We start from the raw sequence: 115,343 nt of genomic DNA on the forward strand, positions 1-115,343 counted from the left end.
ACAGTTACCGGAGAAGCCAGGCAGCCATTCAGTTATGACAGGTTGTTGGAAGTTTGGAACAGTTACATTCAAATACTTAAAAACGCCGATAAAATTAATCTATTTACCATCTTAAATAATTTTGCACCTACATTAATCAATCCTACATTAATTGAAATTTCTGTAGAAAGTAAAACACAAGAACAATTAATCGTTCAAGAATCGGTAGAATTAATGAACTATTTAAGAAATGAACTTCAAAATTTTGGGGTTGACATCACCTTTAAACAGGTGGAACGAAAAATAGAAAACAGGTTATATGGCAATCGGGAGAAATACGATTATTTGGTTAATAAAAATCCAAAACTCGATGAATTACGCAAAAGATTTAATTTAGATATCAACCCTTAAATGATAACAACAGACAGAAAAACGACTGTAAAAGCCTTAATTATAGCATCGATCGGTTTCGCTTTATTGTTTGGAGCATTCATAGCCTTTACAAATGGGATTTGGTACGCATTGGTTGCAGGTCCGGTTACTGGTATACTTTGGGGCTTAATGATGTATTTATTCATCAATTCTAAAAAAGTAAATGAACAAACTACACTTGAAGGCATTGCAGAAAGCGACATTATTTATTCAGGTGGTGCAAATTATTTTAAAAACGCAGAGGCTGTAGGTGGTAAGCTTTATCTTTTAAAAGATCGTCTGGAATTTAAATCACATCAACTCAACATCCAAAATCAAACCTTTAAAATCAACACAGCGGATATTCAGGAAATTATTTCTTACAATACTTTAGGGTTAATTCCGAATGGTTTGAAAGTAGTTCTAAAAGATGGTGTTCAGGAGAAATTTGTGGTAAACAATAGAACAATTTGGAGAGAAAACATCCAGAAGTTGTTGGCCCTATCCTAGAATACCAAAAAAAAGCAGGATTAAACAAATAGTCCTGCTTCTTTATAAATGGTTGTCTCGTCAAATCTACCCTGAATATTCAGGCAATTTATTATTTTTCGGGCGCATCATTAATCGGATAACCCTCTTCATCTAAATCATCACGGTTATCTTCTGGTGTACGGGCCAAAATTTCATCTTCGGGATTTAACCGAACACTTTCACCGTTATCTACATGCATACCAAGTTCTTCTAAATTATCTTCGGCAACTTCTTCATTACGAGCATATTCATCACCTACGTAAGGATTTGCCTCGTCATAAGTAGAATCATCATCTTTAGCGCCAGCGGCCACCGTTTCGTAACCCATCGGATGATCGTAATCCTTATCAGTTCCTTTCACATCCAGTTCATAGCTTCCTTTAACTTTGTCGAAAGCAAGGTTTTCCTTATTAATTTCAGGATTTTCTGTTGTGCTATGTATTTTATCTTGTGATCCTTTATTTTCGCTATTTTCCATGGTATTATCTCCTGTTAGATTTATAAACATATAACAAAACTAGTAACGTATGGTTTGCAGATTGAGCTTTATAATTGGATTTTAAATTACCATAAAATTGAGGTTTTCTAATAAAGCAATAAAATCATCGAAGAAAATTAATATTGATAGTTTACCAGTTTTAATTTTGTTGGGCAAGAAACCAAAGTACTTTTTAAAAGCACTGGTAAAATGGGTAGCATGTTTATATCCCATTCTTTTTGCAATTTCGGAAACAGTAATATCTTCATCTATTAACATCAATTTGGCTTTTTCCATTTTATGTTGAATAAGATATGCAAAAACGGTATTCCCAAACAGTGCCTTGAAATCTCTTTTTAAGTTGAATTCATTTGTACCCACCAACAGAGCGAGTGCCCGTAAAGAAAGCTGGTCTCCTGCCTGATTAATTAAAATTTCGCGAACTTCATGCATACGTTCCATCTCAATTTTTTTGAGTTTTATAGGTGCTTCATTATCTTTCAGTTGCTCAAATTCTGCAACCTGAAGCGCAAAAAGTTCAATGGCTTTTGATTCGAGTAGCAGCCGATCGGAAAAAGCACTCTCAGTAGAATGACTTAGCTTTTGAAGAATGGCACTAATTTCAGGCGTTATCTGCATGTTGATTTCCGATAGCGCTACAGGATTGTTGATTAAATCATTACTAAACAACTGTTGGTAAGCGGCATGCTCACTTGGTAAAAACCGTTTCAAAAATGCACTGCTGATGTTAATACATAACATATCATCAGTCGTGTTAACCAACATTCGGGTTGTTTTAAAAGGCAAGCGGCAAAAATTATGCTGGTGACTATTGATTTCGAAAAAAACATCTTTCGAACCAAATCGGCTAACCTGTACTTTTCCTTTGAGTACAAAAATCATTTGAAAAGTTACTTCTGCTGTCGCATCCGGATGATTCAACCTGATTTCGATTTTGGTACGATCTTCAATTGAAGTTCTGTAGCTGGTTTCCATGTTTTTATTATACAGGAATACACTTTCTACAATTTGTTGAGATTCTCCTTTTAGCGTTACTATTTCTTCTGATTGCGTCATATTCAGATTATATCTTTGCGCAAAGTTATTCTTATTAAGACCTATTCTAAAGAAGAACTTAAAAAAGTTACACAATCGATGAAGATAACGCTACTATCCATTTTTTTCCTTTTCATTTCTCTTACAGTTTGTGCACAAACAGGTGTTCTATCGGGCAAGATCACAAATATTAGTGGCCTGCCAATGGATGGTGCAACGATAAGTATTAAAGAGCTTAGTCGCAGTACAATGACTGATGAACAGGGGAAATATGAAATTAGGGATTTAAAATATGGTACTTACACCGTAACGGTAAGTTCTGTAATATCGCAAAGTAAAATTCAAACCCTAACAATTAATGCTCCGGCAGTTACCTATAATGCCAAGGTTAAGGAAGTAGTTGATCGGAATTTACAGGATGTTAGCGTATCTGGCAAAACCGAAAAGCGAAAAATGGAAACCAGTGGCTTTGCAATGTCTATTATAGAAACCAAAGAAGCATCATTAAGAAATCTTACTACCAACGAACTTTTAGACAGGGCTGTTGGCGTAAGGGTTCGTCAAAATGGTGGCGAAGGATCGCCAATAGAATATAACCTAAATGGCATGTCGGGCAGTACAATTGGTTTGTTTTTGGATGGAATCGAAATATCAACCTATGGTTCTTCTTTCAATTTGAATAACATCCCTCCTTCTATGATTGAGCGCATTGAGGTATACAAAGGTGTACTACCTTCACATTTGAGTGGAAATTATATTGGTGGCGCCATCAATGTTATTATGAAAAAGGATGCATCTGCCAATAATGTTACTGCCGCGGTTTCTTATGGCTCGTTCAATACTTACAGGGCTGATGTAAGTGCTTTGTACCGCAATCAAAAAAATGGTTTTACGGCAAGAGCATCAGGGTTTTACAGTCATTCTGATAATAACTATGAAATGTGGGGTAAATTTTCGAAATACACTTTACCTGGTGGAAGAATTGTAAGAAACTACCGTACTAAACGCCCAAACGATGAATTTGAAACAATTGGCGGACGTTTCGAGGCTGGTTTCACCAATGTGAAATGGGCAGATCAGTTTTTCGTTGGCTACAATATTTCAGATTCATATAAACAAATTCCTCATGGGATAACCATGACAAAACCCTACTTCGGGAGGTTTAACGAATATCAGGCACATGTTTTTAGTTTAAATTACAATAAAAACAACTTTTTACTGAATGGATTGGCACTTACCATTAATGCAGTTCATAGCAGAAGAAGCACATATTTAGAGGATACGGTAAGTATACGCTACAATTGGGACGGAACGCTATTGGTTAAAAATTCTGAAGGTCCACCTGAAACCTATGGTTATAGTCCGGGGCAAGGCCAGCAAGGTGTTGCTGTGATGAGTAACATTGAACGTAAAATTTCCAACATCCGTTCGAATTTGGCTTATACAATTGTTTCCGGTCACCGTGTCTCATTAAATCATAAGTTCGAAAAATCCGATCGTAACGATCAAGATCTTCTTATTCCTGAACGAAGCCGATGGATCACACTAAATGGTTTAACCACAAATATTTTTGCGATGAATTATGAATCAGATCTCTTCAACGGCAAACTTAAAACCAACATTTTTGGCAAATATGCCATTTATAAAACCGACCAGAATAGGCCAATAAGCGAGGTAAATGGTTCATTGATTTATCAAAACACCAGCACTACAAGAGACAATAAAGGATTTGGAGGAACACTTTCATATGAAGCTATCCGCAACGGATTTTTGATTTTATCAGCAGAAAAATCTTTTATCATGCCTACTGATAGACATATTTATGGAGAGCCAGAAAATAATTTACTGGCTAACCCCAATATTTTGCCAGAGCTGGCGGTTAATTACAACATAGGCGGACGATACAATTTTGCTACATCAAACCAGCATAAATTCTCTTTATATGGCAATGCTTTTTGGAGAAATGGTTACGACAAAATTATTCAACAAACCCGAATCGACCCAGTAATAGAGGGACGGGAAAACCAGGTGGAGGATATTCAGGTAACTCAATTTGTAAATCTATCTAAAACACAATCTATAGGTTTTGAAGCTGAAGTAAACTATATCTTCGATAACAAGCTAAATGCTATGATTAATTTTTCAAAGTTCAATTCGCTCTACAAAGTTGAGCTCGATGAGCGGGGAAATCCAAATAGTTTATACAACAAACAAGTTCCCAATGAACCTTTTTTCACCGTGAATGGAAATATTCAATACCGTTTCAACAATGTTTTTCAAAAGAAATCTGCAATGAACGTGTATTATAATGCTGGATATGTTGCCTCATTCAGTACCATCTGGATTGAATCGGAATGGTTTACAACACCCAATCAATTTACTCATGATTTAGGCGCCAGTTACCGCTTTCCGAACGGAAAACTAGTGGCGAGTTTGGATTGTAAAAACATGCTAAATGCAGAAGTATACGACAATTTCGGTGTTCAAAGACCTGGAAGAGCCTTTTATTTCAAATTAAACTACACTATAAATAATTTTAAATAAGTAATAATATGAAAACTAATTTATTAAAAACCGCATTATTTGGATCTGCATTAGCCCTTAGCGCTCTAGTGGGCTGCAAAAAAAGTGGTAGCGAGAATCCAGAAACTGGAGTTTCAGGTCCAGATGTATGGGCAAGAAAATACATTACCCTTACGGCTGCTTTTCCTGATGCAGAAGGCACAGCAGGTAATGGAGGTACAATGGCTTATGCAATTACACCGGAGCAGGCTATAAATCCCAATTTCGAAGTCAATGTTTTTACAAACGGTTATGGCTTAAGGTCTCAACGTACTGCTCGTGTTCAGGGATCGGCAAATGGAAATTTCCTATACAATATCCAATATACTGGAACAGATGGCGGTATTTTTAATAAATATAAAGTAGAGGGCGACAAAAATTTTGTTGATACCCGTGAAGAAGTGAATACAGAGCCAATTCTTGGTACTGCCCCTCGTTGGGTTGTGGCGGCAGATGGCATTGGAATTGGGGTGTTTGCATCGTCGGTAATTACAAGTGCACCAACTACAGGTGCAGGTGCTGATTTTGTTGATGTTAAAAGCACTGCTAAAATTGCAGTACTAAACTTAAATGATCCACAAATTACGCGTCAAACAGAATTTACGATTCCTTTTACTGCAGCACAAACTAAGGCAGGATATCAAATTGGCCGTATCGACGTTCCCGTATTAAATGCAGCGAAAACTAAAATTTTTATTGGCTGTAATTTGAGCAGAACGGATGTTACCAAAAAATCGGGTATTAATGAAGCCGGAACGGCTCAAACCTGGAGTGCCGGAACCAGAGAATTGGGTACCGCAACGTTGGTTGTAGATTATCCTTCTTTAAGCAATCCAAAATTAATTTATGCAGATCCTAGTTTAAGTAGAGTTAACAATCACTCTTATCGTACCATGACCCAATATGTGGGCACAGATGGAAATATTTATCAAGCTACTGCAACTTCTGGTTCACAGATTTTACGTATCAACGCATCTACTAATGAATATGATAATAGCTATAATTTCAATTTAAAAACCGCTTTAGGTACCGCTAACAATGTTGCAATTAGCGCCTGGAAATATATTAAAGATGGTGTGGGTATTGTTCTTTTCACTGAAACCGGAGTTCAAGGTGGTTACCTGGCTTTGATAGATTTGAATGCCAGAACAGCTACGAGATTAGCAACTGAAAAACAAACTGATGCTGGCTATTCGGGCCTTACCGCAGCGCAAAACGGCGGAAAAGTTTTAACAGGTACATTCGGTCAATTTCAAAATATTGGTTTAGCTGGCGATAACGTTTATGTTCCATTGTCACCAAATGGAATTGATGGAAACTTATATGTAATCAATTACAAAACTAAAACGATTACCAAAGGTGCTAAGTTAAAAAACCAATCAGGAAGCTTTTACCTAGGTGCTTATTAGAAATAATATTGATTAAGAAAAATGGGCAATCTGGTAGGTTGCCCATTTTTTTTGTTAAATATTTGCAAACTAATTTATTTTATATGATAATTAATTGCTCTAATGACAGATAAAAATCAAAATCCCCGGCTGAAATGAATCAACCGGGGATTTAACACTAATAAATCTTTTACTATAACGCAGCTAAAGCAGCATTTAATGTATCACTTGGACGCATTGCTTTTCCTGCTAACTCATCATTAGGATGATAATAGCCACCAATTTCTTGGGCTTTGCCTTGTGTGCTAATTAACTCTTCCGTAATTTTTGTTTCATTTTCGGTTAATGCTTTTGCCAAAGGTGCAAACCTTGCTTGCAATTCTGCATCTTTAGTTTGCGCTGCTAAAGCTTCAGCCCAATATAATGCTAAATAGAAATGAGAACCACGGTTATCAATAGTACCTAATTTCCGACCAGGAGATTTATCTGTTGCCAGGAATTTTGCATTCGCTTCGTCCAATGCATCAGCTAAAACTTGCGCCTTACTATTATTTTGAGTTTGAGATAAATGCTCTAACGATGCCTGTAGTGCTAAAAACTCACCTAAAGAATCCCAACGTAAATAACCTTCGTGAATAAATTGCTCAATGTGTTTTGGAGCAGAACCACCAGCACCAGTTTCGAATAATCCACCCCCATTCATTAACGGAACAATAGAAAGCATTTTCGCCGAAGTACCTAATTCCAAAATTGGGAATAAATCTGTCAGGTAATCACGCAATACGTTACCAGTTACAGAAATTGTATCCTCACCTTTACGAATACGTTCTAAAGTAAATTTAGTGGCTTCGATTGGAGCAAGAATGCGAATATCCAAACCTTCAGTATCATGATCTTTTAAATATTGATTCACTTTAGCAATAATTTCTCTATCGTGTGCTCTGTTTTCATCTAACCAGAAAACTGCAGGTGTTTCAGATAAACGAGCTCTATTTACGGCTAATTTCACCCAATCTTGAATGGGTGCATCTTTAGTTTGGCACATGCGGAAAATATCGCCTTTTTCTACTTTTTGATCGAAGAAAACTTTCCCATCGGCATCAGTAACGCGAATTGTTCCATTTGCAACTGCTTGAAAGGTCTTGTCATGTGAACCATATTCTTCAGCTTTTTGCGCCATCAAGCCCACGTTTGGAACCGAGCCTATCGTAGTCACATCAAAAGCACCATTCGTTTTACAATCATCAATTGTTGCGGTGTAAACGCCAGCGTAAGAACGATCAGGAATTAAAGCAATCGTATCTTCTGGTTTACCATCTTTGTTCCACATTTGGCCCGAAGTACGAATCATTGCAGGCATCGAAGCATCAACAATTACATCACTTGGCACATGCAGGTTGGTAATTCCCTTATCAGAATTTACCATGGCTAAAGCTGGTCCGTTTTCAATTGCGGCAGCCAATGCAGCTTCTACTTCTGCTTGTTTCGGATTGCCTGCAATTTTTGCATAAACATCACCTAAACCATTGCGTGTATCAATATTTAGTTCTTTAAAAAGATCAGCGTATTTAGTAAAAACATCAGCAAAATAAACTTCAACAATGGCACCGAAAATAATCGGATCTGAAACTTTCATCATTGTTGCCTTTAAGTGCGCAGATAATAAAACACCAGCAGCTTTTGCTTCCTGAATTTCTTTAGCAACGAAAGTTTTCAATGCTGATAAACTCAAAGCTGATGAATCGATCACCTCTCCAGCTTTGAGTGGAGATAAACCTTTCAATTCTGTGATTGCACCATCTGCTGCCACAAACTCAATTTTAAATTGTGAAGCTTCAGCAATTGTTGTCGATTTTTCTGAACCATAGAAATCGCCTTCTGTCATGCTGGCCACTTTGGTTTTAGAATCTGCCGACCATGTGCCCATTGAGTGTGGGTTTTGTTTAGCATAATTTTTAACCGCTTTTGGTGCCCTACGATCTGAATTTCCTTCACGTAAAACAGGGTTAACCGCCGAGCCTAATACTTTCGAATATTTTGCTTTTATCGCTTTTTCTTCTTCAGTTTGCGCATTATCAGGGTAATTTGGTAACGCATAACCTTGCGATTGTAATTCAGTAATGGCATCTACCAATTGCGGAATAGATGCTGATATATTTGGTAATTTGATGATGTTTGCTTCTGGCGTAGTGGCTAATCCACCAAGTTCAGCTAATGCATCACCAACTTTTTGATCGTCTATTAAATACTCAGGAAAGTTTGCCAAAATTCTTCCTGCTAAAGAAATATCTCTGGTTTCTACATCAATACCCGCTGAAGCGGTAAAAGCTTGTACAATAGGTAAAAGTGAATAAGTAGCCAACATTGGCGCCTCGTCGGTTTTGGTATAGATAATTTTTGATGTATTTGACATGTTTAAATTGATTTTGCTTTAAAAGGTTAAATATTATCTCGATTAAGATTGCAAACCGAGTTTTTTTAAATCGCCTAAAGATAAAATAATCGAATGAATTAAGGAACATTGTAATGTTATTAATGGTTTTATAAAGATGATTAGTTCGGCTTTTTTAAAGAAAATTATTCTATTTCATATTTTTTTCTACATTTACATCAGCACTTCCCTCCAAAAAATCAGCCCCTAATATTTTTACTGTTTAACTTAAATAATTAACACTAATTAAATATTTTTTGGCTTGATACATGAACATCTCCAGCCCATTTACGTTTGTTATTAAAAGAAGTTGACAGGATAACCAACGATTAATAAATATGAGTGAGCAAACTTTAGAACAACTTTTCAACACAGGCAATTTTGCCGAAGCATCTAGCAGACTTATAGCAGGCGAAAAACTTTCAAAAACCTTGCAATCACATCAAAAGTCTCAAATCTTTGATCATCTTTTCCGCAATGAACAATACGAAATTATTTTTCATTTAATTCAGGATAAAACCATCGAAACAGACATTTACGAATTTGAAAATTTTGATAGAAGTATATTTCAAACGGTGGTGAAGTATTTAAAAGCGGATGAAAAAGGTTTGATATTTTTTAAGGACTTCATTTCCAAATTCGATAACCTAAATGATGAAGTTTCTACCCAAACCCTGCTAGGTTATTTCTTTGAAAAATTGGTACCAATTGAGCTCATTCAAATTTTAATTGATGCTGGCTGTGATGTAAATTTCAAAAACAACGCAGAAGAAAGCTACATCCACCAAGTGGTAAAGAATAACCAAAAAAGATTCGATTTAGATGAAAACCAGTTGCACAAACTTCATTTAAATTATATCGATATATTGTTAAAAGAGGGTTTGGATATTGATGCGCAGAACATCGTGGAAAAAACGCCTTTAATTAATGCTGTTGAGTCCAACAAAACACACTTTATTTCTTTCCTGCTGGAAAATGGAGCCAATCCCAATCATTTGGATAAAACAGGAGATTCGGCTTTCTTTTATGCAGTAGCGCATTTGCAAAGCCTTGAAATGTATACCATTATGCGGAATTTTACATTACCGCAATTCGAAATTTTAAATAAAAATCAGGTTACTTTATTATTCGAATATGTAAGGATGATGTATCATTCGGATACTGAATGTACCTTACTAATTAAATTGCTCGATGATGGTGCAGACCTTTACCAGCCTAGCATTTATTACAGCACTGAAACTACACCACTAGATTTAATCGCTGAAAAACCAGCGTCCATTTTAGAAGCTATTTTAAAGTCTGGTAAAGTAGATATAAATAGATGTGATGATAAAGGAAATACCTTGTTGCACAAAGTATGTGCACAAAACGTAAACTACGATGCCGAAAAAGCCAAAGAACTTTATAAAAAAGCTAAGCTTTTAATTGAAAACGATGCAGATGTTTCTGCTACAAATGATCAGGATAAAACAGCTCTAATGCTTGCATCTGATGATAATTTAAAAACAAAAACTGTTGAACTATTAATGAAAAACGCTCGATGACATTAGAAGAAACCATAAGAAACCGAGATTTTACAAATACACTTGCTGTACTTGCAAACGGCGAGAAACTTCCATCAAATATTCACATTCAGGTAAAAGCAATGCTTATGGAAATTTTAATTGAAGAAAAGCAATTCGACATCCTGCATCTCTTTGTGGAAAATAAAATAATCGAAACTGATATTTATGAATATGATTCATTCGACCACAGTTTCTTTGATGTTATCTTTAATTATAGAAAAATTGATGATGATATAAACGCCTTTTTTGATACATTCATTGGTCATTTCAGCAACATAAACGATGAAATAAAAGGTGAAACATTATTGAGCTATGCATTTCTTCGAGGAGCAAGTTTAAGCAACATCCAAACGCTTGTTAATTATGGTTGCGATATCAGTTTCACTAATCACGAAGATGAAAACATCATTCATCAATTGGTGAAGGTCAATGCACCACACGGATTGGGTGGTGATCAATATATTGAATGTATGCATCATTACATCAAGCCACTGGCACAAATGGGTTTAAATGTTGATGCACCAAATATCAAGAATGAAACCGCACTGATTTCCGCACTTAAATTTAGAAAGCCCTTTTTTATTGATGTACTTTTAGCCAACGGCGCCGACCCAAATCATATTGATCATGATGGGAATAATGCATTTTATTATGCCATTATCTGGAATCACGACCTGAAAGCTTATTTAAAACTAAGCGAATATGCCTCACCAAATTTAAATGAAATCAATGGTATTGGACAAACAGCTTTGTTTAATTACGTAACGGAAATTAATTTTGATAGCATGGAAACAAACCAAGCTATTATAAAGCAACTGATTAATGATGGTGCAGATTTACATCTGGCTTGTAATCGTTATGGTGAACAAAAAACAACTATAGACATGGCCGCTGGAAAATCTCTAGAAGTTATTCAGGCAATTTTAGAAACTGGTTTTATCGATATAAATGTGCAAGACGAAAAAGGTAACACTTTATTACATAAAATTTGTGCTTATAACGTGAATGAAGACCACGATAAGGCCAAAGAAACTTACCGCAAGGTGAAACTTTTGCTCGAAAATGGTGCCGATGCCAGCATCACCAATGACCATGATCAAACACCAATGATGCTCGCTTCAGATGATAATCACAAAATAAAAACAGTAGAACTTTTAATGAAACAAGCTTAACAGATAAGAATTATGTCGATGTCATTTATAATTGCCTGCGAGAGCGGCAAGAGGAAAATAGCCGAACTTTTACTGGCAAATAAAGAAGTTGAAATTGGTTATACTGATGAGAAAGGAAGAACAGCTTTGCACTATGCGGCACACCGGGGCTATTTGGACCTTGTTCAAATGCTCATCAATGAAGGTGCCGATTTAGATTATGCCGATCATGCTGGTGAAACACCATTTTACTTTGCTTGCTTACAGAAACAGAAACAAACAGCACTTTATTTATTAGATCAAGGTGCAAAAATTGATATTAACGATTATAAAGGGAATAGCTTGCTTCACATTACTGCTGAAAATGGTCAAATTGAGGTTTTAGAAAAACTATTGAAAAAAGGCCTGGAAGTGGATAAGGAAAATAATGAAGCACAAACGCCATTATTAATTGCAGCCAGTTTTAGAAACAAAGAAGTGGTACAAATGCTATTAAATCATGGTGCCAACATCAATACCACTGATAAAGAAGGGAATTCTCCATTAATCTTTGCAGTAAAATCTAAAAACACACCGATGGTTGATTTGATCTTAGAAAATGGCGGAAATATTAATCACGTTAATCATCAAGGTGAATCTGCATTGTTAATTGCTTGCTACGATTCGAACCGAATGCTCACCAAAATTTTGGTCGATAAAGGTGCAGATGTCTTTGTATCTTCAAAAAATGGCCTCTCTCCTATTTGGTATGCTTGTGCTAACAATCAGAAGGAGATTGTGGAATTGTTTTTAAGTCATGGTGTTAATGTTAATTATGCGAAACCATTATCTAACAATGACGACTCGATGTATTCTTACCTGGAATGGGTAGAAACAGCAAATAACATCTCAATCACGGCAAGTTTTTCTTTCAATAATTCTTATGAATATGGTGGCGAAAGCATGTTACACGTAGCGGCTAAAAGTGGTCATTTAAATATGTTGAAATTACTACTAGAAAAAGGTGCTGATGTAGATATTCAAGATGAAAGTGGTAACACAGCTTTACATTACGCTGCTGCAAATGGCAAAAAAGATGTGGTAAAATTTTTATTGGAAAAATCTGCAGATCCAACAATCGTAAATGTGAAGGAGCAAAAAGCAATCGACTATTCGAATATTAAAGGCTTTAACGAAATTACGGAACTGCTGCTAAAATTTGGCCCATCAAATATTACAACCGATCCAGTTAAAGCTCCTGCACAACAAACAACCGAACCTACCCATAACGATATGGCCAGTAAAAAGCAAGCTTTGCTCGATTTGAAAGAGTTGTTAGATGCAGGCATTTTATCGCAAGAAGAATTTGATGTTGAAAAAGCAAAGGTTTTAAGGGGATAGAATTATATAATACACTATTTGAATTTAACGAAAAAACGAAAAATGCTTGAGATGGATTTATGAGGTTGTTTCGAAAGTAGAAAATTATAATAAGAAAGAAATATATCGTTCAACCTTCATTTCAGAGAAGGTGTGAATCTTAATGCCTTGTATAAACAGCATAAAGATTTCTAAATAAATTGGGAATGATTGTTATTTTAAATATCATTTACCTTGGAAGTAAAAATCATTTTCAAAGACATGCTCATCAATCAAGTTTGTTTTATCAAAAACATCTCCATGTATTTTATGTTATATTTTTCGTGAAACCTATCCCTTTTCTCAAAAATATTAAATCATGAAAAATCAGATCCTTTACGCTACTTTATTTTCAGCCACAGCTTTATTCGGCTGTCAATCTAACAAAACGGCCGAAAAACAGGGCGACTCTACCACAATAAGTACAGAAAATGAGCAGGTAAATTTGCCTGCTCCAGATACTACAGCCGCGAAAGATAAATTTAGCAAGGTAATTGGCTGGCCTGAAAATAAAATGCCAACAGCGCCCGAAGGCTTTGTAGTGAGCAAATTCGCAACTAATATAAAAAGTCCGCGGAATACCTACATAGCGCCAAATGGCGATGTACTGATTGTGTTAAGCAATTCTGAACGCAGTACAAAAGAAAAAGTGGCCAACGCCGTTACCGGAAAATCAAAATCTGAAGTTTCTGGTGCAAGTGCCAATACTATTTTATTGTATCGCGATGCAGATAAGGATGGCGTTGCAGAAATTAAAACCACATTTTTATCTGGTCTAAACCAACCTTATGGAGTAACCATAATTGGCAATTCTTTTTATGTAGCCAATACCGACGGCCTTTGGCAGTATCCATACAAAACCGGAGATACTAAAATATTGAGCACCGGTAAAAAGATTTTGAGTTTGCCAGCTGGAGGATACAATAACCATTGGACCAGAAATTTAATTACCAATGCTGATAAAAGCAAAATTTATATTACCGTTGGCTCGGGAAGTAATGTGGGTGAAAATGGTATGGAGAATGAGGTAAGAAGAGCGAATATTTTAGAAATAAATCCAGATGGAACAGGTGAAAAAATTTACGCAAGTGGTTTACGTAATCCAGTTGGTGTAGATTGGGCACCTGGTACAAATATGCTTTGGACGGCTGTTAATGAGCGTGATGGTTTAGGAGATGATTTGGTTCCAGATTACATTACAAGTGTTAAACCTGGAGGATTTTATGGTTGGCCTTATGCTTATTTTGGTCAAAATGAAGATCCTAGATTAAAAGGCAAAAATCCAGAGCTGGTTAAGAAAACGCTTGTTCCCGATGTTGCAGTTGGTTCACATACGGCATCATTAGGTTTAGCTTTTTACAAAGGCAACAAATTTCCATCTAAATACCAAGGTGGTGCGTTCGTTGGTCAGCATGGTTCATGGAACCGTTCTGCACTGGCTGGTTATAAAGTTATTTTTGTTCCATTTAAAGATGGCAAACCTACAGGAAAACCCGAAGATTTTTTAACTGGTTTTATTGCTGATGTAGATAAAGCAGAAGTTTACGGCAGACCGGTTGGCGTTACCCAAACCCCAGATGGCGCTATTTTGGTTGCTGATGATGTGAGCGGAGTGGTTTGGAGAGTAGCCGCCAAGTAAATAAATTAAATTCACAGTTAGAATCGCAGATTAAAGTTTAGTTTTATGCTTTATCTGCGTTTTTTTTATTCCAAACACACAATATTGAAATCAGCTCTATTTTTATTTTTCGCACTTTTTACCTTTCAGGTTTTTGCACAAATCACTCCAGTTGATACAGTAAAAAAACTTAACGAAGTTACCGTTAAAGGTTATTACAATACTCAACCCTTATTAAGATCGGTATCTGCTGTTAACACATTAGATAGTAATCAACTCAAATATCAACAGAATTCTTCATTGGTAAGTGCGTTCAATTCTGTTACAGGTGTACGGATGGAAGAGCGCTCACCAGGAAGTTATCGTTTATCATTACGTGGAAGTTTACTCCGTTCGCCATTTGGCATCAGGAATATTAAAATTTATATTGATGAACTTCCGCTTACCGATGCTGGTGGAAATACCTATTTAAATGCAGTTGATCCTTTGGCAATACAGTCGGTTGAAATATATAAAGGACCCGAAGCAAATATTTTTGGAGCAAATACGGGTGGGGCCATTTTAATTTCCTCAGCTAATGTAGATCAAAACAATGTTGAAGCTTCGTTAACTGCTGGATCTTATGGTTTATTTCATCAAACAGCTAAAATTCAGCGCAGGTTTAAAAATTATAATTTCAGCATTTTTCAAGGTTACCAGCGTAGTGATGGGTATCGGCAAAATAGTCAGATGAACAGAAAGTTTATACAAACTTCGCATCAGCTAGATTATAGCAAAAATGGGAGTTTGAAATTTTTTGCGTTTTATAGCGACTTAAATTATAGCACACCAGGAGGATTAACTTTGCAACAAATGGAGCAAAATCCACAGCTGGCGAGGCCGGCAACAGCAACACTTCCTGGAGCAATAACACAACAAGCTGGAATTTTCAACAAAACAGCACTGGCCGGATTAACCAATACCTATCAAATAAACGAAAACTTCAAGCATGTTATTTCAATTTTTACATCGTATACCGATTTCAAAAATCCTTTTATTACCAACTATGAAAAACGATATGAAAGCACATTAGGCTTAAGAACGTTTTTGGAATATGCTCATTCAAAACAAAACTTTAGATTTAATGCACAGCTTGGCATAGAAAATTCGAGCACTAAGACACAAGTTAAAAATTTCGATAACAATGCTGGAGAAACTGCTGCTCTGCAAGCCGCTGATTGGCTAAAAGCGAACCAAGATTTTGTTTTTGCAAGAATTAATTTTGATATCAATCGAAAGCTATTAATTGAGCTCGCTTCGAGCATTAACTTTTTCAATTACAAATACGAAAGTTTTTACCCCGCTCCTATTTCGATGCAGAAGCGGAAGTTTGCTAACCAGTTGATGCCAAAAATTGCGGCATCGTATCTATTAAGTCAAGCACTCTCACTGCGGGCATCAATAAGTAAAGGCTATTCGCCGCCAACCATTGCCGAAGTTCGATCATCAGACAACAACATTAACAATAATTTGCAAGCCGAACTTGGCTGGAATTATGAAGCAGGATTGCGCTTTAACAGTAAGAATAATCGCTTTTATGCGAACGCCAATATTTTTCAGTTCGATTTACAAGATGCCATTGTTAGAAGGTTAAATGCGAATGATACGGAGTATTTTATAAATGCTGGAGGAACCAAACAACAGGGTGTTGAATTGGAAAGCTCTATTTGGGTTTTTAAAAACAGTAGCTTTTTAATAAGTGGCATTCAGGTTAGAAGCAATTACACTTATAATCGTTTCCGATTTAAAGATTTTCAGAATGGAAATACTAATTTTTCAGGAAACAGATTAACTGGCGTTCCTGCAAACGTATTGTTAAGCAGCTTGCTTGTTGAATTTAAAAAAGGTTTATACTTTTTTGCGCAACATAACTACACTTCGGCCATACCGCTTAATGATAGTAATGCCGCGTTTGCTGGTAAATACAATGTGGTAGAACTGAAAAGTGGAATCACGAAAGTAAAGATTGGTAAAATTAATGCTGATTTTTTTACTGGTATTAATAATGTTTTTAACGAAAGATATAGCTTAGGCAATGATCTAAATGCAGTAGGAAATCGATTCTATAATCCAGCCGCAGCCATAAACTTTTATTTTGGCACATCAATAAAGTTATAATGAGCAAAATGAAATGCCGATTTACAGCAATCGACATTTCAGTTCATATATTTTAATTGGTTACAGCTATCTCTTTTACAACCAAATCACTTACCACAATATCTGTTGTAAATCTTTTTGAGCCATCTTTTGCTTCATAACTGCCTGTTTGCAATCTGCCTTCGATGGTAATTTTCGTCCCTTTTTTAATTTGAGCCAAGGCCAATTCGGCTTTGGCATTCCAAAAGGTTAAATTAAACCATTGTGTTTTCTCTACTTCTTCTCACAACGAATTTTTGAAATACTCGTTAACGGCTAGGTTTACTTTTGCCACTTTTTGGTTTCCTGACAGATTTTTGAAGTCTGCATCTGCACCAGCAAATCCGCTTAATACTACTTTGTTAATTGCGCTTTCCATGATTTTAAAATTTAAATTACCGAATGTTTAACGAACAGCAATCACCACGACTACCGACAGAACAAAGGTGCAAAGGCAAGTAAAAATTATTCGGTATTTAAATATTTATAGCCGTTTAAAAACGTTTAAAATCGGATAAATCCCTTCGTTAGCAGATGAGGGCTAATTTTTTTTTATTTAGAAGCAAGAAAATTGTACATTTAGAACATCATCCCGTAATAAACTTAACAAATTATTATGGAACGCTCCTGTTTAGATTGCGGCAAACCTTTCGTAGGCAGAGCCGATAAAAAATTTTGTGATGATGCCTGCAGAAATAATTACAATAATCGCACTAAATGTGATGATGCGATTGTAATTAGAAAAATCAATCTGATTTTAAAAAAGAACCGAAATATTTTAGCGGCGCTCAATCCAACCGGAAAAGTAAAAACGTTGAAAAAGAAATTAGCATCAGCTGGTTTTAATTTCGACTATCACACCCACATCTACGAAACCCAAATCGGAAAAACCTACAAATTTTGCTATGAGTATGGATTTTTATTTCTCGGAGAGGAAGAGCTTTTATTGGTAAAACGCGAAGAAAAACTATGGCTATCATAGCTATATCTAAGTAGCCTGTAAAATTGGAAGTTGTATTATATATAAGAATACATTAAGAATTGCCTTTTATTTTGATAAGGACTTACTTGAAGACGGTAAAAAGAGTGTTGCTTACAGCACTAGATGTTTACAATTGGTTTTACAAGCTGCAAAAAACTGGGCTGGTATACTAAAACCTGGGAGCATCCACGCAATGAGGCATATTGTTGCAACTCCTTTATTAGAATAGGGTACAGATATTAGCTATATACAAAAATTATTAGGCCATAATGATATTAAAACTATCTTGAATTATGCACAAGTGAGCAAAAAAGATATTAAAGGTGTTGTTAGTCCTTTGGATAAAATATAATGGCAATAACCTTTCGTTTTTCGAGTAGGCTTTTTAAGAAAAGTGTATTTAAAAAACGAAAATGTGGATGGCTGAAAAACATGCCTTATTTGATGTTTAAATATACCATTAAACAAATTATCAAAAACATTCACTGACAAAAACACATAAAAATGTACGAAAAAATTGAGAAACTTGACAAATATTTAAAAACTGAAGAATACGAAGATTTTTACAATCTTGATAGGGAAACTATATTTTGGATTGATTGGAGAGAATTTGACGACGCAATTATACAATATTGTGAAAAATGTCTGAAAACAAATTCACTAAAAGCTGAAATGAAAGAAGTTTCAGGAGACTTGGAATTGACTATAAATTATGAAAATAAAACTCACATAGAAAAAGTCGTTGACAGAGATAGAACAATTATAACACTTAACGAAATAATCCAACCAAAATATGAAATTAGATTTTGTAAAGTTAGTGACGGTTCTGATACATTAGCCTTTCTTCCATTATCCAATCAAGAATGGGGTCAATTAATTGAAAAATATGGAGAAGAGAAAATTAACCAATGCTTTGAGCCAATAAATCAGAATTCAGTAATGTTCAATAAGGAATATGACTTTGATTTTGACAATAATGATGCAACCCTTGACTTTACCTGATAAAAAAAACTACCGCCAAAAAGGGTTTACCTTCGGTGAGGGCTTCGCCGTTTGAAATAGTGGGGCGAAACTGCAAAGTTCAACGGTATTTCTTCGGTTCAACTTTTATTCAAAATTGAAGATTTCCCGATGAAAATCGGGACAGGTGGTGCTTCGATTGCCCCAACATCGCAAATCCCAAAAACATTATGTGCAACTTTTAGACCGACCGAAAAACTATGGACATTGACTTTAATAAAATAAAAACACTCTACGACATCGAAGATAATTCGTTCGGACTTGAAGAATTCGAAATTCTTGATTGTGAAAATCGACTTGACATTAAATTGCCAAAGGTCTTAAGAAAATATTATGTGCAATTAGGAAATCATAATGGACTTAATCAAACTCAAGACAGATTGCTTTTGCCAAATCAGCTTTATCTGCACGACAACGGTTATTTAGTTTTTTACGAAGAAAACCAAGCGGTTTCAATTTGGGGAATTAGACAACAAGACCTGACTTTAGAAAATCCATTAGTTTACATAGCGTTCGACAAGGATGAATGGATATTAGAAAACACTCTTTCAGACTTTTTGACTCCCGCAGGCTATTTGCAATCATTGTTTGCATTTCCGTTTGGTGCAAACGCAGTTGCTATAAATAATCAAGAAGAAACTTTTGTGAGGACAAATTGGACGAACACGGGAATTGGCTTAAAAATATGGGATGCAGAATTTTTTCAGAATGACTTAAATGAAGTTTTAGGTCTTATTAAAAGTGACAATCAAGTAGACCTTTTTGTTGCGACAGAAACAGAAAATAGGTTGAAAGAAATTGACAAAAAGCTTAATTTCAATTGGGAATATTTTTCATTGGACGACTAACAAAGCTGCACAAAATAAGGGTTTACCTTCGGTGAGGGCTTCGCCGTTTGCAATAGTGGGGCGCAACTGCAAAGTTCAACGGTAGTTCTTCGATTGAACTTTTGTGCAAAATTGAAGATTTCCCGATGAAAATCGGGACAGGTGGTGCTTCGATTGCCCCACCATCGCAAAGCCCCAAAACGTTACGTGCTATTTTAAAAACATACTGAAAACGAAGATGAGTTACGACATTACACTATACAGAATTGAAACGAAAGAAAAGGAAGAAAAATCAAAAGATGAAAACTTTTTTGAAAATGAAAAGAATTTAATTGCATTTACAGCACAACAATTTCAAGAACTAAAAGAAAGATTGTTGCAATATGATTATGAATTATCTAATGAAGATAATTTTGGATTACATTTTAGGCATCAAGATGAAGATTTTGGAACTGCATTACTAACAAAAGAAGCACTTTATTTTACAGCTAGTTTCAATGGAAATTCAATTTTTGAAGTAGGAATGACAGCTTCTGAATTTACAGACACAGGAGAATATGCAAAATATAACTCTCAAAATGGAGATTGGGAAATATGAGAATAACAAATAAAGAATTAATTGAAAAGCTAAAAAAAATTGGGAAACTACCAACTTCGGATGTTTCCGATGAAACAGATTTTCCACTTAAAGAATTTGACAATCTATTGCAAGAATTTACTTTGCCTATAGATTTTGAAACAGCTGTAGAACTTGTAAATCTTTCACCGCCAGTTGACGAAACTTGTCACGAAGTTGAATGGAGTTTAATTCATTTGGTTGAAAATATTGATATAAATGAACTTCAAAAGTATTGGACAATTCAGAAGATGGAGAAGTTAAAAGAGTTGTAAAAATTAGACTTGATAATTATAACAAGAAAAAACAGCAGGTAACAACGATTTTCAATAGTGGGTCGAAACTGCAAAGTTCAACGGTATTTCTTCGGTTCAACTTTTGCACAAAATTGAAGATTTCCCGATGAAAATCGGGACAGGTGGTGCTTCGATTGCCCCACCATCGCACGTTTTAGAAGGAACAGCATCTATACTAATGGGTGATGAAGTGGTGAAAGTTACCGCAGGCAGCTGGCATTTAAGACCAAGAGGCATTGTTCATGTGGTTTGGAATTCGGCGAATGAAAACCTGCGTTTAATAGACATGTATTTTAATCAAAATTTTGAAGATTATTTAGAACAACTGTATCACAAAATCATACCTGAAGTGATAGAAAAGAAACTTACATTCGAAGATCCAAAAATTGCTAAACGCATTGCCCAATTGGATAAAAAATTTGGCCTAACTTATTATCCCGAAAAACAACAGGCATTAATTGATAAATATGGGTTGAGTTAAACCAAAATTTGATATACTAAAATATTTATTTAGCTAAAGTCGTTAATATAAAATGGAAACCGATAAACCTCTAAACCCAACAGCCGGAACAGTTCATAGCCCGTTTGTACAAACATATTTCCATGGAACTAAGGCAGATTTAAATCTCGGCGATTTAATTCAGATTGGCCTAAATTCTAATTTTGGTAAGCAAAAAGCAGCCAATTACATTTATTTATCTTCCACCTTAGATGCGGCCATTTGGGGTGCCGAACTTGCATTAGGCGAAGGTAAAGAAAGAATTTATTTGGTCGAACCCACAGGTTCTATTGAAGACGATCCAAATTTAACAGATAAAAAATTTCCTGGCAATCCAACAAAATCCTATCGATCTAAAGATCCCTTTAAAGTTGTTGGCGAAATTACTGTTTGGCACAGCCATCCAAAAGAACAAGTAGCAGCAATGAAAAACACACTGGCCATCTTGAAGGAAAAAGGAATAGAAGCTATAGATTAAGCATGGAAAATTCAATAATCAGGCATTATTATTACTGAAATTATTTGATCCACCACTGATGTCTTTCAAATTCAGATTAATAGGACGCTAATCAGCTACAAATTCTAAACCTTTTGGCACTAAAAATAATTTGATTAATTTTATTTAGAACAACTCCATCGCACAACCTAATAATATGAGTACAAGTAAAATACTTTCGGCAGAACAAGTTGAGGAACTATTAAACACCTTGCAAAAACGCTTCGAGAAAAACATGCATCGGCATGAAGGTATAATTTGGGGAGATGTAAGCGCTAAACTTATTGCAAAATCAGATAAATTATGGTCGCTTGATGAAATGGAAGTTACCGGCGGCGAACCAGATGTTGTTGGCTATGATGAAGAAACGGACGAATATATTTTTTATGATTGTGCCGCTGAAAGTCCGAAAGGAAGAAGAAGTTTTTGTTACGATCTTAAGGCATGGGAATCGAGAAAAGAATATAAGCCACAAAATAATGTTGTAGACGCCGCTTCGAAAATGGGTGTTGAGTTGCTAACGGAAGCGCAATATCAAGACTTGCAGGAAAAGGGAAATTTTGATTTAAAAACATCCAGCTGGGTTAAAACCCCGGAAGAAATTAGAAAATTAGGCGGCGCTATATTTTGCGACCGACGATACAACAAAGTATTTACCTACCATAATGGAGCAGAATCTTATTATGCTGCAAGAGGTTTTCGCGGCTCGCTTCGTGTTTAATTTGTTGTCATAATTACTGCTAAAATTTGCCGCTTTTGCACCTTCAATATTTGGATGGTTTAATCTAATTTCAATATTAAATTAGTCAGGCTATGGATAATACAGAAATAGAAAAATATATTGCTGATTTTCCGCTGGAAACGCAAGAAAAACTTCAGCTTGTTAGAAAAACGATAAAAGAAGCAGCTCCAGAGGCAACTGAAAAAATCAGCTATGCGATACCAACTTTCGATTTATATGGAAATTTGGTTCATTTCGCAGGTTATCAGAACCACATTGGTTTTTATCCAGGGAACGGAGGTATTGAAACTTTTAAGGCTGAAATCTCCGAATATAAAAGTGCAAAAGGTTCGGTTCAATTCCCTTTAAATAAACCATTACCATTGGATTTAATTAGCAGAATAACCAAATTCCGTGTTATCCAAAATTTGGAAAAGGCAAAACTTAAATCGAAAAAAAAGATTAATACCTAATGGATTTATTTTCATCTGCAATAAATACGGATCGAAATTTATTGCCTCATGGTGGTACTGTAAACTATTTTGGCCAATTGTTCAACCATTCAGAAACTCAATTTTATTTTAAGGAGTTAATGGAAAATATCGACTGGAAAAATGATGAAGCTTTTATCATGGGCAAACATATTATTACCAAGCGTAAAGTGGCTTGGTATGGCGATAATGGTTATGCTTATACCTATTCCAATGCCACAAAATATGCCCTACCATGGACAAAAGCATTGTTAGAACTTAGAGAAATTGCAGAACAAAAAACAGGCACAAAATTTAACTCATGCCTGTTAAATCTATATCATAATGGCGATGAAGGTATGGCCTATCATAGCGATGATGAAAAATCACTTTTAAAAAATTCACCAATTGCTTCGATGAGTTTTGGTGCAGAAAGACGATTTCTTTTTAAACATAAACAAACCAAAGAAACCATTTCCACATTTTTAGAGAATGGCAGTTTATTGGTGATGAAAGACGAAACCCAAACTCACTGGTTACATCGCTTGCCGCCTACCAAAAAGGTAAATCAAGCAAGGGTAAACCTAACCTTTAGAACAATGGTTGTTTAAAGTTATGTCATTGGATGAATTGCAGATTCATCCAACAACAAATTAAGAATTAGTGTTTAAATTCTTTAATATCTACAATGCGGTCATCATCAGGATTTTCTTTTAAGAATGAGGTACCGCGGCTGTTTTTCTCCCAACTATAATTTTGTTGGATCTCCCTCACCATAGTTTCCGAATTTAAAACTTTTGGCGGAACCGGTAATGTTAAGGTTTCTCCTGTTAAATAATTTACTTGATAAAGACCTTTATCAACCGCAAAAACAAGTGTCGATTTATCTGAAGAATATAAAATAAATTTGCCTTGAATCATTTCTGCAGGATTTTGTCTCTTAATAGGATAAACCTTTCCACGCACTGTAGCAACTACGAAATCGTTATTAACAACTACTGTAGTCCTTGTGATTTCTTCCAATCCTTTCGCAAAATCTTTATCCTTTGCACCGTTAGAAGGTAGCGTTAAAGCTACAGCATTAGGCAGACCATTTTGAAGTGTAATGATGTAAAATGGCGAGATTTTTTTAGCTCCATCTTCTATTTGCACTAAAACTGCAGTTTTCTGTGAATTAATAAATCGAGCATCCTGATATTTTTTCGCCAATGGTTTCGATCCATCTTGAATATACAATGCAGTATCTTTTAATTTAACCGCAAAACCGCCAGAGCTATCAGGATTTTTATCATATACGTCTTCAACGACTAATATTTTATCTTTATATTTCGGAAACTCATTAAAATCATCTTTATCGGTAAATGCTTTAGAGGTTAAGGTTTTTTCCAAACTTCCACCCGTACAGCTAAATAGTGTAATGGAAAGAAAAAGAGCAAGTAGTGTGTTTTTCATAAAAAGGAATAGCTTTAATTTTTTAGCTAATTTATCATCTTTATCCTTTTAGATTAAAAAAATGGACAATTAAATTTTTGCCTAACAAAAAAAATACAACTTTTGAATGATAAATTATTTTATAAATTAGTTAATAGCACAATGATTATTATTGAAACTGAAAGGTTAATTCTTCGTGAATTAGAAGAAACCGATGTTGAAGGCATGTTTACATTGGATAGCGATGCTCAGGTACATCAGTTTTTGGGCAATAAACCTGTATCTACCATCGATGAAAGCAGAGCCGATATCAAATTTATAAGAGCGCAATACATCGAAAATGGAATTGGCCGTTGGGCTGTAATTGAAAAAGAATCAAACCAATTTGTGGGGTGGAGCGGTTTAAAATTAATTAAGGAAAACATTAATTATCATTGCAATTATTATGATATCGGATATCGTTTTATCAGCAAATTTTGGGGTAAAGGTTATGCTACCGAATCGGCTCGGGCAGTAATGGAATATGGCTTTAATACCTTAAAATTGAATGAAATTATTGGCATTGCAGATATAGAAAATCAGGCATCAATTAACGTTTTGGAAAAATTGGGATTGAAGAAAATCAATATTTTTGAATATCATGGAAAAGCACATCAATGGTTAAAAATTGAAAAATTTTGAGGTTTAAGCCCATCAATAAAAATATCTTAAGAGAGTGAAATTCTCAACAATATGTTATTTAGATTTTCATAAATTAGCATAAACGATCTTACTCATGATACCACTGATTTTCATTCCATTTATTTTCATTCTTCTTGCAAAGAAAGCCAATGCAGCCAGAGCCGCTTATAAGATGAAAGATTATTCACGATTTAAAATGGAGTTGGTAATGCTTACAATAATGGTAGTAATTGGATCAAGCTTGGTAATTTTTATGCAACTGAAATTTTTTAAATAATTTAGATTGATCATTAAATTATCTGGATTTAATATCAAATGATTTAAGTTTTAATACCTATTCCTTACCATTTCCAACTTAAATCTTCATGATAATTTAAATTTAAATTTCTCGCAAGCGAAATTAAGTCATCTCGCAATCTGTTTACATTTTCGATACCGGCTTTAGGAATAATTACCGTTTCAATTTTCAGTTTTATAAAGAAATGATTTTCAGTTTCAGACATAGAACTAATTTGTGATAAAAATACATCAGATTGACCAGCAACACTCTCATAATGCAAATGAGAATCATTTATTTTTAATCTAACCTCCTTATCAAATCTACTTTCGTAAGCTTTTAAAAGCTTCTTATAATGATGAATATAATGTCTCTTCATCCTTCCAGAATGAAAAAACGAGATGATCAATAAGATGCAGAAAAGTATTAATGCCATCAGCATTTCATCTTTCCAAAGCAAAAATGCTATTAACATGGAGATGATAAATAAATAGGCAAACCAGGTTTTAAGGATAATTTGTTTCAGCTTTCCATCATTCTTGAAATGATATAAGTTAGCCTGTAAAAAATCTTTTTCCTTTAAAATATATTTGATATCAATCACTTCTGTATGTTTTAATACGTATCTCGCCTAAATATTATTCTGCCCACAATAAGAAATTAATAATATCACATTGTTTTCTGGATGCTTCCGGAATTTCATCCTGAAACATAAAGAGCATGCCATTTGTATTTAGTTTCAGTTTATCTTTAGTAAGCGTACTGGTTATGTCTTCAAGCTTATCCTTAGTTTCGGCTGGTATAGCTAGTAAAACTTCATTAAAATACTTTTTAAATATAACTTGTTTTTGCATGGTGGTTTTAGGATTTAAACTAAGATGTATCTCATTAAATAGAATTGCATGAACATCTGGGTAGAATTTAAAAAACTGTAGAGAAAGTATCGATGACAAGTAAGCTTTTGGCTGTACATATTTCTGATTTCGATCCATTTCCTTTTCCAAAACCCAAATTTTATTATTTAAAACGCTATCGTAAACAAGCTTCAGCTGATTTATTGACTTTTGAAGCATCGGCGATAATTTCATTTCTCTCCTTAATACCCGGTATTTGGGAAGAAGCTGTGTTTTATAATTTATTATATAATTCGCTTTAACTAAAAAATCATCTTTCCAAAAAGTATCTCTTTTACATTTTTCATATTCAACTTTGGTTAATAATAAACTATCACATGTATTTGAACTTATTTTTTGTCCATAAACATGAACGAAAAATAGATTAAAAATTATTATTAACCTGAAAATTAGAGATTTCATAATATAAATGAGGATGGTTTAATACTGCATACATTAATATAGATCTACTAAAATATCAAAAAACATTTATCATCCACAATAATGAAGATGGTAAACTTTTATAATTTCTAATAGTAAATTATTTTCTTGGTTTAGTTTTTGATATGAGTTGAAAAAATCAGAAAATCATGAAAAATTTATTTATTTGCGGGCTTGTAATATGTTTATTTAGTGCTTGCCTGGAAAAGTTCGATCAGAAAAAATTAACGCAAACTAAATGGGAACTAACTGAATTACCAGGCTTAACACTACCTACAAGTGCAAAAGCAACTTTAAATTTTGGCGATAGCTTAAAAGTAAATGGAAAAGCTTTTTGCAATAACTATGGCGGCCAGGCAGAAGTGGTAGAAAATAAAATTATGCTTAAGAATCTGTTCAGCACCAAAATGTTTTGTCAGGAAACTGATGCAGCCGAGCGAGCTTATTTGCAAGCGATTAATCAGGTTAATACTGCTAAAATTGAAGGCGATAGATTAACCCTATTAAACGGAACGCAAAAGTTGTTGGTTTTTAAGAAACTAGATTAAGAATAATTTATATATTCAAAAGCCCGAAATAAACTTTTTTAGTATTTTCGGGCTTTTAGTTTTTATAACGAAACGATGTCATTAAAAATCAAATTGGATTTTAAGTTCTTTTTCTCTACAGCGAGAAATGCTTTTGTACTGTTTCAAAAAAACGATCCATTACGATTGGCAGGAGCAACTGCTTTCTTTACCAACTTTGCGTTACCACCTATCCTCATTATATTAATTCGGTTATTCGGCATGTTTACCGATAGAAGAATGCTTGCCACACATTTATTTGAGCGCTTGGCAAATATTCTTGATGATGATAGTATACAACAAATTAGATCGACATTAAGAAATATTCGTGGAATTGATCAGGCTTGGTACATTACCCTTTTTAGCTTTGTTTTTTTCTTATTTGTAGCCACTACCCTTTTTAATGTAATCAAAAACTCATTGGAACAAATTTGGAATATTGGCCAGAAAGATAAAAAAGGTGTGCTCAGCACATTAAAATCAAGGGCAATTTCTGTAATTATTATTTTATTGGCGGGTATTTTATTTTTTATAGGTTTACTGGCCGATAGTGTTCAAGCCATTATTGGTGCTTATTTAAATACCAATTCTCCATCTTTCGGACTTGTTTTAACCTCCATTTTAAATCAATTTATTTTCGTCATCATCGTTACCACCTGGTTTACCATGTTGTTTAGGTATTTAACCAATGGCCGACCAACGTGGAAAGCAGCACTTTCAGGTGGATTATTAACAGGGTGCTTATTTACCGCTGGAAAGTATATTTTAAGAATATTGTTACCCCTTAGTAATATCAGCAATATTTATGGTTCGGCAGGCTCACTTATTGTTATTATGCTATTTGTGTTCTACTCATCGCTTATTTTCTACTTTGGTGCATCATACATTAAAGCATTAAGTATTGGTCGTGAAACACCAATTATTCCTAAAAACGGATCTTACGCATACGAGTTAACAGAAGTTGATTTAGTAGAAAAACCTGATTAACAGAAAAAGGCAAATCGTTATTGATTTGCCTTCTTCTGTTATGCTTTATTCTTTTCTTAGAATAATCTATATCCCAATCCAACTGTGAACAAATTCAACTTTGTTCCTGGGTAACCAGATTTATTGATTTTTGATAAACCCAATTCATATCTGGCTTCTAAACTTAATTTTTTCAAATCAACTCCAGCCCCAAATTGCCAGGCCAAAGCTTGATTTTTAAAATCAGCCCTGAAAACACTTCCCGCAGCTTGACTAAAACTTTGATTTTCATCAATTATTAAGGAAAACATTGGTCCTGTGTTTAATCTAACGCCGATTCCTGCAGCACCAAACTTCGTACCCACTAACAAAGGAACGTCCAAACTTGTAAAACGAACCTTATTTACTTCGCCAGTTGCATCGCTAATTAAATCAGCTTTTTTGCCAGATATGTATAGTTCTGGTTGAAAATGAATTCCCGCAGCACCAATCCTTGCCCATACTCCTCCATAAAATCCAGCCCGATTATCACTACTAAAAGTATTCTCCGAATCGAATTTAGAGAAGTTTGCTCCAGCTTTCAAACCAAATTGGAATGAAGGTAAAACTTGCGCACTTGCGAAAAAGCATACAAATAAGCATGCTACCGTTAAAGATAAAGATTTCATAATATGGGATATTTTATATGTTTCTAGCTAGTTGCATTGTTAATGGCTTCTTGTTCTTTTAAAGCCTCAACATTGTTTTTGTTGCCAAAATTCTCTGTTTTGTTTGCAAAATAGTCTAAAATAGACACAATCGTATCTAAATTATCCGCCAATCTTTGGTGCATATCACCTGCATCCTTTTCTAATCTACTATCCCCAAGTTCAATATTGTCGACTTCGATTTTGCCAATCTTCTGAATAAGTGCCTGTTGTGAATTTTGTAAATCCTCAAGTTCACGCACAATCTTCTCCATTAATTCAAACTTCTTTAAAGTATTCATAGGTCTTCTTTTTAATTTTTTAAACTGTTTTATAATAAACCCATACCTCATCAATTTGTTTTTATTTCCATTTATTTGGAATTTCAAAAAACAACTAATAAATTAGTTTAAAATCCAATTATTATGAAAAGTTTATTTCTCACAGCTGTATTTTCCGTGTTCAATATCATCGTTTTTGCCCAAACTTTAGCAATTGATAAAGATAAGTTGTTTGATTTATACCAAACCCAACGCTATGCAGAAGCTGGTGAATATCTAAAAGAAAATTATGGAGAAAACACAGAAGATTTGAAAGCATTGACCCAAATGGGTTACTGTTTTTTAATGGCGGGCAATAATGTAGAAGCAGAGAAATATTATTTGAAAGCTAATTCTTTGCAAGCCGATAACCTACCTATTCTTTTTAATTTGGCCAGCATCAATACTAGGAGGGGCAATACCGATAAAGCCAAGCAGTACTATGGGGAAATTGTAAAGCTTGATAGCAACAATTTTATTGTTTATAAACTTTTAGCAAACATGTATTTCTCCAATAAAGATTCGTTAAAGCGAGTTTACCTTTTAAAAGCAAATAAACTGGTGCCTACTGATGGCGATGTTGCTGTTGATTTGGCCGAAGTGCATGCTTTATATCAAGATAATGGTAAAGCTTACGATGTTTTGAATGTGGCTATTAAAGCTGATAGTGAAAATCTTGTATTGCAAAGAGCAAAACTTCCAATAGCGAATTATTTAAAAAAGTATGATGAAGTAATTGTTTCAGGTGAGGCTTTGCTAAAGATTGGGCCAGATGCGGCAGTTATAAAGGATGTTGCAAAGGCTTACTACTTCACTAAAAAATATGATAGAGCAGTTGCTCTTTTTACACAGCTGGAGAAAATGCAGATGCAAAATGAAAACACATTATATTATACTACACTATGTTATCGCTATTTAAAAAACCATAAAATGGCTGCAGTATATGCTAAAAAAACAATTGAGGAAGGGATTTCGCCAAATATCCCAAACTATTATGCACTATTGGGTTTAGCTTATGAGGAAAATCAACAATTTTCTCTGGCAAATGCTGCTTACAAGAAAGGACTTTTTTTTGATACTAACCCTACTTTATATTATCGGCTGGCCATACTTTATGATACTAAGTTGAAACAAAGTAAATCCGCAAGAAATTACTACCAACTTTATCTAAAAAGCAAACCCAATCCTAAAATTGACGAGCAGGAAATTAAGTTTGCTCAAGCGAGAATTGAGCAGATGGATTTATTAACTAAATAAGATCTTCGAAAACAGGCTTCACATTATCCCAAAATTCATCTAAAGCAATAATTCTGGGTTTAAAAAATGAGATCAAATCTGGCCAATGTTGTTGGTTAAATACGCTCACGCCATTTAATGTAATCGAAATTTGGCTCACCGTTTTTCCATATTCATCGGTAAAATCTTTTACCCAATCCCATTCCTCATTCATGGTGTTCGAAAACATCAATTTAAATTCCTCAAATTGATCAAATATTAAATGCCTGATATCTGCATCTGGGTGTGTAAGCTGAATAGCTATGATAGCCTGCTTATTGGTAACATCCATTTTAAAGAAGATATTTTTGACACCAGTTTTGTAATTAACCCAATGTACGGTTGATCCACTTGCAGATGGAACAGGTTTCATATACTGCCCAAAGCTAATCCAAAATTGCTGTCTTAACCTCGCGGCCTCTTCTTTGCTATACATATTATTTAATGCGATTGCTATAAATTAAATGATATTTTTTGAGCAATAGCCTGCAATATTAAAGCATTAATATTTGTATTCAAAATGATAATTTCCTGATCCGATTTTTTCCTTTTTCTCACTTTTTGGTAACACCACTGTAGCTGTAGAGTTAGGTGGAACAGATACATCCAATTTGAAAAGACCATTTTCCAATGTCCATGATGATTTTACCAAACCATAAACAGTTTCCAATTCGCCAGCTGCGCTAGATAATTTTCCACCTGGTTTTGGAGCGATTAATATTTCTTTGTAACCAGGATTTTGAGCTACTGGATTTATTCCTGTAATGTTTTTGTACATCCAATCGCCGATAGCGCCATAGGCATAATGATTGAACGAGTTCATATCCGGAGTTTGAAAAGATCCATCTTGTTTAATACCGTCCCATCTTTCCCAGATAGTAGTTGCCCCCATTTTAACTGGATATAACCATGAAGGATAGCTTTCTTGCATCAATAAATCGTAAGCAACATTATCGTAATCAAAACGGCTTAATACGTGGCACAAATAAGGTGTTCCTAAAAAACCTGTGGTTAAATGGTTTCCATAATCTTTAACATTTTGCACCAATCTTTCTGCTGCTTGTTTACGGTTTTCTTCAGGCAGCATATCAAATTGCAAAGCCAAAACATAGGCTGTTTGCGTGTTCGAAGCCAACTTACCATTTGCCGTCATGTTCTCATTCACATAGGCTTGCTTAATTCTTTTTAGAAGGCTTTCATATTTCGCTATATCTTCTGTTTTACCCAAAACCTTTGCAGCATTAATCAATAATTGTGTAGAATGTGCATAAAATGTTTGCGCAATCATATACTTGTCTGTTACTGCTGCACGCCCATCATTATCATCATTAGGTCGATAAAATAGCCAATCGCCAAAGTGCGAACCAGTGTTCCACAAATCATTTTTGGCAACCGATGAAATATAATCTACCCATTTTTTCATACTAGGATATTGTGCTGTCAAGATGCCTTTATCGCCATAAGCTACATACATATCCCAAGGAATAATAGTGGCTACATCGGCCCAACCTGCCGATCCAGCATCGCGTTTATTCAATACATTTGGTATCACATAAGGTACACTTCCATTTTCCAGTTGATCTGCAGAAACATCCTTCATCCATTTGGTAAAAAAACCAGCTACATCCATGTTGTAAGCAGCTGTATTTGCAAATGCTTGCGCATCACCAGTCCAACCTAAACGCTCGTCTCTTTGCGGGCAATCAGTAGGAACATCCACAAAATTTCCTTTTTGCCCCCACTGAATATTATGCTGCAACTGATTTAGCATCGCATTTGAACTTGTAAACCTTCCGGTTTGTTTCATATCTGAATATACCGCCACAGCTGTTAAAGCATCAGCAGTTAATTCTCCGGGATAACCGTCAATTTTTACATACCTGAATCCCTGAAAAGTGAAATGGGGCTCAAAAGTTTGTGCAACGTTATCTTTAAGAATATACTGATTTGATTGTTTTGCAGACCGTAGATTGGTGGTATAAAAATTTCCAGCTTTATCCAATACCTCTGCATGGCTTAAAGTAATTTTTGTGCCCGCTGGCCCTTTGGCTTTAAGTATCACCCAACCCACCATATTTTGCCCAAAATCGACAACGGTTTCTCCTAAAGGTGTTTTGAAAATTTTAATAGGTTTAAAGATTTCATGTTTTGTAACCGGCGGACCGCTCATGCCAACCAACTTTACCTTATCTTTTGGGATAATTCTTGTGGCCTTCCATGATAAGTTTTCCTTAAAACCGATATTATCCCATCCTTTTTGTTCTTTTCGGGCATCATAGGTTTCACCATTATAAATATCCGATGATAAAATCGGGCCATCGGAAGTTTTCCAGGTATCATCAGTGATAAAAATTTCTCTGGTTCCATCTCCATATACCACTTCTAACTGAAAAAGTAAGGCTCTCGTATCGCCATAAAATTTACTTTGTCCTGCAAAACCTATTCGGCCTTTGTACCAACCATCGCCTAAAGAAACACCAAACGCGTTTAAACCTGTTTTTAAGGAATTTGTTAAATCATAAACCTGATATTGCAAATGATCCTGATAACTTGTCCACCCTGGTGCAAAATAGTGGTTGCTTATCCGTTGACCATTCAAGCGGGCTTCATACAAACCTTTTGCGGTGATATAAGCAGTGGCTGTTTTTATTTTCTTGCGAATATTAAATTCCTTCCTAAATATCGGACTTGCTGCTGAAGTATCTTTTCCTTCAATAGTTATCCAATTGGCAATCCAATCCTTCTCTTTTAAGCCGGTTTGAAACCACTGCACTTGCGACCATTTCGATGTATTGCCATGATTATCTTTTACCCTTACCTGCCAGTAATATTTGGTTTTCGATTCCAAATCTGGTCCGGCATACGTAACCAAAACCGACTGATCACTTTTTTTATCTGATGACCAAACTGTACTTTTGCTGATCGTCTCGTTTTTTCCTACACGTATTTCATAATTGGTTTGCAATGTATTTTTGATATCCGATTGCGTTTTCCAGCTAAACCGAGGTTGAGAATTATCTACACTAAAAGGATTTACCAAATGTTCAACAGTTAAATCTTGTACTGCGATTTTTTGAGAAAACCCCTTAACAGAAGAAAAAACTACAATAGTAAAAACAACAAAAAATCGGGTAAGCAATGATGATGGGCTCATGTTGGTGATATTAAATTTGGCTTTGGTTACACTATAATGCGCATTAAATCAGGGCTAACTGTCCTGTACAGTTATGTATAAAAGAAAAGCCTTGGTTAAAATAACCAAGGCAAAGCTTATTAACTAAAATTTTACTTTTAACTCCTTAAAAATCTACTTGTTCGCCATTAAACGAGCAACATATTTTCCAATAATATCAAACTCTAAATTTACGGTATCGCCAACTTGGACCTGATGCAAATTGGTGTGCTCAAAAGTGTAAGGAATAATGAATACAGAAAATTCATTAGCCTCAGAATTAACTACCGTTAAGCTAATTCCATTTACACAGGCCGAGCCTTTTTCTACAGTAACGTTACCGGCTGAAGCATCGTATTTGAAACGGTACTCCCAACTTCCATCCAATTCTGCTCTCTTAACGCAAACCGCTGTTTGGTCTACATGCCCTTGAACAATATGCCCATCCAGGCGTGCATTCATTTGCATACATCGCTCTAGATTAATTTTGCTGCCTACTTTTAAATTGCCCAAATTGGTTTTATTCAGCGTTTCATCAATGGCCGTCACTGTATGTGAACTATCATCTAATGCCACCACAGTAAGGCAAACGCCGTTATGAGCTACGCTTTGATCGATTTTAAGTTCATGGCTTATTGACGACGAAATGGTAAAATGAATATTGGTTTGATCGTTTTTGATGGCTGTAACTTCGCCTAGGTTTTCTATAATTCCGGTAAACATGGTTTAATATTTAATTCTATTTTTTCTCCAATCGGAAGTTTTTGCCACAGCACTATCAAATTTTTCAATGCTGTTTTTGTTTTTGAAAAGCTTCGCTGCAACTAAAGCCGCGATCAATGCTTCCGTTTCATCGTAATTTTTAAGGCTCTCGGCATTAAAATATTTGCCAACAAAATGAGTATCAAAATCTCCAGACCTAAAAGCCTGGTGCTGCATTACAAATTTACCAAAACCCAAAGTAGTTTCTATCCCGGTAATATCATATTCGTCGATGGCTCTGATCATTCTTTGTATAGCCTCTTCCCTATCTTTTCCAAAAGTGATCAGCTTTGCGATCATCGGATCATAATATATTGGAATTTCCATTCCCTGTTCAAAACCATCATCTACCCTTACACCATTTCCTTTTGGCGTTTTATAGGTTTGCAAAGTGCCAATATCTGGTAAGAAATTATTATTTGGATCTTCAGCATACACCCTCAATTCTACCGCATGACCATTGATTTTTAGATCCTCCTGATTAAAACTTAAGGGCTCTCCTGACGCAATTTTAATCTGCTCCTTAACCAAATCAATCCCAGTAATTAATTCTGTAACGGGATGCTCTACCTGAAGTCGCGTGTTCATTTCCAAGAAGAAAAAATCCAGATTTTCATCTAAAATAAATTCTACAGTACCGGCACCAGTATAACTGACCGAACGGGCCACATCTACCGCACATTCCCCCATTTTTTCTCTAATTTCTGGTGTTAAAACGGATGAAGGTGCTTCTTCTACCACTTTTTGATGACGCCTTTGAACAGAACATTCACGCTCGAAAAGATGAACAATATTGCCATGCTCATCACCCAAAACCTGAATTTCGATGTGCCGGGGAGAAGTTACATATCTTTCGATGAAAACCGCTCCATCACCAAATGCTGACGTGGCTTCGCTAACTGCCAGTTGCATCTGTTCTTCAAAATCGTTTACACCATCTACAATGCGCATGCCTTTGCCACCACCACCAGCGGCTGCCTTTATCAAAATAGGGAAACCCACTTCAATAGCCCTACGCTTTGCCTCGGCAACATCTGTAATGGCCTCCTCAGTTCCTGGAACCATTGGAATGTTATATTTTAGTGCGGCAGCTTTGGCGGAGAGTTTATTACCCATAATCTGCATGGCTTTTGGCGATGGACCAACCAAAATCAATCCTGCGTCAGCAACCTGCTGAGCGAAACCTGCATTTTCAGATAAAAAGCCATAACCAGGATGAATGGCATCAGCACCGGTATCTTTACAAGCCTGAATTATCTTTTCTCCAACCAAATAACTTTGATTTGAAGCCGCAGGACCAATAAAAATAGCTTCGTCGGCGTAGCGAACATGCAAAGCATTCCGGTCAGCTTCCGAAAAAACCGCTACGGTTTTGATACCCATTTCCTTAGCCGAACGCATAATTCTTAGGGCAATTTCTCCCCTATTTGCAATTAAAAGTTTGGAGATTTTAAGTTGACTATTTTCAGATGATGACATTTGGTTAGAATTTTATGATGTACACTTTCGGATTCCTAAAAGAAATCCATTATTACAAATGTAAAATTATTTCGATGGCCTCATCAATCATCGATTCACTAAGATCGAGATGAGTAACCAACCTGACAGTACTTGCAGAGGTAGTATTACAATGCAAACCTTTGTCTCTTAGTTGATCGACAATTTTCTGTGCCAAACCTGTTGCTACTTCAAAAATTAAAATATTTGTTTCTACAGGCATAATCGACTTTACATAACTGGTTCTAGCCAATGCAACAGCCAATGCCTTCGCATGATCATGGTCAACTTTTAATCTTTCTACATGATGATCAAGGGCATATATACCTGCTGCAGCTAAAAACCCGGCTTGGCGCATCCCTCCACCAAAAGCCTTTCTTATTTTTCTGGCCTTGGTAATCATATCTTTTGATCCCAATAAAACCGATCCTACTGGTGCACCTAATCCTTTTGATAAGCAGATTGAAATTCCATCAAAGTATTTTCCATACGCACTAGCCTTATCTCCGGTAGCCACCAGAGCATTAAAAATACGGGCGCCATCCAAATGTAGTTTCAATCCTTTGATATTACATAAATGATGTATTGGGGCAATTTGATCTAAAGTATAACATTTCCCGCCTCCTTTATTCACCGTATTTTCTAAAACTACCAAACTCGAATTCGGGTAGTGAATATTATCTTCGTTGATTTCGGGTTCAATTAATTCTGGCGTTAATATTCCGCGTTCACCATAAAGCAGCCTCACAGAAGCTGCAGAATGAAAAGCAATACCGCCAATTTCATATCGGTAAACATGAGCAGTTTGATCGCAAATTACCTCATCCATGGGTTGGGTAAAACATTTTATGGCAATTTGATTGGTCATTGTTCCCGAAGGACAAAACAATCCGGCTTCCATATTAAACATTAAAGCCAATTTATGTTCTAGCGCAGTTACTGTTTCGTCTTCTCCAAAAACATCATCACCCACCCTGGCACTCATCATGGCATCTAACATACCTGCAGTTGGTTTAGTAACTGTATCACTCCTGAAATCTAAAAATCTGCTATTCATTTTTTAAAGAATTGTAAAATGTTTTTGACGATTAAAAAAAAAGACCAATGCCTTTTCTGGTATAATTTTAAGGTTTTTAGCCCATTAAGACCGTTATATAGTGTATTTTTTACACACTTAATTTTTCACAACAACAAATTGTTAAAAAATTATTAAAAAAAAAGATACAAAATATAAGAGTTTTTATACTTTTATCGTGCTAAAACCAAAAATAAATAAAATGATAGTAATTGCAGACGGTGGATCTACCAAAACAAATTGGTGTTTGATTAACGAGGCCGGCAGAAAAATTTACTTTAACACCGAGGGTTACAATCCGTATTTTTCGAAAGGAGAATATATTGTAAAGTCTTTAAATGAAACTCTTCCAGACCACTTGGAAAGAGAGAAATTGCAAGGAGTTTATTATTATGGAGCTGGTTGTTCAACCCCTGGGAATGTAAAAATTGTGGCTGATGCCATGAAACAGGTTTTTACCAATGCCGAAATCTTTGTTGGTCATGATTTACTTGCCTCTTGCAGAGCGCTTCTTGGAAACGAGCCAGGATTTGCTGCTATTTTAGGTACCGGTACCAATTCATGCCTTTATGATGGGACAGACATTACCTTAAACATTGATTCATTGGGTTATTTTTTAGGTGATGAAGGAAGCGGATCATTTATTGGTAAGCGCATTTTGAGCGATTACATGAAAGGTTATATGCCAAAAGGTTTACGTGAAGCATTTTATGATAATTATGCTTTAACCAACGAAGATATTTTTGATAATATTTACAACAAACCTCTGCCAAACCGTTTTTGTGCTAGTTTCAGTAAGTTTCTTTATGATTTTAAAGATAATTACGAAGATTACGCATTCAGCACAATTGATTATGCTTTTACTTCTTTCTTTGAAGCTTTAGTTATCCACTACCCGAACTATAAAGATCATAAATTAAACTGTGTAGGTTCTGTAGGTTACAGTTTCCGTGATATTTTAAGTATCGTGGCCGATCGTTACGAAATGGGTGTAGGTAAAATTATCCGTTCTCCTATAGATGATTTGGTACATTATCACTTAGAACTCGCTCCGAAAAAATAAATTTTAAATTCGGAATCTTTAGTCTGAATTACAAAAACATAAAATAAGAAGCCCGATTTGAAATCTCAAATCGGGCTTCTTTGTATAAAATTATCGGTTCAATGCCGCACTATTCACTTTCTACTTAAACTTTTCACTTTTTACTTTTTACTTTTAGCTTAAAACGATATTTCTTTTCCAAAAAGCTTCGCATACTTTCGCTTATCAAAACGATATAAAGTTGCGGCTCTGTAAGAAACGCCTTTTTGCTTTTCATCCAGCTCCTTTAACACACCAAAGCTTACAATTTTCTTTCTAAAATTTCTTTTATCGAGTTTTTTGCCCAATACCAACTCATAAACATGCTGTAGTTGAGTTAAGGTAAACTTTTCTGGTAAAAGCTCGAAAGCAATTGGCTGATGTTTAATTCTACGTTTGATTTTTTCTAATCCCTTGTCATAGATCTTTTGGTGATCAAAAGCCAATTTAGGCAAATCAGTAATTGGCAACCAGTTTGCCCGTTTGGCGTAATTACTTATCGGGCGAAGTTCTTTATCGCCACCCAAACGAATAAGTGCATAATACGCCAAAGTGATTACCCTTCCTTGCGGGTGCCTGTTGGGGTCGCCAAAGGCATAATATTGCTCCATGTAAATGCCACGAAGACCAGTAAGTTCATATAAAATTCGAGAGGCTGATTGATCCAAACTTTCATCGGCACCAACAATGTTACCGGGCAATGCCCACCAATCTTTAAACGGTTCTTCATTCCTTTCAATGAGAAGAATTTTCAATTCCTTTCCATCAAATCCAAACAAAACGCAATCTATCGAGAATACTGAATCTAAATGAGGTAAAATTTGTTCCAAGGTAAAATTTAGTTATTTTAAGCAGATAAAGGTATGACTTTCAATATTAAGTAAAAAAAATAAAAAAAATTACTTAGTGTAAAAATTACACACTATATTCGTATCATAGATGGAGCCAAATATTAAAAATATAGCTGTACTTACTTCTGGTGGCGATGCCCCAGGAATGAATGCCGCAATCAGAGCTGTTGTTCGTACCGGAATATATCATGGCATTAACATGTTTGGTGTAATGCAAGGGTATCAGGGATTAATTACCGACAACATAAAACCAATGGATGCCCGATCTGTAAGTAATATTTTACACTTGGGCGGAACAATTTTAAAAACCGCACGTTGCCTGGAATTTAAAACAGATGAAGGACAACAAATTGCCTATAATAATTTAAAGAAAAACAATATTGATGGCTTGGTGGTGATTGGTGGCGATGGAACTTTTACAGGAGCCAAAAGATTCTCTGAAACTTTTGGTGTTAAAGTAATTGGTATACCAGGCACTATTGACAATGATTTAGTGGGATCGGATTTTACTCTAGGATATGATACTGCCATTAATACCGTTATTGAAGCAATAGATAAAATTCGCGATACTGCAGATGCGCATGACCGATTATTTTTTATTGAAGTAATGGGTAGAGATTCTGGTTGTATTGCCTTAAGAAGCTCGATTGCCAGCGGTGCCGAAGCGGTTTTATTGCCAGAAAGAGAAACCAGTGTAAATGAATTAATTGATAAACTTGCTTTAGGAGCTGCAACAAAAAAATCATCGAGTATTGTAATTGTTGCCGAAGGGCACAAACAAGGTGGTGCTTACGATATTGCTAAAAAAGTAAAAGAAACTTTTGATCATTACGATACCAAGGTTACTATACTCGGACACTTACAACGTGGTGGAAGTCCGAGCAGTTTTGACAGAATTTTAGGTAGCCGCCTGGGTTTTGCTGCAGTAAATGCGTTAATAGCTGGAGAAACCGAGCAAATGGTTGGCTTAAAAGGCAACGAAATTAAAATGACCAGTATTACAGAAGCTTTAACAGCACATAGCTTTAAACTGGAACCCGATTTAATGGAAATGACAGAAGTTTTATCCATATAAATATGATAGCAGTAGTTTACAGTGGATCGAGAACGGCATTTTGGAAATTAACACAAAATGGACAGGTTGTAGCACATTGCAATACTAGTGGTATCAATCCAACTTTTGTAGATTCAAAAATGCTGTTGCAAATTTTGAACAAAAAGGTGGTTTTGGTTAACAATGCTGAAAACATAAAGAAAATATATTTCTTTGCCGCCGGTGCTTCATCGCCCGATCGTAAAGAAGAATTATCAAAAACCCTTTCATCATTTTTTAGATACAGTAAGGTTTTTGTTGAGGATGACTTATTTGGAGCAGCGAAAGCCGCATGTTATGATAAGCCTGGAATTGTTGGTATGCTGGGCAGTGGCTCACATTGTGCCTACTTTGATGGTAAAAAGCCTTTAAAAAATAACTTCGGATTAGGATATATCCTTGGAGATGAAGGCTCTTCAAATTATTTCGGAAAAATGCTTTTAAAAGACTTTTTAAGTGAGAAATTACCCGCTGATTTGGAAGCAAAATTTATTGGAAATTATAATCTAGATCGCCCTCAGATCCTGGAAAGAATTTATAACAAGCCACAGGCTAATATTTTTTTAACTTCTTTTTTTGAATTTTTTACGCAAAACATTGATCACGAATACATCATCAAATTAATTGATAGTGGATTTGAAAAATATTTCCAAACCTATATTCTACCAACAGTAGAAAGATATGGAAAGGAAGACATTCATTTTGTAGGCAAAGTGGCCTCAGAGCTGGAAGAACGCTTGCAATTAACTGCAGAAAAACACCAACTCAAAATTAAAACGATTATTAAAGAACCAATACTAAATTTATTAAAACATTACACTAATTAACAAAACAATGAGCAAAATTGGAATAAACGGCTTTGGCCGTATCGGCAGACTGGTTTTCAGAGCTGCACTTAAAAGAGGATTAGATATTGTAGCAATTAACGATTTAATTGAGCCAGATTACATGGCTTATATGTTAAAATATGATTCAACTCACGGCAAGTTTGATGGAACAATTGAAGTTGTTGATGGAAATTTAGTTGTTAATGGAAAAACAATCCGTGTAACAGCAGAAAGAAATCCAGCTGATTTAAAATGGGACGCTGTAGGTGTTGAAGTTGTAATCGAATCTACTGGATTATTTTTAACTCGTGCTGATGCAGAAAAACACATCGCTGCAGGTGCAAAAAAAGTAGTTTTCTCGGCTCCAGCTAAAGATGCTGATATCCCAACTTACGTTATGGGCGTTAACCACGATAAATTAACAGCAGATCAAACTATCGTTTCAAATGCATCATGTACTACAAACTGTTTAGCACCAATTGCTAAAGTGTTAAATGATAATTTCGGAATTGTAGAAGGTTTAATGAGTACTATTCACGCTGTAACTGCAACACAAAAAACTGTTGATGGCCCATCCGCAAAAGATTGGAGAGGTGGCCGTGGTGGTTTTTCTAACATCATTCCATCATCAACTGGTGCTGCTAAAGCTGTAGGTATGGTTCTTCCTGAATTAAAAGGAAAACTTACAGGTATGTCATTCCGTGTTCCTGTTGCCGATGTTTCTGTTGTTGATTTAACAGCCCGTTTAGAAAAACCAGCAACTTACGAGCAAATCAAAGCAGCTATGAAAGAAGCTTCTGAAGGTTATTTAAAAGGTGTTTTAGGTTACACAGAAGATGAAGTTGTTTCATCTGATTTTATTGGAAACGACCATGCCTCTATTTTTGATGCAGGTGCCGGTATTTCATTAAATGATAACTTTGTAAAAGTTGTTTCTTGGTACGATAACGAATGGGGTTACTCATCTGCACTGGCTAAATTCGTAGAATACTATGGTAGCTTGAAATAAAATTAAATAAATATTAAAATTAATAAGCGGCAATGTTTCATAACATTGGCCGCTTTTTCTATATAAAAACGTTTTTTACTAATAAATTAAAAAATATTTTACATGCATATTTGGTATTTAATTACCTAAAACTATACAATAAATAACAAAAACATCTAAAAAAGATAAATTTTAGGAAATAATCACGAATAAATACACTTAACAATCAATAATTTAGCATAAATGCAAGAATATAACTATTAAAAAATTCAGATTTAACAATTTCTTAACATATTTTAGCCATATATTTGCACTACAATCATTTTACATACCGCAATCGCTCAAAAAAGTAATTGTAAATAAAAAATGACAAAAAAAATACTTAAAAATTTCTTAGTGTATTTTTTACACTATGAAATTTTTTACTATATTTGTAGAGTAATAAACGGAACGATGTTTGTTTATAATAAAAAAGATAAAAACATCCTTTAAGAAACTAAGGTTTCGGATAGGATTTAAGACAAAGCCTGGCTCATAACAGGTTTATATTTGGTTAGAAAAAAAGGAGACGCTTGGATGAGGTCTCCTTTTTCTTTTACAAAGAAATTTTTAAAAAAATAAAATATACCAAAGCTTCAATTAAGACAGGATATATTAAAATTAAATAGAATAATTAATCGGAGATTTTACTATGAAGCAACTTTCGAAATATTAATATTTTTAGTTGCAATTTGATTTATCCAGGTAAATAGTTTGATCTTATTTTCATCATAAAGAGAAATGGTATTCCATACTTCAAGAAAAACACTTTCTAACACCATTGATGCTTTATTTTGTTCGCAAGAACTTCTCACTATAATACCATAAACAGCAGATGCATACTTTTGATAAAGTATTTTAAATGCAGCCTCATCTTTAGCCCGCAACCGATCTAAAAATATCTTTTGATCAGAGATCCAAACTTTAAGTTTTAAATCTGTTTCTTGATCGAGAATAAGTGGAGTAGACAGCTGCATTTTATAGGGTATGATATTTTCATAACATCATGCGGCCTATAATGTTCTGGTAATAACCACTGAATCAAACAACTAATTGGAATACAGCCCAAATGAGTAATTCTTCATAAACACCTTAATCTTTTTTGATCAGAAATAATTAATTCGTATTAAATGCAAAAACAAATTAAAGATGATTCGTACCTTTGCTACTGAATGAAGTTTTTGATTTATTTAATGAGTTTCTTAATCGTCAGTCTATCCTGCATCAACTGCGAGGATGTTATGGCAATGGTTAATAATCCAACTGAATTATCAATTTCTAACATAGAGAAGTCCAAAGGTCTTACAGATCAGGACAATTGTTCCCCTTTATGTACCTGTAATTGTTGCGGTCAGCTTTTATTGGCAAATGTGCCGATTTCAATACCAAAAACACTAAAAAGGTTAATTCCTGAAAAGGAATTAAAATATTATAGTAACCATTTTTTATCTAAATACACTCAAAATATCTGGCAACCGCCAAAATTGAATATTCATTTCATCGGGTAACCGATTATTTCAGGATTATATCCATTTATTCAATTTTATAAATACATTAATGCAAAAAATAATTTTATTGTTCTGCACAATTTTGTGCATTACAGGTGCGTACGCACAGAATTCACTTAAAATAATTGTTAAAAACAAAGAGACTAAATCTGTTTTGAGTGATGCAACTATTTTAGTTAAAAACACAAATATTGTAGTCAAAACTTTGACCGATGGCACAACATCGCTCAATAATATTCCGAATGGAAACCAAACGCTTATAATTAGAAATATTGGTTTCGAAGAACAACAACTCACACTTCTATTTCCTGTCAATCAAGAAAAGCCACTCGAAATTTTAATGGAAGAAGCCGACCAGGAATTGGAGGAAGTGATTGTGTCATCTACACGAACAAGCAGAACCATCCAAAATACACCAACACGGGTAGAAACCATTGAATTGGAAGAAATTGACGAAAAGAGCAACATGCGACCAGCAAATGTTTCTATGATTTTGCATGAAAGCACGGGAATTGCCGTACAGCAAACTTCGGCAACTAGTGCAAATGCCAGTATCAGAATACAGGGTTTGGATGGAAGATATACCCAACTGTTAAAAGATGGTTATGCCAGTTTTGGAAATTTTGCCAGTGGATTGAGCATTCTCGAAATCCCACCATTAGATTTGGCACAGGTAGAAATTATTAAAGGTCCTTCATCAACATTGTTCGGAGCTGGAGCCATTGCCGGTGTAGTTAATTTTATTTCTCGATCGCCAAGAGAAAAAGCAGATCTAAATTTCATCCTCAACCAATCTAACGTAGGCCAAACAAATATTGGCGCCTTTAGCATGCAAAGAGGAAAGAAATTTGGTTACAGCTTGCTTGCCCTTACCAATTTTCAGAAAGCTTACGATGTGGACAAAGATGATTTTACGGAACTGCCGAAAACCAAAGACTTCACCATTCATCCAAAACTTTTCATTTATCCAAATGATAAAGCAACCATTATAATTGGGAATGCCTTCACAAAAAGTGAAAGAACTGGCGGAGATATTTTTGTAATCAACAGCGGAGCAAATGCCAGTCATCGTTATTTTGAAGCTAATAATACCATTCGAAATACATCAACATTGGATTTCAGCTATAAAACGGCTGATCGAGATTTATTGAAAGTAAAAACCAGTTTTAATTACTTTAAAAGAGGAATAGAAATTCCCGACTACAGCTTCAATGGAATTAATTATAATTCGTACACCGACTTGAGTTATTTAAAAACCCTTAAAAATCAAAGCTTAATTTTTGGTGCGAATGTAGTTTACGATAAATTTTCAGAAAATGATCAACAGCCCACATTAAGGAAAGATTTCACGACAAAAACGGTAGGAGTTTATGCTCAACATACTTGGGATATTAGCGAAGCATTTAAATTAGAGAGTGGATTGCGAACAGATTTTGTAAATTATTTTAACAACAACTATAGCCAGAATGAAGTTTTTGTTCTCCCAAGAATCTCAGCTTTGTATAAATTTGATGACCATTGGAGTTCGAGAATTGGCGGTGGTTTAGGTTACAAAACCCCAACCCTTTTTACCGAACAAACGGAAACCTTTCAATACCAAAACCTGTTACCATTGGCTAATGTAAAAGCAGAAAGAAGTTATGGCGGAACTGCAGATGTTAATTTTAGAACCAATATTGGCGAAGATTGGGCAATTAGTTTCAATCAGATGTTTTTTTACACCCGAATCAACAATTCAACAATTCTGCTACAAGCCCTAAATGGCGATTTCTTTTTCTCAAATACAAAGGCTCCGGTAAGAAGTGTTGGTTTTGAAACCAACGCTAAACTGATTTTCCATGAAAATTTTAAACTTTTTGCCGGATATACCTTTACTGATGCAAAAGCAGATTACCTTTCAGTGATTCAAACCATCAGACTTTTGCCTAAAAATAAATTAAATCTGGCTCTGCTTTATGAAAAGGAAGGCAATTTTAAAATGGGATTGGAAGGTTATTTTACCGACAGACAGTTTTTATACAATAATCAACAAACCAATGCATTTTGGGAATTTGGCTTTATGGCGGAGAAAGTTTTTGGTAAAATATCTATTTTTATTAATGCAGAAAACTTCACCGATACGAGGCAAAGCCGATATAAAAGTGTTGTTAATGGCTCACACCTAAATCCTACTTTCGATGATATTTGGACACATACAGAAGGGAGAACCTTCAATGGCGGAATAAAATTAAAACTTTAAAAATTTATTTATAAAAATAAATCTTGCAAGTGCAAGGTGTTATTGTATCTTTGCACCCTCCTTGGAAGCTTCCACTCCAAGGATTAAGAAAGCCTTTCAGCAATGAGAGGCTTTTCTTATTTATACTCAAACACCCTTCGTTTGTTTCAATACGAAACTATTATTTGCTTTTAAGAACGATAACAGCAAGTGGTGGTAAGGTAATGTTGATAGAATATTCCTGTCTATTATAACCCTCTTTATTTGGAACAATGTCTCCCCTGTTATTGATACCACTACCATAATAAACAATATCGTCGGTATTGAATATTTCTTTCCATTTGGTTTTAAAAGGAACTCCAATACGATAATGTTCTCTAACTACTGGTGTTAGATTAATGGCAATAACCAATGTATCTTTCGCCTTTGGTCCTTTGCGCATAAAAATGAAAACAGATTCGTCCGCATTATCTGCATCTAACCATTCAAAACCTTCATATGTAAAGTTGAAGTGATACAATGCTGGTTCTTTTCTATATAAGAAATTTAATGCTTTAACAGTTTCCTGCATGCCTTTATGTGGAGCATATTGAAGCAAATGCCAATCGAGTGATTGTGTGAAATTCCATTCGTTGGTATCGCCAAATTCATTGCCCATAAACAAAAGCTTTGCGCCTGGGTGCGTAAACATATAGCCATAAAGCGCCCGAAGGTTTGCAAATTTCTGCCAATCATCACCTGGCATTTTATAAAGCATGGGCGATTTTCCATGTACTACTTCATCATGAGAAAAAGGCAGCATAAAATTCTCGGTAAAGGCATAAGTCATACTAAAACTTAACTGATGATGGTGGTGTTTTCTGCCCAAAGTATCCACTTTAAAATACTTTAAAGTGTCATTCATCCAACCCATCATCCATTTCATGCCGAATCCTAAACCACCTGCATGAACAGGATGTGTTACTCCAGGATAAGTGCTACTTTCTTCTGCAATGGTTTGAACACCTTCAAAATTACCATAAACTGCAACATTTAAATCTTGCAGAAACTGGATAGCACCAAAATTTTCTGGCCCGCCCTGATCGTTTGTTGCTGCATCTCCATCTTCTCTCGAAAAATTAAAATACAACATCGAAGCCACGGCATCAACCCGCAAGCCATCGGCATGGTATTGATCCAGCCAAAATATTGCATTACTAATTAAGAATGAGCGTACTTCAGGACGGTCGTAATTAAAAATATACGATTTCCAATCTGGATGAAAGCCCTTGCGCATATCTGCATGCTCGTACAAATGTGTTCCATCAAATTCGTAAAGTCCATGTCTATCTCCAGGGAAATGAGATGGTACCCAATCTAAAATAACAGCAATATTTGCTTTATGCAATTCATCAATGAGGTACATTAAACCTTGTGGTGAACCATAGCGAGAACTGGCACCAAAATATCCCGTAATCTGGTATCCCCAACTCGGAAAGAATGGAAATTCCATTACAGGCATTAGCTCTACATGGGTAAAACCCATTTCTTTAACATAAGAAACTAACCTTGGAGCAACTTCTCTTGCAGTTAAAACCCTTTCAGGATTACCAGGATCGCGTTCCCAAGAACCTAAATGCAGTTCATAAACTGATATCGGTTGATCGAGTGCATTCAGCTTAGGTCGTTTCGCCAACCACGATTTATCTTTCCAAATGTATTCGGTATTCCAAACAATTGATGCGGTTTGAGGAGGATGTTCCCATCGTCGGGCATAAGGATCACCCTTTAAATGTTCCGATTCATCAAATCCCTTAACAAAATATTTATACACTTCGCCTTTGGCCATACCAGGAAGAAAGCCTTCCCAAATACCCGATTTATCCCAGCGTTTATTTAATGGATGTGCAGTATTATTCCAATCATTGAAATCGCCAACGACACTTACTTTGGAAGCATTGGGTGCCCAAACGGCAAAATAGGTCCCTTCAGTTTTCTCTACATTAATGAGGTGTGACCCCATCTTTTCGTATAGCCTAAAATGCTTTCCAACCAAGAAAAGATCAATATCATATTCGGTAAACAAACTGTGCACCCAAACCGATTTACTGGTATCGGTTTTAAGCAAAGCTGTTTTTTTTTCTGAAACTTTTTTAGTTTTTGGCATGATGATTCTGGCTAGATGTTTTAGAGATACGAGAAATTAGAAATGTGATATTGATATCTCAAAAGATTAAAATAACAATTAGCCCCAAACACTAACGTAGCATTTAGGGCTTTTAATTTTTAGATACTTAAAATCTGTATCTCGGTAAAAGTTTTAAGACATTTGAAGTGTAGAACGTTCTGATCATCAGTATGGAAATCAGTTACTTCTTTATTATCCACTATAATTTTTTTCACCTGAAACTTAACACCCATTACATTACAAGCGTAAAATTCGTAGTTCGGGGTGTATAACCCTTCTATCCTTTGATTCACTTTCAATAATTGCTGATCGGCTTTTACTGTAAATTTTTTCTCCAAATAAATATCCTGCTCAAATGCAAAGGTATCGCCATGATCTTCGTACATATATGAATTTACTTCGTAATCACTTTGGTAAATGTTTAAAGTCACCTCTGTTATCGATTTCTCATCCACGTATTGCATCACCGGATATTCAGGAATTACCGAACCGGCTCTAACAAACATTGGCATGCTGTCGATTTTTGCCTCTACGGTATATTCGTTGCCACCTTCTAAAACCTCGTTAGTCCAGAAATTGTACCATGTTCCTTTAGGAAGATACACTTTTCTGGAGATTGCGCCTTGCTCCAGTACTGGGCAAATCAACAATTTATCGCCATAGCAAAACTCATCCTGACGGAAACTGTTGCTAATGTTTTCTTGCTCAAGCATTACCAAAGGTCTCAAAATAGGGAAACCGTAACGGTGATGTTCCCAGAAAACCGAGTATAGGTAAGGCATCATGCGGTAGCGCAACTCGATGAATTTACGGTTGATATCTTCAAAGAATTCGCCAAAACTCCAAGGTTCGCGTTCTGCAGTATCACCGGCAGAGTGTGCCCTCATAAATGGAGAAAACGTACCCAACTGAATCCAACGGGTGAACAATTCGCCATCAGGTTCTCCGCTAAAACCACCAATATCAGTTCCACAGAAAGGAACGCCAGAAACTGATAAACGCTGGCACTGAATGTTTCCAATTTTTAAATGTTCCCAAGTGGCGATGTTATCACCAGTCCACACACTTGCATAACGCTGCATACCCGAATAACCTGCACGGGTGATGGTGAACGGACGTTTATTGCGCATCAGTTTTTTCAAACCTTCGTAAGTTGAACGCACCATTTGCATGCCATAAACGTTGTGTGCCTTGCGGTGTGATCCACGATATCCATCATAATTATGGCGAACATCGTTAGGGAAAGTACCCGAACCAAAAACGGCAGGCTCGTTCATGTCGTTCCAGAAACCGGCAACGCCCATATCAACCAACTCCTCGTATAATTTACCCCACCATTTTCTTACTTTTGGATTGGTAAAATCAGGAAATTGGCAGCGTCCTGGCCATACATGCCCTTCCATAAAATAATCATCACTACGGCGACAGAAATATTTATTGTCTTTACCTTCTTTGAAAACCCAATAATCATCATCTACCTTGATTCCCGGATCGATCATTACAACCGTTTTAAAACCATCATCAGAAAGTTCTTTGATCATTCTGCGTGGATCGGGAAAATATTTTTTGTTCCAGGTGAAACAACGATAACCATCCATGTAATCAATATCCAGATAAATGGCATCGCATGGAATTTTACGGTCTCTGAATTGCTTTGCAACTTCTTTTACCTTGCTTTCTGGATAATAACTCCAACGGCATTGCTGATAACCTAAAGTCCATTTTGGTGGCATTGGGTGTGTGCCTGTTAAGCTAGCATAACGTTTAACCACATCCATAATATGCGGACCATGAATATAATAGTATTGCAATTCGCCTCCATCTGCCCAGAAACTGGTTTTGGAAACATCTTCTCCACCAAAATCGAAATACGATTTAAAAGTGTTATCGAAAAAGATTCCGTACGCAGCCTGATTGTGAAGGCCGATGTAAAATGGTATCGTTCTGTAAAGCGGATCTTGGTTCCAACCAAAAGAATATGCATCAGTATTCCAGTTCTCGAAACGGCGGCCACGCAAATTGAAATTACCAGATTTATCACCTAAGCCGAAAAAATTCTCTTCGGGATGGCATTTTTTAGTTGCATAAATGTAATAACCGCCAAAATCGGTATTCTCTTCCCAATGCATAGAATTTGCCTCATCAACCATCACCAGATTGGTAATATTATCAGAGAATGAAACGTGAAAATTGGCTTTTTCTATTTTACAGGTAACCGAATGGGTTGATACTGTGTAGTGATCTTCGTGCTCCTGCATTTTAAAAACAGCAACCTTTTGATCTACCTCCGGCACTGCGTAAGAAAAATCATCCAAGAAAACACCATGTGGCGCCAAGCGAACACGAATAATCTCGTCGCTTACCACACGAATTTCTACTTTAGCATCGCCATCGGAGAAATAAAAGCGGTTACCTTCCTTTTTTACTTTTTTAACTGTGCCAAGGTATTGTTTAACAATTGGCTTAACAGATATATCAACTGGATTATTTAAATGCTGTATTTCTTGTTCCTTCTCAATCAAATCACTCACCTCGTTCGTCTTGTCGGTATTCTCTTCCATCCTTGTTTGTTCAAAAAAAAATTAAATTATTAGGTCTTAAACTGGAATGTGCTTAAGAAAGTACTATAATACAAATATTTTATAAAAGAGGGGGATTAAATAATAAATAAAAGCCTTTGAAGGATCAGTAAGAAAGGCGAAAAGGTTTGGATATAAGTAACGGTCTGCAATTGCTAAAATTTATTTTGAGCAAAATAAATCTACTGCTTAACTTATCATTCCCGATTAATTCCTACAAAGCTGCTCCCATATATCATTACCTATAAAAAAGCCCTCATTACTTAGTAGGTAACAAGGGCTTCATGAAAGCGAATATAGTTAACTATTATGGGTTGTAAGAGAATCCTAAATAATAGATAGCACCTGCCGCCGGATTACCGTAAGAAGTGATGTAATATTTGTTCATCACGTTAGAGCCACCCAATTTAATAGATGATTTAACTGAAGGGATTTTATAACTCACTTGCGCATCTAAAGAACTGTAAGCTGGTACTTCTCCCGATGCAAATGACGAATTCCAATAGAATTTATCTTGCCAACGGTAAGACAAATTAAAGCCTATGTTTTTAACGATCTCTTTGTTTCCGAAACCAAGGTTATAACGAACCTTAGGTGTATTGAAATCGTTGATATAATTCACTGGAAGATCGCCAATTTGGTTGTAAGATACGTTTCCGCTAAAATTATAGTTACCTACGAGATAATCTAATCCTAAGGCCGCACCGTAAGAGCTTACTTCACCTTCTGCATTTACCGGCACACCAAATTTCACAAACGTTGGACTGGCCAATGTGCCTACATTTTGGTAAACATCAACAGCCGTAATAAAATCTTTGTAAATATTATAGTAACCGTAAGCATCAATTAATAAGTTTGGAAGGATCAATCCTTTGTAACCTAACTCATAAGATTGTACACTTTCCGGACGAACGCCTCTTGCATCGAAAGTATATTGTTGCAATAAAGCAGGGTTAGGTGTGCCTGTTGCAGCAGAAGCCAAGAAAGCACGATAACTAATATCCGTAAAGGGTTTATTGGTATTCAAATTGTATTTACCAAACATAATTTCTGGCAAACCACCAATTAAACGTTGCGATCCTCCACCAACTGATAAATCGATATATTGATTTTGTGTGGTTGGATTACGATAACCTGTTTGATATGAAGCCCTGATGTTGTTATTTTTAGCTACTGTGAAAACTCCAGTAATACGTGGTGTAAAACGGCCTTCAAAATTCATACTTTTATCGTAACGACCAGCAAAAGTAAATTTCACTTTATCGTTAAATAATTTCTTACCGATTTGAGCGAAAGCGCCATATTCATTAATATCAATTGAATTGGTTAAATCGTTAAAAATTGTTCCAGCTGAATTTAAATCGTACAAACGATATGAAGCACCAACCTGAAATTCTACTACATTATTAAAGGCATTTGTAAAATTATACATTCCTTCATAGTGATAAAGGTTAGATTTATCATCGAATTTGGCACCGTAAACACTTTGAGATGGATTGGCAGAGTTAATCGCTGTTGCACTGATCGTAGTGTTCATGATGTTTTGCTTCGCAGTTTCAAACTGAGGGCTTCCTGGTTCAAATCTACCTTGATTAGCCACACCTCTTGCAGTTACGTGTGCTGCAGCATCACTTTGTCCTGCTGCTCTTGCACCTACATAATTCCCAATATACTGTGGAAACCAGGTAGTTGATGCTTTTGAAACCTCATTAATGTAACTTCCTAAAATAGAAGAAATGTATGAATCACCCGAACGTTCTTGTGTAGTGTATCCTTTAATTGAGAAATCCTGTCCTTTAACCTCTAATTTGTACTGACCAATGTTGAAATTACGCAACGAATAACGATCGGAACCCGTGTAAACCGATGTTCCTGTTCCCCAATTGGCTTGTGCAACCGCTTGGATGGTATTCGTAATATTGTAATACATTGCTCCAGAAGCTTTTAATGATTTAGTATCATAATCTACCAGATCACGCTCATTATAACCTGTTCTTGATACGTTTTGATCAGGAATCAAATTTGCTTTTAATCCCACATAAAAAGGAAGATAATTTTGTACTGCTGGACGTAAAGCAGCTGGCAAACCAGCTAAAAAACCTGCTTGTTGTGCTGCGTTAGGAATAGCTGCTCCAAAAGCACCATCCATTAAAGCTTTAATGTTAGGTATGGCGCCACCTGAACCTGCATTAATACCCGATATGGTTGCATTTTGAACACTCAAGGCCACGTTACGCATATTTTGACTCACTTCATCGCCGTAAATATTGATACCATCATAATTGGTATCGCTGTTTCTGTCGCCAGCCTTGAACATCCTTGCATTACGATCAAAGTTAGAATAGTTGGTACCCATCCAATCCTTAGCCTGTAAAAATGAAAAAGCCGCTTTAACTCCAAATTTATTATTCCATGATTTCCCCAAACGAACATCCAGTTGGTTAAATGGTTGTACGCTGCTGTTATCATCGTTTACATGGTTTATGCCTGTTTTGTATTGAAAACTAGCACCTTGATATTTGAACGGATCTTTAGAAGTCATCAATAACGTACCATTAATACCGCCAGCGCCATATAAAGCAGATGAAGCTCCAGGTAAAAGTTCTACATTATCTACATCAAGCTCGGTGATACCTACGATATTACCAACAGAAAAGTTTAAGCCTGGTGCCTGGTTATCCATTCCATCAATATATTGATTAAAACGGGTATTTCCATTTGAGTTAAAGCCACGAGTGTTGATGGATTTAAATGTTAAACTTTGCATGCTACTTTCTACACCTTTCATGTTGTTCAAGGCATCATAAAAAGATGGTGCAGCAATTTCTCTAATCGATGCGGCACTCATACGTTCAATAGAAACTGGCGATTCAAGAATACGTTCTGGTGTTCTCGAAGCAGAAACTACTACATCGCCACCAAGGGTTACCGCAGCTTCCAGTTCGATATTAATTCCAGCGGTGTTTCCGGTAACTTGGCGCTCTACTGTACCATAGCCAACATACGAAGCCACTAATGTAAAAGGTACTTTTGCAGCGGTACTGAACGAAAAACTACCATCGCTTGAAGATGCCGTACCACCAGTTTGCCCTTTAACGGTTACACTTACGCCAGCAAGTCCCTCTTTTGATTGCTTATCTTTAACGGTTCCACTAACCGTGATGTTCTGTGCCTGTGCCACAAGATTTATTGCAAACACTAAAAATAACACATACAAGATCTGTGTAAATTTTCTACTCATAAATGATTAATTTTTGGTTAGTTGTATTATTAGTTAGGATAAACTTAAATGCTTTTTTCGAATTAAACAAATTATGTTTGCATAATAATTTCAATTCATTTTATAATTTGGATTGATAGTCAGTTTGTTGTATTTTCATTTAATTAAAATCAGCATTTTACATTAACTTAGTAACCTGATGTTTTCAGCTAACCATTATTTATGAATAAAATTAAAGCTCTATTCTGTGTAATTATTCCCATAGCACTCGCCTTTTTATTTAATACAAAAATTGGACAAAATCCACCGCTGTTAAAGTTTTTGAATCCGTTTATGGGTTTTTGGCAAAATGCTGAGAACAATCATTTTATGTTTAACCATAAAGCAAAAATTAAAGGTGCAAAAGATAAAATCGAAATCGTTTTTGATGATAGAATGATCCCGCATATTTTTGCTCAAAACGATTACGATCTTTATTTGGCGCAAGGTTACGTAACTGCCATGCATCGCCTCTGGCAAATGGACTTTCAAACCCGTTTCGCTGCAGGAAGAATAAGTGAAGTGGTGGGAGAAAAAGCGATTGAAGTAGACCGTTACCAACGCAGAATGGGCATGGTGTATGGCGCTGAAAATTCTTTAAAAGGAATGATGGCCGACCCAAAGGCCAAAGAAATGATTTTAGCTTATACAGAAGGAATCAATGCATACATTAAAACACTTTCACACTCCAATTATCCATTGGAATATAAACTATTGGATTTTAAGCCCGAAAATTGGACACCAGTAAAATGTGCGCTGCTGTTAAAGCAAATGTCAGCGGTTTTGGCTATGGGTTCTGATGAATTTTACATGACCAACATCTTGAAAAAATTCGGTCCTGATGTTACTAAAGATCTTTTCCCTGATTATCCTTTTAAAGAAGATCCAATTATTCCTGTAGGAACAAAGTGGGATTTTTCTCCGCTTCCAGTTCCTAAAACACCTCAAAGTTTTACCGATGCCACCACCGGTAATGTTAAAACCAAAGAAAAAATTGAAGGCATTGGCAGTAACAACTGGGCATTATCTGGCGCTAAAACAGCATCTGGCTATCCAATTTTAGCTAACGATCCACATCTGGATTTAACGCTTCCTTCTATCTGGTACCAAATCCAATTGCATGCGCCTGGTGTAAATACCTATGGCGTTTCTTTACCTGGTGCGCCAGGAGTAATTATTGGTTTTAACCAAAAAATTGCCTGGGGTGTAACCAATGTGGCTGCAGATGTGCTCGATTTCTATCAGATAAAATTTAAAGATTCATCTCATAACGAATATTGGTACAATAACAAATGGAATAAAACCACCAAACGACTGGAAAATATCAAAATCCGTGGCAGTAAAGATGAGATTGACACTGTTTATTATACTCACCATGGTCCGGTTGTTTATTTTCAGAAATCTAAATACGGCAGGGCCGATAATGTACCTGTTGGCGATGCATTGAGGTGGATTGCACACGATCAATCAAATGAGTTGATGACTTTTTATTACCTCAATCGGGGCAGTAATTACAACGATTACCGCAAAGCATTAACGTATTATACTGCACCCGCACAGAATTTTGTATTTGCTAGTATTGATAATGATATCGCCATTACACCAAACGGTAAATTCCCGCTGAAATGGAAACAACAGGGAAAATTTATTTTAGATGGAACTGATCCAGCTTATGATTGGCAGGGATGGATTCCAGCGGCTCAAAACCCGACTGTTAAAAATCCGCCACGTGGCTTTGTTAGTTCGGCCAATCAATCATCTACAGATACCACTTATCCGTATTATATCAATTGGGAGTTCGCTCCCTATGAAAGAGGGAAAAGAATCAATGATCGTTTGGGCGCCATGAGCAAAGCAACTATGGATAGTATTAGGTTAATGCAAACTGATAACTACAGCATATTGGCTCAAAATGTATTGCCAGCCATTGTGCCTTTATTAAATACCGAGAGCTTGAATGCGACTCAAAAGGAAGCCTTAAGCTATGTAAATAAGTGGAGCAAACGCTATGATGCCGATGAAATTGCCGCCAGCGTTTTCGAAATATGGACCAAACGTTTATCGTATAATATTTGGAATGATGAGTTTGTGGTAAAAGGCATACCGATGCGTTATCCATCGAGAGACCGAACCGTAGAAATGATTGTGAAACAGCCAAATGCAAAATGGTATGATAATGTAAACACCACTCAAAAAGAAACGCTTTCTGATCTGGTAAACGAAGCCTTTAAATATAGTTGTGATAGTTTGGAACGTAGATTCGGGCCAATTAACAAAGATTGGAGATGGAGCAATGTAAAAAAAACCAACGTTCCACATTTGGCAAAAATCCCTGGTTTTGGATCAAAAGTACTGCAAATTGGTGGCGCAAAAAGTACTATCAATGCCATTAGCGAAACCAACGGTCCATCGTGGCGAATGGTTATCGAATTAGGTAAAACGCCCAAAGGGCATGGCGTTTATCCTGGCGGACAATCAGGTAATCCTGGAAGTAAATTTTATGATAACATGGTTGATACCTGGGCCAATGGTCAATTATACGATCTGTTTTATATGCAATCACCTGATGATAAATCAGGTAAAATAATTTCTCGTTTAAAAATTTCTAAATAGTTTAAAATGGTTTTCATCGTTATAGTCATTATCTGTTTTTTACTTCAAATGGTTGCACCTTGGTGGGTAATTATTGTTGTTTCTTTTGCTACTTGTGGCATTATTGGTAAAACAGCTAAAATTGCTTTCTGGCAATCTTTCTTTGCTGTTTTTTTATTGTGGATTGGTTATGCTTTATTTAAAAGTTTACCAAACGACAATGTTTTGGCAGGCCGAGTTGCCGTAATGACTGGTATAAAATTATGGTGGGCTTTGTTATTGGTTACAGGAATATTAAGCGGTTTGGTTGCCGGCATCAGTGGTTTCTGTGGTTATCATTTTAGAATGGCCATGCTAGCCAAAAAAACTGAACAAAAATTAGCATAATGCTTCGTACTTTTGTAACGTGAAGCCTAATGAAGATATTTTCTCAATTAACAGTAAAGATGAATTTAATGCGCATGCATTGGCAATTTTTAAACACCAAGCCATTAATGGCGAAGTTTACAAAGAATATATCCATCACTTAAAATTGGATGTTGAGCAGGTAAAAAGAATTGAAGAAATTCCTTTCCTGCCGATTAGTTTTTTCAAAACACATCGCATTTTAAGCAGTAAAAATCCAATTGAGGTTACATTTAGTAGTTCGGGCACAACCGGTATGGTGCAAAGTAATCATTACGTTACCGAAGTATACCGCTATGAACAAAGCTATCAAAAAGCATTTGATGAATTTTATGGCAGCATTACTGGTTATTGTTTTTTAGCCTTACTTCCCTCCTACCAACAACGATCGGGCTCTTCGCTGATTTACATGGTTAATGATTTAATAGAAAAAAGTAAGCATTCTCAAAGTGGTTATTTTCTTTATAATCATGATGATTTATTTGAAGCCTTAGTTGAATTAAAAGCAAAAAACCAACCTACTATTTTGATTGGTGTAACCTATGCCCTTCTTGATTTCATTGAGCAGTATGATATTGATTTTCCTGAATTGATCGTAATGGAAACTGGCGGAATGAAAGGTAAACGCAAGGAAATGGTTCGAGAAGAATTACATGAGCAGCTTACAAAGGGCTTTAATGTGCCTGCCATCCATAGTGAATATGGAATGACAGAATTGCTTTCGCAGGCTTATTCTTTAGGCGATGGTATTTTCAATTGCCCCAATTGGATGAAAGTGCTCATTCGTGATACCAATGATCCTTTATCGTTAATTCAAAATGGAAAAACAGGTGGCATCAATGTAATTGATCTGGCAAATATCAATTCATGTTCTTTTATTGCCACACAAGATTTAGGGAGAATAAATAACGATGGGAGTTTTGAAGTATTGGGCAGATTTGATAATGCAGATATCAGGGGCTGCAATTTATTGGTGCAATAACTAACTCTTAAATCTTTTATCAAAAATAAATTCTCTTCTATTAACAAGCTTAATTTTTTTACTATCGGGATGATTTGGACTTACGAGGAAGTTAAATTCTTCCTCCAGTGTTATGGATGGAACCTTCATCAATAAATAAGTTCCATCGCAAAAAATCCCGATCATAAATTGATCAGGATTAATTAATATTTACATTGAAAATCCTTATTCTGCTATCAGCAAGAAATAATTTTTCTTCCCTTTTTGAACAACGATAAATTGATCGTTTATTAAATGTGTTGTATTAAAAATTTGAGCAGCATCTGCAACTTTCTCTTTATTCACGGAAACTCCACCGCCTTGAATCAACTTTTTGGTTTCTCCCTTTGATGGAAAAATTGTAGCCTTCTCGGCGAACAAACTAGCTGCATCAATACCCTCAACAAGTTCTGCTTTTAATATTTTGTATTGAGGAATTCCTTCAAACATCTCTAAAACCTGCTTTCCTGATAAGCTTTTTAAGAAATCCAATGATCCGTTTCCAAATAAAAATTCAGATGTTTTAATGGCTGTTTCTAAGGCCTCAACAGAGTGGGTTTTTACTGTAATATCTTCAGCTAATGCTTTTTGTAAAATACGCAAATGAGGTGCAGCATCATGATCCGCTTCTAAAGCTTCAATTTCATCTTTGGTTTTTAAAGTAAAAATTCTGATCCACTTTTTTACATCGTCATCAGAGGCATTCAACCAGAATTGATAATATTTATAAGGAGAAGTTTTTTCAGGATCGAGCCAAACCGCACCGCTTTCAGTTTTACCAAATTTAGTTCCATCCGCTTTTTTAATTAATTGAGTCGTAATGGCATAAGCTGTTCCGGCATCTTTTCTTCTAATCAATTCTGTTCCGGTAACAATATTTCCCCACTGATCTGATCCACCCATTTGAACTAAACAGTTCTCGTTTTTCCATAAATGATAGAAATCGTAACCCTGAATCAATTGGTAGCAAAACTCGGTAAACGACAATCCAGAATCGCCTTCCAAGCGTCTTTTAACGCTATCTTTTGCCATCATGTAATTAACGGTAATGTGTTTTCCAACATCTCTAATGAAGGTAAAAAGATTCATATCCTTAAACCAATCGGCATTGTTTACCATCACTGCACCGTTTCCGCCATCCTCAAACTTTAGAAACTTAGCCAGCTGCGCTTTCATTCCTTTAAGGTTATGTTCAATCATTTCTGGCGTTTGGAGATTTCGCTCATCAGATTTTCCAGAAGGATCGCCAACCATACCTGTTGCTCCACCTACTAAAGCAAAAGGCTTGTGACCAGCTTTCTGGAAATGAATCAAGGTCATGATTTGTGTTAAATGGCCTACATGTAACGAATCTGCTGTGGGATCAAACCCGATATAACCGGAAGTCATACCTTCGTTTAATTTTTCTTCAGTATTCGGCATAATATCATGCAGCATGCCACGCCACCTTAATTCTTCAACAAAATTCGTCATTGTACAAACACTTTTATAATTGTGCGTGCAAAGATAAAATTTTAGCTTAGTTTAAAGCAAATTAGTTGGTAAGTGTAAACCAGCTTTTAAAATCTGCCTTGGCGGTATTAAAATCTGCATGACCAATTAAACAGTTTAAAACTCCATCACTTCGTATCGCCTGGTTTGGAACACCGGCATTGTTTAACCAATTTTCACAAAGTTTAATTATTAAGGATACTTCTTTATCTTCAACTGCATCCATATCCATGGCGTTTAAAGCAACATATTCATCTTTATTAATGCCTGCTGGTAAATCCCAATGTTTACCGCTTGCGTCATTTACCATCATTGGCCGCAACACCGGATTCATTCTAATAAAATCAATTGGTTTTGCAGGCATTGATGAATTTAGAATCATGTAGGCAACGAAAGCAGCTGTATCGGGTGGATCATTCAGAATACTTGTTCCCATTTTTTGGATATCCTGAATCAAACCTGGCTCTTCATATTTTGCTTTTAATTCATTAAATCGAACCGGAATTTCCTCGTCATACTGCAATTGTGAAACTGAACCGGTACCAAGTGAAAGTACCTGAATATGTTCAATTCCATATTGTTGTCGGTTACAAATGGCCTCCGTTACGGCCGCCAAAACCGGATTGTTATTTCCGGTTACACCCCCATCCCAATAAAATTTTAGTTTATTGTTTACCTTAAAGGTTGCTGGCTCATTGAAATAGTTTACTGGCGCCGTACTGGAGGCATGTATGGCATCTACCAAACTAACCAGGCAATCAGATGGTGTTTGCGCCACTACAGGAAGATTCTTAAGTTTCCGTTCAATCACAGAAGTCGAAGCCAGGCTATCGCAATCGGTACGGAACATTTCCGCCCTGTTGCGGTAATAATCATAGCCAATAATTAAAAACTGGGTTTTTACTTCATTGTTAACCGCAACATGTTGCGGAATGTGCATTAAATCAATTTGCGCTATTTTCGGAAGAATTTCTTTTAGCGCTTTATGTTTTCGCTTAGTAGCATATTTTGCACCAATTTTAAAAATCCTGGCAGCGCTTGACAGCAAACTTTTCTCCCAAAAACTCAATCTGGAGAAAACCCTACTTCTTAATTTTTCATCGCCGAAAATTTTCTCAATTTCAGATAGACGAAGATTTTCTGCCATGGCTGCAGCAACCAAACTTCCACCACTATTGGCTGCCACCAGATCAAACTTTGATAAAACTTCATGTCCCGTTGGATCAGGATTATCAAAGGTTTCTGCAAAAAGTTTACGCAAGCATTTCACTTGGATGAGCGCCCAGGATCCACCTCCATCTAAAGAAAGTATCCTGTAGGTTTTCGAATTAGGCATGATGAGTTTGTTAGGGTTATTAAATTTATAAATAATTAATTTACAAAGCAATACGAATCTAACACCTAGTATTTGCTGGTTTTGGTTTTTCACCATCAAAGAAAACATTAACTTGTGGGCATGAACTTTCTGTCCCATTACTATTTTGATAGATCAAATGATGATGCCAATGTGGTTATGGGAACAGTATTACCAGATTTGGTAAAAAATGCTTCAAAAGAAGCAAATCTTTATCCTCAAAAAAACGAATTCCTTTTTTTTGGAAATCCAGATGAGGAAGCTTTGCTAAAAGGTTGGAAAAGACATCTTTCAGTAGATTTACTTTTTCATTCTTCAACATTCTTTTTCGAGAAAACCACTGAATTAAAACAGCTTATTAAACCCATTCTGGAAGGAACCCCTGTCCGCCCCTCTTTTCTTGCTCATATTGGCCTGGAGTTATTACTCGATCATTTACTCATTGAGCATAATCTAATCCAGGTAAATCACTTCTACGATAAGTTAATTGCGGTTAAAAGAGAATCATTGAGTGATTTTTTAGAACATTGTGGGCTAAAAAATGAATCTGTATTCTTCAAATTTTTAGATGGTTTCATCAGCAGCAAATACCTGTTAAGCTATCAAAAATTAGAAAACATCAGCTATGCCTTAAACAAAATTTGTATGCGTTTGTGGCCTAAAACTTTAAGTGAAAATCAATTAGCAGCCTTAACCTTACAACTGGAAATTTTCAAGATTATTTTGGAAAAAGATTTTATGGATATATTCAACGATATTGAAAAAAAGCTGATATAAGGAGTTCTGCTACATTTTCGATATTTGCCAGCCAGAAACTTTTTTAAAGCAATACCGCATAATTTTAGAAATAGCTAAATACAACTCATCCTTTTTTTATATTTGCTCACATGTCGCTATTTGCAGTAAAAGAAGAAATGGATGCGTTGGTTGCCGAGCTAAACCAGCACAATTACAATTATTATGTGTTGGCTATGCCCACCATTGGCGATTATGAGTTTGATAAAAAGTTAAAGCATTTAGCGGAACTGGAAAAGGCAAATCCTGATTTTGCTGATCCCAACTCTCCTACCCAGCGAGTAGGCGGCGACATTACTAAAAACTTCATTACCGTTCAGCATAAATATCCCATGCTTTCTTTGGGTAATACCTATAACGAGCAAGATCTTCGTGATTTTGATGAACGCATTCGTAAAGCAATCGGCGATAACTTTGAATATGTTTGTGAATTAAAGTTCGACGGATTATCCATTAGCCTCACCTACGAGAATGGAAAATTAGTTAGAGCGGTAACCCGGGGTGATGGCACTAAGGGCGATGATGTAACCAATAATGTCAAAACAATTCACACTATTCCACACCAAATTAAAAGCAAAAAAGCTCCGGAACATTTTGAAATTCGTGGGGAAATTTTTATGCATAAGGCTGCGTTTTTGCGATTGAATGCTGCCCGGGAAGAATTGGGAGAAATTGCCTATGCAAACCCTAGAAATTTTGCTTCCGGAACCATAAAAATGCAGGATAGCAAGGAAGTAGCCAAACGGCCATTAGACGGATTTATTTATTTTCTATATACCGATAAAAACGAATTTAAAAATCACTGGGATAGTTTGCAAGCTGTTAAAGATTGGGGATTCCATGTTTGCGAACACAATCGCCTGGTTAAAAATATTGATGATGTTTTGGCATTTATTCACCATTGGGAAACCGAACGCTTTAAACTAAGTTATGATATTGATGGGATAGTAATTAAAGTGAACAGTTATGCACAACAGCAAGAGCTTGGCTTTACAGCTAAATCACCACGTTGGGCAATTTCTTACAAATACAAAGCAGCTGAAGTAGAAACCATTCTAGAAAAAGTAACTTACCAGGTTGGACGTACGGGCGCAGTTACGCCTGTTGCGAACTTAAAGCCCGTGTTATTGGCCGGAACAACTGTTAAAAGAGCAACCTTGCATAATGCCAATGAAATCGAAAGACTGGATTTACACGAAGGCGATACGGTTTTCGTAGAAAAAGGCGGAGAAATTATTCCAAAAATCATTAAGGTAAATCTTAATAAGAGAATTAATGGATCAAGCCGGGTACATTATTTACATAATTGTCCGGAATGTGGAACCGAATTAATCAGAAAAGAAGGAGAAGCGGTTCACTATTGTCCAAATGATGAAGGTTGCCCCCCTCAAATTGTAGGTAAAATTCAGCATTTTATATCCCGCAAAGCGATGAATATTGATGGATTGGGAGATGAAACCATAGAAACTTTTTTTAAACACAGATTGGTTAATCAAATCAGCGATCTTTATACTTTATATCAAAAATCCGATCAGCTAAAAACCCTTGATCGTTTTGGCGAACGCTCGATTGAGAACATGCTTACAGGAATTGAAAAATCGAAAGAAATGCCTTTCGAAAAAGTTCTTTTTGGATTGGGCATACGCTACGTGGGCGAAACAGTAGCTAAAAAATTAGCTGCCGGCGTCAAAAATATAGATGTTTTATCGAAAGCTACAATTGATGAATTGATTGCAATAGATGAAATTGGTCAACGCATAGCAGAAAGTATTGTTGAATATTTTGCAAAAAAAGAGCATTTAGAGCAAATAGAATTATTAAAATCGGCAGGTTTGCGCTTTGAAATTGAAGAAAAGCTAATTGAACTGGCAAGTGATAAACTTATTGGAAAAACATTCGTAATTTCGGGCGTTTTTGAAAGCTATAGCCGCGATGACTTAAAAGATATTATTGAAGCTAACGGCGGTAAGATTTTAAGTGGTATTTCTGGTAAGTTAAATTACCTCGTTGCAGGAGATAACATGGGTCCATCAAAACTGGAAAAGGCAACAAAACTAAATATTCCGATGATTAGTGATTTGGAACTTTTAGCAATGATAAAATAGAAATAAGTGAATAAATAATTGAATGACAGAATAGGTACATTCAAACAATCATTCATTCAAAATTCAATAATTACAATATATAATGAACAAATTTCAGGGTACTGGGGTAGCATTAGTTACACCCTTTAACACAGATGGATCAGTTGATTATAATGGTTTAAAAAACCTGATTAATCATTTGGTGGAAGGAGGCATTGACTACCTCGTTTCTTTAGGTACAACCGGCGAAACCGCTACAATGACTAAGGAAGAGAAGAAGAAAGTGTGGGCCTATACTGCTGAAATTAATAATAATAGACTACCATTGGTTGCAGGTATTGGCGGAAATAATACTTTAGCTGTTGCCGATGATATTAAAAATTTTGAGAATAATGGTTATAGCGCCATTTTATCGGTTAGTCCATATTACAATAAGCCATCACAAGAAGGTATTTACCAACACTATAAATATTTAGCAGAAGTTTCGCCCCTGGATATAATCCTGTACAACGTTCCTGGGCGTACAATGAGTAACATGACGCCAGATACGACCTGTAGATTGGCGCATGATTTTAAAAATATTATTGCAACAAAAGAAGCATCAGGAAGTTTTGATCAATTTAATCAGATCATGAGAGACAAACCAGCCGATTTTCTTTTAATATCTGGTGATGACCCGATTACTTTACCAATGATTGCTTTAGGTGCATCAGGAATAATTTCTGTGGTAGGGAATGCTTTGCCTCGCCAATTTTCAGATATGGTTAGACAATGTTTGGAAGGCGATTTTAAAGCCGCTACACCGGCGCATTTGAGCTTGGTAGAATTTACTCGTTTAGCTTTTGCAGAAGGCAACCCGGCTGGAATAAAAGCTGCGCTTAAGCATTTAAGTATTTGTGGCGATACAGTTAGGTTACCATTAGTTAAAGCATCATCAGGTTTAGAGCAATCAATTATCAAAGAAATAGAAAAACTAAGTCAATTAGTATAACTTGAGCTAAAATATATTCAATATCATTTGATAAATAAGAAGGTTAATTCGATTGCTGAATACAGCAGTTGAATTAACCTTTTTTTATTATGGGTAATTAAAAAATTACATCCTTTAATTAGCTTTATACCAGGTAATTATCTTCCATCGAATTTTCCTATCCCAAATTTCATCTTGTTCCGTACAATAAATTTTATGCAGGCATAATTATTGGAATGCGATTACTACACACAAATTAAACACAAATGAAAAAAGTATTTATTGTAGCCTTGGCATGTATCGTGCTAAGCTGCAAAGTCCCTGCTATTGTTCCAATTGGAACAAGTGAGTCAACTTTTAAGCAAGCTAAGCAAACTGCCGAACTTGTTTCTTCTGTAGCCGATGGAACTAACATTTATCGCGTTTCAAGAAGAACTTTTGATTCAATCAACTCGCCTTTTTACTCGTTCTATTACTTCTACAAAGGCAAGCTTGTCCGCTATGAACAATCAGAACGGAGTGATGATTATAAATTCATCCAATAACAATAAAAGTCCCGATGCTTATCGGGACTTTTATTGTTATAAATATTTTAGATAAATTAATCTTTGTTTTTTGTATCCTGTACTTCTAAGCGAATAGCTTGTGCTAAGTTTTTCAAATCTTGCATGCCTTTACGTACACGGGTTCCGGCAGCACTGTTGCCTTTGTTATAAAACTTATCAGCATCAGCTTCCAAAACTGCAACTAAACTTTTTACTTCTTCAAATTTTTTCATTTTCTTAGTACTCCTATAATTTTAAAGGTTTGATTTTTAATTATCTAACTCTAATTTAATAGGTTTGTTGTACAAACGAAAATTTTTTAGCGAATAAAAAGCGTCTTTAATGCCGTTTTTTTCCACAATTAAACGTTTTATGAACATTGAGCATTCAAAAAATATACTCAAATCACTGAATTAGAAATAGTTACAAAGTAAACGAAATAAAAAAGCCGCTTAAACGAGTTTAAAGGGCCTTAAAAAATATAATATCGACTATGCAGTAGCGAACTGGTTTTCTTTGTAATAACCGTTTTCAAGCTTTTGGGCTACTTCACTAAATGCATCTAATGTACGTTGAACATCTTCTAATGTATGAACTGCAGTTGGAATTAAACGCAACTCGATCATTCCTTTTGGAATTACCGGATACACTACGATAGAACAAAATATACTATAATTCTCACGAAGATCAAAAGTAATAGCAGTAGCATCTGTTAATTCTCCTTTTAAGAAAACCGGAGTTACTACTGAATCCGTAACACCAAGATCAAATCCACGCTCACGTAAGCCTTTTTGTAAGGTCATTGCAATTTCCCACAGCTTATCTTTAAGTTCAGGCTTGCTTTTTAGTAATTCTAAACGCTTAAGCAATCCTTTAACCATTGGCATAGGTAAAGCCTTTGCAAAAGTTTGCGAGCGCATGTTATATCTCAAGAAATTGGTAATCTCTTCTGTAGAGGCTACGAATGCACCAATACCGGCCATTGATTTTGCAAATGTTCCGAAGTATACATCGATTCCTTCGATACAATCCTGAGCTTCATGTGTACCTGCGCCAGTTTTGCCCATAGTACCAAAACCGTGTGCATCATCAACTAAAATACGAAAGTCGAATTCTTTTTTTAGATCAACAATTTCTTTTAGCTTACCCTGTGCTCCACTCATACCAAACACACCTTCGGTAATTAATAAAATTCCACCTCCAGATTCTTTGGTTAATTTAGTAGCACGTTCTAATTGTTTTTTTGCGCTTGCGATATCGTTGTGCTGGTAAACAAATCTTTTACCCATGTGCAGGCGAAGACCATCGATGATACAGGCATGAGATTCGCCATCATATACAATTACATCGTTACGATCAACCAATGTATCGATAATCGAAACCATACCCTGATAACCGTAGTTTAATAAAAATGCATCAGGCTTACCTACAAATGCAGCAAGTTCTTGTTCCAATTGTTCGTGATATTTCGAGTTACCACTCATCATACGGGCACCCATTGGGTAAGCCATACCGAATTCTGCAGCTGCATCAGCATCTGCTTTTCTAACTTCTGGGTGATTGGCTAAACCTAAATAGTTATTCAAGCTCCAAACCAAATGCTCTTTTCCTTTGAATTGCATGTGTGGTGCAATTTCGCCCTCTAATTTTGGAAAAGAAAAATACCCATGAGACCATTTTTGGTGTTGACCAAGCGGCCCCATGTGCTTTGCTATCTTATCAAATATATCCAATGTAATACGTGTTTTTTATAATAAAATTTTGCGAATTTACGGTTTATTCGTCTTAAAATCAACCAGATTAATCTGCTGCCTGTCAATTAAGATTTTTTAATACTCTAAATTTATGCCAAAAAAGCCCCGATAGTAAATCGAGGCTTTAAAGTTATATTTGGTTTGATCTAGTCAACATTATCGTGTAAGAAAGAATTGTTTGGTCTAATCTCTGTACCGCCATCCTGATCATTGCTTAAAGTAAAACGACTTACTTGCGACTCAGAAGAATGTTGAACTTGCTGCAATTGCATTTGCTTGCGTTTGTAAGCAGGCTCATTTTCCAATTCCTGTAAACCATTGGTGGTGCGCAATTTCATGCTCAAATCTTTCAATCGTAATATACGCTCTTTAGATTTTTTCAATTGCTCTTCCATCGATTCGTCATTTTTATCATCATCCAAACCAACAACTGGCATTTCTGGTTCAGGTTCTGGCATAGGCACAACTTCGGCAACTGGCGTTTCGAAAACGTAATTAGTTTCAGCTAATTTTACTTCAAACTCAAAACCCGTTTCTTGCTGCTCTTCTACCTGAGGTTCTTCTTCAACTAAAGTATGACGGACAATGTTATTTTCAGGTTCCTGAACTTTTTGAGGTTCAGCTTTTGCAAACATTCCACCAAAAAGGTCTGCCTGCGAAACTTCTTCTTTAGCTTTTAAAACCGGCTCGTAACTTGGAGCAGTTTTAGGCTGAATGAAAGAATTAACTGGCTCAACCGGACGAACCAATGGTGCTTCTTCAGGTGTTAATAAAGAGATTTTCTTTTTATTTTTCTCTTCGTGAACGCGTTCCTCAGAAGTTTGGAAACCCGTAGCGATAATGGTTACTGATAATTTATCTTCTAAGGTTTCATCGGTACAGTTACCCCAAATTAAATCGGCAGATAAGCCTGCTTTCTCCTGAATGTAATCTGTTATAATTGAAACCTCATCCATTGTTACCTCACGGGCACCAGAACTGATGTTTAATAAAATGTAACGGGCGCCTTCAATTTCATTATCTTTTAATAATGGAGAAGCTAATGCACCTTCTACAGCTTGTAAAGCACGGTCTTCGCCTTCGGCTGCATGGCTACCCATAATGGCAACACCACTTTCTTTCATTACGGTACGCACATCCTTAAAATCCACGTTGATGTAACCTGGAACAGTGATGATTTCTGCAATGCCTTTTGCAGCCGTTGTTAAAATATCATCAGCCTGACCAAATGCAGAGCCTAAGGTTAAATTTCCAAAAATCTCACGTAACCTATCATTCGAAATTACCAGATAAGAATCTACATATTTTTTTAGTTCTTCCATGCCTTCATCAGCTTGAAGTCTACGTCTTTTTCCTTCGAAAGAAAAAGGTGTAGTGATGATGGCAACTGTTAAAATATCAAGCTCTTTAGCAGCTTTGGCAATAATTGGCGATGCACCAGTTCCTGTACCACCACCCATTCCTGCTGTGATAAACAACATTTTGGTTGTACTACCAAGCATCGCTTTAATATCATCAATATTCTCTATAGCCGAGTTTTTACCAACTTCGGGAATAGAACCAGCACCCATTCCTTCGGTTAAACTAGCACCCAATTGTACCTTATTTGGTATAGGGCTAGATTCCAAAGCTTGGGCATCTGTATTACAAATAATAAAGTCTACACCAGTAATACCCGACAGGTACATATGGTTTACTGCGTTGCCGCCACCGCCTCCAACACCAATTACTTTGATGATTGATGACTTATCTTTTAACATTTCGAACTGCATATCTTTATGAATCAGTTGTTTAAAAAGTTTTAAATTCTGTTCATTACTCAACGTAATATTAACACTTTTTCAACAGACGTTTTCCACAAGTGTTAAGAATGTGGAAAACTCATGTTTTGTTGAAAAATAACTTAGCTTTTCAGATAATCTTCATCGCTAACATTCATATCATCCTGAATGAATGTTTTTGTTTTTGCCAATAACTTATCAAATAATCCTGGCCCGCGTTTTTCTTTTTCTTTTATAGCTTTAGGCTTCTCAACAAAAACACCTGGCTGTTTCATTTCTTCTATCAACTCCTCAGCTTTCTGAATACCTTTAATCAGCAAACCTACACTGGTGGCATACATCGGGCTTTTTAAATCATCATAGATCGCCTTTGGCATATCTTCATATTTTGATAAATGTTCATTTGGATAACCAATACGGCAATCTAAACCAGTAACATATTCTACCGCTTGCGATAAATGTTTTAACAAAGCACCACCACCTGTAATTACTATACCACCAATTAATTTCTTTTCGTAACCTGAAGATTTAATCTCGTAATAAACATGCTCGATGATTTCTTCCATACGGGCCTGAATTACATAGGCCAGGTTTTTTACAGAAATTTCTTTCGGCTCACGGCCACGAAGACCTGGAACACAAATGATTTCATTTTCCTTATTTTCTTCGGCCAAGGCAGATCCAAAACGGGTTTTTAACAATTCAGCCTGGTTGCGCATTACCGAGCAACCCTCTCTAATGTCTTCAGTTACGCTGTTTCCACCAAATGGAATAACAGCTGTGTGGCGAATGATACCTTCGTGAAAAATAGCAATATCAGTTGTACCACCACCTATGTCTACCAATGCAATACCAGCTTCTTTTTCTTCATCGCTCAACACCGATTCGGAAGATGCTAGTGGCTCAAGTATCAGATCTTGAGTTTGCAAGCCTGCATTGTTAACGCATTTAATAATGTTTTTTACAGCCGTAACCTGTCCGGAAATGATGTGAAAGTTCGCCTCTAAACGTACTCCAGCCATACCAATCGGATCTTTAATTCCTGGCTCATTATCAATTGTAAACTCTTGGGGTAATACATGGATAATTTCCTCACCGGGAGGCATTACCAATTTAAACATATCATCAATCAACTTATCGATATCTTTTTTACCGATTTCGTTATTTAATTCTCTTCTTGTTAAAATACCTCTGTGCTGTAAGCTTTTAATGTGCTGACCAGCAATACCCACATTTACCACCTGTATTTCTACATTTGATTGTCCGCTTGCTACTTCAACTGCTTGAGCAATACCCTGCACTGTTTTTTGAATGTTAGAAACCACTCCACGTGTCACACCCGCCGACTCTGCCTTTCCTATTCCTAAAATTTCTATCTTACCATGTTGGGTTCTGCGACCAACGATAACACATATTTTTGTAGTACCGATATCTAATCCTACTACGATGGGAGACTGACTGGTAAATTTTGCCTTGTCCATATTCGTTAATTTTGTTGAGTTTTATATTGTTTTTCTAGGGCTCTGATTTCTTTTTCTCTTTCCAACTTCAGCTCTGCTGCAGATTTTGTTGTCTTCTTTTTATCTGTTATGGCTGGTTTTTTATCTGCTGGCTTTGTTTCCTTAGGTTTAGTTGAGGTAGAATTAGCTATAACCTTTTTTACTTCTGTTTTTACAGGCTCTGCCTTTTTTTGTTCAACCTTTTTGGGTTCCACTTTCTTTGGCTCTACCGTTTTAGGCGTTTCCTTTTTTGGAGTTACGGCTGCAGTTTGTTCTCCCATTGCATTACCAATTGCATTTCTAATTAATGAATCGGATACCTGGCGTTGTATTCTCAAACTATCAGTGCCCGAAATTGTTTTTGGTCTTCTAGCAATTTCTGTAGAATCTCTTTTTTCGCAAACGATTTGGTTGGTATATTTAATGTTGATTGTTCTATATGCATCCCATCCTACCTGGGGCATTGCTTTTTTATAGAACAGTAACAAATTATTCATCTTCTTTTCCAAAGAATCGGCATTACCTAAAATAATGCGTTGATTACCTACACGAGGAATAAGTTCGATGTCATTTTTCTGATCGACAACAAGCTGCTCAATCTGCGAATCCCAAAGCGTATCTTTCTTAATATACAAAGCAGTTTTATAAATATCATGAGCCAATTTGGTGTGAAGTGTATCTACCCTACTTCCAAAAACCTCGGTGATATTACCGGTTGCAACTAAAACGTTAGCTGTAAAATTCGATGAGATTGGCATTTTTAAGCCATCGTTATCAATGTAAAAATCTTGACCATTGCTATTTAAAATTCTAACAATTGGTTGTCGCTGCTTAACCTCGATATGTAAAACACCATCCATTTCTACATAAACCTTTGCAAAAGCAATGTATGGGTTAGACTGCAGTTTCTTTTCAATTTTATGGATGTTGATATTTTCGATGTTACGTCCTAAAAGCACACCTTGATCTTCTCTTAAAATTTGATCAATTTCTTCCCTTTCGATAAAATTATCTGCCCCTGGAATTAAAATTTTAACATCAGTGCATTTAACAGTTTGCTTTTTAACATTGATGAAACTTAAAAGCACCACCACACCTGCCAGGCTAATTAGCCAGGCAAAGCCAGTAAATATTGTGCTCCAGTTTATTTTTTTAAGCATTGTTCAATGTATTTTTTAGTGGCTCGATAATCGTGTCGATATCGCCTGCACCAACCGTTAAAATTAATTCAGGTTTTGTATCCTTAACATATTGAACCACAAAATCTTTTCCACATATTTTTTTGTTTTCCAATGAAATTTTATCCAGCAAAAACTTCGAATTAATACCTTCTAAAGGCAATTCTCTTGCGGGATAGATTTCGAGCAACAACAATTCATCAGCTGTGCTTAAAACTTTTGCAAATTCATCAGCGAAATCACGCGTACGCGTAAACAAATGCGGTTGGAAAATTACCGTTAGTTTTTTGTTCGGATATAACTGACGAACGGCATCAAAACAGGCTCTTAATTCTTCTGGATGATGCGCATAATCGTCGATATAAATTTGATTATCATTATTTACAATATACTCGAACCTGCGTTTTACACCTTTAAAATTAGCTACTGCCTGTTTGATCTTATCAGGATCGATACCCAGTTTCAAAGCGATTGCAATAGCAACAGTTGTGTTTTCTACATTATGTTTGCCAGGCAACATTAAACTGATATCTTCAATCTTCGTCAATTCATCCTGATAATCAAATACGAATTTCGATCCCTCAACACGAAGATTTTCAGCTCTTGCAACTGCTGTAGCACTTGCTGCGTAGCTAATGCTATTGGTTAATGGCAAACCTTCGTGTGCGTAAAGTGTACCATTAGGTTTCAACTGACCAGCATACAACCGGAAAGATTCTTCCAAATGGCTTTTATCGCCGTAAATATCCAAATGATCAGCATCCATTGAGGTGATTACTGCAATATCTGGATGCAGTGTTAAAAAAGAACGATCGTACTCATCGGCCTCTACCACTACAACATTGTTTTTTCCAAACAAAACATTGCTGTTGTAATTACTGGTTATCCCTCCAAGGAAAGCAGTGCAATCGTAACCTGTATCCTTTAAAATATGCGCAACAATAGAGGAAGTTGTTGTTTTACCATGCGTACCTGCAATGCCGATACAAAACATCCCCTTACTGATAATGCCAAGTACTTCAGAGCGTTTTTTGAAGGTGAAATCCTTATCCTTAAAGTGATTTAAAATTTTGGAGTCTTTTGGAATTGCTGGCGTGTAAACAATTAAGGTATCATCATGATTATCTAAAAATGCGCATGGTAAAGACGATGCTTCATCTAAATAAGTGATTAAAATTCCTTCTCGTTCCAATGTTTCGGTTAATTTGGTCCTGGTTTTATCGTAACCACAAACCACCTGACCGCGTTTAGCAAAATAACGAGCAAGCGCACTCATGCCGATACCACCGATACCTACAAAAAACACTCTATTTATTTTACTTAGTTCCATTTTTATTTAAGCTAAAAGCAGAAAGACCAAAGCTTAAGGCTTTTTCTTCCTATCGTTTTAAATATTATGTTTGCTTTAAGATTGCTTCGTACCTCGTAATGACGGATTGTCAATTTTCGCTTTGGTCTTTCAGCTTTTTTTTTAAGCTTTTATCAGTTTCAACACTTCTCCCGCTATAATTTCATCTGCTTCTGGTAATGCCATTTTACCAAGATTAGCAGATAATTTTTCACCCTGTTCTTTATTTTTAAGTAGATCAAGTGCGGCTGCTACCAAAGTATCTTCAGCCGAACGATCGTTTATAAGTAATGCCGCACCATTTTTAACCAGGGCCATGGCATTTTTAGTTTGATGATCTTCTGCCACATTTGGCGAAGGCACCAAGATCACTGGTTTTTTGACGAGGCAAAGTTCCGCGATCGTTCCCGCACCTGCTCTGCTGATAATTACATCAGCCGCTGCATAAGCCAAGTCCATTTTATTCAGGAATTCCAAAATGCGAACATTGGGATGATATTCCAATCCTAAACGCTCGATAATTCCTTTATAATAATATTTACCGGTTTGCCAAACCACTTGCACATCTTGTGCGATGATTTCTGGTAAATGTTTTTCAATCGCTTTATTTAATGTTCCAGCGCCTAAACTTCCGCCAGTAACCATAATTGTTTTTTTTAGTGGGTCGAGTTTTAAAAGCTCTGCCCCTGCATGATGCTTTCCTTTTATATCTACCACCTCTTTGCGCACTGGATTTCCAGTTTTCAAAATCCGATCAGCAGGAAAAAACTGATCCATCTCATCAAAAGCCACACAAATTTTGGATGCCTTTCTGCCCAACCATTTATTAGTTACTCCTGCGTAAGAATTCTGTTCTTGGATGAGATATGGAATTCCTTTTAAAGACGCTGCATATAACAAAGGACCAGAAGCATAACCTCCAACACCTACAACAGCATCTGGCTTAAAATCATTAATAATCTGCATCGCTCTTCGAACGCTACCAATTACCTTAAATGGCAAAGCAAGATTTTTCACAATTGAACCTCTTTGCATGCCGCTGATGTTCAAACCAATTATTTTATATCCGGCAGCAGGAACTTTTTCCATTTCCATGCGACCGTTTGCGCCCACGAACAAAATTTCACACGCGGGCACCAAGCGCTTAAGCGCATTGGCTATGGCTACGGCGGGGAAAATATGCCCGCCGGTGCCACCACCTGATATGATAATTTTTGGGGAATTATTCATTTTATATTTAATTATTTAGATGCCATGTCCGTCATTGCGAGGTACGAAGCAATCTCATTTGATATATTTATTTAATAGATTGCTTCGTCATGCTTCCTCGCAATGACGACTAATACTACCCAAACGCTGGAATCTCTCCAACAATCACTTTATTTTTAACTTTCTCTTTATCTTCTTTTGCTATTGCGCCTGCATTTTCTTCCACATCTCTGCTTACACTCAATATAATCCCAAAAGCTACGCTGGTGAAAATCATTGAGGTACCGCCCATACTCACTAAAGGAAGTGGCACACCGGTTACGGGTCCTAAACCAACTGCTACAGCCATGTTGGCAAAAGCCTGAATGGTTAAACTAAAACTTAATCCAGCTGCCAGCAACGCCCCAAACGCCTTGGGGGCTCGGGTTACTATTTTAATACATCGATATAAAAGCACCAGGTAAAGTACCATGATTATAATTCCTCCCATTGTTCCCCATTCTTCAATAATAATGGCGAAAATAAAATCGGAATACGGGTGTGGTAGGAAATTCCGTTGTGTACTATTACCTGGCCCTTTACCAAAAACCCCTCCAGTGGCCAACGCAATTTTTGCCTGATCTGCCTGAAAAGTTTTATCTGAATGTTGCATTTCCGGATGGATGAACGTATTGATCCGCGACATATAAGTTTTTCTCCTCGGACCGAGAAAGAACACGAATAATAACAATACAAATCCGCCGGCGCAAACAATTGCAATCTGCTTAATACTGATACGACCTATAATTAAAAGCAAAATACTTACACCAAAAAGCATCAGCGCTGTTGATAAATTAGCCAAAGCAATTAAAACGAAAACAACACAAACAGAGCCCATAATGGGAACGAATGATTCTTTTACGTTTTTAATATTTTCTTGCTTTTTAGTTAACATCCTTGCCAAAAAAGTGATCAATGCCAATTTTGCTAAATCGGAGGTTTGAAATGTTAATCCAATCACTGGTATTTTCACCCAACGTGATGCATCGTTTAAGTTAGTACCAAAAATCAGCGTGTATACCAAAAGCGGAATGGTTACAATCATCAAAATTTTCGAGATACCAGCATAGTACCGATAATCAAGCAAATGGGCTATGTAGATCATTCCAATACCCATTAAAACGAAAATCAGGTGCTTGGTTAAAAGCAATTTTTCTACCGCTTCGCCTTTTTTATAAGCTAAAGTTCCTGTTGCACTGTAAACAGCCATTACAGATATAAGCGAAAGCAGGATGATGATTAACCAGATCCATCTATCGCCTTTTGTTTTATTAAGTAGTGCTTGGAACATCTTTTAAGCCTCCTATTATAATTCTCTAACTGCCGCTTTAAATTGATTACCGCGGTCTTCATAATTTTTAAACAAATCGAAACTAGCACATGCCGGAGAGAGTAAAACTGTATCTCCACGCTTTGCTAGGTGAAAAGCAATCTGTGCTGCTTCATCTGCAGAGAAAGTATTTACAATTACCTCCACATCATCTTCAAAAGCATCGTGAATGCGTTTATTATCTTTGCCTAAACATACAATAGCCTTTACTTTGCTTTGAACCAAATCTTTAAGCATACCATAATCATTGCCCTTATCAACGCCACCCATAATCAACACCACGTCGGTTGTCATGCTTTCCAACGCATACCAAGTTGAGTTAACATTTGTAGCTTTACTATCGTTGATAAAATCAATTCCTGAAATTTTGGCCACATGCTCTAACCTGTGCTCAATATTCTTGAAATTGCCCATGCTTTCGCGGATGGTGTCATTTCTTAACTCTAAAACTTTAGCTACAATGCCCGAAGCCATAGAGTTATAAATGTTGTGCTTGCCTTGTAGGGCTAAATCTGAAATAGACATGGTTAGTTCGTTATTTGGTTCTGTAAGGATGTGGATAGTTTGCTCGGTTAAGTATGCACCGTTTTCAACTGTTTTCACAATCGAAAAAGGATATGTTTTAGCCAAAGGCTGGGTATTTTTTAATGCTTTAATGCTTTCTTCATCGTCGGCGCAATAAATAAAAACATCATTTGCTTTTTGATTTTGGATAATCCGCATTTTCGATGCAGCATAATTTTCTAATTTATAATCGTACCGATCTAAATGATCGGGGGTAATATTTAAAAGGACAGCGATATCAGCTTTGAACCGGAACATATCATCAAGCATAAAACTTGAGATTTCCAACACATAATAATCAAAGTTTTCTGTAGCCACTTGAGCTGCGAAGCTATGTCCGATATTTCCTGCCAAACCCACATTTAAACCTGCATTTTTTAAGATGTGATAGGTAAGCAAACTGGTTGTCGATTTACCATTCGATCCGGTAATGCAAATCATTTTCGCATTGGTATAACGACCAGCAAATTCAATTTCTGAAACCACGGGAATACCTTTGTCAACCAATTTTTGAACAATTGGAGCTGTTGCTGGAATCCCCGGACTTTTAATTACCTCTGTTGCGTTTAGGATTAAATCTTCGGTATGTTGTTGCGATTCGAAAGAAATATTAAGTGCTTCTAAAGCTGATTTGTATTTATCTGAAATAATTCCAAAATCAGACACAAAAACCTCAAATCCTTTCAATTGAGCTAGTTTTGCAGCACCTACACCGCTTTCACCAGCACCCAAAATAACCACACGGCCCTGCCCTTCCATTTCTGGCTGGATGTTGCTTAATGTATTATTTTGGTTTGTGCTCATTATTATTAGTATCAAGTAGTGAGTATCAAGTATCAATTATCAAGACTGAACCTGACTACTACTACAATTTTATTTAATCTTATTTATCAGTTAATTTTCTATTTATTACCCCAAGTATCTTAGTTCGTCTAAGACTGGGGATTTGGCTTGTTTAACTTTTAACCTTATACTTTTAACTTTCTTCTATCTCAATTTCAAGGTTACTATCGTAATAATGGCCAACATTATTCCAATAATCCAGAACCGTGTTACAATTTTTGCTTCGTGATAACCTTTCTTTTGATAATGGTGATGTAGCGGAGACATTAAAAATATTCTTCGCCCTTCCCCAAATCGTTTTTTCGTGTACTTAAAATACGATACCTGCATAATCACCGAAACCAGTTCTACCAGGAATACACCACATAAAACTGGGATCAAAAGCTCTTTACGAATCATTAAAGCAAATGATGCGATAATACCGCCAATGGCTAAACTTCCGGTATCGCCCATAAAAATTTGAGCTGGGTAAGAGTTGTACCAAAGAAAACCTACGCAAGAACCCACGAAAGCACCCGCAAAAATCAGCAGCTCCCCAGAATTTGGGATATACATAATATTTAAATAATCAGCCATTACGGTATTACCCGATACATAAGCCAAAATACCTAGCGTGATACCTATAATTGCAGAAGTTCCTGTAGCTAAACCATCAATACCATCGGTAATGTTGGCTCCATTGGATACCGCAGTGATAATAAAAACCGTAAAAAGGATGAACACCAAAAATGCATATTTCTGATAATCGCCACCTAAAAACTTAAATACCTTTGCATAATCGAACTCATTATTTTTATAAAAAGGTATATTGGTTTTAGTCGATTTTACATCTTGTGTATAATAGAATGTTTCTCCTTTTTGGCGCAATACCATTGGTACAGTTGAAGTTGGTTTAACATCATCTTGAACAGTTTCACGGACAACAATATTAGGATGAAAGTACATGGTACAGCCTACTATTAAACCTAAACCCACCTGACCAACAACCTTAAAACGACCAGCTAAACCTTCTTTGTTTTTTTTAAATACCTTGATGTAGTCATCAAGAAAACCAACAGCACCCATCCAAACTGTAGTTATAATCATTAAGATTACATATACGTTTGAGATATTTGCAAATAGCAAGGTTGGAATTAAGATACCCAGCAAAATAATGATACCACCCATTGTAGGCGTGCCTTGTTTTTGCATCTGTCCTTCTAAACCTAAATTCCTAACCGTTTCACCAACTTGTTTTTTATGAAGAAAATCGATCAATCTTCGTCCGTATACTGTGGTAATTACCAAAGAAAGGATAATAGAAATTGAGGCACGGAAGGTAATGTATTGGAACAACCTTAAACCAGGAATATCGTAATGCTTATGCAGGTATTCAAATAATAAATATAACATTAGCTGTTTGGGTTAAGTTGTTCAATTAAAATTTCTTTATCATCAAAATGGTTCCTAACACCATTAATTTCCTGATATTTTTCATGGCCTTTGCCAGCCACCAAAATGATATCTCCGCTTTGCGCTAAATGGCAAGCTGTTCTTATCGCCTCTTTCCTATCTAAAATGGATAATGTTTTACGTTTATTGGTTGGCGAAACGCCAGCTTCCATATCTGTTATAATCGACTGCGCATCTTCTGTTCTTGGATTATCAGAAGTTAAAATCACTTTATCGCTCCAATCGCATGCCACCTGTGCCATAATCGGACGTTTGGTTTTATCGCGATCTCCACCACAACCAATTACCGTAATTACCTGTTCGGTACCTTTGCGAATATTGGCGATGGTACTCAATACATTTTGCACAGCATCGGGTGTGTGCGCATAATCTACAATTCCAATAATTTTATTTGGAGATGTAATATAATCGAAACGCCCTTCAGCACCGGTTAAGCGGCTCAATAAGGTTAAAACCTTCAATTTATCTTGTTCTAAAAGGATTGCTGTACCATAAACCGCCAACAAATTATAAGCGTTAAATGTGCCTACCAATTTGAAGAATACCTCTTCATTATCGATATCTAAATGCAAGCCACTGAATTGGTTTTCGATAATTTTGGCTTTAAAATCTGCCAATTGTTTAAGCGCATAAGTTTTTTTATGGGCTTTAGTATTTTGCAGCATCACCATACCATTTTTATCGTCGATGTTGGTGAGTGCAAAGGCAGATTTCGGCAAAACATCAAAAAAAGCCTTTTTAGCTTTCAAATAAGTATCAAAGGTTTTATGAAAATCTAAATGATCGTGTGTGATGTTTGAAAATACGGCTCCAGAAAAATTCAGTCCTTCAATACGGTGTTGAGAAACCGCATGAGAACTCACTTCCATAAAGCAATAATCGCAACCAGCATCAACCATATCACGCAATAATTGATTTAAAGCAATTGGATTTGGCGTAGTATGCGTGGCTACAACAGCTTTATCATTGATATAATTTTCAACTGTTGATAAGAGACCCGTTTTATAACCTAAATCTTTAAATAACTTAAATAAAATGGTAGCAATTGTGGTTTTACCATTAGTTCCGGTAATGCCGATCAACTTTAAATCGTTTGATGGATTACCAAAATAATTACCTGCCATGATACCCAATGCAACTGAAGTATTTTCTACTTTGATGTAGGTGACTGTAAAATCGTGTACTTCAGGTAAATTTTCACAAATGATTACGGCAGCACCTTGTGCAATGGTTTGTTCGATAAATTGATGTCCATCTGCAAGGGTACCAACTACAGCGAAGAAAACATCGTTTCTACTTACCTTACGAGAATCAAAGTTTAGGCTGTTGATTTCCCTATCGGTTTTTCCAACCAATTCTTTAATCGTGATGCCATAAAGTAAATCCTGTAATTGCATGCTATTTAATTTTTGAATGAGTGAATTTTGAATGAGTGAATGTGTTCGTCAATCGCAACATTCTATCAGTCAGTCATTCTTTCATTTCTTCTAATTTAACTCTATCTGTACACCTAATCCTTTTCCAACTTTTGTTCCTGCCGCGATGGATTGTGCTGTAACTTTTCCAGACCCTATCACTTTCGTTTTCAAACCAGCATTTCCCAAAAGATAAAGCGCATCTTTCAAACCCATCCCTGATACATTTGGCATTACACCTTTACGTTCTGTATTTTCTTGGAAAACCTCTCCAGCACTCGTATCAACAATATTGTAATATTCTGATTTTGAAGCGAAAAGTGGCTTGAAACCAAAAGCTTTATATACTTTTTGAGTGGCTTTGCTTTGTCCAGCTTTTGTTGGTGGATTGCCTGTACTGCCTACCAAACGGGTTGGCACATCGTTATACATCTGCATATCACTTGCATAAATACGATCGGCAATTTCGCGGAAAACTGGTCCTGATACCGTAGCACCATAATATGCACCTTTAGGATCATTAATTACCACGATGAGCGAATATTTAGGTTTATCAGCAGGAAAATAACCTACAAAAGAGGCCTGATATTGTTTGTTTGCTTTGTAACCTTTGTTTGCATCAGCCACCTGTGCAGTGCCTGTTTTACCGGCAATTTTATAAAGTGGATTATAAACAACGTTTTTTCCACTTCCTTCCGTAACCACACCTTCAAGCATCTTCTTGATTTTGCTCAATGTAACTTCCGAACAAATTTGATCGTTAATTACCCTTGCTTTAAACTGTTCAATCGGATTACCAAGTCTTCTAATTTCTTTCACGAAAATTGGTGCAACATACTTTCCATTATTTGCTACAGCATTATAAAAAGAAAGCATTTTTAATGGCGTTAATTGCATCTCATAACCATAAGCCATTTGCGGCAACGTCATATTTTTATTCCAGCTTTTATTGGTTTTTGGATTCTTAACCACAGGCCTTGCCTCACCCGGAATCTGCAGACCCATTTTCTCATTCAAATGCCAGTCATATAAATGATTGGTAAACTTTATTGGATCTGCTCCATAATGCATATTAATCAGTTTAGCGATTGCTGCATTTGATGATTCCTCAAAAGCTCTCTTCACTGTAACGGTCTCAATTTTTGGGTGAGAATCTGTAATTAATTTGCCTGGAATTTGGTAATAACCTGTTCCGATCATAGTATTGGTATCCACCAGTTTATCTTCAATTAAAGCCATGTAAGAGGCCAATTTAAAGGTAGATCCTGGATCCTGATTACCAGCGATGGCATAATTAAATTTCTCCTTGTAAACGCCTTCTTCGATTTTAGAGAAATTTGCCACTGCCCTAACCTCACCAGTTGCAACCTCCATCAAAATTGCAGTGCCATGATCGGCTTTCATTGCGATCAATTGTTTCTCCAATGCATTCTGTGTCAAATCCTGCATATTGATGTCGATGGTAGAAATGATGTCTGCACCATCTTTTGGCGCTACTTCAGCTTCTTCATTAACAGGAATATAAACGCCGCCAGCTATACGCTGCATTAATCTTTTTCCGGTTTCTCCGTTGATATACTCTTTGTAAGCACCTTCCAAACCAACACCATTTGCTACGTTCTCATTTTTATAACCAATGGTACGGGCAGCCAGCGCCTGAAAAGGCAAAATCCTTTTATTTTGCTGAACAGCGATTAATCCACCACTAAATTTTCCAATATTATATAAAGGGAAAGTTCGAATGGTTTTTAAATCAGAGTAACCCACTTTACGGTGAATTAACAAATACCGGGCACTATCCTGGCGACCTTTTCTTAAGTAACGGGCATAATCTTTAGCCGTTTTATCTTGAAAAATTTGCGCTAATTTGAGGCCCAGGGAATCAACTTTTTCGTTAAAAACTTTATCATCGGCAATCCCACCTGCATACATATCCATACGCAATTCGTACTCCGGCACAGAGGTAGCCAATAAACTGCCATCATTTGAGTATATGTTGCCACGAGTAGCTTCAACATTTACATAACGCGTTGAAAGACTATCTGCCATGGCCCGCCATTTTTTACCTTGCACAAACTGCACCTGACCCAGACGCAGAAATACCGCAAAAGCAAAAAGCACAATTAAGCCAAATGCCAGATATACACGAAGCAAGATGTTTGCCCTAATATTCATCGCTTTTAACAATTATTTTTTTTGGTGGTTCAATTAATTCTTTTATCCCAAGGGTATCTACTTTTTTAGCTACTTCTGTTAATTTACTTTTAAACATCAGCTCTGCTTTTAAAGATTTATACTCCCATCTTAATTCTTTTACTTCTTTATTTAACTTATCTATACTGCGTACATTATTTACTGCGAAATGGCTGTTAGCAATGTAAATCATTCCTAAAAAGGCCAAAAAACACAAATAAGGCAAAGCATCTGTTGCCGCTTCTTTTGATACCAATCCATCGTTAAATAACTTGCTGATGAATGAATTGCTATCCATTTTCTCTTCTGCCGTTTTCGGCTTTTTAGGCGCAGCTTTCAACTCCGGTTCAGGCCCAATCTCCTCTTCTTCTATCTCTTCCCTGAACTTGTTCATATCTTTTCTGCTATTCTAAGTTTCGCACTACGAGCCCTATTATTTTGCGCTATTTCTTCATCGGTAGCAATGATGGCTTTACGCGTAATCACGTTGAATGGCTTTTGTTGATTTCCGAAGAAATCTTTATCTACTTCACCCTGAAATTTGCCTTTAGCCATAAAATTCTTTACCGGCCGATCTTCTAACGAATGATAAGACATCACCACTAAATGACCTCCAGGTTTTAAAACCTCGGATGCTTGCTGAAGAAAATCTTCTAAAACCTGTATCTCTGCATTCACTTCAATACGCAAAGCCTGAAAAACCTGAGCCAAATATTTATTCTCTTTTCCTTTCGGGATATATTCCGAAATGGCAACTTTCAGACTATCGATGTCTGTAAATGGTTTATCCAAACGTGATGTAACAATGGCCCGAGCCAAAGATTTCGCATTTTTCACCTCACCATAAATACCGAAAAGCTTATGCAATTTATCTTCAGAATAAGTGTTTAACACCTGCGCTGCAGTAAGATCGCGGTGTTGATCCATACGCATATCCAAGTCGGCGTTTGAACGGATTGAAAATCCACGCTCTGGAACATCAAACTGATGAGAGGAAACACCAAGATCAGCCAAAATACCATCAACCTGCCTAAAACCTTTTAATCGAAGGTTATTTTTAAGAAAGCCAAAATTTTGATCGATGAATATGAAACGATCATCAGATGGAATATTTGCCTGCGCATCAGGATCTTGATCGAAAGCAATCAATTTACCATTCGAACCAAGGTGTTTTAAAATTTCTTTAGAATGGCCACCGCCACCAAAAGTAACATCAACATAAACACCATCAGGTTTGATGTTTAATCCTTCGATACACGGCTGAAGCATTACTGGAACATGGTAATTATTCGCCATCAGCACCTCCTTTCTTGTCGCCCATAACTTTTTGAGCCAAGCTGGCGAAGTTTGCAGGAACATCGTCAAAAATATCTTCGTACGATTTTTTATCCCAAACCTCAATGCGATCCAATTGGCAAGCCAAAACCAAATCGCTTCCAATACCTGCGTATTCTACCAAAGATTTAGGCAACAACACGCGACCAGCTGCATCAAGCGAAAGCTCGGTTGCACCACGGGTAAAGGCTCTTACAAATCTTCTGTTTTCTTCGTCGTAGATATTTAGTTTGGCAAGATCAGCCACTACAGCATCCCAAACATTTTTTGGATAGATAACCAGATTTTTTTCGAAACCACGGTTAATGATAAGCCCCTCATTCTCTGCATTAGGCAATTGTTTCTTAAGCGCAGCAGGTACCATAAGGCGTCCCTTTGCGTCAAGTTTACAATCAAATTCTCCTAAAAGTTGGGTCATAGTGGTCTTTACACTTTTTATCTAGTGTAAAAGTAAAGAGTTCTACCACTTTTTACCACTTTTTACCACAAAAAAGTTTTCCACATCTTTTTTGTTACATTTTGAAGCTAGAATAGCCTTCTTTCAGACTATAAAAATCACATTTCAAACACTTTACGTATTGGTTTATAGGCGTTTCGACGGTAAGTGTCTTGCTCTCCCATCATGCTTAGCAAAGCTAATGAAGTAATGATGGATAATTGCAATTTGTTCTTAACATATCAAGATCAGAGATTATATCATATAAAACTTAAGATCAATTAATATCGAATCAACATATTGAATTTAATGCATATAATCATGATGATTGAATAGAGGAAATAGTCATCGAATAAATATCAGCGTTGTTGCCTTACTTAATAAATGACAAAGAAGAGATGAGCAAATAATCGGATGAATATTAACGTTGAGCAAATATTTATCGACGACTAAAAATATAAATAGTCATCGGATGAATACTATCGCTATTGCCATATTCATCCGATGACTACAAAAAGATGATTAAATAGGATTACTCTAAATTTAATCCAATGATTAAATAGATAGAATAATGTCATCGGATGAATACCAGCGCTATGCCAATATTCAGCCGATGATTAGGAAAAAGTTAATCATTTATCGCCTTAACACCTGGCAATTCTTTACCTTCCATATATTCTAGTAAAGCACCACCGCCAGTTGAAACATAACTTACTTCATCTTCCAAACCGAATTTAGCAATTGCCGCAGCAGAATCGCCACCACCAATTAATGAAAAAGCACCGTTATCTTTCGTGGCAGCAACTACAGCATCAGCTACTGCTTTTGTTCCTACCTGGAAATTTTCCATTTCGAAAACACCCATCGGGCCATTCCACAATAAAGTTTTAGAATTTTTGATTACATCTTGAAATAAGGCAACTGATTTTGGACCAATATCCAGTCCCATCCAATCGGCTGGAATTTGACCTGAATCTACATCTTTCTTTTCCGCATCGTTTGCAAATTTATCGGCAATTACGGTATCAACAGGAAGGATTAAATTCACTCCCTTAGCTTTCGCTTTCTCTACCAATTCTAAAGAGAGCTCTAGTTTATCAGCCTCTAACAATGAAGTACCAATTTCACCACCCTGAGCTTTGGCAAAAGTATAAGCCATGCCGCCACCAATAATGATGTTATCTACTTTATCCAATAATTTTTCAATCAATAAAATTTTATCAGAAACCTTTGCGCCACCCATAATTGCAGTAAAAGGACGTTCGGCATGGTTCAGGATTTTCTCTGCATTTTCTACTTCAGAGGCCATTAAGTAACCAAAATATTTTGCATCTGGAAAAAACTGTGCAATAATTGAAGTAGAAGCATGTGCTCTGTGAGCTGTTCCGAAAGCATCATTGACATACACATTTCCGAGTTTAGAAAGTTTCTCTGCAAAAGCTACATCACCTTTTTCTTCTTCTTTATAAAAACGTAGATTTTCAAGCAACAACACTTCTCCAGGGAAAAGATTTTTAGCCTGGCTTACTGCACTTTCTCCAATGCAATCGTCGGCGAATTTTACTTCTAAATCCAACATGCGAGAAAGATCGCCCAAGATGTGTTTTAATGAATATTTATCTGTTGGTCCATCTTTTGGTCTACCCAAGTGCGACATCAAGACCACCGATCCACCATCATTTAAAATTTTGGTTATGGTTGGCAATGCAGCACGCATTCTTTTATCATCGGTAATTTTAAAATCATCATCAAGAGGCACATTAAAATCTACTCTAATAAGTGCTTTTTTATCCTTAAAATCTAATTGGTCAATCGTTTTCATATTTATATTTTATTTTAGTTTTAGTCTCATTTCATAATGGAAGCCAATGCCCGGGATATCAAATTCTGGCGACTCATTTATAAAACCCAATTTCTTATAAAATGTTGCAGCATTGCTTCGGGCATTGCACCATAAATAATCGGTTTTATATTCTTTTAGGTATTCAACGGCAAAGTTGATCAATGCAGCGCCATATCCTCTACCTGCAAAATCAGGATGAGTGGCCATTCCCCTAAGTTGGTAGCCTTCTCCGTCATCAGGAAAAAAATCATTTCGCATCAGGCTTGCAATTGATCTTATTTCATCATTTTCTACATAACCAAGATGAAAAGTATCATAATTGGTATCTCCATCAAATATACATTCGGCTAAAGGCTTATCGTTTCTTAAAACCAAACTTCTTAAAGGCAGAACTTCCTCGGGAAGAATAAATTTAACCATTCGGCTAATTATTTAGTGATTAATAAAAAGTATAGAGATGCGATTATGAGGTCCGCAAACGTTTGCAAAGTTAATAAAGCAATTGAAACTGCTTAAAAAAAGAATAATGATTTATGAACAATTACAGATTTGTTACTGCAACATCCATTGTAAAAAAGGCATTTCAGATGTTCAGATAAGCTACTTTGTCAATTTCAGTAAACAAATTACTTTGTTATCGCATAGAGTTCCCAATTTCTACTTTCGACTACCCGCTTTAAGCGTATACCTTTATTTTTCCATGAGATAAGCGTATGCTGATCTAGCAGTCCAAATCCGTTGAAAGGGTTTTGCTCTTTACTAATGAGTACATATGATACATTATCTTGAGGTTGACCAAAAGCCGCGAGAAACTTCCCTTCACCAGGAGTTAAAAAACAATTGGCAGAACCGGTTAGCGCTATAACTCTATAAGATGTCGCATCATCTGAAAGAATGCCCTTCTTAACATCAATCTTTTTTATAGCATCTGATAATACCTTATCATCATCAACATCAATAGGCTTACACATCAGCATGGACGTAATCGCATTTATGTATTTTCGCTCTTCTGGTATTAAGCTAGATGAGGTTAGCAGATATCCGGTAATAATTTGCAATAAAATTAACACCAAATAAAACTGCTTGGTATACCGAAAAATTCGGGTATTTCTGGAATTGAGAATAATGGCCCAACAAACGCAGATGAATAATGCATAAAACTGGATGGGTATATAAACTCCCGGATATTTCATTTTCAAAAATTCCATTAAAAAAAATAGCGCAAAAACCACCATTACATTCCTACTCATGCTTTTGTGCATGCCTAAGCAGATCAAAAGCAATGGAGCAAAAAGCAGGATCCGAATGGTAATTAAAAAGTTTACTTCAGGAAATACGCTATTGAACTTAATATCCGGGAAGCCATTAAAATTTTCAGTCTGGTTAATTATTGAGGTATAATTAGCATATGGGCTATCAATATAATAGTTAGCATCACCTGTGTAAGATAAGTTTAGCAACCTAAAAATAAAAATCGCCACAAGCGGCAATAGAAATATTATGAGATATACTGCTAGTGTTTTATTTACAAGCTTACGCCTAACAGATATTTTGTTAAATGCAAAAGCAATTTTATCCAGCGGTTCGTTTTGTAAAATCTGCATGGATTGAAGGGCGGCGAAAAAAATTACTGGAAGCAAAAACAGGGTAAGCCAAACAAATTTAAACCAGCAAAAAATTAATAGCGCAAAATAAATGCTGGCAACAGATATATGGTATGATGTGTTACTATGGAAATATCTGAAAAGGCTGGAAATAAATAGATAAAAAAATATGAGACACAAATAAGCGCTCTTGCCCGATACCGCAATAAAAATAAAGGCTGGATGAAAAACAAAAGTTAACAAAACGCCTAAAAAAAGCCAGGAGCTATTCGGATACTCCCGTATCGACCTGATGATGATGAAAAACAAAGCAGCTGTTCCAACAGCCGAGGTAACGAATGGTGCAAAAGTTGAATTGAAAATTGAAAAGAGAAATGTTAGCATAAAAGGCACCTGCGGAAATGTTAAGCCCATGAGCTTAACACTATCAGAATTTCCTTCTACTAATAATGCGCCCTTTTCCGCAAAAAAAAGTCCTTCATTGCTGTACACTCCAGCGAAAAAAAGTTTATGCGCAATAAAAAGGTAATACCCAAAAAGCAAAATGGAAATGATATAGAGTTGATCGGTAGACGTTCTTCTTTTCATTAATTGTTTTTTGGATGATTAGAATCAGACACTTTGCTCAAACCATGATCTGTTTTTTCCCAGTAAAATGGTTTGGTAATTAACTGCCACAGCCCTTTATATGCGGCAATGGAATGCATGAGCCAATAAATTGGATTTGCGATAGAAAATAAAATCAATTCATAGTAACGTCTTTTGAAAACTGCTATCATATTTAGGTAGATCATTAAAATATTACCTATCGCCAGATTAAAAATGGATATGTACAATACCCATCCTGGAAAAATCGTCCTGATATCTTTTAAATCAAATATTAGATAAACGATAAAAAGTGTAAGCAAAAGTGGATAAAGCAGAAAAGTTATTGGCGTAGCACCGATAAAAAAGTTAAACCCAAGGAAACCTTTCCAACCTATCTTTTTGATCAGGCGTGCGGGATTTCGCATGTGAACCAGATAGGTTTGCATGTATCCTTTAATCCACCTTGAACGTTGCCTAATCCAATTGAAGGGTTCATTGTTGGCTTCCTCATAAGTTGTGGAGTTTACCAATGCCACCTTGTAACCCTTGGCAAAAGCCCGAATTCCAAGATCTGCATCTTCTGTTACATTAAACGGATCCCAACCACCCAACTCAAGTAGGTTGCTTAATTTGAAGTGATTACTGGTTCCACCTAGCGGAATAGGAATATCCAAAGTGCCCAAACCAGGCAACATGTAATCGAACCAATAAGAATATTCCAGTGTAAACATTCTGGTAAGCAGGTTTTCATTTCTGTTAAAATAGTTTAATGCGCATTGAATGCAAATGAAATTTGCCGGAAGTTTATTAAATAAAGTCACCACTTTTTTTAACTGATCCCGATCTGGTACATCTTCTGCATCATAAATCGTTAAGATTTCACCTCGGGAAAAATGCAAACCATAATTACAAGCTTTAGGTTTGGTTTTAGGCATGTGAAAAGGAACCACAATTACCTCGAAAATAGCAGGAAAATCCAGGTCTCTTACCGCATTCAAGGTTTTATCGTCATCCTCCTCTACCAGAAGTTTGATATCGAGTTTTTCTCTTGGATAATCAAGCGACTGGAGATTCCAAATCAATTTTCGTATCAACTTATCTTCCTTATAAACTGGCAATTGTATTGTAAATACAGGAAGATCGGCATCCTTTACCGTAGCTAATTCCTTTTTACTCACCGCCTGGAAAAGTTCAAGTTTAGAACCGGTGAGTGCTAAAAACACCTTAAATACAATGGCGATGAGGAAAAAAGTACTCATCAAAATATTGATTAAGATTGTAGTGTTGATGAAGCTTAAAAATAATGAAGTTATCGTAAGGGCAATGATTGAAAATATGAAAACGAGCTGTTTGCTACTAAATGTGATAAATGCCGAACTCTGAGGGTCGCGATCCAACAGATCAAAAACCGCTGCTTTTACATAACGTCCGCCAAGGAGTTTATGCCCAAGCCAAACGATATCTAAATCTGAAACTAAAATCGGTTTTACCTTGCAGCCGAATTTGTTGGAAATGAGCAACAAATCTACTGTTGCGGTAGGATCGGCGACGGCCACCAAAAGCTCTTCACCTTCCATTCTTAAAGGCAGTACCAAATCCCGGTCAACCACTTTCAGATCCATTTGGCTAATTATGCTCATGTCAGTATCAAGCTTACGCAGATCACTAAAAGTAAATCCCTCCTTCTCTAAACATAGCTGGTAAGATTTCCGACTAACATAGCCAAAATTAAGAAGCACCTTAACAAGAGAAATGCCACTGTTTTGAGAAAAACGAGCCATGCGTTCGCGGTCTTGCTGATCAAGAAGACCATGATCACTAAGCATCTGTACGATATATCGTTGTTGCGGCATATTAAAAACGGAATATACCGGTAAGCGTACCGCCTTGACCTATGCCTGAATTTTTATTAAGAATATCATGAAAAACACCTAAAAAAATCCAATTTTCCTTCCATACTCTTTGTCCAATAGCAAGATTCGCTTTTACAAAAGTGAATTCGGTATTTGAGGCGGGATTTTCTGGAGTGAACAAACTTGATTTGAAAGAGCTCACCCCGCTTAATTCACCCATTAATTGATGGTTCTTTCCTAAATGAAGCCCAGAAGTTGCGATGTAGGTTAACTGACCAACTTTACCAACTCGGTTTCCAAAATATTGCCTGTAACCTCCCTCAATATTAAAATAACCAATTTTTTCACTACCGCTTAGCATAAATTTTAGTTCAGAACCGAATTGGCCATAACCTGTAGCGGGATTTCGATTTTTTGCATATGCGGGAATACTGGCCAATACCTGCGTGGAAAAGAAATACTGCTCTTTGTTAAATTTCAATAAATTATATTTCAAACCAATTTCAACATCAGCTGGAGCACTATTAGTATTATTTACGAAATCGTCTTGATACCGTGAAAAAGAAAATGGAATTTTTGCAACCAAATCCAATCTATTGGTGAGGCCATGTTCGAGGTAAATTTGAGCAGTAAATGAGCTGAAGCGACCATTATTTCCATAACTCATTTTATTTCCGCTAAGATCTCTATAATTTTTTGCAGCAAAATAACTGAAATACGGAGAGAGCAGGGTTTTGTGTTTTCCCACCGGAAAACCACTTGCAATAGCCTCAATGCTGAACAAAGAAAGCGCACAAAAAACAAGCAGATTTAATTTTTTTACATTCATGGGGATCAGCGTTATGATGAGATGATTTTTTGAGCACTTTTAACTTTTGAACGGACATAGAGGTAGCCTAGAAAAACCAACACCAAAATCAATGAAAGGGCTAACAGTTTGTATTCACCCCACAAGATTGTCCATCGCCCAAGGCCTTGGCCTTCATATATAATATTGTTGCTGCTTTCTTCCAGATTGAAGACCAAATGGCCATTCTGATTGCTAATAAGGGTGTTTCCGCTTAGCAGATTTACTTGCTCATTAAGATCGCTAATAGCATTTTCAAATAAGGATTCAGATTTTTGCTCATCAGGACTAGCAATGGAAAGTACAAAAGGGTAATCCTTACTTTCAAATATTTGAGTAATAGCAGAACTTACCGGACTAGAAAGTTTGTAAAGCACCTCATTTTTGCTATCGCCATAAATGGTAAAATCATTTTGATAGGTCAAGGGCATATTAGGAAAACTCTTCAGTAATTTTTCAGATCGATCACTAATAATGATGAGATTATCGCCCTTATATGATGCTGCTTTACTGGTAAAATCAACCATAGGTTGATAAGTAACATCATTACTGTAATGATCATTTAGCTGAGCAAACAACTCGGAAACTGCCCTAACTGATGTTGGAAAAAATTTATTAGAAATTAATACTGTGGATTGCGTTTGAAAAATATCAGGATAGGCGTAAAAACTTACCTGGGTTTCTGAAAGTTTACTATTTACTTCCACATAAGAACGCTCTTCATCAACCTGAGCAATAAAATTTTGAAACTTACCAGAACAAACTCCATTTACCGGATAAAAAACAAATTCGGTTTTTAGGGTATTAAATTTTTTAATTTGGTATCGGTTTGCAACAGTATTTACTTGCAATGCTCCAGATTCGTTCAGTTGCCTGCTGCTTAGCAAAATATCGTTTAAGTAAATATTAAAATAACCTCTATCGTTTTTAGATATTGCAGTAAACTTTATCTGCATTTTTAAACTAAGTTCAGATGGAATTGATGCAAATGCAGATGTTTTAAATTCATAAACCTGACTTAGTGAACCCGCTCCAACCATTAGGTTATTGCCACTTTTTAAGTTTGCCAAAACCAGCCTTTTTTGTTTCTCAAAGCTATTTGCAGTGCTTTGATCAACAATTAATTGATTTTGAAAGGTGCTCGCAAGGATTGCCTGGTTCAACAAGGCATCAACTGCATTATTTAAACCCTGGATATTACTACCCGTAACAAAAAGTATCTGTTGAGGTGCTTGCCCGGGAAAGAAACCTGCTTGTTTATTGAGATAGAGCAAGCCTTTATTTTTTACCGGATCACCTTTGATTTTTTCGGCAAGCTTTGCCCCGAGCTTCGATTTAAAGCCAACATACATGAAATCCAGCAGGCTATCTGGCATTTTCGAAACTGAATAAAGTGCAATTTTGTCAATACCACTTTTACGCAATTTGCTGTAGCATAACGCCACTGCCCTAAGCTCTCCAGGTGTAATTTCGTCGGGATAAACAATTGCCTGTTTACTGTATAGCGTGTTGGAGAGATTTATTTTTGATAAATTCGGTTCATTGATCGGTGCCCAACGCAATATGGACGATGGTAATATTTTTAGCCATAAACCTGGGTTATTATAATCCTGACAGGCATCATTGCCGATAAAAAGTTGGGTTTTAACAGTAACTTTTAAAAATCCAGATGCGCTAACTGCTTTAGTAAGCGTGATGGGAACTTTGGTTAAGCTGTCGCTGCTGATCCTAATACTACTTGCGGGTTGGTCATCAATGATAATATGAACAAATGATTTCTGTTTATTGATAATTTTGGAACATTCCATATCCAATAATATTACACTTCCCTTTAATTGTTGAAAGGGCAAAACCCGGATATAATAATTGTATTGACCCTCTAATCCCTTTAAAACCTGCTCGCTAAAATTGTAGGGCTTCGATGGATTTTGAGCAAAAGAGAAATTAACAAAAACAGTTAATGCTAAGAGCAGGATGATCTTTTTCATGGAAAAATATGTAGTTAAGCAATTTCAGATTTAAATTTTAATATGTAGGAAACATGTTGCAGACCTTGATCATAAAATAGTTCTCCACCCATTTTTTCAGTGAGGAGACGGGCAACATAAAAACCTGGCCCTAAGCCTTGCTTTAAACTTTGAACTGTAGGGTTTTTAGATTTTACACTTTCCTTCTGAACTGCAAAATTCATGGCATTCGGGGCGCAACTTATTACCAGTTCGATGGTGTGTTTATTTTTCAATATTTCGGCGAAAATCTCATTTTTATTACCAGCATGTTTGAACATATTAGCAAATAGATTATAGATGATTTGATCGAAATAAAGTCGATCTAGTGGAACAAGTGCCCTATCGCTAGATTTTATCCATTGAAAAACCATCTTTCTTTGATCGAGTTCTGGCTTTAACAATACAACCATAGCCTGGATGCGCTGATAAACATCAACAGATGCCAGATTTATCTGTATATCACTTACTGGGGCATTCTGATGATCAGGAAATATTTCTGTGAGTTGCTGAAGACTGTTAATGTTTTGGCTCAGCTCTTCCACATACTCATTTTGACCATCATTAATAGATCCTGCACTCTTCACTCTACCTGCTAAATCTTTAAGTGCAATTACAAAGCGCTGAATATCGGATCTTACCAAGGCTAAAAAGGTATCTTGCTGAACAACAAGTTCACCAAGTTTGGCATTTGAATGTTCAATTTGATTATTCTTATCTACAAGTTCCAAGTGAAGTGCATAGAGTTGTGTGGTTGTATTCTGGATTTTGAGCCCGTTTAGTGTATTCTTTCTAATGATGCTAAATCTGGCCAAAGGAATAAAGCATGAAAAGAAACCAGTCATGATAAAAAGTCCCGCTCCCTGTGCCAGATAAGTCTCCAAACTTACTTCATTAAAAATTTGGTATCCAATGGAAAGCAAAATCAAAGTAGAGAGTAATTGTGCAAAAGAGTTTATGGGTGCCCAAAAAACAGCAAGGTTAAAAAGCATGAACAAACTGGAATATATCAGAAAGAAAACCGGAGCAACTTCAAAAGATACGATATTGCACACTATGGCCGCATTGGCCGCTATCAAAAAAAATGTGGCGTGTAGTGTTATGTCAATAGATGCTCCAGCTCTTCTGCAGAGATCATATACAACATAAATAAGAACAACTGTAATTATTTTAACGAGAAAAAGCTCCTGAAAGATCTGATTGGCATATACGAAATCCAAAATCCCTACTAATGGATACAAAAACATTACTGTCCAGACAATAATATTCGCGTAATACAGAGAGTTTTTCTTAATTTGTTTATTGTAATCGGCATCTCCCACAACAATAGGTTGTGGAACACCATAATTAGGACGATAATTCATAAAATAGGGACGATTTTATAAAACTAACATAAATCACATATTGAAACAAGTAATATTTTCAGTTCTGCTAATTATTTTTTGCAATGGATTGTTGTTTTCCCAACAAAATCTCGCCTATGCCAGAGCAAATAATATTAAATTAGGCATTAATGTTTCATGGCTCGAGCAAACATGGAATGCCAGCGGCCTCTATAAAAGAAAGCTAAAGCAACCAGATTTCGAACTCCTTTCATCCATAGGTGTAAATACCATCAGGCTGCCAGTTGCATTTGAGAGGTTTTATCTCTCTGGAAGTGTAGAGGAGAAAAAAGCACTGCTATCTAATATTGATGATATTATCAAACAATGTAAGCGGTATAATTTCAAATTGATTCTTGTAAATCATTATGGAACGCTAAAGAATGAAAGCTTACCCTCAGATGTAAAAAGATTAAATAACTTATGGAATAGTTTAGAAGAAAGATATAAAGATGTTCAATCAACGATGTTATACTTCGAACTTTTTAATGAACCAGCACTTGAAGATTCGAAATGGTTTCCAATTGCTGCAAATCTGGCTAAGCTGATCCATCAATCGTCGCCCAAACGCACATTGATTATCGGGGCTTCCAATTACAACAGCATATATGAATTAAGCAGGCTTTCTCCGATTGCCGATAAAAACATTATTTACACCTTCCACTTTTACGAACCCTTTATTTTTACTCATCAAGGTGCAGAGTGGATAGGCAAACAAGTATCTACTTTAGGTATTCCATTCCCATACCAATCTGCTAAAATGCCACAAATAAATAATCAAATGAAAGGAACAGATGGAGAAAAAAATTATAAAAACTACATGAATGAAGGGAAAAAAGGAGCTTTGCACGATAAACTGATGATTGTTAAAAATTGGTCTGTAAAAAACCAAGTACCTATTATTTGTGGAGAATTCGGTGTATATCGCAAACATGCATCTGATGTAAGTGTATGCAATTATTTAACCGCTGTGAAACATGAATTAAAGTCGCTTTTTATCCCAGGAATTATTTGGGATTACGATGACAATTTTTCAATCTTTAATGGATTACCACTAAAAAAGAATGTTTTGCCTTGCCTGCTGCCTTAAAAAATTTTGGAGTAACACCTATAATATGTTAATTGTAGCACCAATAAACTTCTTAGTTTTTAGTACAATTAGGATTTGATAATTGGATTTTCCTCACCACATCTATTAACCTGCTGCTGTAACCATACTCATTATCGTACCAGCCAACCACTTTAACCATATCACCAACTATCGAAGTTAATAAAGAATCAAAGGTACATGAATGTGGATTATCGATAATATCTACTGAAACAATTGGATCTTCTGTGTATTCCAAAATCCCTTTGAATTCATTTTCAGATGCCAATTTAAAGGCCGCATTAATTTCCTCGATAGTTGTTTTCTTTTTTAACAAACAAGTAAAATCTGTAAGTGAACCATTTAAAACTGGTACTCTGATGCCAGCACCGCCCAAACGACCTTCTAATTCGGGAAAAATATGGGTAATTGCCTTTGCAGCACCTGTTGTAGTTGGAATAATAGATGATGAAGCTGCTCGGGCTCTTCGCAAATCCTTATGGTTTGCATCATGCAGGTTTTGATCTCCTGTCATAGAATGGATGGTTGTGATATATCCCTCTTCTACACCCCAATTATCATTCAGGATCTTAATCATTGGCGCAATGTTGTTTGTGGTACAACTGGCGTTTGATAGGATCGTGCTTGTTAAATCAATTTTATCATCGTTAACACCCAATACCAACATCGGAATTTCATCGGCGGCAGGTGCTGAAATAAGTACCTGACTTGCGCCTGCCTCAATGTGTTTTTCAGCAGCGTCGACAGACAGATTTTTACCTGTACAATCGACTACCAAATCTACTCTTAAAGCCGACCAGGGTAATTCTTCCGCATTTTTTATTGCAAAAACAGGAATCATTTTTTTATCGATAACAATTGCGTCAGGTTGTGAAGAAACATGGTTCGAATGAACACCATGAACGCTATCATATTTAAACAGATGTGCCATCGTTTTAGCATCAGCCAAATCATTAATCGCCACCACATCAAAACCTTCAGCCAAAGCCAAACGCAAAAATGTTCTCCCTATCCTACCGAAACCATTAATCGCCAGCCTCATTGTATTAATATTTTAGGCGCAAAAATACTCTTTATTTTGATATTAAAAATCAATGTGAAAGCACTGCCAGAAAATTACGCCTTTTACGGTATTTTCTTTGATAAACGCCATGTGATAATTGAGTTATAAACCACGCAAATGGTGATTAAAAGCACTATTAATAAGAAATTGCCCAGGTGCTGCAACAATATGGTAGCAATAATGATGAAAACATTTAATACAAAGGTAATCCAAACTATTTTATTTGGTTTTAATCCCAATCTTTCCAAACGGTGATGAATATGATCCCGATCGCCCGTAAATGGAGATTTTCGTTTCAGGATACGGATGGTAAAAACCCTTAATGAATCGAAAATAGGTACGATTAAAATGGAAACAGCAATGGCTGGCGCTGAATAAAATTTTGGTTCATTTACACCATTAAATTTATTGATTTCGATGAATTTTATTGCCAGGGCTGCTGTTGTTAAACCAATAATCAGCGCACCTGTATCGCCCATAAAAATTTTGGCCGGAAACCAATTATATTTTAAAAAACCAGCAATTGCTCCCGCCAACGCAAAGGCAATAAATGCATACGGCATTTGATTGGCGATGGCGAAAACTATTCCAAAAGATATGCTGGCCAATATCCCAATAGTTGCTGCCAAACCATCAATACCATCGATAAGATTAAAAGCATTATTCAAAAATATAATTAATACAATGGAAAAAAGGCCGCCCCAAAGCAAGTTCATATCGCCAATATTTAATACACCATATAAACTACTTAAACGGAAGCCACCAAAAAACACTAAAATGCCCGCCACTAAAAGTTGAAGTATAAATTTTGTACTGGTATTGGTACCATAAACATCATCCTTTAATCCGAGTGCTGATAAGATGATGCAGGAAACTATGAGATAATTTGCTTCCTTAAAATTTATTGTGGCCGAAAATAGCAGGATGCTGATGGTAAAGCTGGCAACAATAGCCAATCCACCTAATCGGGATATGCTTAGATTGTGGTTTTTACGATGCAAATCGTTTTTATCAAATAAATTGTATTTGAGGGAGGTAAATATAATTGATGGAATACTTACTAACACCATAATAAATGCCATTAAGGCAATAGCGCCGTAAAAAACGATAGGATAAGCAGCAATTAAATCTATAAACAAAACGGGTACGGTTTGAACAAATATAAGGAATGATGTCGATTTTGTATTCCCGTTTACACAATTAACTTGACAAAAGTCAAAAATGGGTATATACCTTTTAGCTAGCGTGTATTTACTACCCATTTAGTGTCATTGAGGAGTGAATGTTCACCTCTCCGAAATTCTATCAGGCCTGATGGGAAGGTGTTAGATCATTGTTCTCGTCAACTGCCCCACGGCCATCACTTTATCAGATCAAGCCATTGTTAGCTGATAATCTTATTTCCTGTGAATCGCATTATCGTCATTCTGGAGAAGGCGGGAATCTTAATACAATTACAAGTGCAGTAGAATTCCGAATTAAACTAAGAATGGCAACTTTTTAAAACTGACTTAATTTACTTAGTTTTTTCTTTAATAAAACCCATATAGGATTTGGAATTTTATTCCGTTTTAAGGCTTTATAATCGTTTCTTAGGGCGTTCAATAAACTTGCAATGTTTTTATTGCTTGCACCACCTGTACGCATATTTACCATAAGCAGCTGAAGATAGGTTGCTTTTAATTTATAGGTATGAAAAAACCTTAAGATCAAATCATAATCTGCAGCCGTTCCCATATCGAGTGCATAATTTCCATGAGCATTAAACAACTCTCTTTTAATGTATAATGTCGGATGAGCAGGCATCCACCCCTTTTCGATTTCCCTATAACCAGCCTGTTTAGAAGGCCAATGCCTTACAATTTTACTTTTATCGGGTTTGATGTAATTTAAATCTCCGTAAACTGCTTGCGTTTCTGATTGAATAATGAAGGCTTTAGCAACTTCTGCAATAACATTATTTCCCACCAACATATCATCTGCATTTAGTATTCCAATCACTTCACCCGAAGCCAGATTTATGCCCTTATTAATGGCATCATAAAGTCCATTGTCTTTTTCGGAAACTAAATGCTTAATGTATTTTTTGTATTGCTCAATGATATTCAAAGTTTGATCTGTAGAACCGCCATCTACAATAATGTACTCAATAGGGTTATACGATTGCACAATAATGGATTCAATACAATCTTTAATATACAATTCTGCATTATAAACTACGGTAATGATAGAAATCTTCATCTTTAAACTAAAGCCTGCTTCTTTCTGATCTGAATAAAAGCGACACCTGCGGTAAAGATAATTAATAGCGGGATATAATCATCGATGGGGCAGTACTCAATGCTATAGTCTGCCAGAAAACCATAGCCCCTAATATCATTACCCGATGGGTGAACGCTACTAATTGCCCAATATACTGTACAGGAAAGTGCAATACTATTGCCACATCTGGCATCTTTTTCATAATAACCATCATCATCGCCATTTGGAACTTTCCAATCTGTAAGAAAATTTGGTGATCCACCATGGGCTAAATCAGGCTCGTAAAAAATATAGTTAGTTTCAGGTATCCAGCAACCGTAACGATGGGTATCTGCAAATGTGTAAAATGAGAGCATTAAAATAGGGATGATTAAACCTAACTTCTTCATAAGCAGCGGTATTAATCATTTCAGGAAGATAGAAAATATTTAGGAAATTCGAGTTTCTTTAAAGAAATTTATTTCTTTTTCTAATCACGAACATACCTAAAGCTGCAGCAGAAGGCGCCTAAAGCCCAGGAGTAATCATCGAGAGAGCACTGGATAATGCTAGAATTAGCTACACTACCATTTGTTGGAGTAGTGTCGCAAACAGCAACTAATTTCAAATTAATCAATTCAACTTTGAATCCACTTGGACATGCTCTACAACCAGAACTTGTAGTCGTCCAAACTTTCATATTTAAATTAACACAGCTACCTATTCTTGGTTCTGTAGGCCCTGAATAGCCTGGAGGTAAGCCAAGCAGTTGCAACAAGTCATCTATTACTGTACTTGATTTTGTAACATAAACTAACTCTCCAACCAGACAGCCCTGCGCTGCAGTGGCATGTTGTTGATGAATGAATAAGACAAAAATAAAAAGTGCAAGAGTTTTTCTCATTGAACAAGACAATGTAATGCAAAATTACATCAAGACTATCCATGATCCTACGTTCGTTTTATTCAGTATTAGTATAATACTTTCATATTAGAAATTAAACTTGATTTAAATGCAAATTTTTGCTTACGAATAGTCAAAACCCCGAATCCACTTGCAATCAAAATAAGGCAGAGCATATAATCATCTAATGGAGCATTATTAGGTGCTTGCCCTGAACAAGATGATGGCGGATTCAATTCATAAGTAACAATTCTACCCCCCGAACCAACTAAGGAACCATTTACCATGGTAGAAGTTACACATTCTGTGGAACTTTCTGAAACTAATTCGTGTTGGGCAGGTATAGTAACATTTGCCCCATAAGGTGGAATTGTATTATCGTAATAGCTTCCTTGAGGATAATCATTAATTGCTCCGCAAATATATCTATTACTATTATTATTATTTATTTCTAATTTCCTTCCATTACTATTATAGTATGGTTGATCTGGTCGAGCAACATAGGGAGTTCCCATTCCTAAATATTGTGTAAATACAGTATTGCCTATTCGACAACCATTTCCACGTTCTTGGCTATTCGCGTCATTAAAACTCACTAGTAAAATTAGTATAAATAAAGAAATGCGATACATTAAATAATGTTAAAATTAAAGTAGTTTAAATCCTACAAATCGCCGCAAATATGAAAATTTAATTCTATAGTAAAAACATGAATTTATTCATAACTTAGTCTTTTTAGGAATACATAATAATAAAACACGACTTAATCTTAGTGTAGATTATACATTAGCCTATCCTATTTGATTGAAGAAGGCACTTTTTTTATAAAATGCTACCTTACAACAGCTTAACACATTAAATAATTTGTAGGAAAAACTATCTCAAACGTTTGACAATTGTCATGAACAAAATGAACAATAAAAATTTGGAAGTAAACGATTAATAAATTTGATCAAATTACCAGCAATATTATAATCTTTTAAAGATGGTATTATACTGAAACGTTTATCCGTAAATGAATTGGAATTGTAATAATCAAGTGAACAATGCCGAAAATGTAATGGAGCAGGTATTTATACAAGTAACTTCACATCATTAGCTCTACAATGATAATCCATAAAGGTTGTAATGCTGGGATATTCTTTGACGCAAGTTGTATTTTCAAAATAACAGATTATATAGATTAGTGGAGATCAGTAACGGTATAATTGTTTTGATAAGTATCTAATTGATATTGATTGGCAAGATATACTGCTGAATTTATAATGTTAAACCGTATTCTGATTTTGCCTTTAATTAAAAGAAGAAAACCAATAAACGTTTACTATTGGTACATCGTATTAAATTTTCCATCTCCTTAGGCGTTAATGCAAAACTAGCTCATAAGTAAAGTGCAAAATAAGGTAAGAATAATAAATAATGGCAGAAGTTACCAACAATAGGCTTGTTAATCAAGGCTTTCGTACAGAAATAGCAGAATAAAACAATTATTTATACAGAGCCTTTACCTTATTGCATTAGACGGTTATGACGTATCAGTTTTTTACAACATATTTCATAGGCTTAAGTCATCTAATGAATATAGCAATTGCCAGTTTAATCTGTTGACTAACAATGATAACAATCATGAAATTGAAATATGAGTATCTTATTTAGTATGAAATTCTCTTGTCTTTGAGTTAGTATTCAACATGCCTATGCTAGCAAAGGAACCTTGTATAAAACGTATAAATACTTACAATATTTCATCCAAATTGGCAAAAAGAACATATTGAATTTGAAGAGCGTAATTTTAATGGTAAATTATAGAAAATCACATTGTTACAATTGGTTTAAGGGGAAAGAATACTTCACTATTGAACACATCTAATTCGAAAAAAACAAATTACTCCTAAACTTGACAAAATTAACCAAGTATAATCATCTATCGGACAGGCAACCGAAGAAGGAGCTGAACTTCCAGTAATTGTTACAGCAGTACCTGTATTTGTCACATTAGGACTAAGATTAGTAGTGACAGTACAACTTCCCCCAGTAGGAGTAAGAAATGTACATTTATAGGCTCTACTATCTCCATTCGCTCTTAAGTTAGCATTACCACTTGTTGTCCAATTTGTTGTACCCGGAGAACTTGATGCCCAATCTCCATAATTAGTTGGACTTTGACCTCCCATATAATTATAAATTCTATAGTAACTGTTCGGGGCAGAACTTGTATAATAACTTCCATTAGTAACTAAACAACCACTTCCCAATTTTGGCTGAGATAAAACAACTGACGAAAAACTTAATAATATAGATAAAATTAACCAAAAAAAGACAAATTTCATTTGAATACGCGGAACGGGACGAATTCCAAAACAAAAGTAATCACGCATTCTTTAAAACACGAAGAAATCTAAATAGTCATACATAAAAAGATTTTTTTGACACTAAATATGAGTAGTTATAACTATAAACTTTGAGAATAAAATAAGCTAGGAAAATTATGCCACCAAATCTTCTTGAAATTGAAGTTGAGTTCGCTTGCGCATATAGTAAAAGCCTAAACCACCAAGAGGTAAAATTAGAAACCAATTGTAATCATCAATGGGGCAACCAACAGGAAGTGTATATGTAACAGGAGTTCCCGTATAAGTAAATAACCCACTTACCGTACATGATCCACTTCTAGATTTTATGCAATAAATACTATTTGGATTATTATATCCTGTTCCATATGCATCCCAATCATTAACAGAATTAAGTGTAACGTATAATCTACCATTAGATTGCAATGGCACATTAGCTATGCATCCATCTGCTGCATAAACTTTCGAATAAAATAATAAAGGTATACTAACAAAAAAAAGAAACACAAACCTTCCCATAATAATAACTTTCATTACTTTTAGGGGATGTGCTTCAACAATAGGGGAATGCACAAAGATGCGCCTTACAAGAATAAGTTATTTGCTTATGTTACATTAACAATTGACATATATCAAATTTACAATCTAGCCTACTCAAAATTTAAACGTTTAATTCAAATCTGCCTCTCCTTTTTTTATTAATTTTCTATTTCATATATTAAAAGTATTTTTGATTTTTAATAAAAACCAACTTTGTTCCCGCTGTGTATGCTAGTGATTAATAAAAAGAAATACTTCCATTTTGTTGCCTTAATTTCAATCCTTGCTTTTTTAAGTTCGTGTGGGGTTCGTAAAGAGCGTACTCTGTTTAATGCGCCAAGCGATATCGTTACCGATACCATTAAACAAGTCTATGTGGTAAACGATCAAGGTATTAGCGATGCTTATTATAAAATTAAAGTGAACGATCAATTGGCCATTCGAAATGTTCAAAATTTTGAATTTGGTGCCACTGGAAATAATACAGGAACAGCAACAACCAGCAGTACACAGCAAAGCAGCGCTTCAGGCAGCATAAATAGCGTACTCTCCTACCCCGTAGATTTAGATGGGATGGTTAATCTCCCTGCTATTGGCAAAGTAGAAGTGTTAGGTTTAACCAGAAGAGAAGCCGCAATTAAAATTCAGGATTTATATAAAAATAAACTATTGAAGGATCCCATCATTGAACTTTCCGTAGTCAACTTAAAGGTTACTTTGTTGGGCGAATTTAGTAAACAGGGAAATTTTTTATTGGAAAGAGATAACACCACGCTGATCGATATTATTGGCGAGGCGGGCGGCATTACCAAAACCGCAGATCCAAAGACATTAAAAATTATTCGCGGCGATAGGGCGCATCCAGAGCTTATTTATGTTAACCTGAACGATATAAACAGTTTGGCCAGCAAAAAATTGGTATTGCAAAACCATGATATTATTGTGCTTCAACCCACTAAAAGTTCAGCCACGAGCGATAAACTGCAAAGCTTAAATAATATTTTACAGCCCCTTTTGGTAGTTGTTAACTTGGCTGTACTTATATTTACAGTAACGAGATAGTTGAGGACGATTGTTTTAAGTCGGGAATCAGATGTATGAAGCCTTATTTCATTGAGTTAAAGCTTTGAAATTTGATCTTCGTTCATTGCTTCCTATTCTTTCCTTATCCCCTATTTATGCATAGATTTTTTCACCTATTCTTATTCATTTACCTGTGTAGTCAAATTACCTATGCTGCCGATATCAAAAGTATTGGCGTACCTTATATAGAAAATTATCCAAAATCTGTTTATGCTTCAGGCAATCAGAATTGGAGCATTACTAAAGATAAGAATGGTGTAATGTATTTCGGTAATGCCGAAGGCCTGTTAACTTTCGATGGAAAATACTGGCAAAAATATCAAATGCCGAATCGGCAAATCGTACGTTCAGTTACTACGGATAATAACGGAAAAATATATACGGGTGGTTTCGGTGAATTTGGCTATTGGTCTTATGTAAGCAATAAATTAACCTATAAATCGCTTACATCCCTTCTTCCAAAAGGCAATAAATTAAGTGATGAAATATGGAAAATTTATGTAGACAAAGACCGGGTAATCTTTCAATCCTTCTCCCGGATATTCATTTATAAAGGCGGAAAAATAGCGATCATTAAAGCGCCATCCTCCTTTCTATTTCTTCATCAGGTAAACAACAAATACTTTATCGAAGTGCTCGACAAAGGTTTATTTGAGTTAGTCGGAAATCAATTGAAGTTTTTGCCTAACAGCGAAAAGTTAGGTAAACAAGGTATTTTATCCATTTTGCCTTATAAAAATGGAGGTTTAATTATTGGCACCAGCAAAAACGGCTTATTCACTTTCAATGGAAAAGATTTCACTCCACTAGTTACCACAGCAAACGATTTCCTAAAAACCTACCAACTGAATAATGGTGTAAAGCTTTTAAATGAATATTATGCTTACGGCACCATTTTAAATGGACTGATTATTATTGATGAAAATGGTCAGGTGGTGCAGCGTATCAATAAATCAAGCGGTTTACAAAACAATACGGTATTAAGTATTTATGCTGATAATGAGCAAAATTTATGGACGGGTTTAGATAATGGAATTGACCGCATCGAATTAAATTCTCCACTTTATTTCTATTTTGATAAAACTGGTCAATTTGGTACGGTTTACTCGAGCATTATTTTTAAGGATAAAATTTATTTAGGAACTAACCAAGGTTTGTTTTATAGCAACTGGTCGAAAAATAATGAATTAACCCCATTTAATTTCCGATTGATTCCAAATTCTCAAGGACAAGTTTGGGAACTAGCCATTGTAAATAATGAATTAATCTGTGGGCACAACAATGGCACTTTCAAGGTTTCGGGTGATCAAATCAGTTGGATTTCATCTGTTAGCGGCGGCTGGACCATTAAAAAACTAAATACAAATCCCAATTACTTCGTTCAGGGTACGTACACTGGCCTTTCGCTTTTTCAAAATACAACAGCGGGCTTAAAATTCGATGGTAAAATTTTAGGCTTTAACGAACCTTCACGATTTATAGAACAAGATAACAAAGGTGATATTTGGGTGGCACATGCCTATAAAGGTTTGTATAAACTTACTTTAAATGACAACTATAGTAAGGTTACCAGCACAAAATATTTTGATGAGCGAAATGGTTTACCAGGAAATTACAACATCAATATATTCAACCTGGAGAATAAAATTGTGTTTTCATCAGATAAAGGGTTTTACACATATGATGAATTAAGCAATAAATTTACACTTTACGAAGTTTTGAATAAAAGCCTTGGCTCTTTTGCTACATCTAATAAAATTATTAGTGCAGGCAACAAAAAATATTGGTTTATCGATCATGGCAAAACATCTTTGGTAAACTTTTCCGAGCCTGGAAAAATTGAAATCGACTCCAACCAATTTAGTCTTTTAGATGGCAGAATGGTTCAATATTATGAAAACATCAGCCAGATTAGTAATTCCATTTATTTAATCAGTGTTGATGATGGCTTCGTGATTTATAACAATTTACTTAGTACACCCTCGGCCAAACGTAAATTACCAGCGGTTTTAATTCGGAGAATAGAGGATATTACTGATAAATATTTTACCATTAGCGAAACGATTAACCACAATGAAGAAACTGAAATCCCTAACAGCAGAAATAATATTCGGATCTCTTTTGCATTACCCTACTACCGACAGGCAAAACTAAAATTTCAATATTATTTAGAAGGATACTCTAAAGATTGGTCGGATTGGAGTGCAGCCACGCAAAAAGATTTTACAAATTTGAGCAGCGGTACCTATACATTTAAGGTGCGAGCAAAAACAGATGATGCTTCGGTAAGCGAGATTACTACTTTTGAATTCACCATACTTAGGCCCTGGTATCTGAGCAACGTTGCCATCATTTTTTATTCTATCCTATTGGTGGCTGTATTAATCATCGGCAAGAAGGTTTACGAAACTAAGCTGAAACGCGATAGCCAGAAAATTAGTGATAGGCTCCAGGCAGAGCAAGATGAAATCCTGAAACAGGAAGCCGATGTAAACGAAAAACAAATTATAAAATTACAGACAGAAAAACTTCAGGCAGAACTGGCATCAAAAAACAGAGAACTTGCTAATTCTGCTATGACACTGGTTTATAAAAATGAGTTGCTTCAAAAGTTAAGTGATGAAATTACTAAGCTTAAAGATGAAAACGGCAAAAAACTTTCTGAAGATCAAACCCGTAAAATCCAAAAGGTAATTAATGATGGAATGAATGATGAGCGGGACTGGCATTTATTTGAAAACAGCTTTAATGAAGCCCATGAAAGTTTCTTCAAAAAACTTAAAGCTCAGCATCCGGATTTGGTACCCAACGACTTAAAACTTTGTGCTTATTTAAGAATGAATATGAGCAGTAAAGAGATGTCGTCGCTTTTAAATATTAGCTTAAGGGGTGTAGAAATTCGCCGTTATCGCTTACGCAAAAAACTCGAAGTACCACACGATAAAAACCTTACTGAATTTTTAATGGAATTGTAATATCGAAATTTCACAGTGCGACGGGAACGTTTGCATAATGGCTGTAACAGTAAAAATTTATCAGCGTTTGCCGATAAATCACTACATCATTACCACACATGAGGAAAATTTAACCCCTACAAATGCCTTTGTGTACATTATACACTAGTGCTGTGGTAATTATTCAGTTACAATGGTAAATTGTGTGTTTATAGAACAAAATCCAACACAGTAACTTAATTTGAGATACCCCACTTTCGCAATTGATGTATTAATGTTGAGGTAAACATACTTGCACAAGAAAAAAAACAACCCCACTTTTATCGTAACAATTAAACTAAATTATAAATAAGCATGAAAAGAATTTTTACAAGAATTTCTGTTCTGGCCGTATTTTGTTTACTCGCAATTAACGTAGCATTTGCGCAAAACATTACTGTAATAGGTAGGGTGACAGATGGTGGCGATAAGTCGACCATTCCAAGTGTAAGCGTTATGGTTAAGGGAACACAAATTGGAGCACAAACAGATGCAACGGGAGCATACAGTATCAATGCGCCAGCAAACGCAACTTTAGTATTTACCTATATTGGTTATGTTACACAAGAAATTGCTGTTGGTAATCGTACGAATATTAATGTGGTATTACAATCTTCTAGTCAACAATTAGATCAAGTGGTTGTGGTTGGATATGGTACACAAAGAAAAATTGATGTTACAGGTTCTGTAGCATCGGTAAAAGGAGAAGAAATTTCTAAGCAAGCGTCGGTTAACCCAATCAGCGCCTTACAAGGTAAGGTTGCCGGTGTGTCTATTACCAATAGCGGCGCTCCAGGCTCATCACCGAGAATCACAATCCGTGGTACTGGAACTGTTTATGGTAACACAGGAGTTTTATACGTAGTTGATGGTGTTTGGTTCGACGATGTAAGTTTCTTAAATCCAGGAGATATTGAGAACTTAAGTATTTTAAAAGATGCATCATCTCAATCCATTTATGGTATAAGAGCTGCAAATGGTGTAGTATTAATTACAACGAAAAAAGGTAAAACAGGTGATCCGGTTATTAGTTATAACGGTTCTGTTGGTTACAAAAAAGTTACCAATCAAATCGAGATGGCGAATGCAACTGAATATGCAACCATCATCAACGAATTGATAAAATCTAATGATGCAACAGCAACTCCTTTGTTCGCAAACCCTTCAAGTTATGGTGAAGGCACCAATTGGTACAACCAAGGATTTAGAAATGCTCTACAAACTAATCATCAGGTTTCAGTAAATGGCGGTACAGAAAAAACCACTTACAATTTCTCATTAGGATACACCAATGAGGATGGAATTGTTAAAACACAGAATTTTAAACGTTATACCGCTAAATTCTCTAATGATTTTCAGGTACTTAAACCTTTAAAAATTGGCTATACCGTATCTGGTACTGCAATTAATACCAACGATATCAACGATGGAATTTTCCGTCAGTTGTACGCTGCCGGACCAGTAGTTCCTGTATATTATGCTGACGGTAGTTATGGTGATGCGAATGATTTCGGCTTAGGTGGTGGTAATAATTTCAACCCGCAGGTAACTTTAGATTATTTTAATCAAAAATCGAAAAACTATCGTATAACAGGTAATGTATATGCTGAATTAACTGTTGCAAAACACTTCACTTTTAGAACAAGTGCTGGTGGAGATTTTGGACAGAATGAAGTGAGAGCATATTCACCAGTGTACCAGGCTACTCAAGGTCAAAGAACAACACAAAGTACTTTAAACATTAATAGAGATGAAAATAGAAATTGGATTCTTGAAAATACCTTAACATATAAGAACACTTTTGGAGATCATAATTTGACTGTATTACTCGGACAAACTGCTCAAAGAAGAAAAAATTATTTTGTTAGGGCTACAGCTTTTGATGTTCCTTACAGCAGCGATGGTGATTTGTACCTTGCTTTAGGAACAGCATCAACACGCCGCGTTGAAGATGGCGGAAGCTTACTTACTTCAGCATCATATTTTGGAAGAGTAAACTACTCGTTTAAAGACCGCTATTTATTAAATGCTACTATCCGTAGAGATGGCGCATCACAATTTTATGGAGGTGGCGATTTATGGGGTAACTTTCCTGCAGTTGGTGCTGGCTGGATCGTAACTGGCGAAAATTTCATGAAAGATCAAAAAGTAGTAAACTATTTAAAACTAAAAGGATCATGGGGTAAAGTTGGTAATGCAGGTGTTCCTGTAAACCCAACAACACTAACTATCGATCAAAGCGGAAAATTAGTAGCTTTCTTTAATGGTGTTGGTTACACTGGTGCAAATGTGAACTCTATAGTTCCATCTTTCCTGAATTGGGAACGCACAGTAGGTACTGATATTGGATTAGAAGCTAAATTCCTAAACAATCGTTTAAGCATTGAAACAGGTTTCTACAATAAAAAAACCGAGCAGGCTATTTTTGATATTAATGTATTACAATCAATTGGAACGTCAAGCGGTAAATTAATTGGTAACCAGGCAGATTTCCAAAACCGAGGTTTCGAATTTTTGGCAACCTATGCGGATGTCGCTAAAAATGGTTTTAGTTATTCTGTTAGTGGAAATATTGGTATCAACAACAATAAAGTATTATCTGTTATTACAGGCTTAAATCCTATTTATGCAGGTGGAGCAGGTATTGCAAATGGCGCTTTAGCTACCAGAACAATTCAAGGCCAGCCGATTGGTGCTTTCTTTGGGTATCAGGTTGCTGGTATATTCCAAAACGCAGCTGAAGTTGCAGCCTCTGCACAAAGAACTTCTGCCAAACCTGGCGATTTTAAATATGCTGATGTTAATGGTGATGGCGTTATTGATGGTAAAGACCGTATAGTATTAGGTAACCCTAACCCTAAATATAGCTATGGTTTGAGTGCAACATTTGGTTACAAGGAATTTGATTTATCGTTAGATGTTCAAGGTGTTGCTGGTGTAGATGTATACAATGCAAACGTAGCTTACCGTTTTGGTAATGAAAACTTCAGTAAAGATTTCTATGATAACAGATGGCGTGGTGAGGGAACATCAACTACTTATCCTTCAGCAAATGTTGGTTCTACAGCCAATGCTGCTCCAAACTCATTTTATGTTGAAGATGGATCGTACATCCGTTTAAGAAATGTTCAATTGGGTTATACATTGCCTACCAGTTTAATGACAAAGTTAACTTTAAGAAAAATTAGGGTTTTCGTTGATGCTCAAAATGCAATCAACCTATTTGGCTACAAAGGATTTACTCCAGAAATCGGGGGAACGCCTACAAATGCTGGTATTGATGCAAATGTTTATCCATTGTCTGCCACTTACAGATTAGGTCTTCAAGTTACTTTCTAATACCGATAAAGACATGAAAATTATTAATAAAAACAACTACATACAAAAGCTTGGGCTAATTGCTTTATGCTCAACCATTTTGATAACCCCTTCTTGTAAAAAAGATTTTTTAAATGTAGATCCACAAGCGCAGCAGCCAGCAGTTACATTCTGGAAATCGCAAGATGATGCTACCAAAGCCGTGAATTCCATTTATGGAAACTTAAGAACATGGGAAAATACAGCTTTCCCAGCTTTAGCTGTTGAAAGCATTCCAGGGGATGACGCAGAAAAAGGCAGTTCAGTAAATGATGCGAGTTATTTAAACAACTTTGATAATTACACAGCAGGTTCTACTGAGGGACAATTCAGTGGTTTCTGGACTGGACAATACCAAAACATCAATTTATGTAATCAAGTTTTGGATAACATTCCTGCCATTAATATGGATGCTAGTTTAAAGGCCCGTTACCTAGGTGAGGCGAAATTTGTTCGAGCCTATTCTTATTTTAGATTAGTACGTGCTTTTGGCGATGTTCCCTTGCGTTTAAACGTACCGAAAGATGCTACTGAATTTAACATTCCTCGTACGGCAAAAGCACAAGTTTGGGCAGCAATTGAAAAGGATTTGGATGATGCAGCCGCTATATTGCCTCAAACTTATCCAGCTGTAGATAGAGGTAGAGCAACAAGAGGTGCAGCTTTAGCATTACATGCAAAAGTTGCCATGTATTTAGGTAAATGGGATCAGGTACTTTCATTAACCAATACGGTAATGGGATTAGGTTATGATCTTTTTCCAAATTATGAGCAGGGTTTCCGTTTGAACAATGAAAATAATATTGAATCTGTTTTTGAAATACAATGTGAAATTAATCAAAGTATTCCAGGATCGGCTACATCTCAATATAGCCAAGTTCAGGGTGTAAGAGGTTCTGTTGGTGGATGGGGTTTCAATGTACCAACTGCAACATTAGCCGCAGCATATGAGCCTGGCGATGTGAGAAGAGATGCTACTATCATTTTCAGAGGTGAAACTACACCACAAGGTGATATTATCGCAGCAACCGGAGATAATCCAATGTATAATCAAAAATCTTATGTTCCTTTCAGTTTAATTATTACGGGTGTAAATGAAGGTGCTCAACAAAACGTAAGAGTTCTTCGCTTTGCAGATGTTTTATTGATGAATGCGGAAGCAGCGAATGAGTTAAATAATATCACTTTAGCTAAAACATCATTAAATAAAGTACGTGCTCGTGCCCGTGGAGGTATTGCTGGCGTATTACCTGATATTATTTCAACGGATAAAGAAGTTGTTCGCCAAGCAATTTGGAAAGAAAGACAAGTTGAATTTGCAATGGAATCAGATCGTTATTTCGATGTAATCCGTCAAGGTCGTGGTACTGCCGTATTTGGTCCTAAAGGTTGGAAAGCTGGTAAAAACGAAGTTTGGCCAATCCCATCAACCGAAATTGATTTAAGTGCTGGAACATTAACACAAAACCCAGGTTATTAACCGCTAAATTTTAACAAAAAATGAGAACAAAATATTTTTTATTAATGGCTGTTGTAACCTTGGGGTTATCATCTTGCCAAAAAGAGTTTGATCCTTCAAGCTATGCACCTGCTCTTAACATTGGTGGCTATACCAGTGCTAAACAAATTGCACCAGGTAGTTTAGTTGCCTATTGGGCTTTCGATGGAAGTTTAATCGATAGTATATCTAATACGGTTGGTGTAAATACCGGAACTTCCTTTGCTCCTGCTGTTAAAGGACAAGGTTTACAAGGTGCCCTAAATGGTTATGTGGTATCAAATACACCAACAGCAGTACAAAACCTAAAAAGTTTCACGCTTACTCTATGGGAAAAAATGCCACTAAATGATAAAGGAATTGTTGGTTTAGTTGATGTATCAAATTCTACTTCATTTTGGGGTAATATGACTGTGTTTTTCGAAAATGGCGGAACATCTGCTTCTGGTAATTTAAAATTTCATTTAAATAATGCAGGCACAGATAATTGGTTAGGCAATTATGCGATGACCAGTCCGTGGGATAAATGGAATCAAATTGCTTTAAGTTATGATCAAGCTACTTCAACCTACAAAGTATATGTTAACGGCGCTAAAATTGCAACTCAGGTTATTGCTAATAACGGACCTTTAGTTTTTCAAAATGCCAGTAAAATGGTTTTCGGAACAGTTCATTTTCAAACAACACCCAGTTTAACTACTGGAACTGGAAAACAAGATTGGGCTAGTTATTTAGTAGGTCAATTAGACGAAGTTAGAATTTACAATAAAGCGCTAACAGATACTGAAATTAGTTCATTACAAAAACTTGAAGGAAGAGGTAAATAATCTCTATCAACTTTCGAGGCAAAAATATAAAGGGTTGCCTAATGGCAACCCTTTTTTAACTAGTTAAAAATGAAAAAAATCTACCTATATCTCTTTACGCTTTCATTTCTCTTTTTTGCCTGTAAAAAAGGTGGAACAACGACAGATCCAACTATCGATCCAGTAACCCCACCATCAACATATACCTTTTCTGATTTAAGGGTAAATGGCACCTTTAGTGGTTTTACTTATTATGGTTTAAATAATATTCCCATTCTAAAAATCACTTTTTCATCACCAATCAACCTCACTTCTGTTAGTGGAAACATCACCCTAACAGATGCTGCTGGAAATGCAACCGCATACACACCAACTTTAGAGAATAACGATAATACAGTTGTTATTACGCCATCGGCATTGCAACCTATTACAAAGTATATTTTAACCGTAAATACGGGATTACTTTCCAAAACTGGCAACAAATTGCAAACCGGTATTGCTGTTAACTTAATAACAGCAGTAGACGATACCGACAAATTCCCTCGCATTACCGATGATGAACTTCTAACCTTGGTTCAAAAACAAACATTCAAATATTTTTGGGATTTTGGCCACCCTACAAGTGGTTTGGCTAGAGAAAGAAATACCTCTGGCAATACCGTTACATCCGGTGGTTCTGGTTTTGGAATCATGGCTTTGGTTACAGGTATAAGTCGCAACTTTATTAGCAGGGCCGATGGCTTAGCCAGAATGCAGAAAATTGTGGCTTTTTTAAAAACTGCCGAGCGATTTCACGGGGCATACCCTCATTGGCTGGATGGAAACACTGGCAAAGTAATTCCTTTTAGCACCAAAGATAATGGTGGCGATTTAGTAGAAACTTCATTCTTGATGGCTGGTTTAATTACCGCTCGTCAATATTTTAATGGTACTGATGCCAATGAAACGGCTTTAAGAAATGATATCAATACAATTTACAATGGCGTAGAATGGAGCTGGTACCGTAAAGATAATAGCTCAACACTATATTGGCACTGGAGTCCGAATTACAATTGGGATATGAACCTACCCATTAAAGGCTGGAACGAATGCTTGATTACCTATGTAATGGCTGCAGCCTCTCCTACTTATTCTATTCCAAAATCAGTTTACGATATTGGTTGGGCACAAAATGGTAGTATGAAAAACGGCAATACTTTTTATGGCGTTCAACTTCCACTTGGCCCAGCAAATGGAGGACCTTTGTTTTTTGCACACTATTCATTTATGGGCATCAATCCAATTGGATTAACCGATGCTTTTGCCAATTACGAAACCCAAACAAAAGCGCATACTTTAATTAATTATAATTATTGCAAGGCCAATCCACTGCAAAATTATGGTTATGGCGAAAATTGTTGGGGCTTAACGGCTAGCGATATCCAGGGTGGATATACTGCCAGTTCTCCAACCAACGATGTAGGAACTATTGCACCTACGGCAGCATTATCATCAATGGCATATACACCAACAGAATCGATGCAGGCTTTGAAATTCTTTTATTATAAACTAGGTAACAAAACCTGGGGTGAATATGGTTTTTACGATGCTTTCTCATTGAGAGATCAATGGTTTGCCACTTCTACCTTAGCTATTGATCAAGGCCCAATCATTGTAATGATTGAAAATTATAGAACAAAATTAATCTGGAACCTATTCATGAGTGCTCCTGAAGTAAAAGCGGGCATGAAAAATTTAGGTTTCAGCAGTCCCAGTCTTTAACCTGAAGTATACCTAATGAAAATTACATTCCGCAACCTATTTTTTTGCTCTGTTATCGCAATTTCCTTTTCGTCTTGTGCACAAAAAACGAGTACAGTTTATAATCCTGATTTAACCATAAAAAAAGGTTTATCCGATGAGCAATTATTGGATCTTGTACAGAAGCAAACTTTTCAATATTTCTGGGATGGAGCTGAACCCACTTCGGGAGCAGGCAGGGAGCGTTATCATGCCGATGAAATTTATCCTGATAATGATAAAAGCACCGTGGCTACCGGATCTACAGGGTTTGGTTTAATGGCCATCCTAAGTGGAATAGATAGAGGTTATGTCACAAAAAAAGAAGGCTTGGAGCGCTTAAATAAAATTATGGATTTCCTGGCTAAAGCAGATCGCTTTCATGGTGCCTGGTCGCATTGGATTTATGGCGAAACGGGCAAAGTAAAACCATTTGGCAAAAAAGATAATGGTGGCGATTTGGTTGAAACTTCATTTGTTGCACAAGCATTAATCTGTATTGATGCTTATTACAAAAACGGGTCAGCAGAAGAAAAAGCATTGGCAAAAAAAGCCGATGAACTTTGGAAAGGTATTGATTTTAGCTGGTACCGCAACGGCGGACAAAATGTATTGTATTGGCACTGGTCGCCAGAATATAAATGGGAAATGAATTTTCCGGTTAAAGGCTATAACGAATGCTTAATCATGTATGTTCTGGCAGCTTCCTCTCCTACTCATACCATTCCAGCCGAAGTTTATCATGAGGGTTGGGGTCGCAACGGTGGTATCAAGGCAAATTTTAAAGTATATGGTCATCCTTTTACTATGGATTATCAAGGGCAGAAGAATTCAGTTGGACCATTATTTTGGGCACATTATTCTTATTTAGGATTAAATCCCACTGGATTGAAAGATCAGTACGCAAATTATTGGGAAAACAATGTAAACCATACTTTGGCCATTCACGATTATTGTGTGGCCAACCCGAAAAAATTTAAAGGTTACGGAGAAAACAGCTGGGGCTTAACAGCAAGTTATTCTGTAAAAGGTTATGCAGCACATAATCCGCAAGAAGATTTTGGCGTAATCTCTCCTACCGCAGCCATTTCTTCCATTCCGTATACACCAAAAGAATCGATGAAAGTTATCCGACATTTATACGAAGATTTAGGTGATAAGGTTTGGGGTAAATATGGTTTTTATGATGCTTTCTCGGAAACGGATAATTGGTATCCAAAAAGATATTTAGGAATCGATCAAGGACCAATGGTGGTAATGATCGAAAATTATAGATCTGGTTTACTATGGAAATTATTTATGAGTAATGCCGATGTACAAAAAGGATTAACAAAATTAGGATTTGAAAGCCCTGAGATAAAATAATAGTCATTTCGAGGCACGAAGCAATCTCAATATGCTATAAAATTGCTGCGTGTCTCGCAATAATGAGTAAAAGAATTTAACATGAGAAAAACCATACTTATACTTCTCTTCCTCACATCATTTTTAGCGGTATTTGCTCAAAAACAAAAAACCTATTGTAACCCTATTAATGTTGATTATGGTTACACTCCGTTCGAATCTTTTACCGAGTGGGGTAAACATCGTGCAACAGCTGATCCGGTTATTGTAAACTATAAAGGTGAATTTTTGCTTTTTAGCACCAATCAATGGGGTTACTGGCACAGTTCTGATATGCTAAACTGGAAATTTATTGAACGCAAATTTCTTCGCCCATGGAACAAAACCAAAGATGAACTTTGTGCGCCCGGTGTAGGCATTATTGGCGATACCGTTGTGGTTTTTGGCAGTACTTATACTAAAAACTTCACCCTTTGGGGCAGTACCGATCCATTGGGAAATAAATGGTTTCCACTAGTCGATTCTTTGGAGATTGGCGGCTGGGATCCCGCATTCTTTACCGATGATGATGGCAAATTTTACATGTACAATGGCAGTAGCAACAATTATCCAATGTATGGTGTAGAACTCGACCGCAAAACTTTTAAGCCAAAAGGCACTCGTATGCCTATGTATTTATTAGAGAGCTGGCGTTACGGATGGCAACGTTTCGGAGAATATATGGACAATACTTTTCTTGATCCCTTTGCAGAAGGTGCCTGGATGACCAAGCATAATGGAAAATATTATTTTCAATACGGCGCACCTGGAACTGAATTTAGTGGCTATTCTGATGGTGTTGTTGTAGGCACAAAACCGCTATTTTACGATTCGCAATTTACTCCACAGTCCGATCCATTAAGTTATAAAGGTGGTGGATTTTCTCGTGGAGCAGGGCATGGAGCAACTTTTCAGGATAATAGCCAGAACTATTGGCACATTTCTACCAGCATCATCTGCGTTAAAAATACATGGGAGCGCCGAATGGGCATCTGGCCAACAGGTTTCGATAAGGATGATGTGATGTGGACCAACACAGCCTTTGGCGATTACCCGCTTTACCTTCCATCAGAAAGAAAAGAAAATGGACCTGCAGGACCGGGCTGGATGTTAATCAATTACAAAAAACCTGTAACGGTTTCCTCTACTTTAGGCAGTTTCCATGCTAACAATGCAGTTG

96 protein-coding genes and 1 pseudogene (2 of these 97 cut by a window edge) are annotated in these 115,343 nt (G+C 36.0%); 45 read left to right on the forward strand and 52 right to left on the reverse strand.

Translation table 11 applies throughout. The features are described from left to right. Positions 1-390: the 3' portion of a DNA polymerase III subunit gamma/tau gene (locus tag LUA91_RS11670; protein WP_231426227.1), read on the forward strand. Its footprint begins 1,437 nt before the window's first position; 390 of the gene's 1,827 nt are visible here — the last part of the coding sequence; its start codon lies beyond the left edge, outside the window; the stop codon is at positions 388-390. Continuing rightward, the gene (locus LUA91_RS11675) at positions 391-900 is read left to right on the forward strand and encodes a hypothetical protein (protein WP_231426228.1); all 510 of its coding nucleotides are present in this window, start codon (positions 391-393) and stop codon (positions 898-900) included. It abuts the gene before it with no gap. A gap of 91 nt (positions 901-991) precedes the next feature. On the opposite strand, the gene LUA91_RS11680 is transcribed toward LUA91_RS11675, so the two are convergent. Further along, positions 992-1,429 (reverse strand): hypothetical protein, encoded by a 438-nt coding sequence (locus LUA91_RS11680; RefSeq protein ID WP_231426229.1) that lies wholly within the window; start codon positions 1,427-1,429, stop codon positions 992-994. Between the two features lie 51 nt (positions 1,430-1,480). Further along, positions 1,481-2,476, reverse strand: coding sequence for an AraC family transcriptional regulator (locus LUA91_RS11685; protein WP_231426230.1), 996 nt, complete (start codon positions 2,474-2,476; stop codon positions 1,481-1,483). A gap of 78 nt (positions 2,477-2,554) precedes the next feature. Between LUA91_RS11685 and LUA91_RS11690 the strand changes: the two genes are divergently transcribed. Continuing rightward, positions 2,555-4,999, forward strand: coding sequence for a TonB-dependent receptor plug domain-containing protein (locus tag LUA91_RS11690; RefSeq protein ID WP_231426231.1), 2,445 nt, complete (start codon positions 2,555-2,557; stop codon positions 4,997-4,999). Positions 5,000-5,007: 8 nt separating this feature from the next. Beyond that, positions 5,008-6,426 (forward strand): hypothetical protein, encoded by a 1,419-nt coding sequence (locus LUA91_RS11695; protein ID WP_231426232.1) that lies wholly within the window; start codon positions 5,008-5,010, stop codon positions 6,424-6,426. Positions 6,427-6,598: 172 nt separating this feature from the next. Here the strand turns inward: LUA91_RS11695 and LUA91_RS11700 are convergent, their stop codons facing one another. Next, positions 6,599-8,818 carry an NADP-dependent isocitrate dehydrogenase gene (locus LUA91_RS11700; RefSeq protein ID WP_231426233.1) on the reverse strand — a complete coding sequence of 740 codons (2,220 nt, stop codon included), beginning with the start codon at positions 8,816-8,818 and terminating at the stop codon, positions 6,599-6,601. Between the two features lie 356 nt (positions 8,819-9,174). On the opposite strand from LUA91_RS11700, the gene LUA91_RS11705 reads away from it, so the two are divergent. From LUA91_RS11705 to LUA91_RS11725, 5 genes are all read left to right on the forward strand, one after another. After that, a complete protein-coding gene (locus LUA91_RS11705; RefSeq protein ID WP_231426234.1) occupies positions 9,175-10,380 on the forward strand; it encodes an ankyrin repeat domain-containing protein in 1,206 nt (401 codons plus the stop codon). Further along, complete coding sequence (locus LUA91_RS11710; protein ID WP_231426235.1) at positions 10,377-11,573, forward strand: ankyrin repeat domain-containing protein; 1,197 nt, start codon at positions 10,377-10,379, stop codon at positions 11,571-11,573. Before LUA91_RS11705 ends, LUA91_RS11710 begins: the two co-directional genes overlap by 4 nt. Before the next feature lie 18 nt (positions 11,574-11,591). After that, positions 11,592-12,932 (forward strand): ankyrin repeat domain-containing protein, encoded by a 1,341-nt coding sequence (locus tag LUA91_RS11715; RefSeq protein WP_231426236.1) that lies wholly within the window; start codon positions 11,592-11,594, stop codon positions 12,930-12,932. Positions 12,933-13,269: 337 nt separating this feature from the next. Beyond that, complete coding sequence (locus LUA91_RS11720; RefSeq protein WP_231426237.1) at positions 13,270-14,589, forward strand: sorbosone dehydrogenase family protein; 1,320 nt, start codon at positions 13,270-13,272, stop codon at positions 14,587-14,589. Between the two features lie 84 nt (positions 14,590-14,673). After that, on the forward strand, positions 14,674-16,725 hold the full coding sequence (locus tag LUA91_RS11725; protein ID WP_231426238.1) for a TonB-dependent receptor: 2,052 nt from the start codon (positions 14,674-14,676) through the stop codon (positions 16,723-16,725). 52 nt (positions 16,726-16,777) lie between these two features. Here LUA91_RS11725 and LUA91_RS20760 read toward each other — a convergent pair. Then, positions 16,778-16,972, reverse strand: a pseudogene (locus LUA91_RS20760) (single-stranded DNA-binding protein); the annotation flags it as partial. A gap of 15 nt (positions 16,973-16,987) precedes the next feature. Continuing rightward, positions 16,988-17,122, reverse strand: a complete 135-nt coding sequence (locus LUA91_RS20765) for a single-stranded DNA-binding protein (RefSeq protein WP_370633629.1) — start codon at positions 17,120-17,122, stop codon at positions 16,988-16,990. A gap of 237 nt (positions 17,123-17,359) precedes the next feature. Here LUA91_RS20765 and LUA91_RS11735 point away from each other — a divergent pair, with 237 nt between their 5' ends. From LUA91_RS11735 to LUA91_RS11780, 10 genes are all read left to right on the forward strand, one after another. Next, positions 17,360-17,725 (forward strand): hypothetical protein, encoded by a 366-nt coding sequence (locus LUA91_RS11735; RefSeq protein ID WP_231426239.1) that lies wholly within the window; start codon positions 17,360-17,362, stop codon positions 17,723-17,725. A 504-nt stretch (positions 17,726-18,229) separates the two neighbouring features. Further along, positions 18,230-18,727, forward strand: a complete 498-nt coding sequence (locus LUA91_RS11740; protein WP_231426240.1) for a hypothetical protein — start codon at positions 18,230-18,232, stop codon at positions 18,725-18,727. 218 nt (positions 18,728-18,945) lie between these two features. Beyond that, positions 18,946-19,593, forward strand: coding sequence for a hypothetical protein (locus LUA91_RS11745; protein WP_231426241.1), 648 nt, complete (start codon positions 18,946-18,948; stop codon positions 19,591-19,593). A gap of 217 nt (positions 19,594-19,810) precedes the next feature. Beyond that, the gene (locus LUA91_RS11750; protein WP_231426242.1) at positions 19,811-20,170 is read left to right on the forward strand and encodes a hypothetical protein; all 360 of its coding nucleotides are present in this window, start codon (positions 19,811-19,813) and stop codon (positions 20,168-20,170) included. Continuing rightward, a complete protein-coding gene (locus tag LUA91_RS11755) occupies positions 20,167-20,463 on the forward strand; it encodes a hypothetical protein (protein ID WP_231426243.1) in 297 nt (98 codons plus the stop codon). Before LUA91_RS11750 ends, LUA91_RS11755 begins: the two co-directional genes overlap by 4 nt. Before the next feature lie 127 nt (positions 20,464-20,590). Next, a complete protein-coding gene (locus tag LUA91_RS11760) occupies positions 20,591-20,965 on the forward strand; it encodes a hypothetical protein (RefSeq protein WP_231426244.1) in 375 nt (124 codons plus the stop codon). Between the two features lie 52 nt (positions 20,966-21,017). Continuing rightward, complete coding sequence (arr, locus tag LUA91_RS11765; protein ID WP_231426245.1) at positions 21,018-21,461, forward strand: NAD(+)--rifampin ADP-ribosyltransferase; 444 nt, start codon at positions 21,018-21,020, stop codon at positions 21,459-21,461. A gap of 175 nt (positions 21,462-21,636) precedes the next feature. Then, positions 21,637-22,200: a DUF4256 domain-containing protein gene (locus tag LUA91_RS11770; RefSeq protein WP_231426246.1), complete on the forward strand. Its 564-nt coding sequence runs from the start codon at positions 21,637-21,639 to the stop codon at positions 22,198-22,200. Between the two features lie 92 nt (positions 22,201-22,292). Then, a complete protein-coding gene (locus tag LUA91_RS11775) occupies positions 22,293-22,673 on the forward strand; it encodes an iron chaperone (protein ID WP_231426247.1) in 381 nt (126 codons plus the stop codon). Next, positions 22,673-23,281 carry an alpha-ketoglutarate-dependent dioxygenase AlkB gene (locus tag LUA91_RS11780; RefSeq protein ID WP_231426248.1) on the forward strand — a complete coding sequence of 203 codons (609 nt, stop codon included), beginning with the start codon at positions 22,673-22,675 and terminating at the stop codon, positions 23,279-23,281. The genes LUA91_RS11775 and LUA91_RS11780 overlap by 1 nt, the downstream gene beginning before the upstream one ends. A 49-nt stretch (positions 23,282-23,330) precedes the next feature. On the opposite strand, the gene LUA91_RS11785 is transcribed toward LUA91_RS11780, so the two are convergent. Continuing rightward, positions 23,331-24,122 carry a copper amine oxidase N-terminal domain-containing protein gene (locus tag LUA91_RS11785; protein ID WP_231426249.1) on the reverse strand — a complete coding sequence of 264 codons (792 nt, stop codon included), beginning with the start codon at positions 24,120-24,122 and terminating at the stop codon, positions 23,331-23,333. Positions 24,123-24,263: 141 nt separating this feature from the next. Between LUA91_RS11785 and LUA91_RS11790 the strand changes: the two genes are divergently transcribed. After that, positions 24,264-24,782, forward strand: coding sequence for a GNAT family N-acetyltransferase (locus LUA91_RS11790; RefSeq protein ID WP_231426250.1), 519 nt, complete (start codon positions 24,264-24,266; stop codon positions 24,780-24,782). Between the two features lie 341 nt (positions 24,783-25,123). Here the strand turns inward: LUA91_RS11790 and LUA91_RS11795 are convergent, their stop codons facing one another. Beyond that, complete coding sequence (locus tag LUA91_RS11795; RefSeq protein ID WP_231426251.1) at positions 25,124-25,663, reverse strand: hypothetical protein; 540 nt, start codon at positions 25,661-25,663, stop codon at positions 25,124-25,126. Between the two features lie 34 nt (positions 25,664-25,697). Next, complete coding sequence (locus LUA91_RS11800) at positions 25,698-26,375, reverse strand: hypothetical protein (protein ID WP_231426252.1); 678 nt, start codon at positions 26,373-26,375, stop codon at positions 25,698-25,700. Between the two features lie 167 nt (positions 26,376-26,542). On the opposite strand from LUA91_RS11800, the gene LUA91_RS11805 reads away from it, so the two are divergent. Continuing rightward, positions 26,543-26,941 carry an META domain-containing protein gene (locus tag LUA91_RS11805; RefSeq protein ID WP_231426253.1) on the forward strand — a complete coding sequence of 133 codons (399 nt, stop codon included), beginning with the start codon at positions 26,543-26,545 and terminating at the stop codon, positions 26,939-26,941. A gap of 75 nt (positions 26,942-27,016) precedes the next feature. Further along, the gene (locus LUA91_RS11810; RefSeq protein WP_231426254.1) at positions 27,017-27,946 is read left to right on the forward strand and encodes a YihY/virulence factor BrkB family protein; all 930 of its coding nucleotides are present in this window, start codon (positions 27,017-27,019) and stop codon (positions 27,944-27,946) included. Between the two features lie 56 nt (positions 27,947-28,002). Here LUA91_RS11810 and LUA91_RS11815 read toward each other — a convergent pair whose 3' ends face one another. After that, positions 28,003-28,593 (reverse strand): porin family protein, encoded by a 591-nt coding sequence (locus LUA91_RS11815; RefSeq protein WP_231426255.1) that lies wholly within the window; start codon positions 28,591-28,593, stop codon positions 28,003-28,005. A 23-nt stretch (positions 28,594-28,616) separates the two neighbouring features. After that, positions 28,617-28,913 carry a hypothetical protein gene (locus LUA91_RS11820; RefSeq protein ID WP_231426256.1) on the reverse strand — a complete coding sequence of 99 codons (297 nt, stop codon included), beginning with the start codon at positions 28,911-28,913 and terminating at the stop codon, positions 28,617-28,619. A 123-nt stretch (positions 28,914-29,036) separates the two neighbouring features. Between LUA91_RS11820 and LUA91_RS11825 the strand changes: the two genes are divergently transcribed. Then, on the forward strand, positions 29,037-30,188 hold the full coding sequence (locus LUA91_RS11825; RefSeq protein ID WP_231426257.1) for a hypothetical protein: 1,152 nt from the start codon (positions 29,037-29,039) through the stop codon (positions 30,186-30,188). Here LUA91_RS11825 and LUA91_RS11830 read toward each other — a convergent pair. The 5 genes from LUA91_RS11830 to LUA91_RS11850 form a co-directional block, all read right to left on the reverse strand. Continuing rightward, positions 30,181-30,642, reverse strand: a complete 462-nt coding sequence (locus LUA91_RS11830; protein WP_231426258.1) for a DUF4268 domain-containing protein — start codon at positions 30,640-30,642, stop codon at positions 30,181-30,183. The two genes, LUA91_RS11825 and LUA91_RS11830, sit on opposite strands and share 8 nt — an antisense overlap. A gap of 66 nt (positions 30,643-30,708) precedes the next feature. Next, positions 30,709-33,360: a glycoside hydrolase family 78 protein gene (locus LUA91_RS11835; protein ID WP_231426259.1), complete on the reverse strand. Its 2,652-nt coding sequence runs from the start codon at positions 33,358-33,360 to the stop codon at positions 30,709-30,711. A gap of 153 nt (positions 33,361-33,513) precedes the next feature. Further along, on the reverse strand, positions 33,514-34,101 hold the full coding sequence (locus LUA91_RS11840; RefSeq protein ID WP_231426260.1) for a riboflavin synthase: 588 nt from the start codon (positions 34,099-34,101) through the stop codon (positions 33,514-33,516). 3 nt (positions 34,102-34,104) lie between these two features. Continuing rightward, positions 34,105-35,619, reverse strand: a complete 1,515-nt coding sequence (gene accC, locus LUA91_RS11845; protein WP_231426261.1) for an acetyl-CoA carboxylase biotin carboxylase subunit — start codon at positions 35,617-35,619, stop codon at positions 34,105-34,107. A gap of 52 nt (positions 35,620-35,671) precedes the next feature. Continuing rightward, complete coding sequence (locus tag LUA91_RS11850; RefSeq protein WP_231426262.1) at positions 35,672-36,694, reverse strand: low specificity L-threonine aldolase; 1,023 nt, start codon at positions 36,692-36,694, stop codon at positions 35,672-35,674. A 220-nt stretch (positions 36,695-36,914) separates the two neighbouring features. On the opposite strand from LUA91_RS11850, the gene LUA91_RS11855 reads away from it, so the two are divergent. Continuing rightward, positions 36,915-37,775: an N-acetylglucosamine kinase gene (locus tag LUA91_RS11855; RefSeq protein ID WP_231426263.1), complete on the forward strand. Its 861-nt coding sequence runs from the start codon at positions 36,915-36,917 to the stop codon at positions 37,773-37,775. A gap of 158 nt (positions 37,776-37,933) precedes the next feature. On the opposite strand, the gene LUA91_RS11860 is transcribed toward LUA91_RS11855, so the two are convergent. Beyond that, positions 37,934-38,623 (reverse strand): NUDIX domain-containing protein, encoded by a 690-nt coding sequence (locus LUA91_RS11860; protein WP_231426264.1) that lies wholly within the window; start codon positions 38,621-38,623, stop codon positions 37,934-37,936. 109 nt (positions 38,624-38,732) lie between these two features. On the opposite strand from LUA91_RS11860, the gene pfkA reads away from it, so the two are divergent. The 3 genes from pfkA to gap (LUA91_RS11875) are packed head-to-tail and all read left to right on the forward strand — an operon-like array spanning position 38,733 to position 41,573. Beyond that, positions 38,733-39,719 (forward strand): 6-phosphofructokinase, encoded by a 987-nt coding sequence (gene pfkA, locus LUA91_RS11865; RefSeq protein WP_231426265.1) that lies wholly within the window; start codon positions 38,733-38,735, stop codon positions 39,717-39,719. Positions 39,720-39,721: 2 nt separating this feature from the next. Continuing rightward, positions 39,722-40,564: a hypothetical protein gene (locus LUA91_RS11870; RefSeq protein WP_231426266.1), complete on the forward strand. Its 843-nt coding sequence runs from the start codon at positions 39,722-39,724 to the stop codon at positions 40,562-40,564. A gap of 7 nt (positions 40,565-40,571) precedes the next feature. Beyond that, positions 40,572-41,573 (forward strand): type I glyceraldehyde-3-phosphate dehydrogenase, encoded by a 1,002-nt coding sequence (gene gap / locus LUA91_RS11875; RefSeq protein ID WP_231426267.1) that lies wholly within the window; start codon positions 40,572-40,574, stop codon positions 41,571-41,573. Between the two features lie 668 nt (positions 41,574-42,241). Here the strand turns inward: gap (LUA91_RS11875) and LUA91_RS11880 are convergent. After that, on the reverse strand, positions 42,242-42,568 hold the full coding sequence (locus LUA91_RS11880; protein WP_231426268.1) for an RNA polymerase sigma factor: 327 nt from the start codon (positions 42,566-42,568) through the stop codon (positions 42,242-42,244). Between the two features lie 195 nt (positions 42,569-42,763). Here LUA91_RS11880 and LUA91_RS20770 point away from each other — a divergent pair, with 195 nt between their 5' ends. Next, positions 42,764-43,099 (forward strand): DUF6660 family protein, encoded by a 336-nt coding sequence (locus LUA91_RS20770; RefSeq protein ID WP_370633630.1) that lies wholly within the window; start codon positions 42,764-42,766, stop codon positions 43,097-43,099. 49 nt (positions 43,100-43,148) lie between these two features. Beyond that, positions 43,149-45,338, forward strand: a complete 2,190-nt coding sequence (locus LUA91_RS11885) for a TonB-dependent receptor (RefSeq protein ID WP_231426269.1) — start codon at positions 43,149-43,151, stop codon at positions 45,336-45,338. A gap of 160 nt (positions 45,339-45,498) precedes the next feature. On the opposite strand, the gene glgB is transcribed toward LUA91_RS11885, so the two are convergent. From glgB to LUA91_RS11900, 3 genes are all read right to left on the reverse strand, one after another. Continuing rightward, positions 45,499-47,463 carry a 1,4-alpha-glucan branching protein GlgB gene (gene glgB / locus LUA91_RS11890; protein WP_231426270.1) on the reverse strand — a complete coding sequence of 655 codons (1,965 nt, stop codon included), beginning with the start codon at positions 47,461-47,463 and terminating at the stop codon, positions 45,499-45,501. Positions 47,464-47,582: 119 nt separating this feature from the next. Then, positions 47,583-50,045: a glycoside hydrolase family 31 protein gene (locus LUA91_RS11895; protein ID WP_231426271.1), complete on the reverse strand. Its 2,463-nt coding sequence runs from the start codon at positions 50,043-50,045 to the stop codon at positions 47,583-47,585. 325 nt (positions 50,046-50,370) lie between these two features. After that, the gene (locus LUA91_RS11900) at positions 50,371-53,304 is read right to left on the reverse strand and encodes a TonB-dependent receptor (RefSeq protein ID WP_231426272.1); all 2,934 of its coding nucleotides are present in this window, start codon (positions 53,302-53,304) and stop codon (positions 50,371-50,373) included. Positions 53,305-53,505: 201 nt separating this feature from the next. On the opposite strand from LUA91_RS11900, the gene LUA91_RS11905 reads away from it, so the two are divergent. The 3 genes from LUA91_RS11905 to LUA91_RS11915 are packed head-to-tail and all read left to right on the forward strand — an operon-like array spanning position 53,506 to position 57,301. Beyond that, the gene (locus tag LUA91_RS11905; RefSeq protein ID WP_231426273.1) at positions 53,506-55,935 is read left to right on the forward strand and encodes a penicillin acylase family protein; all 2,430 of its coding nucleotides are present in this window, start codon (positions 53,506-53,508) and stop codon (positions 55,933-55,935) included. A gap of 6 nt (positions 55,936-55,941) precedes the next feature. After that, on the forward strand, positions 55,942-56,301 hold the full coding sequence (locus LUA91_RS11910; protein ID WP_231426274.1) for a hypothetical protein: 360 nt from the start codon (positions 55,942-55,944) through the stop codon (positions 56,299-56,301). A 19-nt stretch (positions 56,302-56,320) separates the two neighbouring features. After that, complete coding sequence (locus tag LUA91_RS11915) at positions 56,321-57,301, forward strand: acyl transferase (RefSeq protein WP_231426275.1); 981 nt, start codon at positions 56,321-56,323, stop codon at positions 57,299-57,301. Positions 57,302-57,505: 204 nt separating this feature from the next. On the opposite strand, the gene tyrS is transcribed toward LUA91_RS11915, so the two are convergent. Beyond that, on the reverse strand, positions 57,506-58,792 hold the full coding sequence (tyrS, locus tag LUA91_RS11920; RefSeq protein WP_231426276.1) for a tyrosine--tRNA ligase: 1,287 nt from the start codon (positions 58,790-58,792) through the stop codon (positions 57,506-57,508). 61 nt (positions 58,793-58,853) lie between these two features. Then, positions 58,854-60,146: a patatin-like phospholipase family protein gene (locus LUA91_RS11925; protein ID WP_231426277.1), complete on the reverse strand. Its 1,293-nt coding sequence runs from the start codon at positions 60,144-60,146 to the stop codon at positions 58,854-58,856. Positions 60,147-60,266: 120 nt separating this feature from the next. Between LUA91_RS11925 and LUA91_RS11930 the strand changes: the two genes are divergently transcribed. The 4 genes from LUA91_RS11930 (at position 60,267) to LUA91_RS11945 (ending at position 64,558) form a co-directional block, all read left to right on the forward strand. After that, complete coding sequence (locus LUA91_RS11930; RefSeq protein ID WP_231426278.1) at positions 60,267-60,941, forward strand: hypothetical protein; 675 nt, start codon at positions 60,267-60,269, stop codon at positions 60,939-60,941. A 110-nt stretch (positions 60,942-61,051) separates the two neighbouring features. Next, on the forward strand, positions 61,052-63,064 hold the full coding sequence (ligA, locus tag LUA91_RS11935; RefSeq protein WP_231426279.1) for an NAD-dependent DNA ligase LigA: 2,013 nt from the start codon (positions 61,052-61,054) through the stop codon (positions 63,062-63,064). An 82-nt stretch (positions 63,065-63,146) separates the two neighbouring features. Further along, complete coding sequence (gene dapA / locus LUA91_RS11940; RefSeq protein WP_231426280.1) at positions 63,147-64,034, forward strand: 4-hydroxy-tetrahydrodipicolinate synthase; 888 nt, start codon at positions 63,147-63,149, stop codon at positions 64,032-64,034. 245 nt (positions 64,035-64,279) lie between these two features. Next, a complete protein-coding gene (locus tag LUA91_RS11945; protein WP_231426281.1) occupies positions 64,280-64,558 on the forward strand; it encodes a hypothetical protein in 279 nt (92 codons plus the stop codon). Positions 64,559-64,614: 56 nt separating this feature from the next. Here LUA91_RS11945 and LUA91_RS11950 read toward each other — a convergent pair whose 3' ends face one another. The 22 genes from LUA91_RS11950 to LUA91_RS12055 all read right to left on the reverse strand — a co-directional run bounded on the left by LUA91_RS11950 (position 64,615) and on the right by LUA91_RS12055 (position 93,039). Then, the gene (locus LUA91_RS11950; RefSeq protein WP_231426282.1) at positions 64,615-64,791 is read right to left on the reverse strand and encodes a histone H1; all 177 of its coding nucleotides are present in this window, start codon (positions 64,789-64,791) and stop codon (positions 64,615-64,617) included. Positions 64,792-65,049: 258 nt separating this feature from the next. Continuing rightward, on the reverse strand, positions 65,050-66,291 hold the full coding sequence (locus LUA91_RS11955; RefSeq protein WP_231426283.1) for an aminotransferase class I/II-fold pyridoxal phosphate-dependent enzyme: 1,242 nt from the start codon (positions 66,289-66,291) through the stop codon (positions 65,050-65,052). Between the two features lie 167 nt (positions 66,292-66,458). Further along, positions 66,459-68,084: a cell division protein FtsZ gene (ftsZ, locus tag LUA91_RS11960; protein ID WP_231426320.1), complete on the reverse strand. Its 1,626-nt coding sequence runs from the start codon at positions 68,082-68,084 to the stop codon at positions 66,459-66,461. A gap of 131 nt (positions 68,085-68,215) precedes the next feature. After that, on the reverse strand, positions 68,216-69,574 hold the full coding sequence (gene ftsA / locus LUA91_RS11965; RefSeq protein ID WP_231426284.1) for a cell division protein FtsA: 1,359 nt from the start codon (positions 69,572-69,574) through the stop codon (positions 68,216-68,218). A gap of 5 nt (positions 69,575-69,579) precedes the next feature. After that, positions 69,580-70,752 carry a cell division protein FtsQ gene (locus LUA91_RS11970; protein WP_231426285.1) on the reverse strand — a complete coding sequence of 391 codons (1,173 nt, stop codon included), beginning with the start codon at positions 70,750-70,752 and terminating at the stop codon, positions 69,580-69,582. Beyond that, positions 70,745-72,100: a UDP-N-acetylmuramate--L-alanine ligase gene (murC, locus tag LUA91_RS11975; protein ID WP_231426286.1), complete on the reverse strand. Its 1,356-nt coding sequence runs from the start codon at positions 72,098-72,100 to the stop codon at positions 70,745-70,747. The genes LUA91_RS11970 and murC overlap by 8 nt, the downstream gene beginning before the upstream one ends. 141 nt (positions 72,101-72,241) lie before the next feature. Next, entirely contained in the window at positions 72,242-73,348 is a 1,107-nt protein-coding gene (gene murG, locus LUA91_RS11980; RefSeq protein WP_231426287.1) for an undecaprenyldiphospho-muramoylpentapeptide beta-N-acetylglucosaminyltransferase, read from the reverse strand. Between the two features lie 115 nt (positions 73,349-73,463). Next, positions 73,464-74,657, reverse strand: a complete 1,194-nt coding sequence (locus LUA91_RS11985; RefSeq protein ID WP_231426288.1) for an FtsW/RodA/SpoVE family cell cycle protein — start codon at positions 74,655-74,657, stop codon at positions 73,464-73,466. Positions 74,658-74,672: 15 nt separating this feature from the next. Beyond that, entirely contained in the window at positions 74,673-76,064 is a 1,392-nt protein-coding gene (gene murD, locus LUA91_RS11990; protein ID WP_231426289.1) for a UDP-N-acetylmuramoyl-L-alanine--D-glutamate ligase, read from the reverse strand. Positions 76,065-76,247: 183 nt separating this feature from the next. Further along, complete coding sequence (mraY, locus tag LUA91_RS11995; protein WP_231426290.1) at positions 76,248-77,495, reverse strand: phospho-N-acetylmuramoyl-pentapeptide-transferase; 1,248 nt, start codon at positions 77,493-77,495, stop codon at positions 76,248-76,250. Next, positions 77,495-78,952, reverse strand: a complete 1,458-nt coding sequence (locus LUA91_RS12000; RefSeq protein ID WP_231426291.1) for a UDP-N-acetylmuramoyl-L-alanyl-D-glutamate--2,6-diaminopimelate ligase — start codon at positions 78,950-78,952, stop codon at positions 77,495-77,497. The genes mraY and LUA91_RS12000 overlap by 1 nt, the downstream gene beginning before the upstream one ends. A gap of 90 nt (positions 78,953-79,042) precedes the next feature. After that, the gene (locus tag LUA91_RS12005) at positions 79,043-81,145 is read right to left on the reverse strand and encodes a penicillin-binding protein (protein ID WP_231426292.1); all 2,103 of its coding nucleotides are present in this window, start codon (positions 81,143-81,145) and stop codon (positions 79,043-79,045) included. Beyond that, the gene (locus LUA91_RS12010) at positions 81,135-81,557 is read right to left on the reverse strand and encodes an FtsL-like putative cell division protein (RefSeq protein ID WP_231426293.1); all 423 of its coding nucleotides are present in this window, start codon (positions 81,555-81,557) and stop codon (positions 81,135-81,137) included. Before LUA91_RS12010 ends, LUA91_RS12005 begins: the two co-directional genes overlap by 11 nt. Then, complete coding sequence (gene rsmH / locus LUA91_RS12015) at positions 81,554-82,459, reverse strand: 16S rRNA (cytosine(1402)-N(4))-methyltransferase RsmH (RefSeq protein ID WP_231426294.1); 906 nt, start codon at positions 82,457-82,459, stop codon at positions 81,554-81,556. Before rsmH ends, LUA91_RS12010 begins: the two co-directional genes overlap by 4 nt. Continuing rightward, entirely contained in the window at positions 82,449-82,916 is a 468-nt protein-coding gene (mraZ, locus tag LUA91_RS12020) for a division/cell wall cluster transcriptional repressor MraZ (protein WP_231426295.1), read from the reverse strand. Before mraZ ends, rsmH begins: the two co-directional genes overlap by 11 nt. 646 nt (positions 82,917-83,562) lie before the next feature. Next, positions 83,563-84,756 (reverse strand): phosphoglycerate kinase, encoded by a 1,194-nt coding sequence (pgk, locus tag LUA91_RS12025; RefSeq protein WP_304622636.1) that lies wholly within the window; start codon positions 84,754-84,756, stop codon positions 83,563-83,565. Between the two features lie 9 nt (positions 84,757-84,765). Beyond that, entirely contained in the window at positions 84,766-85,197 is a 432-nt protein-coding gene (locus tag LUA91_RS12030) for a GNAT family N-acetyltransferase (RefSeq protein ID WP_231426296.1), read from the reverse strand. Between the two features lie 206 nt (positions 85,198-85,403). Then, positions 85,404-86,969, reverse strand: a complete 1,566-nt coding sequence (locus LUA91_RS12035) for a hypothetical protein (RefSeq protein ID WP_231426297.1) — start codon at positions 86,967-86,969, stop codon at positions 85,404-85,406. After that, positions 86,969-88,822 (reverse strand): glycosyltransferase family 2 protein, encoded by a 1,854-nt coding sequence (locus LUA91_RS12040; protein WP_231426298.1) that lies wholly within the window; start codon positions 88,820-88,822, stop codon positions 86,969-86,971. Before LUA91_RS12040 ends, LUA91_RS12035 begins: the two co-directional genes overlap by 1 nt. 1 nt (position 88,823) lies before the next feature. Further along, positions 88,824-89,651 carry a hypothetical protein gene (locus LUA91_RS12045; protein ID WP_231426299.1) on the reverse strand — a complete coding sequence of 276 codons (828 nt, stop codon included), beginning with the start codon at positions 89,649-89,651 and terminating at the stop codon, positions 88,824-88,826. Positions 89,652-89,662: 11 nt separating this feature from the next. Then, on the reverse strand, positions 89,663-91,657 hold the full coding sequence (locus LUA91_RS12050) for a cellulose biosynthesis cyclic di-GMP-binding regulatory protein BcsB (protein ID WP_231426300.1): 1,995 nt from the start codon (positions 91,655-91,657) through the stop codon (positions 89,663-89,665). A 14-nt stretch (positions 91,658-91,671) separates the two neighbouring features. Further along, on the reverse strand, positions 91,672-93,039 hold the full coding sequence (locus tag LUA91_RS12055; RefSeq protein WP_231426301.1) for a hypothetical protein: 1,368 nt from the start codon (positions 93,037-93,039) through the stop codon (positions 91,672-91,674). 40 nt (positions 93,040-93,079) lie between these two features. Between LUA91_RS12055 and LUA91_RS12060 the strand changes: the two genes are divergently transcribed. Further along, positions 93,080-94,147, forward strand: a complete 1,068-nt coding sequence (locus tag LUA91_RS12060) for a glycoside hydrolase family 5 protein (protein ID WP_231426302.1) — start codon at positions 93,080-93,082, stop codon at positions 94,145-94,147. A gap of 52 nt (positions 94,148-94,199) precedes the next feature. On the opposite strand, the gene gap (LUA91_RS12065) is transcribed toward LUA91_RS12060, so the two are convergent. The 8 genes from gap (LUA91_RS12065) to LUA91_RS12100 form a co-directional block, all read right to left on the reverse strand. After that, positions 94,200-95,207 carry a type I glyceraldehyde-3-phosphate dehydrogenase gene (gene gap / locus LUA91_RS12065; protein ID WP_231426303.1) on the reverse strand — a complete coding sequence of 336 codons (1,008 nt, stop codon included), beginning with the start codon at positions 95,205-95,207 and terminating at the stop codon, positions 94,200-94,202. Between the two features lie 83 nt (positions 95,208-95,290). Further along, a complete protein-coding gene (locus LUA91_RS12070) occupies positions 95,291-96,367 on the reverse strand; it encodes an MraY family glycosyltransferase (RefSeq protein ID WP_231426304.1) in 1,077 nt (358 codons plus the stop codon). A 361-nt stretch (positions 96,368-96,728) separates the two neighbouring features. Beyond that, positions 96,729-97,469: a glycosyltransferase family 2 protein gene (locus tag LUA91_RS12075; RefSeq protein WP_231426305.1), complete on the reverse strand. Its 741-nt coding sequence runs from the start codon at positions 97,467-97,469 to the stop codon at positions 96,729-96,731. Positions 97,470-97,471: 2 nt separating this feature from the next. Beyond that, positions 97,472-97,879 carry a hypothetical protein gene (locus LUA91_RS12080; protein ID WP_231426306.1) on the reverse strand — a complete coding sequence of 136 codons (408 nt, stop codon included), beginning with the start codon at positions 97,877-97,879 and terminating at the stop codon, positions 97,472-97,474. A gap of 80 nt (positions 97,880-97,959) precedes the next feature. Beyond that, a complete protein-coding gene (locus LUA91_RS12085; RefSeq protein ID WP_231426307.1) occupies positions 97,960-98,373 on the reverse strand; it encodes a hypothetical protein in 414 nt (137 codons plus the stop codon). Positions 98,374-98,441: 68 nt separating this feature from the next. Further along, a complete protein-coding gene (locus tag LUA91_RS12090; RefSeq protein ID WP_231426308.1) occupies positions 98,442-99,005 on the reverse strand; it encodes a hypothetical protein in 564 nt (187 codons plus the stop codon). Between the two features lie 1,221 nt (positions 99,006-100,226). Further along, positions 100,227-100,751 carry a hypothetical protein gene (locus LUA91_RS12095; protein WP_231426309.1) on the reverse strand — a complete coding sequence of 175 codons (525 nt, stop codon included), beginning with the start codon at positions 100,749-100,751 and terminating at the stop codon, positions 100,227-100,229. 108 nt (positions 100,752-100,859) lie between these two features. Beyond that, complete coding sequence (locus LUA91_RS12100) at positions 100,860-101,258, reverse strand: hypothetical protein (protein ID WP_231426310.1); 399 nt, start codon at positions 101,256-101,258, stop codon at positions 100,860-100,862. Positions 101,259-101,492: 234 nt separating this feature from the next. Between LUA91_RS12100 and LUA91_RS12105 the strand changes: the two genes are divergently transcribed. From LUA91_RS12105 to LUA91_RS12140, 8 genes are all read left to right on the forward strand, one after another. After that, positions 101,493-102,326: a polysaccharide biosynthesis/export family protein gene (locus LUA91_RS12105; protein ID WP_231426311.1), complete on the forward strand. Its 834-nt coding sequence runs from the start codon at positions 101,493-101,495 to the stop codon at positions 102,324-102,326. Between the two features lie 116 nt (positions 102,327-102,442). Then, positions 102,443-105,322, forward strand: coding sequence for a triple tyrosine motif-containing protein (locus LUA91_RS12110; RefSeq protein ID WP_231426312.1), 2,880 nt, complete (start codon positions 102,443-102,445; stop codon positions 105,320-105,322). Between the two features lie 333 nt (positions 105,323-105,655). Continuing rightward, positions 105,656-108,679 carry a TonB-dependent receptor gene (locus LUA91_RS12115; protein WP_231426313.1) on the forward strand — a complete coding sequence of 1,008 codons (3,024 nt, stop codon included), beginning with the start codon at positions 105,656-105,658 and terminating at the stop codon, positions 108,677-108,679. Positions 108,680-108,692: 13 nt separating this feature from the next. Beyond that, positions 108,693-110,177: a RagB/SusD family nutrient uptake outer membrane protein gene (locus LUA91_RS12120; protein ID WP_231426314.1), complete on the forward strand. Its 1,485-nt coding sequence runs from the start codon at positions 108,693-108,695 to the stop codon at positions 110,175-110,177. A gap of 20 nt (positions 110,178-110,197) precedes the next feature. Next, positions 110,198-111,022 carry a LamG domain-containing protein gene (locus LUA91_RS12125; protein WP_231426315.1) on the forward strand — a complete coding sequence of 275 codons (825 nt, stop codon included), beginning with the start codon at positions 110,198-110,200 and terminating at the stop codon, positions 111,020-111,022. A gap of 69 nt (positions 111,023-111,091) precedes the next feature. Continuing rightward, positions 111,092-112,762, forward strand: coding sequence for a glucoamylase family protein (locus LUA91_RS12130; RefSeq protein ID WP_231426316.1), 1,671 nt, complete (start codon positions 111,092-111,094; stop codon positions 112,760-112,762). A gap of 15 nt (positions 112,763-112,777) precedes the next feature. Next, positions 112,778-114,145: a glucoamylase family protein gene (locus tag LUA91_RS12135; RefSeq protein ID WP_231426317.1), complete on the forward strand. Its 1,368-nt coding sequence runs from the start codon at positions 112,778-112,780 to the stop codon at positions 114,143-114,145. 81 nt (positions 114,146-114,226) lie between these two features. Beyond that, positions 114,227-115,343: the 5' portion of a discoidin domain-containing protein gene (locus tag LUA91_RS12140; RefSeq protein ID WP_231426318.1), read on the forward strand. The gene runs 629 nt beyond the window's last position; 1,117 of the gene's 1,746 nt are visible here — the first part of the coding sequence; the start codon lies at positions 114,227-114,229; its stop codon lies off the right edge, out of view.

The organism is Pedobacter sp. Leaf250 (genome assembly GCF_920984735.1).
In the GTDB taxonomy this organism is placed as follows: Bacteria; Bacteroidota; Bacteroidia; order Sphingobacteriales; family Sphingobacteriaceae; genus Pedobacter.

Bases quoted from the DNA above. Each gene is read 5' to 3' on its own strand.
- accC (WP_231426261.1), bottom strand. From the start codon at position 35,619: ATGTCATCATCTGAAAATAGTCAACTTAAAATCTCCAAACTTTTAATT.
- mraY (WP_231426290.1), bottom strand. From the start codon at position 77,495: ATGTTATATTTATTATTTGAATACCTGCATAAGCATTACGATATTCCT.
- LUA91_RS11800 (WP_231426252.1), bottom strand. From the start codon at position 26,375: ATGAAATCTCTAATTTTCAGGTTAATAATAATTTTTAATCTATTTTTC.
- LUA91_RS11710 (WP_231426235.1), top strand. From the start codon at position 10,377: ATGACATTAGAAGAAACCATAAGAAACCGAGATTTTACAAATACACTT.
- LUA91_RS11985 (WP_231426288.1), bottom strand. From the start codon at position 74,657: ATGTTCCAAGCACTACTTAATAAAACAAAAGGCGATAGATGGATCTGG.
- LUA91_RS12010 (WP_231426293.1), bottom strand. From the start codon at position 81,557: ATGAACAAGTTCAGGGAAGAGATAGAAGAAGAGGAGATTGGGCCTGAA.
- LUA91_RS11785 (WP_231426249.1), bottom strand. From the start codon at position 24,122: ATGAAAAACACACTACTTGCTCTTTTTCTTTCCATTACACTATTTAGC.
- LUA91_RS12035 (WP_231426297.1), bottom strand. From the start codon at position 86,969: ATGAAAAGAAGAACGTCTACCGATCAACTCTATATCATTTCCATTTTG.
- LUA91_RS11910 (WP_231426274.1), top strand. From the start codon at position 55,942: ATGGTTTTCATCGTTATAGTCATTATCTGTTTTTTACTTCAAATGGTT.
- LUA91_RS11740 (WP_231426240.1), top strand. From the start codon at position 18,230: ATGTACGAAAAAATTGAGAAACTTGACAAATATTTAAAAACTGAAGAA.
- LUA91_RS12100 (WP_231426310.1), bottom strand. From the start codon at position 101,258: ATGAAAGTTATTATTATGGGAAGGTTTGTGTTTCTTTTTTTTGTTAGT.
- LUA91_RS12000 (WP_231426291.1), bottom strand. From the start codon at position 78,952: ATGCAATTACAGGATTTACTTTATGGCATCACGATTAAAGAATTGGTT.
- LUA91_RS12085 (WP_231426307.1), bottom strand. From the start codon at position 98,373: ATGAGAAAAACTCTTGCACTTTTTATTTTTGTCTTATTCATTCATCAA.
- gap (WP_231426303.1), bottom strand. From the start codon at position 95,207: ATGAGGCTGGCGATTAATGGTTTCGGTAGGATAGGGAGAACATTTTTG.
- LUA91_RS11735 (WP_231426239.1), top strand. From the start codon at position 17,360: ATGGAACGCTCCTGTTTAGATTGCGGCAAACCTTTCGTAGGCAGAGCC.
- LUA91_RS12125 (WP_231426315.1), top strand. From the start codon at position 110,198: ATGAGAACAAAATATTTTTTATTAATGGCTGTTGTAACCTTGGGGTTA.
- LUA91_RS12135 (WP_231426317.1), top strand. From the start codon at position 112,778: ATGAAAATTACATTCCGCAACCTATTTTTTTGCTCTGTTATCGCAATT.
- rsmH (WP_231426294.1), bottom strand. From the start codon at position 82,459: ATGGCGAATAATTACCATGTTCCAGTAATGCTTCAGCCGTGTATCGAA.
- LUA91_RS11840 (WP_231426260.1), bottom strand. From the start codon at position 34,101: ATGTTTACCGGAATTATAGAAAACCTAGGCGAAGTTACAGCCATCAAA.
- LUA91_RS12095 (WP_231426309.1), bottom strand. From the start codon at position 100,751: ATGCGTGATTACTTTTGTTTTGGAATTCGTCCCGTTCCGCGTATTCAA.
- glgB (WP_231426270.1), bottom strand. From the start codon at position 47,463: ATGCCAAAAACTAAAAAAGTTTCAGAAAAAAAAACAGCTTTGCTTAAA.
- LUA91_RS12090 (WP_231426308.1), bottom strand. From the start codon at position 99,005: ATGTATCGCATTTCTTTATTTATACTAATTTTACTAGTGAGTTTTAAT.
- LUA91_RS11810 (WP_231426254.1), top strand. From the start codon at position 27,017: ATGTCATTAAAAATCAAATTGGATTTTAAGTTCTTTTTCTCTACAGCG.
- LUA91_RS12030 (WP_231426296.1), bottom strand. From the start codon at position 85,197: ATGGTTAAATTTATTCTTCCCGAGGAAGTTCTGCCTTTAAGAAGTTTG.
- LUA91_RS11780 (WP_231426248.1), top strand. From the start codon at position 22,673: ATGGATTTATTTTCATCTGCAATAAATACGGATCGAAATTTATTGCCT.
- LUA91_RS12115 (WP_231426313.1), top strand. From the start codon at position 105,656: ATGAAAAGAATTTTTACAAGAATTTCTGTTCTGGCCGTATTTTGTTTA.
- LUA91_RS11830 (WP_231426258.1), bottom strand. From the start codon at position 30,642: ATGTATAGCAAAGAAGAGGCCGCGAGGTTAAGACAGCAATTTTGGATT.
- mraZ (WP_231426295.1), bottom strand. From the start codon at position 82,916: ATGACCCAACTTTTAGGAGAATTTGATTGTAAACTTGACGCAAAGGGA.
- LUA91_RS11790 (WP_231426250.1), top strand. From the start codon at position 24,264: ATGATTATTATTGAAACTGAAAGGTTAATTCTTCGTGAATTAGAAGAA.
- LUA91_RS12105 (WP_231426311.1), top strand. From the start codon at position 101,493: ATGCTAGTGATTAATAAAAAGAAATACTTCCATTTTGTTGCCTTAATT.
- LUA91_RS11945 (WP_231426281.1), top strand. From the start codon at position 64,280: ATGAAAAAAGTATTTATTGTAGCCTTGGCATGTATCGTGCTAAGCTGC.
- LUA91_RS11850 (WP_231426262.1), bottom strand. From the start codon at position 36,694: ATGAATAGCAGATTTTTAGATTTCAGGAGTGATACAGTTACTAAACCA.
- LUA91_RS11775 (WP_231426247.1), top strand. From the start codon at position 22,293: ATGGATAATACAGAAATAGAAAAATATATTGCTGATTTTCCGCTGGAA.
- LUA91_RS11745 (WP_231426241.1), top strand. From the start codon at position 18,946: ATGGACATTGACTTTAATAAAATAAAAACACTCTACGACATCGAAGAT.
- LUA91_RS11825 (WP_231426257.1), top strand. From the start codon at position 29,037: ATGAAAAGTTTATTTCTCACAGCTGTATTTTCCGTGTTCAATATCATC.
- LUA91_RS12005 (WP_231426292.1), bottom strand. From the start codon at position 81,145: ATGAATATTAGGGCAAACATCTTGCTTCGTGTATATCTGGCATTTGGC.
- dapA (WP_231426280.1), top strand. From the start codon at position 63,147: ATGAACAAATTTCAGGGTACTGGGGTAGCATTAGTTACACCCTTTAAC.
- LUA91_RS11695 (WP_231426232.1), top strand. From the start codon at position 5,008: ATGAAAACTAATTTATTAAAAACCGCATTATTTGGATCTGCATTAGCC.
- LUA91_RS11675 (WP_231426228.1), top strand. From the start codon at position 391: ATGATAACAACAGACAGAAAAACGACTGTAAAAGCCTTAATTATAGCA.
- LUA91_RS11720 (WP_231426237.1), top strand. From the start codon at position 13,270: ATGAAAAATCAGATCCTTTACGCTACTTTATTTTCAGCCACAGCTTTA.
- LUA91_RS11755 (WP_231426243.1), top strand. From the start codon at position 20,167: ATGAGAATAACAAATAAAGAATTAATTGAAAAGCTAAAAAAAATTGGG.
- LUA91_RS11750 (WP_231426242.1), top strand. From the start codon at position 19,811: ATGAGTTACGACATTACACTATACAGAATTGAAACGAAAGAAAAGGAA.
- LUA91_RS11900 (WP_231426272.1), bottom strand. From the start codon at position 53,304: ATGAGTAGAAAATTTACACAGATCTTGTATGTGTTATTTTTAGTGTTT.
- LUA91_RS11950 (WP_231426282.1), bottom strand. From the start codon at position 64,791: ATGAAAAAATTTGAAGAAGTAAAAAGTTTAGTTGCAGTTTTGGAAGCT.
- LUA91_RS11770 (WP_231426246.1), top strand. From the start codon at position 21,637: ATGAGTACAAGTAAAATACTTTCGGCAGAACAAGTTGAGGAACTATTA.
- LUA91_RS12080 (WP_231426306.1), bottom strand. From the start codon at position 97,879: ATGAAGAAGTTAGGTTTAATCATCCCTATTTTAATGCTCTCATTTTAC.
- LUA91_RS12075 (WP_231426305.1), bottom strand. From the start codon at position 97,469: ATGAAGATTTCTATCATTACCGTAGTTTATAATGCAGAATTGTATATT.
- LUA91_RS11930 (WP_231426278.1), top strand. From the start codon at position 60,267: ATGAACTTTCTGTCCCATTACTATTTTGATAGATCAAATGATGATGCC.
- LUA91_RS11690 (WP_231426231.1), top strand. From the start codon at position 2,555: ATGAAGATAACGCTACTATCCATTTTTTTCCTTTTCATTTCTCTTACA.
- LUA91_RS11815 (WP_231426255.1), bottom strand. From the start codon at position 28,593: ATGAAATCTTTATCTTTAACGGTAGCATGCTTATTTGTATGCTTTTTC.
- ftsZ (WP_231426320.1), bottom strand. From the start codon at position 68,084: ATGCAGTTCGAAATGTTAAAAGATAAGTCATCAATCATCAAAGTAATT.
- LUA91_RS11705 (WP_231426234.1), top strand. From the start codon at position 9,175: ATGAGTGAGCAAACTTTAGAACAACTTTTCAACACAGGCAATTTTGCC.
- LUA91_RS20770 (WP_370633630.1), top strand. From the start codon at position 42,764: ATGAAGTTTTTGATTTATTTAATGAGTTTCTTAATCGTCAGTCTATCC.
- LUA91_RS11880 (WP_231426268.1), bottom strand. From the start codon at position 42,568: ATGCAGCTGTCTACTCCACTTATTCTCGATCAAGAAACAGATTTAAAA.
- LUA91_RS12110 (WP_231426312.1), top strand. From the start codon at position 102,443: ATGCATAGATTTTTTCACCTATTCTTATTCATTTACCTGTGTAGTCAA.
- LUA91_RS11700 (WP_231426233.1), bottom strand. From the start codon at position 8,818: ATGTCAAATACATCAAAAATTATCTATACCAAAACCGACGAGGCGCCA.
- gap (WP_231426267.1), top strand. From the start codon at position 40,572: ATGAGCAAAATTGGAATAAACGGCTTTGGCCGTATCGGCAGACTGGTT.
- LUA91_RS11870 (WP_231426266.1), top strand. From the start codon at position 39,722: ATGATAGCAGTAGTTTACAGTGGATCGAGAACGGCATTTTGGAAATTA.
- LUA91_RS11760 (WP_231426244.1), top strand. From the start codon at position 20,591: ATGAAAATCGGGACAGGTGGTGCTTCGATTGCCCCACCATCGCACGTT.
- LUA91_RS12045 (WP_231426299.1), bottom strand. From the start codon at position 89,651: ATGAATGTAAAAAAATTAAATCTGCTTGTTTTTTGTGCGCTTTCTTTG.
- arr (WP_231426245.1), top strand. From the start codon at position 21,018: ATGGAAACCGATAAACCTCTAAACCCAACAGCCGGAACAGTTCATAGC.
- LUA91_RS12130 (WP_231426316.1), top strand. From the start codon at position 111,092: ATGAAAAAAATCTACCTATATCTCTTTACGCTTTCATTTCTCTTTTTT.
- pgk (WP_304622636.1), bottom strand. From the start codon at position 84,756: ATGAAAACGATTGACCAATTAGATTTTAAGGATAAAAAAGCACTTATT.
- tyrS (WP_231426276.1), bottom strand. From the start codon at position 58,792: ATGACGAATTTTGTTGAAGAATTAAGGTGGCGTGGCATGCTGCATGAT.
- LUA91_RS11895 (WP_231426271.1), bottom strand. From the start codon at position 50,045: ATGGAAGAGAATACCGACAAGACGAACGAGGTGAGTGATTTGATTGAG.
- LUA91_RS11905 (WP_231426273.1), top strand. From the start codon at position 53,506: ATGAATAAAATTAAAGCTCTATTCTGTGTAATTATTCCCATAGCACTC.
- LUA91_RS12050 (WP_231426300.1), bottom strand. From the start codon at position 91,657: ATGAAAAAGATCATCCTGCTCTTAGCATTAACTGTTTTTGTTAATTTC.
- LUA91_RS12040 (WP_231426298.1), bottom strand. From the start codon at position 88,822: ATGCCGCAACAACGATATATCGTACAGATGCTTAGTGATCATGGTCTT.
- LUA91_RS11970 (WP_231426285.1), bottom strand. From the start codon at position 70,752: ATGCTTAAAAAAATAAACTGGAGCACAATATTTACTGGCTTTGCCTGG.
- LUA91_RS12120 (WP_231426314.1), top strand. From the start codon at position 108,693: ATGAAAATTATTAATAAAAACAACTACATACAAAAGCTTGGGCTAATT.
- LUA91_RS11835 (WP_231426259.1), bottom strand. From the start codon at position 33,360: ATGAGCCCATCATCATTGCTTACCCGATTTTTTGTTGTTTTTACTATT.
- ligA (WP_231426279.1), top strand. From the start codon at position 61,052: ATGTCGCTATTTGCAGTAAAAGAAGAAATGGATGCGTTGGTTGCCGAG.
- LUA91_RS11855 (WP_231426263.1), top strand. From the start codon at position 36,915: ATGATAGTAATTGCAGACGGTGGATCTACCAAAACAAATTGGTGTTTG.
- LUA91_RS11805 (WP_231426253.1), top strand. From the start codon at position 26,543: ATGAAAAATTTATTTATTTGCGGGCTTGTAATATGTTTATTTAGTGCT.
- LUA91_RS12055 (WP_231426301.1), bottom strand. From the start codon at position 93,039: ATGAATTATCGTCCTAATTATGGTGTTCCACAACCTATTGTTGTGGGA.
- murD (WP_231426289.1), bottom strand. From the start codon at position 76,064: ATGAGCACAAACCAAAATAATACATTAAGCAACATCCAGCCAGAAATG.
- LUA91_RS20765 (WP_370633629.1), bottom strand. From the start codon at position 17,122: ATGGAAAGCGCAATTAACAAAGTAGTATTAAGCGGATTTGCTGGTGCA.
- murG (WP_231426287.1), bottom strand. From the start codon at position 73,348: ATGAATAATTCCCCAAAAATTATCATATCAGGTGGTGGCACCGGCGGG.
- LUA91_RS11885 (WP_231426269.1), top strand. From the start codon at position 43,149: ATGCAAAAAATAATTTTATTGTTCTGCACAATTTTGTGCATTACAGGT.
- LUA91_RS11925 (WP_231426277.1), bottom strand. From the start codon at position 60,146: ATGCCTAATTCGAAAACCTACAGGATACTTTCTTTAGATGGAGGTGGA.
- ftsA (WP_231426284.1), bottom strand. From the start codon at position 69,574: ATGGACAAGGCAAAATTTACCAGTCAGTCTCCCATCGTAGTAGGATTA.
- murC (WP_231426286.1), bottom strand. From the start codon at position 72,100: ATGGAACTAAGTAAAATAAATAGAGTGTTTTTTGTAGGTATCGGTGGT.
- LUA91_RS11685 (WP_231426230.1), bottom strand. From the start codon at position 2,476: ATGACGCAATCAGAAGAAATAGTAACGCTAAAAGGAGAATCTCAACAA.
- pfkA (WP_231426265.1), top strand. From the start codon at position 38,733: ATGGAGCCAAATATTAAAAATATAGCTGTACTTACTTCTGGTGGCGAT.
- LUA91_RS11680 (WP_231426229.1), bottom strand. From the start codon at position 1,429: ATGTTTATAAATCTAACAGGAGATAATACCATGGAAAATAGCGAAAAT.
- LUA91_RS11820 (WP_231426256.1), bottom strand. From the start codon at position 28,913: ATGAATACTTTAAAGAAGTTTGAATTAATGGAGAAGATTGTGCGTGAA.
- LUA91_RS11715 (WP_231426236.1), top strand. From the start codon at position 11,592: ATGTCATTTATAATTGCCTGCGAGAGCGGCAAGAGGAAAATAGCCGAA.